Source organism: Pedococcus bigeumensis (assembly GCF_039531795.1).
In the GTDB taxonomy this organism is placed as follows: domain Bacteria; phylum Actinomycetota; class Actinomycetes; order Actinomycetales; family Dermatophilaceae; genus Pedococcus; species Pedococcus bigeumensis.
On sequence record NZ_BAAAQS010000005.1, the window covers coordinates 282415 to 395848 of the forward strand.

Annotated in this window: 100 protein-coding genes, 1 other RNA gene and 1 pseudogene (2 of these 102 running past the window's edge); 36 read left to right on the forward strand and 66 right to left on the reverse strand. The window is 71.9% G+C overall.

Annotated elements, in window-relative coordinates:
* Positions 1-674, reverse strand: the 5' portion of a protein-coding gene (locus ABD262_RS17065) for a molybdopterin-dependent oxidoreductase (RefSeq protein WP_344138796.1). It extends 466 nt beyond the left edge of the window; the window shows 674 of its 1140 coding nt (coding positions 1-674); it begins with the start codon at positions 672-674; its stop codon lies off the left edge, out of view.
* Positions 675-828: 154 nt separating this feature from the next.
* Between ABD262_RS17065 and ABD262_RS19645 the strand changes: the two are divergent.
* Positions 829-1971: pseudogene (locus tag ABD262_RS19645) on the forward strand (MptA/MptB family glycosyltransferase); the annotation flags it as partial.
* Between the two features lie 243 nt (positions 1972-2214).
* Here the strand turns inward: ABD262_RS19645 and ABD262_RS17075 are convergent.
* Both ABD262_RS17075 and hppD read right to left on the reverse strand, forming a co-directional pair.
* Positions 2215-3117, reverse strand: a complete 903-nt coding sequence (locus tag ABD262_RS17075) for an RDD family protein (RefSeq protein ID WP_344138800.1) — start codon at positions 3115-3117, stop codon at positions 2215-2217.
* Between the two features lie 81 nt (positions 3118-3198).
* Positions 3199-4431: a 4-hydroxyphenylpyruvate dioxygenase gene (gene hppD / locus ABD262_RS17080; protein ID WP_344138802.1), complete on the reverse strand. Its 1233-nt coding sequence runs from the start codon at positions 4429-4431 to the stop codon at positions 3199-3201.
* A 108-nt stretch (positions 4432-4539) separates the two neighbouring features.
* Between hppD and ABD262_RS17085 the strand changes: the two genes are divergently transcribed.
* Complete coding sequence (locus ABD262_RS17085) at positions 4540-5010, forward strand: Lrp/AsnC family transcriptional regulator (protein WP_344138804.1); 471 nt, start codon at positions 4540-4542, stop codon at positions 5008-5010.
* A gap of 4 nt (positions 5011-5014) precedes the next feature.
* Here ABD262_RS17085 and ABD262_RS17090 read toward each other — a convergent pair whose 3' ends face one another.
* The 11 genes from ABD262_RS17090 to ABD262_RS17140 all read right to left on the reverse strand — a co-directional run bounded on the left by ABD262_RS17090 (position 5015) and on the right by ABD262_RS17140 (position 15565).
* Complete coding sequence (locus tag ABD262_RS17090) at positions 5015-5224, reverse strand: dodecin (RefSeq protein ID WP_344138806.1); 210 nt, start codon at positions 5222-5224, stop codon at positions 5015-5017.
* A gap of 128 nt (positions 5225-5352) precedes the next feature.
* Entirely contained in the window at positions 5353-5748 is a 396-nt protein-coding gene (locus tag ABD262_RS17095) for a hypothetical protein (RefSeq protein WP_344138808.1), read from the reverse strand.
* 88 nt (positions 5749-5836) lie between these two features.
* Positions 5837-7588, reverse strand: coding sequence for a DEAD/DEAH box helicase (locus ABD262_RS17100; protein WP_344138810.1), 1752 nt, complete (start codon positions 7586-7588; stop codon positions 5837-5839).
* Between the two features lie 157 nt (positions 7589-7745).
* Positions 7746-8735 (reverse strand): zinc metalloprotease, encoded by a 990-nt coding sequence (locus ABD262_RS17105; protein WP_344138812.1) that lies wholly within the window; start codon positions 8733-8735, stop codon positions 7746-7748.
* A 184-nt stretch (positions 8736-8919) separates the two neighbouring features.
* Positions 8920-9231 (reverse strand): DUF3039 domain-containing protein, encoded by a 312-nt coding sequence (locus tag ABD262_RS17110; protein ID WP_344138814.1) that lies wholly within the window; start codon positions 9229-9231, stop codon positions 8920-8922.
* 54 nt (positions 9232-9285) lie between these two features.
* Positions 9286-9837, reverse strand: coding sequence for a YqgE/AlgH family protein (locus ABD262_RS17115; RefSeq protein WP_344140032.1), 552 nt, complete (start codon positions 9835-9837; stop codon positions 9286-9288).
* A 118-nt stretch (positions 9838-9955) separates the two neighbouring features.
* A complete protein-coding gene (locus ABD262_RS17120) occupies positions 9956-12241 on the reverse strand; it encodes a DEAD/DEAH box helicase (protein ID WP_344138816.1) in 2286 nt (761 codons plus the stop codon).
* A gap of 214 nt (positions 12242-12455) precedes the next feature.
* Positions 12456-12884: a VanZ family protein gene (locus tag ABD262_RS17125; RefSeq protein WP_344138818.1), complete on the reverse strand. Its 429-nt coding sequence runs from the start codon at positions 12882-12884 to the stop codon at positions 12456-12458.
* Positions 12877-14331: an NAD-dependent malic enzyme gene (locus ABD262_RS17130; protein ID WP_344138820.1), complete on the reverse strand. Its 1455-nt coding sequence runs from the start codon at positions 14329-14331 to the stop codon at positions 12877-12879. Before ABD262_RS17130 ends, ABD262_RS17125 begins: the two co-directional genes overlap by 8 nt.
* A 17-nt stretch (positions 14332-14348) precedes the next feature.
* Positions 14349-14801, reverse strand: a complete 453-nt coding sequence (locus tag ABD262_RS17135) for a hypothetical protein (protein WP_344138822.1) — start codon at positions 14799-14801, stop codon at positions 14349-14351.
* Complete coding sequence (locus ABD262_RS17140; RefSeq protein WP_344138824.1) at positions 14801-15565, reverse strand: class I SAM-dependent methyltransferase; 765 nt, start codon at positions 15563-15565, stop codon at positions 14801-14803. The genes ABD262_RS17135 and ABD262_RS17140 overlap by 1 nt, the downstream gene beginning before the upstream one ends.
* A 23-nt stretch (positions 15566-15588) precedes the next feature.
* On the opposite strand from ABD262_RS17140, the gene ABD262_RS17145 reads away from it, so the two are divergent.
* On the forward strand, positions 15589-16230 hold the full coding sequence (locus tag ABD262_RS17145) for an SIMPL domain-containing protein (RefSeq protein WP_344138826.1): 642 nt from the start codon (positions 15589-15591) through the stop codon (positions 16228-16230).
* A 2-nt stretch (positions 16231-16232) separates the two neighbouring features.
* Positions 16233-16610, forward strand: a complete 378-nt coding sequence (locus ABD262_RS17150; RefSeq protein WP_344138828.1) for a thioredoxin family protein — start codon at positions 16233-16235, stop codon at positions 16608-16610.
* A 51-nt stretch (positions 16611-16661) separates the two neighbouring features.
* Here the strand turns inward: ABD262_RS17150 and ABD262_RS17155 are convergent, their stop codons facing one another.
* The 3 genes from ABD262_RS17155 to ABD262_RS17165 form a co-directional block, all read right to left on the reverse strand.
* Positions 16662-17054, reverse strand: a complete 393-nt coding sequence (locus ABD262_RS17155) for a hypothetical protein (RefSeq protein WP_344138830.1) — start codon at positions 17052-17054, stop codon at positions 16662-16664.
* A gap of 72 nt (positions 17055-17126) precedes the next feature.
* On the reverse strand, positions 17127-18935 hold the full coding sequence (locus ABD262_RS17160; protein ID WP_344138832.1) for a CDP-alcohol phosphatidyltransferase: 1809 nt from the start codon (positions 18933-18935) through the stop codon (positions 17127-17129).
* A complete protein-coding gene (locus ABD262_RS17165; protein WP_344138834.1) occupies positions 18932-19735 on the reverse strand; it encodes a CDP-alcohol phosphatidyltransferase family protein in 804 nt (267 codons plus the stop codon). The genes ABD262_RS17160 and ABD262_RS17165 overlap by 4 nt, the downstream gene beginning before the upstream one ends.
* Before the next feature lie 88 nt (positions 19736-19823).
* Between ABD262_RS17165 and ABD262_RS17170 the strand changes: the two genes are divergently transcribed.
* Genes ABD262_RS17170 through ABD262_RS17200 form a run of 7 tightly spaced genes read left to right on the forward strand, consistent with a single transcriptional unit; the run spans position 19824 to position 25562 of the window.
* On the forward strand, positions 19824-20891 hold the full coding sequence (locus ABD262_RS17170; RefSeq protein ID WP_344138836.1) for a zinc-dependent alcohol dehydrogenase: 1068 nt from the start codon (positions 19824-19826) through the stop codon (positions 20889-20891).
* Positions 20892-20905: 14 nt separating this feature from the next.
* A complete protein-coding gene (locus tag ABD262_RS17175; protein WP_425564893.1) occupies positions 20906-21295 on the forward strand; it encodes a 6-pyruvoyl trahydropterin synthase family protein in 390 nt (129 codons plus the stop codon).
* Positions 21296-21305: 10 nt separating this feature from the next.
* Positions 21306-22490, forward strand: coding sequence for a glycosyltransferase family 4 protein (locus ABD262_RS17180; protein WP_344138840.1), 1185 nt, complete (start codon positions 21306-21308; stop codon positions 22488-22490).
* Positions 22487-23551: a lysylphosphatidylglycerol synthase transmembrane domain-containing protein gene (locus ABD262_RS17185; protein WP_344138842.1), complete on the forward strand. Its 1065-nt coding sequence runs from the start codon at positions 22487-22489 to the stop codon at positions 23549-23551. The genes ABD262_RS17180 and ABD262_RS17185 overlap by 4 nt, the downstream gene beginning before the upstream one ends.
* On the forward strand, positions 23544-24263 hold the full coding sequence (locus ABD262_RS17190) for a RibD family protein (protein ID WP_344138844.1): 720 nt from the start codon (positions 23544-23546) through the stop codon (positions 24261-24263). Before ABD262_RS17185 ends, ABD262_RS17190 begins: the two co-directional genes overlap by 8 nt.
* Positions 24250-24903, forward strand: a complete 654-nt coding sequence (locus tag ABD262_RS17195; RefSeq protein ID WP_344138846.1) for a GTP cyclohydrolase II — start codon at positions 24250-24252, stop codon at positions 24901-24903. The genes ABD262_RS17190 and ABD262_RS17195 overlap by 14 nt, the downstream gene beginning before the upstream one ends.
* Before the next feature lie 35 nt (positions 24904-24938).
* On the forward strand, positions 24939-25562 hold the full coding sequence (locus tag ABD262_RS17200) for a hypothetical protein (RefSeq protein ID WP_344138848.1): 624 nt from the start codon (positions 24939-24941) through the stop codon (positions 25560-25562).
* A 13-nt stretch (positions 25563-25575) separates the two neighbouring features.
* Here the strand turns inward: ABD262_RS17200 and ABD262_RS17205 are convergent, their stop codons facing one another.
* Entirely contained in the window at positions 25576-26406 is an 831-nt protein-coding gene (locus ABD262_RS17205) for a phosphatase PAP2 family protein (protein WP_344138850.1), read from the reverse strand.
* 164 nt (positions 26407-26570) lie between these two features.
* Positions 26571-26937: a transfer-messenger RNA gene (ssrA, locus tag ABD262_RS17210) on the reverse strand.
* Between the two features lie 233 nt (positions 26938-27170).
* Here ssrA and ABD262_RS17215 point away from each other — a divergent pair.
* Positions 27171-27812: a fasciclin domain-containing protein gene (locus tag ABD262_RS17215; protein ID WP_344138852.1), complete on the forward strand. Its 642-nt coding sequence runs from the start codon at positions 27171-27173 to the stop codon at positions 27810-27812.
* A 141-nt stretch (positions 27813-27953) separates the two neighbouring features.
* Here the strand turns inward: ABD262_RS17215 and ABD262_RS17220 are convergent, their stop codons facing one another.
* Positions 27954-28337 carry a winged helix-turn-helix transcriptional regulator gene (locus ABD262_RS17220; protein WP_344138854.1) on the reverse strand — a complete coding sequence of 128 codons (384 nt, stop codon included), beginning with the start codon at positions 28335-28337 and terminating at the stop codon, positions 27954-27956.
* A gap of 84 nt (positions 28338-28421) precedes the next feature.
* On the opposite strand from ABD262_RS17220, the gene ABD262_RS17225 reads away from it, so the two are divergent.
* From ABD262_RS17225 to ABD262_RS17235, 3 genes are all read left to right on the forward strand, one after another.
* A complete protein-coding gene (locus ABD262_RS17225; RefSeq protein WP_344138856.1) occupies positions 28422-29087 on the forward strand; it encodes an NAD(P)-dependent oxidoreductase in 666 nt (221 codons plus the stop codon).
* A gap of 156 nt (positions 29088-29243) precedes the next feature.
* Positions 29244-32621 (forward strand): pyruvate carboxylase, encoded by a 3378-nt coding sequence (locus ABD262_RS17230; RefSeq protein WP_344138858.1) that lies wholly within the window; start codon positions 29244-29246, stop codon positions 32619-32621.
* A 139-nt stretch (positions 32622-32760) separates the two neighbouring features.
* Positions 32761-32934 carry a CsbD family protein gene (locus tag ABD262_RS17235; RefSeq protein WP_344138860.1) on the forward strand — a complete coding sequence of 58 codons (174 nt, stop codon included), beginning with the start codon at positions 32761-32763 and terminating at the stop codon, positions 32932-32934.
* A 108-nt stretch (positions 32935-33042) separates the two neighbouring features.
* Here ABD262_RS17235 and ABD262_RS17240 read toward each other — a convergent pair whose 3' ends face one another.
* The 8 genes from ABD262_RS17240 to ABD262_RS17275 all read right to left on the reverse strand — a co-directional run bounded on the left by ABD262_RS17240 (position 33043) and on the right by ABD262_RS17275 (position 42146).
* Entirely contained in the window at positions 33043-34965 is a 1923-nt protein-coding gene (locus ABD262_RS17240; protein WP_344138862.1) for a DUF2207 domain-containing protein, read from the reverse strand.
* 4 nt (positions 34966-34969) lie between these two features.
* Entirely contained in the window at positions 34970-35455 is a 486-nt protein-coding gene (smpB, locus tag ABD262_RS17245) for an SsrA-binding protein SmpB (protein ID WP_344138864.1), read from the reverse strand.
* A 164-nt stretch (positions 35456-35619) separates the two neighbouring features.
* Positions 35620-36981, reverse strand: coding sequence for a peptidoglycan DD-metalloendopeptidase family protein (locus tag ABD262_RS17250; RefSeq protein WP_344138866.1), 1362 nt, complete (start codon positions 36979-36981; stop codon positions 35620-35622).
* 107 nt (positions 36982-37088) lie between these two features.
* Positions 37089-37994, reverse strand: a complete 906-nt coding sequence (ftsX, locus tag ABD262_RS17255; RefSeq protein WP_344138868.1) for a permease-like cell division protein FtsX — start codon at positions 37992-37994, stop codon at positions 37089-37091.
* Positions 37994-38683 (reverse strand): cell division ATP-binding protein FtsE, encoded by a 690-nt coding sequence (ftsE, locus tag ABD262_RS17260; protein ID WP_344138870.1) that lies wholly within the window; start codon positions 38681-38683, stop codon positions 37994-37996. Before ftsE ends, ftsX begins: the two co-directional genes overlap by 1 nt.
* A 146-nt stretch (positions 38684-38829) precedes the next feature.
* Positions 38830-39945: a peptide chain release factor 2 gene (prfB, locus tag ABD262_RS17265; protein WP_344138872.1), complete on the reverse strand. Its 1116-nt coding sequence runs from the start codon at positions 39943-39945 to the stop codon at positions 38830-38832.
* A 102-nt stretch (positions 39946-40047) separates the two neighbouring features.
* Entirely contained in the window at positions 40048-41466 is a 1419-nt protein-coding gene (locus ABD262_RS17270; protein ID WP_344138874.1) for a GntP family permease, read from the reverse strand.
* A complete protein-coding gene (locus tag ABD262_RS17275) occupies positions 41463-42146 on the reverse strand; it encodes a gluconokinase (RefSeq protein ID WP_344138876.1) in 684 nt (227 codons plus the stop codon). Before ABD262_RS17275 ends, ABD262_RS17270 begins: the two co-directional genes overlap by 4 nt.
* 150 nt (positions 42147-42296) lie before the next feature.
* Here ABD262_RS17275 and ABD262_RS17280 point away from each other — a divergent pair, with 150 nt between their 5' ends.
* Positions 42297-43097 carry a FadR/GntR family transcriptional regulator gene (locus tag ABD262_RS17280; RefSeq protein WP_344138878.1) on the forward strand — a complete coding sequence of 267 codons (801 nt, stop codon included), beginning with the start codon at positions 42297-42299 and terminating at the stop codon, positions 43095-43097.
* A 25-nt stretch (positions 43098-43122) separates the two neighbouring features.
* On the opposite strand, the gene ABD262_RS17285 is transcribed toward ABD262_RS17280, so the two are convergent.
* The gene (locus tag ABD262_RS17285) at positions 43123-44517 is read right to left on the reverse strand and encodes a 3-hydroxybutyrate oligomer hydrolase family protein (RefSeq protein WP_344138880.1); all 1395 of its coding nucleotides are present in this window, start codon (positions 44515-44517) and stop codon (positions 43123-43125) included.
* Between the two features lie 168 nt (positions 44518-44685).
* Here ABD262_RS17285 and ABD262_RS17290 point away from each other — a divergent pair, with 168 nt between their 5' ends.
* Together ABD262_RS17290 and ABD262_RS17295 are read left to right on the forward strand one after the other, a co-directional pair.
* Positions 44686-44997: a PadR family transcriptional regulator gene (locus ABD262_RS17290; protein ID WP_344138882.1), complete on the forward strand. Its 312-nt coding sequence runs from the start codon at positions 44686-44688 to the stop codon at positions 44995-44997.
* Positions 44994-45428: a hypothetical protein gene (locus ABD262_RS17295; protein WP_344138884.1), complete on the forward strand. Its 435-nt coding sequence runs from the start codon at positions 44994-44996 to the stop codon at positions 45426-45428. The genes ABD262_RS17290 and ABD262_RS17295 overlap by 4 nt, the downstream gene beginning before the upstream one ends.
* 10 nt (positions 45429-45438) lie before the next feature.
* On the opposite strand, the gene ABD262_RS17300 is transcribed toward ABD262_RS17295, so the two are convergent.
* Entirely contained in the window at positions 45439-45894 is a 456-nt protein-coding gene (locus ABD262_RS17300; protein ID WP_344138886.1) for a mycothiol transferase, read from the reverse strand.
* Between the two features lie 42 nt (positions 45895-45936).
* Positions 45937-48126 carry an NAD-dependent DNA ligase LigA gene (ligA, locus tag ABD262_RS17305; protein ID WP_344138888.1) on the reverse strand — a complete coding sequence of 730 codons (2190 nt, stop codon included), beginning with the start codon at positions 48124-48126 and terminating at the stop codon, positions 45937-45939.
* 130 nt (positions 48127-48256) lie between these two features.
* On the opposite strand from ligA, the gene ABD262_RS17310 reads away from it, so the two are divergent.
* On the forward strand, positions 48257-49759 hold the full coding sequence (locus ABD262_RS17310) for a long-chain-fatty-acid--CoA ligase (RefSeq protein WP_344138890.1): 1503 nt from the start codon (positions 48257-48259) through the stop codon (positions 49757-49759).
* Positions 49760-49764: 5 nt separating this feature from the next.
* Here the strand turns inward: ABD262_RS17310 and ABD262_RS17315 are convergent, their stop codons facing one another.
* Entirely contained in the window at positions 49765-50760 is a 996-nt protein-coding gene (locus ABD262_RS17315) for a DMT family transporter (protein WP_344138892.1), read from the reverse strand.
* A 7-nt stretch (positions 50761-50767) separates the two neighbouring features.
* On the reverse strand, positions 50768-51754 hold the full coding sequence (locus ABD262_RS17320; RefSeq protein ID WP_344138893.1) for a uroporphyrinogen decarboxylase/cobalamine-independent methonine synthase family protein: 987 nt from the start codon (positions 51752-51754) through the stop codon (positions 50768-50770).
* 241 nt (positions 51755-51995) lie between these two features.
* On the opposite strand from ABD262_RS17320, the gene ABD262_RS17325 reads away from it, so the two are divergent.
* Together ABD262_RS17325 and ABD262_RS17330 are read left to right on the forward strand one after the other, a co-directional pair.
* Entirely contained in the window at positions 51996-52913 is a 918-nt protein-coding gene (locus tag ABD262_RS17325) for a hypothetical protein (protein ID WP_344138895.1), read from the forward strand.
* A 66-nt stretch (positions 52914-52979) separates the two neighbouring features.
* Positions 52980-54791 (forward strand): hypothetical protein, encoded by a 1812-nt coding sequence (locus ABD262_RS17330; protein WP_344138897.1) that lies wholly within the window; start codon positions 52980-52982, stop codon positions 54789-54791.
* Positions 54792-55058: 267 nt separating this feature from the next.
* On the opposite strand, the gene mnmA is transcribed toward ABD262_RS17330, so the two are convergent.
* Positions 55059-56144 carry a tRNA 2-thiouridine(34) synthase MnmA gene (gene mnmA / locus ABD262_RS17335; protein ID WP_344138899.1) on the reverse strand — a complete coding sequence of 362 codons (1086 nt, stop codon included), beginning with the start codon at positions 56142-56144 and terminating at the stop codon, positions 55059-55061.
* A complete protein-coding gene (locus ABD262_RS17340; protein WP_344138901.1) occupies positions 56144-57331 on the reverse strand; it encodes a cysteine desulfurase family protein in 1188 nt (395 codons plus the stop codon). The genes mnmA and ABD262_RS17340 overlap by 1 nt, the downstream gene beginning before the upstream one ends.
* 245 nt (positions 57332-57576) lie before the next feature.
* Here ABD262_RS17340 and ABD262_RS17345 point away from each other — a divergent pair, with 245 nt between their 5' ends.
* Positions 57577-59028, forward strand: coding sequence for a S8 family serine peptidase (locus ABD262_RS17345; protein ID WP_344138903.1), 1452 nt, complete (start codon positions 57577-57579; stop codon positions 59026-59028).
* Positions 59029-59314: 286 nt separating this feature from the next.
* Positions 59315-60169, forward strand: a complete 855-nt coding sequence (locus ABD262_RS17350) for a GNAT family N-acetyltransferase (RefSeq protein WP_344138905.1) — start codon at positions 59315-59317, stop codon at positions 60167-60169.
* 224 nt (positions 60170-60393) lie between these two features.
* Here the strand turns inward: ABD262_RS17350 and ABD262_RS17355 are convergent, their stop codons facing one another.
* Both ABD262_RS17355 and ABD262_RS17360 read right to left on the reverse strand, forming a co-directional pair.
* Positions 60394-61353 carry an electron transfer flavoprotein subunit alpha/FixB family protein gene (locus ABD262_RS17355; RefSeq protein ID WP_344138907.1) on the reverse strand — a complete coding sequence of 320 codons (960 nt, stop codon included), beginning with the start codon at positions 61351-61353 and terminating at the stop codon, positions 60394-60396.
* A 46-nt stretch (positions 61354-61399) separates the two neighbouring features.
* Entirely contained in the window at positions 61400-62182 is a 783-nt protein-coding gene (locus tag ABD262_RS17360; protein WP_344138909.1) for an electron transfer flavoprotein subunit beta/FixA family protein, read from the reverse strand.
* A 155-nt stretch (positions 62183-62337) separates the two neighbouring features.
* On the opposite strand from ABD262_RS17360, the gene ABD262_RS17365 reads away from it, so the two are divergent.
* Positions 62338-63102, forward strand: coding sequence for a class I SAM-dependent methyltransferase (locus ABD262_RS17365; RefSeq protein WP_344138911.1), 765 nt, complete (start codon positions 62338-62340; stop codon positions 63100-63102).
* 17 nt (positions 63103-63119) lie between these two features.
* Here ABD262_RS17365 and ABD262_RS17370 read toward each other — a convergent pair whose 3' ends face one another.
* The 5 genes from ABD262_RS17370 to ABD262_RS17390 all read right to left on the reverse strand — a co-directional run bounded on the left by ABD262_RS17370 (position 63120) and on the right by ABD262_RS17390 (position 67203).
* The gene (locus tag ABD262_RS17370) at positions 63120-64490 is read right to left on the reverse strand and encodes a sensor histidine kinase (RefSeq protein WP_344138913.1); all 1371 of its coding nucleotides are present in this window, start codon (positions 64488-64490) and stop codon (positions 63120-63122) included.
* Positions 64487-65179 (reverse strand): response regulator transcription factor, encoded by a 693-nt coding sequence (locus tag ABD262_RS17375; protein WP_344138915.1) that lies wholly within the window; start codon positions 65177-65179, stop codon positions 64487-64489. The genes ABD262_RS17370 and ABD262_RS17375 overlap by 4 nt, the downstream gene beginning before the upstream one ends.
* A gap of 48 nt (positions 65180-65227) precedes the next feature.
* On the reverse strand, positions 65228-65782 hold the full coding sequence (locus ABD262_RS17380) for a DUF2231 domain-containing protein (protein ID WP_344138917.1): 555 nt from the start codon (positions 65780-65782) through the stop codon (positions 65228-65230).
* 225 nt (positions 65783-66007) lie between these two features.
* Complete coding sequence (gene arfB / locus ABD262_RS17385; protein WP_344138919.1) at positions 66008-66493, reverse strand: alternative ribosome rescue aminoacyl-tRNA hydrolase ArfB; 486 nt, start codon at positions 66491-66493, stop codon at positions 66008-66010.
* Positions 66490-67203 (reverse strand): VOC family protein, encoded by a 714-nt coding sequence (locus ABD262_RS17390; protein WP_344138921.1) that lies wholly within the window; start codon positions 67201-67203, stop codon positions 66490-66492. Before ABD262_RS17390 ends, arfB begins: the two co-directional genes overlap by 4 nt.
* A gap of 99 nt (positions 67204-67302) precedes the next feature.
* Between ABD262_RS17390 and ABD262_RS17395 the strand changes: the two genes are divergently transcribed.
* Positions 67303-67719, forward strand: coding sequence for an MmcQ/YjbR family DNA-binding protein (locus ABD262_RS17395; RefSeq protein WP_344138923.1), 417 nt, complete (start codon positions 67303-67305; stop codon positions 67717-67719).
* 4 nt (positions 67720-67723) lie between these two features.
* Here the strand turns inward: ABD262_RS17395 and ABD262_RS17400 are convergent, their stop codons facing one another.
* Positions 67724-68431 (reverse strand): hypothetical protein, encoded by a 708-nt coding sequence (locus tag ABD262_RS17400; RefSeq protein ID WP_344138925.1) that lies wholly within the window; start codon positions 68429-68431, stop codon positions 67724-67726.
* Between the two features lie 70 nt (positions 68432-68501).
* On the opposite strand from ABD262_RS17400, the gene ABD262_RS17405 reads away from it, so the two are divergent.
* Positions 68502-70022: a 1,4-alpha-glucan branching protein domain-containing protein gene (locus ABD262_RS17405; protein ID WP_344138927.1), complete on the forward strand. Its 1521-nt coding sequence runs from the start codon at positions 68502-68504 to the stop codon at positions 70020-70022.
* Between the two features lie 20 nt (positions 70023-70042).
* On the opposite strand, the gene ABD262_RS17410 is transcribed toward ABD262_RS17405, so the two are convergent.
* The 4 genes from ABD262_RS17410 to ABD262_RS17425 are packed head-to-tail and all read right to left on the reverse strand — an operon-like array spanning position 70043 to position 73022.
* Positions 70043-70699 carry an acyltransferase gene (locus ABD262_RS17410; protein ID WP_344138929.1) on the reverse strand — a complete coding sequence of 219 codons (657 nt, stop codon included), beginning with the start codon at positions 70697-70699 and terminating at the stop codon, positions 70043-70045.
* A gap of 59 nt (positions 70700-70758) precedes the next feature.
* Positions 70759-71739, reverse strand: a complete 981-nt coding sequence (locus tag ABD262_RS17415; RefSeq protein WP_344138931.1) for a class I SAM-dependent methyltransferase — start codon at positions 71737-71739, stop codon at positions 70759-70761.
* Positions 71740-71742: 3 nt separating this feature from the next.
* A complete protein-coding gene (locus tag ABD262_RS17420) occupies positions 71743-72537 on the reverse strand; it encodes an enoyl-CoA hydratase/isomerase family protein (RefSeq protein ID WP_344138933.1) in 795 nt (264 codons plus the stop codon).
* Positions 72534-73022: a T3SS (YopN, CesT) and YbjN peptide-binding chaperone 1 gene (locus tag ABD262_RS17425; RefSeq protein ID WP_344138935.1), complete on the reverse strand. Its 489-nt coding sequence runs from the start codon at positions 73020-73022 to the stop codon at positions 72534-72536. The genes ABD262_RS17420 and ABD262_RS17425 overlap by 4 nt, the downstream gene beginning before the upstream one ends.
* A 35-nt stretch (positions 73023-73057) precedes the next feature.
* Here ABD262_RS17425 and glgX point away from each other — a divergent pair, with 35 nt between their 5' ends.
* Complete coding sequence (gene glgX, locus ABD262_RS17430) at positions 73058-75214, forward strand: glycogen debranching protein GlgX (RefSeq protein WP_344138937.1); 2157 nt, start codon at positions 73058-73060, stop codon at positions 75212-75214.
* Between the two features lie 6 nt (positions 75215-75220).
* Here glgX and ABD262_RS17435 read toward each other — a convergent pair whose 3' ends face one another.
* Positions 75221-76690, reverse strand: a complete 1470-nt coding sequence (locus ABD262_RS17435) for an FAD-dependent monooxygenase (protein WP_344138939.1) — start codon at positions 76688-76690, stop codon at positions 75221-75223.
* Positions 76691-77076: 386 nt separating this feature from the next.
* Between ABD262_RS17435 and ABD262_RS17440 the strand changes: the two genes are divergently transcribed.
* Complete coding sequence (locus ABD262_RS17440) at positions 77077-78666, forward strand: vWA domain-containing protein (protein WP_344138941.1); 1590 nt, start codon at positions 77077-77079, stop codon at positions 78664-78666.
* A 21-nt stretch (positions 78667-78687) separates the two neighbouring features.
* Here the strand turns inward: ABD262_RS17440 and ABD262_RS17445 are convergent, their stop codons facing one another.
* Complete coding sequence (locus ABD262_RS17445) at positions 78688-79761, reverse strand: acyltransferase family protein (protein ID WP_344138943.1); 1074 nt, start codon at positions 79759-79761, stop codon at positions 78688-78690.
* A 139-nt stretch (positions 79762-79900) separates the two neighbouring features.
* Entirely contained in the window at positions 79901-80968 is a 1068-nt protein-coding gene (locus tag ABD262_RS17450; RefSeq protein ID WP_344138945.1) for an HNH endonuclease signature motif containing protein, read from the reverse strand.
* Between the two features lie 70 nt (positions 80969-81038).
* Here ABD262_RS17450 and ABD262_RS17455 point away from each other — a divergent pair, with 70 nt between their 5' ends.
* Positions 81039-81323 (forward strand): hypothetical protein, encoded by a 285-nt coding sequence (locus tag ABD262_RS17455; protein WP_344138947.1) that lies wholly within the window; start codon positions 81039-81041, stop codon positions 81321-81323.
* 187 nt (positions 81324-81510) lie between these two features.
* On the opposite strand, the gene glgP is transcribed toward ABD262_RS17455, so the two are convergent.
* Positions 81511-84090, reverse strand: coding sequence for an alpha-glucan family phosphorylase (glgP, locus tag ABD262_RS17460; RefSeq protein ID WP_344138949.1), 2580 nt, complete (start codon positions 84088-84090; stop codon positions 81511-81513).
* A gap of 155 nt (positions 84091-84245) precedes the next feature.
* On the opposite strand from glgP, the gene ABD262_RS17465 reads away from it, so the two are divergent.
* From ABD262_RS17465 to pgm, 5 genes are all read left to right on the forward strand, one after another.
* Positions 84246-86324: an alpha-1,4-glucan--maltose-1-phosphate maltosyltransferase gene (locus ABD262_RS17465; protein ID WP_344140035.1), complete on the forward strand. Its 2079-nt coding sequence runs from the start codon at positions 84246-84248 to the stop codon at positions 86322-86324.
* On the forward strand, positions 86324-88033 hold the full coding sequence (gene treS, locus ABD262_RS17470) for a maltose alpha-D-glucosyltransferase (RefSeq protein ID WP_344138951.1): 1710 nt from the start codon (positions 86324-86326) through the stop codon (positions 88031-88033). Before ABD262_RS17465 ends, treS begins: the two co-directional genes overlap by 1 nt.
* Positions 88026-89465 (forward strand): maltokinase N-terminal cap-like domain-containing protein, encoded by a 1440-nt coding sequence (locus ABD262_RS17475; protein ID WP_344138953.1) that lies wholly within the window; start codon positions 88026-88028, stop codon positions 89463-89465. The genes treS and ABD262_RS17475 overlap by 8 nt, the downstream gene beginning before the upstream one ends.
* Positions 89466-89926: 461 nt before the next feature.
* Positions 89927-92161 (forward strand): 1,4-alpha-glucan branching protein GlgB, encoded by a 2235-nt coding sequence (glgB, locus tag ABD262_RS17480; RefSeq protein WP_344138955.1) that lies wholly within the window; start codon positions 89927-89929, stop codon positions 92159-92161.
* Complete coding sequence (pgm, locus tag ABD262_RS17485; RefSeq protein ID WP_344138956.1) at positions 92154-93797, forward strand: phosphoglucomutase (alpha-D-glucose-1,6-bisphosphate-dependent); 1644 nt, start codon at positions 92154-92156, stop codon at positions 93795-93797. The genes glgB and pgm overlap by 8 nt, the downstream gene beginning before the upstream one ends.
* Positions 93798-94134: 337 nt before the next feature.
* On the opposite strand, the gene ABD262_RS17490 is transcribed toward pgm, so the two are convergent.
* Genes ABD262_RS17490 through ABD262_RS17505 form a run of 4 tightly spaced genes read right to left on the reverse strand, consistent with a single transcriptional unit; the run spans position 94135 to position 98287 of the window.
* Positions 94135-95448, reverse strand: coding sequence for an ATP-grasp domain-containing protein (locus ABD262_RS17490; RefSeq protein WP_344138958.1), 1314 nt, complete (start codon positions 95446-95448; stop codon positions 94135-94137).
* Positions 95449-95504: 56 nt separating this feature from the next.
* Positions 95505-96512: a tetratricopeptide repeat protein gene (locus ABD262_RS17495; protein ID WP_344138960.1), complete on the reverse strand. Its 1008-nt coding sequence runs from the start codon at positions 96510-96512 to the stop codon at positions 95505-95507.
* Positions 96513-96527: 15 nt separating this feature from the next.
* Positions 96528-97517, reverse strand: a complete 990-nt coding sequence (locus ABD262_RS17500) for a DUF8094 domain-containing protein (protein ID WP_344138962.1) — start codon at positions 97515-97517, stop codon at positions 96528-96530.
* The gene (locus tag ABD262_RS17505) at positions 97514-98287 is read right to left on the reverse strand and encodes a hypothetical protein (RefSeq protein ID WP_344138964.1); all 774 of its coding nucleotides are present in this window, start codon (positions 98285-98287) and stop codon (positions 97514-97516) included. Before ABD262_RS17505 ends, ABD262_RS17500 begins: the two co-directional genes overlap by 4 nt.
* Positions 98288-98437: 150 nt before the next feature.
* Here ABD262_RS17505 and ABD262_RS17510 point away from each other — a divergent pair, with 150 nt between their 5' ends.
* Positions 98438-99079: a TetR/AcrR family transcriptional regulator gene (locus ABD262_RS17510; RefSeq protein WP_344138966.1), complete on the forward strand. Its 642-nt coding sequence runs from the start codon at positions 98438-98440 to the stop codon at positions 99077-99079.
* Here the strand turns inward: ABD262_RS17510 and icmA are convergent.
* The 9 genes from icmA to ABD262_RS17555 form a co-directional block, all read right to left on the reverse strand.
* Positions 99076-100815: a coenzyme B12-dependent isobutyryl-CoA mutase large subunit gene (gene icmA / locus ABD262_RS17515; protein WP_344138967.1), complete on the reverse strand. Its 1740-nt coding sequence runs from the start codon at positions 100813-100815 to the stop codon at positions 99076-99078. The two genes, ABD262_RS17510 and icmA, sit on opposite strands and share 4 nt — an antisense overlap.
* 92 nt (positions 100816-100907) lie before the next feature.
* Positions 100908-101423, reverse strand: a complete 516-nt coding sequence (locus tag ABD262_RS17520) for a MarR family winged helix-turn-helix transcriptional regulator (protein WP_344138969.1) — start codon at positions 101421-101423, stop codon at positions 100908-100910.
* A 19-nt stretch (positions 101424-101442) separates the two neighbouring features.
* The gene (locus tag ABD262_RS17525; protein WP_344138971.1) at positions 101443-102153 is read right to left on the reverse strand and encodes an ABC transporter ATP-binding protein; all 711 of its coding nucleotides are present in this window, start codon (positions 102151-102153) and stop codon (positions 101443-101445) included.
* Positions 102146-103024: an ABC transporter ATP-binding protein gene (locus tag ABD262_RS17530; RefSeq protein ID WP_344138973.1), complete on the reverse strand. Its 879-nt coding sequence runs from the start codon at positions 103022-103024 to the stop codon at positions 102146-102148. Before ABD262_RS17530 ends, ABD262_RS17525 begins: the two co-directional genes overlap by 8 nt.
* Positions 103021-106134, reverse strand: coding sequence for an FtsX-like permease family protein (locus ABD262_RS17535; protein WP_344138975.1), 3114 nt, complete (start codon positions 106132-106134; stop codon positions 103021-103023). The genes ABD262_RS17530 and ABD262_RS17535 overlap by 4 nt, the downstream gene beginning before the upstream one ends.
* 148 nt (positions 106135-106282) lie before the next feature.
* Positions 106283-106591: a thiamine-binding protein gene (locus ABD262_RS17540; protein ID WP_344138977.1), complete on the reverse strand. Its 309-nt coding sequence runs from the start codon at positions 106589-106591 to the stop codon at positions 106283-106285.
* A gap of 73 nt (positions 106592-106664) precedes the next feature.
* Positions 106665-107723, reverse strand: coding sequence for a GNAT family N-acetyltransferase (locus ABD262_RS17545; protein ID WP_344138979.1), 1059 nt, complete (start codon positions 107721-107723; stop codon positions 106665-106667).
* A gap of 132 nt (positions 107724-107855) precedes the next feature.
* Positions 107856-109544: an NAD(P)/FAD-dependent oxidoreductase gene (locus ABD262_RS17550; protein WP_344138981.1), complete on the reverse strand. Its 1689-nt coding sequence runs from the start codon at positions 109542-109544 to the stop codon at positions 107856-107858.
* Positions 109545-109554: 10 nt separating this feature from the next.
* Positions 109555-111120, reverse strand: coding sequence for a serine/threonine-protein kinase (locus tag ABD262_RS17555; RefSeq protein ID WP_344138983.1), 1566 nt, complete (start codon positions 111118-111120; stop codon positions 109555-109557).
* Between the two features lie 88 nt (positions 111121-111208).
* Between ABD262_RS17555 and ABD262_RS17560 the strand changes: the two genes are divergently transcribed.
* The gene (locus ABD262_RS17560; RefSeq protein ID WP_344138985.1) at positions 111209-111676 is read left to right on the forward strand and encodes a group II truncated hemoglobin; all 468 of its coding nucleotides are present in this window, start codon (positions 111209-111211) and stop codon (positions 111674-111676) included.
* 81 nt (positions 111677-111757) lie between these two features.
* Here ABD262_RS17560 and meaB read toward each other — a convergent pair whose 3' ends face one another.
* Positions 111758-112720, reverse strand: coding sequence for a methylmalonyl Co-A mutase-associated GTPase MeaB (meaB, locus tag ABD262_RS17565; RefSeq protein ID WP_344138987.1), 963 nt, complete (start codon positions 112718-112720; stop codon positions 111758-111760).
* Positions 112721-112723: 3 nt separating this feature from the next.
* Positions 112724-113434, reverse strand: the 3' portion of a protein-coding gene (locus ABD262_RS17570) for an acetyl-CoA C-acetyltransferase (protein ID WP_344138989.1). It continues 504 nt past the right edge of the window; only the last 711 of its 1215 coding nucleotides appear in the window; the start codon falls outside the window, past its right edge; the stop codon is at positions 112724-112726.

The window sequence follows — 113434 nt, forward strand, 5'->3', positions numbered from 1 at the left end:
CCCAGCGGGCTCGACGAGGGACGCCGCGAGCGAAGGACCGACACGGGTTCGAGCAGCGGTACGGCGGACCCGACGGTGAGCACCACGGCCCCGGCCGCCACCCCGACGGCCCCGGCCACGAACGCCCGACGCCCCTGCCGCGCCGCGAGGTCGGCGCCCGCAGGCGTCAACGCATCCCTGATGGCGGGGAGCTTCACCGCGACGTGGACGGTCAACGCCCCGACCGCGACCCACGCGAACGCGTAGTGGACCCGGGTGAAGCCGAAGCCGAAGACGTACCAGCCGGCGACATTGGCGACGCCGGAGGACACCATGAGGATCGACGAACCGACCAGCACCGCGATGGAGGCCCGCTCGAGCATGACCACCAGGGAGCCGACCACCGGTCGGGCGAACAGACGCGGGTAGGCGGCGAAGAGCTTGGCCAGCAGCAGTGGCACCGCTGCGGTGCCCGACGCGACGTGCACACCCTGGCTGACGCGGTATCCCCAGGACGGACCCGTCGGGATGGGCAACCAGGGCACCGGGTGCTGGTGCAGGTGGCTCAACAGCCCGGTGACGAAGCAGATCGCGAAGGCAGCGCCCAGCCACAGGCCGATCCGCGCGACCACGGTCCGGTCGTGGACCGGCGACGTGAAGTCGGCGGGGACCGGCGGCTGCGGCAGACGTGGCATGCCTGCCACGGTAAGGACGCACGGCCGCCGCGGACGGTCCTGCCCTCTTACGGCCGGATGACGGATCAGCCCGGGGCACCCTCGTCGGCCCCGCTGGCGGGCGGGCTCGGACAGAGTGTGTCCCATGCGCAGAGTCGTCGTCGGGACCGCCGTGATGGCGACCTGCTCGGCGACCTATGCGCTCTCGGGAGACCTGGACGGGCACCGGCTCGGACTCGCTGCGGTGATGGTCGCCTGGTGGGCCGTAGCCATGGCGGTGACGCGGTGGGTGCGGGCGGCGCCACGCAAGACGGACCGCCTGCCAGGCACGCGGCGCGGGCTCGTGCTGGTGGTGTTCCTGGTGGCGTTCGTCGCCCAGCTCCCCGGGCTGCTGAGCCCGCCACGATCGAGCTCCGACGCCTACCGCTACGTCTGGGACGGCCGGGTCCAGCTCGCCGGCACCTCCCCCTACCGCTTCGCCCCCCTCGACGACCGGCTGGCTGCCCTGCGCGACCCCGTGCTGTTCCCGGGCCTGGGACCCGGCGACAGGTCGGGCTACCTGACCCAACCCGTGCCCACGGACCGCGGTGAGCTCCTGGCTCGATCGGCCAACGACCCGCGTACGCGGATCAACCGGCCGCAGGTACCGACCATCTACCCACCGGTCGCGCAAGCCTGGTTCACGACCGTCGCGCTGGCGACACCCTGGGGATGGGGCACGACGGGGCTGCAGCTGGGCTCGGCACTCCTGGCTGCGGGCATCGCGGCTGCCATCGCGTCCGCGCTGCGCCGCATCGGTCGCGACCCGTGGGGAGCCCTGTGGTGGGCGTGGTGCCCCACGGTCCTGGCCGAGTCGGCCAACGGTGCGCACGTCGACGTGCTCGCCGCCGGACTCGTGGTGGGATCGCTGGCGGTGGCCGCTTCGGTGGTGGGGAGGTCGGGCCATGGTGCCCCCGACCAGTGGCGCAGGGGGGCGCGCGTGGTGGCGACCGGCGTCCTGGCGGGCCTGGCCATCTCGACCAAGCTCTACCCGGCAGTCGCCCTCGCCGCGCTCTTCCCGTTGCGGCGCAGCCCCACCCGCGTGCTCGGGGTGGGGCTGGCAGCGGTCGCCACCGTCGTGCTGACGTACCTCCCGCACTGGCTGGCCGCGGGGCACCTGGTGGTCGGCTACCTGCCCGGCTACCTGCTCGAGGAGTCCGGCCCCAACCGCGCGGGGATCGTCGCACTGGTCCTGCCGCGGGCTGTGGTGGCCCCGGTCTCCATGCTGGTCATCGCGACCGTGGCAGCGGTGGTCGCGTGGCGGCTGGGGACACCCGGACGGTCGGCGGCGGCCGGCGCAGCCGTGGTGTTCGGCACCCTGATGCTCGTCACGACACCGAGCTACCCCTGGTACGCCCTGCCCCTGGTCGCCTGCGCAGTCCTGGCCGGGCGGCTCGAGTGGCTCGCCGTCGCCGGCGCCTCGACCCTCGCCTACGCGTCGGTGTCGGTCCACCCCCTACCCACGATCGCGTATGCCGCGTCGGCGGTGTTCGTCGTCCTCACCACCCTGGGCCGCAGGTCGCTAGCTGCGCGGCTGCTTGCCGATCACGACGTTGGTCTTGGCGAGCTTGTCGTGCAGGGCCTGCTTGCGCTCGTCCCAGGCCGGCCACAGCAGGTCGACCAACGCCATGAGCGAGAACAGGTTGCCGAGCAACGGGATGTTGCCGAGCAGGCTGAGGCCGGCCTGCAGGGAGGTGCGCTTGGCCGCGTCGCCGACGGAGAGGACGCCCGGCCGGTCGCGCAGCCGCACGCTGATGCCCACCGCGGCCTTGCCGGGGGTCGCGCCGGTGCGGCTCAGGAAGAACACCCCATAGGCGAACGTGATGACGGCGGCGACGACGCCGAACGCGATGAGGTAGCCGTAGTTGACGTTGCTGGTCGTGATGCTGTCGAAGGCGGTCGGGTCACCTGAGTCCATCGCCGCGGTCAGCTCGTCCCACACCGGCTCGAAGCCCTTGAACAGGAACCAGCCCCCGAGCACCATCATCAGGACGAACTGGATGATGCCGTCGAGGAGGAACGCCCCCACGCGCTGCCAGTAGCTCGCGAGCGGCTGGCCGTCGGGCGTGGTCGCGACGCGCTGCATGCCGCCGTAGGCCGGCGCGTTCCAGCCGCCTTGCTGGGAGCCGGGGAACTGCGGGTGCTGCTCCCGCGGGGGCGGGGCCTGCCAGCCGGTGTTCGTCGGCGGTGCTGGAGCCTGCGCCGGGGGCTGACCCTGCACCGGGGCCTGGGTTCCGCCCTGACCCGGGTACTGCGGCGGGTGGCCCTGACCCGGGTACTGCTGCTGGCCGGGCTGGGCCGCGCTCGCGGCAGGTCGGGTCGAGCGGGGCGTCGTGTGCTTGCTCCAGACCACACCGTCGAAGTACCGCAGCTGGCTGTCGTCCTCGGGGTCGTCGTACCAGCCGGGAGTCGTTGGCGTGCTCATGCGGCAAGCCTCTCACGGGGCCTGTGCGCTCCACCCACCGAACCCACGGTGGGTGGGCGCACCGGCCTCGGGCCGCGGCGGTCAGAGGTTGCCGCGGGCGTCCTGCTCGCGCTCGATGGCCTCGAACAGCGCCTTGAAGTTGCCCTTGCCGAAACCGAGGGAGCCGTGCCGCTCGATGATCTCGAAGAACACGGTGGGGCGGTCGCCGAGGGGCTTGGTGAAGATCTGCAGGAGGTAGCCGTCCTCGTCACGGTCGACGAGGATCTTGCGCTTCTGCAGCTCCTCGATCGGGGCCCGTACCTCGCCGATGCGAGCGCGCAGCTCGTCGTCCTCGTAGTAGGAGTCGGGGGTGTCGAGGAACTCCACGCCGTTGGCCCGCAGCTCGTCCACCGTGCGCAGGATGTCGTTGGTGGCGAGCGCGAGGTGCTGGGCGCCCGGACCGTTGTAGAACTCCAGGTACTCGTCGATCTGGCTCTTGCGCTTGGCGATGGCCGGCTCGTTGAGCGGGAACTTGACCCGGTGGTTGCCGTTGGCCACGACCTTGGACATCAGCGCGGAGTAGTCGGTGGCGATGTCGTCGCCCACGAACTCGGCCATGTTCACGAAGCCCATGACCTTGTTGTAGAAGGTCACCCACTCGTCCATCTTGCCGAGCTCGACGTTGCCGACGATGTGGTCGAGGGCCTGGAAGAGGCGCTTGGGCGCACCCTCGCGCTTGACCCACGTGGAGGTCTTGGCGACGTAGCCCGGCAGGTAGGGGCCGTCGTAGCGGGACCGGTCGACGAGGGTGTGGACGGTCTCGCCGTAGGCGGCGATCGAGGCGATCCGGACGGTGCCGTGCTCGTCGGTGACGTCCTCGGCCTCGCGGACCACGCGGGCGCCGGCGCGCTTGGCCTGGGCGATGCACTTGTCGACGTCGGGCACCTCGAGGGAGATGTCGACGACGCCGTCACCGTGCTTGGCGTGGTGGGCGATGAGGAGGCTGTCGGGGCTGACCGCGCCGTTGACGACGAAGCGGATCGAACCCGACTTGAGGACGAACGACTTGTGGTCGCGCTGGCCGTTCTCGGGGCCGCTGTAGGCGACGAGCTCCATGCCCCAGGCGGACTGGTAGTAGTGCGCGGTCTGGCTGGCGTTGCCGACGACGAAGACGATCGCGTCCCAGCCGGTGACCGGGAACGGGTCCTTGCTCTCGTCGTACTCGACGAGGCCGACGAGCTGCTTGAGCTGCTCGAGGTCGAGGTTGGCCTCGCGCTCCTGGGGGGTCAGGTCGAGCGCGGTGTCCGTCGCGGTGTCCGTGGCGTGAGTGGTCATGGGTGCAGGGTGCCGGGTGGCGCTCCCGGTGTGCAACCGTGGCCGGTTGGGCTGCACACTCTGCGCAGACTGTTGGTCATACCCGGTCGATCTGTGGACAATGTGACCATGACCCTGGACGAGCTCGATGGGCGCCTGATCACCCTGTTCAGCGAGCAGCCCCAGATCGGGGTGCTGGGCGCCTCGCGTGAGCTGGGCGTGGCCCGCGGCACCGTGCAGGCCCGGCTCGACCGGCTGGTGCAGCACGGCGTCATCAGGTCGTGGGCGCCGCAGATCGACGCGTCGGCCATGGGCTACCCCGTGTCGGCGTTCTGCACGCTGGAGATCCGCCAGGGGCGCGGCCACACGCCGGTGGTCGAGCACCTCTCCGGCATCCCCGAGGTGCTGGAGGCGCACACCATCACCGGGTCGGGAGACCTGTTCATCCACATCGTCGCGCGCGACAACGCCGACCTCCAGCGGGTCATCGACGCCGTGGTCGACGACGAGCACGTCGTCCGGGCGAACACCGCGATCTCCCTGGCCACCCGGATCCCGCTGCGCACCCTCCCCCTGGTCCGCGCGGCGTCCGGCGGCTGACGACTCAGGCGTCGAGCCGGAAGCCGAGCTTGACCGTCACCTGCCAGTGCGCGACCGCTCCGTCCGCGATCTGCCCCCGGACGCTCTGCACCTCGAACCAGTCGAGGTTGCGCACCGTCTTCGCCGCCTGGGTGACGGCGTTGCCGACGGCGGCCTCGATGCCGTCGGGCGAGGTGCCCACGACCTCGGAGATGGAGTACACGTGGTTGGCCATGGCCTGCTCCGTCCTCGGCGGCCGGGCGTCGCCGTTGCGGTCACGCTAGTCCCGTGCGCCCTACCCGGCCAGAGGTCGACCGTCGAGACGGAGCCGCCGGGCGGTAGGGCAGCCCGGCCCCGACGTCCCTAGACCGCGGAGAACGCGTCGGGGTCGGTGCTCAGCCGGGCGCGGAACGCGTTGTCGAGGGCCGCGTCGTCCTCGATCGCCTCGTCGTAGTGGTCATCCGACGACAGGTCGAGCGCGCTGGCCCGCTCGGGGTCGTCGAGGGCGCCGTCGGCGATGGCGCGCCGGACCGCGGCGATCGCCTCGGAGGCGGCCGGCACGTGCAGCCACCGGTAGCCGGCCTCGGCGGCATCGAGCTCCTCGTCGGTCATGCTCCGGACCGCGTCGAGGACACCGTCCGACATCGCCGAGCTGTGCAGCCGCAGCGCCGCGGCCAGCGCCCGGTCGCCTTCGCCGGGGGTCGAGCCGCCGGCCTCGAGTGCAGCGCGGTTCCAGATGGTGTCAGCCAGGTCGTCCATGACGGCAGCATGTCACCTGTTCGGGTCGACGTCCCGCAGAACACCCGTTCCCGGACGCCGTTCCCGGGCGGCCGGATGAGGGCAGAGGTCAGCGCCGGCCGACGAACCAGGCCCGGATCTTCTCGACCCGCGCCACGACCTGCTCGGAGGTCGCCTCGTCGAGGGCAGGGCCACCACAGGCCCGGCGCAGCTCGTTGTGCACCACCCCGTGCGGGGTGCCCTTCTTCCGGGCGTAGGCAGCGACCAGCTTGTTGAGCTCCTGGCGCTGTGCAGCGAGCGCACGGTGCGCCGACACCGGCTGCTCCACCTTGCGCGGGCGGCGGGTGCTCTGGGCGGCCTGCCGCTCGTGGAGCAGCACCGCCATCTGGTCGGGCTCGAGCAGACCCGGCAGCCCGAGGTACTCCTGCTCCTCGTCCGACCCGGTGACCGCGTTGAGCCCGAACTGCTTCGCGTCGAAGAGCACGTGGTCGAACTCGGCGTCGGACTCGAGGGCCTCGAACGCCATCTGGTCGACGTCCGGGGTGCGGGCCGTGCGGTTCGCCGCATCGACGAGGGCGTCCTCCTCGGCCCACATCGCGGCCGCGCTGTCGTCCTTGGCGACCCGGTCGAGGGCGTGGTCGCGCTCGTCCTCGAGCCGGGCCGCGTGCTCGAGGATGACCGGCACCGACGGCAGGAAGACCGACGCGGTCTCGCCGCGCCGGCGGGCGCGCACGAAGCGTCCCACCGCCTGGGCGAAGAACAGCGGGGTCGACGTCGAGGTGGCATAGACCCCGACACAGAGCCGGGGCACGTCGACGCCCTCGGACACCATCCGCACGGCGACCATCCAGCGCGAGTCGCTCGAGGCGTACTCCTCGATCCGGGCGGACGAGCCCGCGTCGTCGGACAGGACCAGCGTGACGCGCTCGCCGGTGATGGTCTCGAGGATCTTGGCGTAGGCGCGCGCCGCGGTCTGGTTGGACGCGATCACCAGGCCACCGGCGTCGGGCACGCCGCGGCGCACCTCGGTCAGTCGCTTGTCGGCTGCGGCCAGCACCGAGGGGACCCACTCCCCCTTGGGGTCCAGCGCGGTGCGCCAGGCCTGCGCCATGGAGTCCTTGGTCAGCATCTCCCCCAGGCGGGCGGCGATCTCGTCACCGGCCTTGGTGCGCCACCGCATGGCGCCTCCGTAGGCGAGGAAGAGCACAGGCCGCACGACCCCGTCACGCAACGCCTCGGCATACCCGTAGGTGTAGTCGGCCGACGAGCGGCGGATGCCGTCGGCGTCCTCGGCGTAGGTGACGAACGGGATCGGCGAGGTGTCGGAGCGGAACGGCGTGCCGGTGAGCGCGAGCCGGCGGGTGGCGGGCTCGAAGGCCTCGCGGATCGCGTCACCCCACGACAGGGCGTCGCCTCCGTGGTGGATCTCGTCGAGGATCACCAGGGTCGGAGCCGACTCGGTGCGGGTGCGGTGCAGCGACGGCTTGCTCGCCACCTGGGCGTAGGTCAGCGCCACGCCGTCGTACTCGCTGGAGTGCCGCGCGGAGGAGTTGGAGAACCTCGGGTCGATGTGGATGCCGACCCGTGCGGCTGCCTCGGCCCACTGCGTCTTCAGGTGCTCGGTGGGCGCGACGATGGTCACGGCCGAGATGGTGCCCCGGCCGAGCAGCTCGGTGGCGAGGCGCAGTGCGTAGGTCGTCTTCCCGGCGCCGGGGGTCGCGACGGCGAGGAAGTCCCGTGGGTCGGAGCGCAGGTATGCCGTGAGCGCGGCCTGCTGCCAGGCGCGCAGCTTGTCGGCCGTCCCCCACGCCGCCCGCTCCGGGAAGGCTGGTGAAAGGTGCGAAGCGGCTGCGGTACTCATGGGACCGGCCACGTTATCCGGTGTCGCGAGACGACATGCCGAGGCCCCGGCGTCTGCGCCGGGGCCTCGGTCGTGTGCTAGGCCGTGGAGTCCACCTCCGTCGCCTGGCTGAGCTGCTCAGCCGTGCTGCTCAGCCGTGCTGCTCACCGGGGCTGCGTCAGCCCCGGTAGGTCAGCCACTGGTTCTGCATGCGGGTGGTCTGCCCGGCCGTGAAGGTGTTCATGCACGAGTCGTCGGTGTAGTCCATGAAGTTCTTGATCGGGTCGAGTCCGCTGGCCGTGCAGGTGTCACGACCAGTGGGGCACCCGAACGCCGGGGAGGCCTCGGCCGGGGTGTCGCTCACCGAGTCGCCACCGGAGCAGCCGCCCTGGAAGGTGTGGTAGAGCCCGACCCAGTGGCCGACCTCGTGGGTCGCGGTGTCACCCAGGTTGTACGGCGACAGGCTGCCACCGGGGATGCTGCGGTAGTCGATCACGACACCATCGAGGGTGGTGTTGTTCGTGGACGGGAACTGCGCGTAGCCGAGCGTGCCGTCCGAGAACGTCGTCGAGTAGAGGTTCAGCGCGGCCTTGGTGCCCTTGTGGAGGGCGGTCTTCATGGCCTTGGCGTCACTCGGCTCCCGGCCGCTGGCCGGGAAGGCGATGCTGTACCAGTCGCTGTTCGTGGTGGTCTCCGTGCCGGCGAGGGTGAACGAGAAGCCCGACGCCGCGTAGGCGTTGTTGAGGACGTCCAGCTGGCTCTGGATCTGCGTCGTCGTCAGCTTGCCGCTCGTGCCGTTGGTGATCACGTGCCAGTAGACGCTCACCGTGGTCGAGGCGAAGGCGACGGTGCCGCCACCCGGCTTGCGGGCCGTCGACGAGTCGACGAACTTGCCCTGCGAGTTCTTGGTATAGCCCTTGGCCGCGGCAGCTTTGGCGAACGCCGCCTCCATCGAGTTGACCTTGGCTTGGCTGAGCTCGTGCGGGTCGGTGCGGTTGCCACCCTTGGCGGACCGCGCGGCGTTGACGGCGTCGTTGTGGGTCGCGCAGTCGGCGGCCACGGTGGACTCGCCGGCCATCATCTGGGCGCTGGCGCTGCCCTGGCCGAGCCCGAGGGCGACGGCCCCCAGCATGAGGGAGGACAGTGCGATTCGAGAGCGAAGCTTCATGGGCGTCCTTTCGAGGTGCCTCCCTCCGGGGTCGGTGGGTGGCTCGACTTGGCACGCTAGGAGCCCGATCCTCTGCAGCCGGGTCGGGAGAGGCAGGCGCAGGTAAAGACTCGTTCAGGCTTTCGGTGGGTGTGAAACTCCTGTGCCCCGGCGGGCGTCTGTGGCGCCCACCTGCACGTTCAGGTCACTCGCCGCCGTCCTGAGGGGCCCGCAGACCGTCGTAGATCTCCTTGCACGTGGGGCACACCGGGAACTTCTTCGGGTCACGCCCGGGCACCCAGACCTTGCCGCAGAGCGCGACGACGGGGTCTCCCGAGAGGGCGCTCTCGAGGATCTTCTCCTTGCGCACGTAGTGCGAGAACCGCTCGTGGTCGCCCGGCTCCTGCAGCTGCTCCTCGACCTGCTCGCGCTCGAGCACGGCGGTCGTCGTGGAAGGTTGGGAGGGCTGGGCCTCGGGGGCCAGCGGGTCGTCCAGGGGGATCTGGGGCTCGCTCATCCAGCGATTGTATGCCGCCTGGCCGCGGCCGCTGACGACCCTCGGGCCCAGCGGTCAGTTCATCTCGGGGTCGGTGGGGAAGGTCGCCACGAACGCGAGGTGGTCACGCTGACGGCGCAGCACCCTGGCCCACAGCTGCTCCGGGTCGTCGTCGAACGCATCGCGCCCCTCGGACTCCACGACGTACCAGCTACCCGCGCGCACCTCGTCCTCGAGCTGGCCCGGCGACCACCCGGCATACCCGGCGAAGATCCGCAGGCCGGCCACCTCGGGGACCACGATCGCCGGCGGGGTGTCGAGGTCGACGAGCCCGAGACCGCGGAACAGGCGCTTCACGCCGAGCGGCTCGACGTCGCCGGGGACCGTGACCAGGCCGAGGGCGCTGTCGAGGCCGACCGGTCCGCCCTCGAAGAGGACCGACGGTGCGGTCGCGTGGGCCTGCCAGTCCGGCAGGACCGCGTCGACCCGGGCGTCCATCGGCCGGTTGAGCACCACACCCTGGGCGCCCTCCTCGTCGTGGTGGAGGATCAGGACGACGCTGCGGCAGAACACCCCCTCCTCGATCTGGGGGGTCGCGACGAGCAGGCTGCCCGACAGGTCCTTCATCTCCACGAGTCCATTCTGCCTGCCAACGCCAGAGCCCCGGTCGCGGGGACCGGGGCTCTGGCCGTTCAGTTGATGCGAAGACGGCTGGTGCGCCGTGGGGCGGTGCCGGAGCTACCGGTCAGGCGCGGGCGGCCCGCGAGTAGCTGCCGCGCTCGCCGCGCGAGCCGCCGGAGCGGTCGTCACGGTAGGGACGGTTGCCACCCTGGCGCGGGCCGCGGGGGCCTCCACCACGGGGACCACCGGACGGGCGACCGCCGCCGCGCTTCGGGCCCTCGAGCACCCGGCGGACCTGGTCCTCGGGGACGGGGATGCCGCTGGGGGTGACGGCGCCGGTGGCCGCGAGGCGGTCGTCGCCGGGGACGGCCTTGGTCGGCATCGCGTCGATGCCTGCCTCACGGGCCATCCGCTCCATGGTGCGCCGCTGGTGCGGGAGCGCCAGGGTGACGACCGTGCCCTTGTCGCCGGCGCGGGCCGTGCGACCCGAGCGGTGCAGGTAGTCCTTGTGGTCGGCCGGGGGGTCGACCTGGAGCACGACCGAGACGTCGTCGACGTGGATGCCGCGGGCGGCGACGTCGGTGGCCACCAGGACCGGCAGGCTGCCGTCACGGAAGGCCCCGAGGACGCGGTTGCGCGCGCCCTGGTTCAGGCCGCCGTGCAGCGCGGCCGCGAAGACGCCCTGCTCGCGCAGCTGGAGGGCCACGCGGTCGGCGCCGAGCTTGGTCCGCACGAAGACCACGGTGCGGCCCGCCCGGTTGGCGACCTCGGCCGTGATCGTCTTCTTGTGCATCGGGTCGATGAGGAGCACGTGGTGCTCCATCGTGGTGACCGAGGCCTTCGCGTCGTCGGTCGAGTGCGTCTTCGGGTCGGTGAGGTAGCCCTCCACGAGCTTGTCGACGCCCTTGTCCAGGGTGGCCGAGAACAGCATCCGCTGCCCGCCGGCCGGCATCTGGTCGAGGATCGCGGTGACCTCGGGCATGAAGCCCATGTCGGCCATGTGGTCGGCCTCGTCGAGGACGGCGATCTGGATGTCGCGCAGCTGCACGGCGTCACGCTCGATCAGGTCCTTGAGCCGGCCCGGCGTGGCGATGAGCAGGTCGACGCCGCGGTTCAGCGCGCTGATCTGCGTCGTGTAGGACAGGCCACCGGCGACCAGCTTGTGCTTCAGACCGAGGACGTGCACGAGGGGCTCGAGCGCGTCGGACACCTGCATGGCGAGCTCGCGGGTCGGGACCAGCACGAGCGCACGGGGGCGGCGCGGACGGGCCCGCTCGCCGTCGGCGAGGCGGGACAGCATCGGCAGGCCGAAGGCCAGCGTCTTGCCGGAGCCGGTCTGGCCGCGGCCGAGGATGTCCTTGCCGGCCAGCGCGTCCGGGATGGTCGCGGACTGGATCGGGAACGGCGTGGTGATGCCGTCACGGGCGAGCCGCTCGACGAGGCGCTCGGTCAGGCCCAGGCCAGCGAAGCCGTTGTCGGCGTCCACGGTGACGGGGCCGTCGACGGTCTTGCGGGTGGCCTTCACCCAGGTGTCGGCCTCCATCCGCTCGGCCTCGGGGTCGACCTGGCTGTCGAAGCCGCGGGACGCGCGGTCGTCGCGGTTGAAGCTGCGGGCCGGACGGTCGCTGCGGTCGGTGCTGCGGGCCGGGCGCTCGCTGCGGTCGAAGCTGCGCGCCGGACGGTCGCTGCGGTCGTTGTTGCGGGCCGGGCGCTCGGCGCGGTCGAAGCTGCGCGCGGGTCGGTCGTTGTTGCGGGCCGGACGGTCGTCACGGTTGTAGCTGGTCACAGGGCGGTCCTCACGGTTGTACTGACGGGGACCACGGCTCTCACTACGGTCACTGACATCACGGTCATAGCGACGGACCGGGCGGTCGTCGCGGGTGGAGTCGCGGCGCTGCGGCCGGTCGTCCCGGTTGAAGGTGCGAGCGGGACGGTCGTCCCGGTCGAAGCTGCGGGCCGGACGGTCGCTGCGGTCGAAGCTGCGCGGGGCGCGGTCGTCGCGGTTGAAGCTGCGGGCCGGACGGTCACTGCGGTCGTAGCTGCGCGGGGCGCGGTCGTCGCGGTTGAAGCTGCGGGCCGGACGGTCGTTCCGGTCGCTGCGGTCGTAGCTACGAGGCGCGCGGTCGTCGCGGTTGAAGCTGCGCGCGGGACGGTCGTTCCGGTCGCTGCGGTCGTAGCTGCGCGGGGCGCGGTCGTCGCGGTTGAAGCTGCGCGCGGGACGGTCGGAGCGCTCCGAGCGCTCGGGGCGACGGTCACCGTCGCGAGCCGGCCGTGCGGCATACGGGTGGCCGCCGGTGGGGGCGGAGGACTGGCCGCGGTGAGCCTTCTTGGGGCTCTTCTTCGCGGCAGCCTTCTGGTCCGGGGTCCAACGGGCCTTTTTGGGCGCGCCGGATCGCAGGTTCTTGGGCACAGATGTTCAACTCACTTCAGGTACTCGAGGTAGACACGTCTCGAGCCACCTGGCGAGGGCAACGAAGAAGACGAGCCTCAGGCCGTCTAGGGCCCGTTGGACCGGATCAACAGTTGTCATCCGGTGGTCTGCAGTCGGAGTAGGGAATGCGTCTGTGGCGCCTGTGCCACCTGATGGCGCTGCCAGCGCCGCCGATCTGAGCCCGCCCAGTCTATCAGCGCCGCAGCGCCCTCCCGACCACCACGGACGTGACCCCCAGCACCACGCCCGCGAGGTCCGCCACGGCGTCCCAGGCGTCACCCGACCGGTTCGGGAGCAGGTAGTGCTGGAGCAGCTCGCTCACCGGGGCGTGGAGTGCCAGCAGCGCCACGAGGTAGGCCGGGCGCACACCGGCGAGCAGGCCGGCCAGCGTGGGGGCCAGGAAGAGCAGGACGTGGACGACCTTGTCGCTCCACGTGACCGGCCCCTCAAGGTCGACCCGGGGCCAGTAGAGCGCGGCCAGGTGGGCGACGAGCAGCACGCCGAAGACCACGGCTGCCCTGTGCCGTGGGCGGGCGACCACACTGGTCGGCTCCGGGTCGGCGCCGAGCACGACGCCCACCGAGCTGGCCGGAGCCTGGTCGTCGGGCGATGCGCTAGCCAATGAGCTCGGGCTCTTCGGCCATCCGACGGGTGGGGACCTGCTCCGGCGTCGTGCCCAGCACGGCGGCCTTCACCGCGGCCGCGACCACCTTCGACACGTCGGGGTGGAACACGCTGGGGATGATGTAGGCGGCGTTGAGCTCCTCGGGGTGCACCACCTCCGAGAGCGCCTTCGCCGCGGCGAGCATGACGTCCTCGTCGATCGAGGTCGAGGCCGCGTCGAGCAGGCCGCGGAAGACACCCGGGAAGACGAGCACGTTGTTGATCTGGTTGGCGAAGTCGGAGCGACCCGTGGCCACCACCGCCGCGTGCTGGGCGGCCGCGATCGGGTCGACCTCGGGCTCGGGGTTGGCCATGGCGAAGACGATCGCACCGTCGTTCATGGTCGCGATGTCGTCACCGGTGAGGATGCCCGGCGCCGAGACCCCGACGAAGACGTCGGCGCCGGCGAGCGCGTCCTTGAGGGTGCCGGTGACGCCCCGCTGGTTGGTGTGCTCGGCCGACCAGGCCAGGGCCGGGTGGTGCCCCGAGGCGATGTCGTCCCGGTCGCGGTGCAGCACGCCGAACTGGTCGGCCACCACCACGTCGGTGGCTCCGGCCTTGAGCAGCAGCTTGAGGATCGCGGTGCCGGCGGCGCCCGCGCCGGACATCACCACGCGGCACTCGCTCAGCTCCTTGCCGACGACGCGCAGGGCGTTGCGCAGGGCGGCCAGGGTGACGATGGCGGTGCCGTGCTGGTCGTCGTGGAAGACCGGGATGTCGAGCTCCTCCCGGAGCCGGGCCTCGATCTCGAAGCACCGTGGGGCCGAGATGTCCTCCAGGTTGATGCCCGCGAAGACCGGGCTGATCGCCTTGACCGCGCGGATGATCTCCTCGGTGTCCTGGGTGTCGAGGCAGATCGGGAACGCGTCGATGTCGGCGAACCGCTTGAAGAGGGCTGCCTTGCCCTCCATCACCGGCAGCGCCGCGAGCGGGCCGATGTTGCCCAGGCCCAGGACGGCGGAGCCGTCGGTCACCACGGCCACCGTGTTGCGCTTGATGGTCAGGCGCCGGGCGTCGGCGGGGTTCTCGGCGATGGCCATGCAGACCCGCGCCACACCCGGGGTGTAGATCAGCGAGAGGTCGTCGCGGTTGCGGATCGGCACCTTCGACTCGATCTTGAGCTTGCCGCCGAGGTGGGCCAGGAAGGTGCGGTCGGAGACCTTGCCGATCTCGACGCCGTGCACCTCGCGCATCGCCGCGACGAGCGCGTCGGCGTGGTCGGTGTCGCGAGCGGCCGCGGTCACGTCGACCCGGAGGCGGTCGGCGCCGGAGGCCGTGACGTCCAGCCCGGTGACCAGTCCGCCACCCTCCTCGATGACCCCGGTGAGCTCGGACACGGCGGTGGCTCGGGCCGGGAGCGTCAGCCGGACGGTGATGGAGTTGGACACGGACGGGGCTGCGGTCATGTCGGGCATTCTCCCGATTACCGCGGGGTATGCCGAACCGGGTCCACGCCCGTTCTCACCTGCCGGGCCATCGCGAGCCGTCGGTCGACGAAGTCCTGCCCGCTCACGGCCAACCAGACGCACACCACCGCGAGCGGCAGCTCGACGCACAGCGCCATGGCCAGCGCGACCCACCGCTCCGCCGCGGTCGACGAGGTCACGACGTCGAACCAGGCGTCGGCGCCGAGCAGCGCGGCGCTGGCCCCCGCCACCGCGGCGAGCCAGCGCCGCCGACGGACGGCGGCCCAGCCGGTCAGCGCGAGCAGCACCAGCAGGGCCAGGTCGAAGCCGCCCCAGGCCAGGTCGAAGTGCGCCGCGCGAGCGCTGCCGGGCAGCGCCACGAACAGGTATGCCGTCCACGGGACCATCAGCGCGGCCAGCGTGGCGAGCACCCAGCCCACCACCGTCAGGCGGCGCGCCCGCGCGTGCATCAGGTCGCCGCCGTGGGTGCGACGGCCCGCAGGAGGTAGCGCTCGTGCTCGATGTCCTTGCCCCAGTAGACCGAGTCGGTGAGCTGCACGACGACCGGCTCCCCCACCAGCTCCTTGACGACCGCCGCGAGCTCCTCCGACGGCACCCCGGCGCTCCAGGGCAGGGCCGGCTTGCCGGCCGCGGACTCCAGGCCCCACCGCCCCTCGACCAGCACCATCCGGCCACCCGGGCGCAGCAGGGCGGCCCACCGGCGCAGTGCCGCGGTCGGGTCGGGCAACGTCCACAGGATGTGCCGCGCGAAGACGACGTCGACGGAGGCCGGCTCGAACGGCGGATCGCCCGCGTCGCCCTGCTGCACCTCGACGGCGGCCCCGAACGGTGCGGCCTTGGCCCGGGCCAGGCGCACCATCTCGGCCGAGAGGTCGACCCCCCGGACCCGGTGCCCCAGCTCGGCCATCAGCACGCTCATCGTGCCCGTGCCGCAGGCGAGGTCGGCCACCTCGGACGAGGTGGTGGGCAGCCAGGTGCGCAGGAGGTCCTTCCACGCCGACCGGGTGTCGGAGTCGAGGAGCCCGTGGTCGGGGTAGCTGTCGTACTCCGCCGCGAAGTCGTCCCAGTATCGACGGATCTCGTCGGTGCTCGTCCCGGGCGCGCTCGGGGTGTCGGCGCGCGGGCTCAAGGTGCTCGGGGCGTCGGCGCTCGGGGCGTCGGCGGTCGGGGTGTCGGCGGCAGCGGAGCGAGTGCTGGTTCCTTCGGTGCTCATCTGCTCAAGCCTAGGCTGGACCCATGACAGGAGACAGCGGGCCGGCTGGTGGCGCTCCCCACGTCGAGGTCACCGGTTCGGGGACCGCGTCCGCCACCCCCGACGTGGTCCGCGTGCGAGCCGGGGTCCGCTGCGACGCCGACGACGTCTCCTCCGCGCTCGCCGACGCGGGGAACCGCGCCCGCGCCCTGGCCCAGGCGGCCCGCGACCACGGCATCGCGGACGCCGACCTGCGCACCACGGGCACCGGGGTCCACCCCCGCCACGACCGTGAGGGGGTCACGGTCGTCGGCTACACGGCATACCAGAGCCTGTCGGTGACCGTCCGCGACCCGGGGCTGGTCGGGAGCCTCGTGGAAGCCTTCGCCGGGGCCGCCGGCAACGCCCTGACCATCGACAGCATCGGTCTCGAGCTCGCCGACTCCGCTCCCCTGCTCGCGCAGGCGCGCGAGGCAGCGTTCGCCGACGCCCTGGGCAAGGCGCAGCAGTATGCCGCCCTGGCCGGTCGCACGCTCGGGAAGGTTGAGCGGGTCTGCGACGTTGAGCGGGGAGGAGCCCAGCCACGGTTCGCCATGATGGCGGCCGGCAAGGCAGCAGACCTGTCCGTCGAGCTGGGCGAGAACTCGGTGACCGCGACCGTCGCGGTCCGATGGGAGTGGACGTAGACATGGCGAGCACGACGCTGACGGCAGAGAACTTCGAGAAGACGATCCTCGAGGGCGGCACCGTCTTCGTGGACTTCTGGGCCGAGTGGTGCGGACCGTGCAAGCGGTTCGGACCGGTCTTCGAGGCCGCCTCGGAGCAGCACCCCGACGTCGTGTTCGGCAAGGTCGACACGGAGGCCGAGCAGGCTCTCGCGGCCGCCGCCAACATCACCTCGATCCCCATGCTGATGGGGTTCCGTGACGGCATCCTGGTCTTCGCCCAGGCCGGGGCCCTCCCGGCGCCGATGCTCGAGGACGTCATCACCAAGGTGCAGGGCCTCGACATGGACGCGGTGCGCGCCGACATCGAGTCGCAGAAGTCCCAGCCGGCCCAGGCCTAGGCCGCTCGGCCCCGGCCGCTCGGGTCGCCACCCAGGCCGCTCTGCTCCTCGCTAGACCGCTCTGGTCCTGGCCGCCCGGTCGCCCAGGACCGGTCGGTGGGCGCGGGCCGCCAGCAGCAGCATCGCGCCCACGCCGATGCACACCACCTCGGAGACGGCGGCCGCGTACACGGCGAACCCCGACCAGTGGGAGTGGACGCCCATCAGGCCCACCGTCGTCGAGATGACGAACGCCCCCAGCGTTGACAGGCCGAAGCCGAGCGTGAGGAAAGCGGGCACCCAGTGCTGCCAGGTCAGCAGCAACACCGCGATGAGCACCCCGGCCACGACGTTCACGAGGAAGGCGGGGCCGACGGACTGGTCCCGCACCCCGCCGAACCAGAGCTTGAGGTGGACCGCCGCCGACACGACCAGCGCCACCGCACCCAGTGCGTGCCACTTCATGGTGACCTCCTTCTCGGGGCCGGGCCCGGTGCCGGCCTCCACCCGTGAGGACGGGTCAGCCACCGCCGGGGTTCAGCGGGCCGCCGCCACAGGTGCGCCAGAGGGTGCGGCGGCCGGTGTGCCGGGAGGTGCGTCGCCCTGGGAGCCGAAGGCCGTGAGCAGGCGGTCGCGGAAGGCATCCATCCGCCACACCGGCGCGTCCGCAGCGGGGCGCATGCCCTCCTGCCAGCCCCATCCCGCGATGCGTCGCGTCACCGCGGCGTCGCGGGCGACGAACGTGACGGGCACCCGGTGGCTCGCCCCGGGGCCCGACACGACGGTCGAGGGCTGGTGGTCGCCGAGCAGCACCACCACGAGGTTCGGGTCGCCGGCCCGTCGCACGAGCTGCACGAGGCTGTCGATCGAGTAGGTGACCGACTCGGCGTAGGCATCCCGCACCGAGGCCGGGTCGCGCCACACCTGTGCCCTGGTGGCGGCCCGGTCACGGATCGGCCCGAACACCGACCCGTCGCCGAGGGAGTCCCAGTCGACGAGTCGGGGCAGCGGCGCCCACGGGACGTGGCTGCTCACGAGGTCGAGCTCGGCCATCACCGGCGCGCGCGGACGGGCGGTCAGCTCGCGGTCGGCGAAGACCTTGAGGGTGTACTGGTCCGGCACGGTGGCGTAGCCGAAGCGGGGCCCGGCATACCCCACGTTGCGGGCGTCGTAGACCTGGTCGTAGTGGTAGAACGACCGCGCCTGGGGCCAGTCCTGCTGGTTCGACGGGACGTCCACCACCGTGCGCCACCCGGCCCGGCCGAAGGCCCTGCTCAGGGTGAGCCGGTCGCTCGTCATGAGCTGGTCGTAGCGCCGCTGGCTGTCGACCCACACGCCCGACTGCAGGGTGGAGTGGGCCAGCCAGCTGATCCCCCCGAACGTGGGCGAGTCCAGCCACGCGCTGCTGGTCGAGTAGCCGGCCGCGCCCAGCTCGCGGGTGGCCCGGTCGAGGGCCGGCCCGACTCCGGCGGGCTCCGGGCGTCCCGTGACGGCGACCTCGCCGTAGCTCTCGACGAAGGCGAACAGCACGTCCTTGCCGCGCAGCCCGGTGAGCAGGTCGGCCGCGGGCGTCTCCGCGAACGGGTCGGCGGCCACCGCAGCGGCGAAGGTGGCCCGGTCGCGCAGCGCCGCACGGGCCCGGGTGACGTGGTCGCCGAGGAGCCCCACGGACGACGTGGAGGCGAGTGCCGTTCCCGGCCCCACCTGGACCTGGGTCGCGGCGGCCACCAGCCACATCACGACCAGGACGACGAGCGCGCGGACCCACCCGCGTGGGTGCCGGCCGACGTGTGGCTCGAGCCGGCGCACGAGGGCGCGGGTCGACCACGGCACCACCCCGAGCAGCAGCACGACCACGACCGCGGTCGCGACGAGCGCTGCGGTCGCCCAGGACGGGCCGACCGAGTCACCGAGCAGGTCGCGCGCGGACCGCAGGTAGGTCCAGTCGGCGACCGGGTCGAACGGGCGGCGCAGCGCCGAGGTGAAGCCGATGTCGAGCAGCTTCACGAGGGTCGCGACACCCAGCAGCGCCCCGACCACCAGCGCCACCCGACGACGCCACGGGTCGCGGAGCACGAGGAGCACGAGGAGGACCAGGATCGGGTCGAGCGGGAGCCGGAGCAGCCAGGTGAGCGGCTGGCCGGCCGGGTCGTCCGGCGCCACGAGCACCACCCACACGGTGAGCAGCGGCAGCAGCGTGACCGCGAGCGCGAGACCGCGGCGCAGTCGCCCACCTCCGGGGCCCGGCTCGACAGGGCCCGGCTCGACGGGTCCCGGCCCGACGGTGCCCGGCCCGACGGTGCCCGGCCCGACGGTGCCCGGCTCGACGGGGCCTGCGGACGTCACGGCGGGGCCTCGAGCAACGGCCCGGGGCCAGCCGCTGGGGCGGCGGTCGCACGCAGCACCGAAGGGCGTTCGGCGGCAGGGGCCGGCCGGGGGGCCCGAGCCCGCCACAGCCCTGCGACCTGGGTGCCGAACGACCACGCGAGCAGGGCGAGCGCCAGCCCCACCAGGCCGACGAGCGCCGGGTGCGGCAGGACCTGGGCGGTCACCACGGTCAGCACGATCCCCTGCAGCGCGGCCACTGCCTTGCGCCAGTAGCGCGGTGGGACCTCGCCGCCGAGCCATGGCGCGGCTCGGGTGGCGCCCAGCAGCGCGTAGCGGAGGAGGCCGATGGCCAGCACCCACCAGCCGAGCACGAGGGCGGCGGCGACGCTCAGGACCAGGATCAGGGCGGCGTCGACCTCCATGTCCAGCCTGGCGCCGAGGGCCGAGGCCGTCCGGGTGCGTCGAGCGACCCAGCCGTCGACGGCATCGAGCGCCAGGACCACCGACGCGAGCAACACCAGGGGGACCCGTGCGGTGTCGGCGGACGCTGCGGTCGCGCCGCCCAGGACCCAGCTCGTGGTCAGCGCGGCGACGACGCAGGCCAGCGTGGCACGCGTGACCGTCACGTGGTCCGCGGGTCCGAGACCCCGACCGTCGTGGCCCAGCGCCCGCAGCAGGACGAACCAGCCGACCCCGGCACCCGCGATGGCGACGACGACCCCCGCGAGGGGCCACGGTGCCAGCGCCCACAGGAGGATGCCGAGCAGCGCCCACTGCGCAGCCATCGGCACCACGGGGACAGCACTGCGGCGCACCACACCTCCAGTCTCGAGCCTGACCCTAGGACGGCCCAGCCGGGGCGCGAGTTCACCGGGCGGTACACCGGGTGATCGCTAGGGTGGGGCCGTGTCCGGGGCTGCACTCGCATACTGGCTGACCGCACCCGGGGTGGGCGAGCTCCGGCCCGTGGCGGTGCCCCCACCCGGTCCCGACGAGGTCCTCGTCCGGACGGTCAACTCCGCCGTCAGCAGGGGCACCGAGACGCTGGTCTTCGAAGGACGGGTCCCGGAGAGCCAGTACACCAGCATGCGGGCGCCGTTCCAGGAAGGGGACTTCCCCGGGCCGGTGAAGTACGGGTACCTCACCGTGGGGATCGTCGAGGAAGGGCCCGCGCACCTGCGTGACCGGCTGGTCTTCTGCCTGCACCCCCACCAGACCAGGTTCGTCGTGCCGGCCGACGCCGTCGTGGTCGTCCCCGACGGGGTGCCGCCCGAGCGGGCGGTCCTCGCCGGCACCGTCGAGACGGCGGTCAACGCCCTCTGGGACGCGGCGCCACTGGTCGGTGACCGGGTCGCCGTGGTCGGTGCCGGCATGGTCGGGTGCTGTGTCGCGCGCCTGGTGTCCCGCCTTCCCGGCGTCCGGACGACGCTCATCGACATCGACCCCGCACGAGCCGAGGTGGCCGCCGCCCTCGGGGTCGACTTCGCCCTCGCGGGCGACGCCGGGTCGGGCTCCGGAGTCGGCACCCACGACCTCGTCGTGCACACCAGCGCCACCGCTGCGGGCCTCCGGCTGTCGCTGGACCTCCTGGCCGCCGAGGGCCAGGTGGTCGAGCTGAGCTGGTACGGGGACCGCGAGGTGAGCCTCGGGCTCGGCGGCTCGTTCCACTCGGGCCGGCTCACCATCCGGGCCAGCCAGGTGGGCGCCGTGTCCCTCGCACGTCGGTCCAGCCGCAGCCCCGCGGACCGGCTCGCCCTCGCCCTGGACCTGCTGCGGGACCCCGCCTTCGACGCCCTCGTGACCGGGCGGTCCGCGTTCGCTGAACTCCCGACCACGATGGCCCGTCTCTCGGAGGGGAGCCTCCCGGCCATCTGCCAGCTCATCACCTACGAGGGCGCGGACGAGGTCGACGCAGGCCCCACCCTCGACAGCAGCACCCACAGCCGCACCGACGGCACCGACCACCAGGGGTAGGCACCGTGTTCAGAGTGACCGTGCGGGACCACATCATGATCGCCCACAGCTTCCGCGGCGAGGTCTTCGGTCCCGCCCAGTCGCTGCACGGCGCCACCTACGTCGTCGACGCGACCTTCCACCGCGCCGACCTGGACGAGGACGGCATCGTCCTCGACATCGGCCGCGCCGGCGAGCAGCTGCGGGCGGTCCTCGCCGACCTCGACTACCGCAACCTCGACGACGACCCGACCCTCACTGGCGGCAACACCACGACCGAGGCCCTGGCCAGGCTGGTCGCCGACCGTCTCGCGGACCGCGTCCACGCCGGCGACCTGGGTGCCGGCGCCTCCGAGATCAGCGCGATCACGGTGACCCTGGCGGAGTCACCCGTGGCCTGGGCCAGCTACGAGCGCGGGTTGTGAGCGTGCCGCCGTGAGCACGGTGCACGTGGTCGTCCCCGACTCCGTCGCGGACCCGGCCCGCCCGAGCGGAGGCAACACCTACGACCGCCGGGTCTGCGCCGGTCTGCGGGACCTCGGCTGGGACGTGCGTCTGCACCTCCTCCCCGGGGACTGGCCACACCCGGACGCCGGATACCTCGACGGCCTCGCCGGCACCCTGGCGTCGCTGCCGCAGGGCTCGGTGGTCCTCGTCGACGGCCTGGTCGCCTCGGCGCACCCCGAAGTCCTGCTGCCGGCGGCCGGGCGGTTGCGGATCGTCGTGCTGGTGCACCTGCCGCTCGGCCACCCCCTGGCGGCCGAGGCCGCCGGCGGGCCGGCGGGCGCCCTCCCCTCGGGCACGGCCGACGGCGAGCGGGCGGTCCTGACCGCCGCGGCGGCAGTCCTGACCACGAGCGGGTGGACGGCCGACTGGCTCCGGGCCTCCTATGACCTGGCACCCCACGGGATCCGGGTGGCCCGGCCGGGGGCCGACCGGGCCCGGCCGGCGACCGGCTCCGCCGACGGCAGCGCGCTGCTCACCGTCGCCGCGGTGGTGCCGGCCAAGGGGCACGCCGAGCTGCTGGAGGCCCTCACCTCGTTGCCTGACCGCCCCTGGCGGCTCGTCTGCGCGGGCCCCCTCGACCGCGCGCCCGGACACGTGGCGCGGCTGCGCGCCAGGTGCAGGGACGCGGGGATCACCGACCGGGTGACGTTCACCGGCACCCTGGGCGGCGAGGCCCTCGACCGGGCGTATGCCGCGTCCGACCTCGTCGTCGTGCCGTCACGGATCGAGACCTACGGCCTCGTGGTGACCGAGGCGCTGGCGCGGGCCCTGCCCGTGGTGGCCGCGGCCGTCGGGGGCCTCGAGGAGGCGATGGGCGCCGCGCCGGGCGCAGACCAGCCGGGTCGGCTGGTGGACCCGGGGGCCGCACTGGCCGGCGCCCTTCGGTCCTGGCTCGACGACCCGACCGTGCGGGAGCGGTGGCGCAGCGCTGCCCGCGAGCGCAGCACGACCTCGGAGCCGTGGTCGGCGACCGCCCGCCGGGTGTCGGACCTGCTCGCCGAGGTGGCGCAGGTGAACCGCAGCCGCACGGCCTACGTAGGTGTTGGTGCAGGGCCAGACCCAGACGGAGGCCGACCCGACCCCGCACCCCGACCCGAGAGGCGCGCGCCATGACGCTGACCCGACGCGGCCGGCCGCGGCCGGTGGACTCGGTGGGCTGGGTGGACTCGGTGGACTCGGTGGACTCGGTGGACTCGGTGGCGACGGCAGCGCGCCGCGTGGCCCGGTCGCCGCTGGTTCGCCGGCTCGGCGGCGTGGCCGTCCTCGGCGTCCTGGTGTGGCGGCTGGGGGTCGACCAGTCGCTGCGCGCCGTCGGCGCCATCGACGCACGGGCGGTGGGCGCCGCGCTCGTCCTCACCGCGCTCACCACGGTCTGCTGTGCCTGGCGATGGAGCCTGGTGGCCACGGCCATCGGCGCGCGGGTGCCGCTGGGCGCAGCGGTCGCCGCCTGCTACCGCTCGCAGTTCCTCAACACCGCCACCCCGGGCGGTGTCCTCGGCGACGTGCACCGGGGGGTGCGGCACGGTCGTCGCACGGGTAGCGCGGGCCGGGGCCTGCGGTCCGTCGTCCTCGAGCGCGCCGCGGGTCAGGTCGTGCAGGCGACGATGGCGCTGGTGGTGCTGTCGGTCCTGCCCTCGCCGGTGCGGCCCGCCCCCGCGTGGCTGGGAGCCGCGGTCGTCGTCGGCCTGCTGCTCTGCCTGGGGGTCGCGTGGGTGAGGGCGCGACGACCCGCGGGACCTGCGCGGCGGATCCGGCCCTGGGCAGTCTGGGTGGCCGACGTCCGCCGTGGGCTCCTCGCCCGTCGCACCTGGCCGCTCGTGGCGGCAGCGTCGGCCCTGGCCGTCAGCGGTCACGTCCTCACCTTCCTCGTGGCGGCACGCACGGCCGGGTCGACCGCCTCGGCGACCCAGCTCGTGCCCCTGGCGTTCGTCGTGCTCGTCGCGATGGTCGTGCCGACGAACCTCGCTGGGTGGGGCCCGCGTGAGGGGGTCGCGGCATGGGGTTTCGGCGCTGCCGGGCTCGGCGCGGAGACGGGCCTGTCCACGGCGGTCGTCTACGGCGTGCTCGTCCTCGTCGCCAGCCTTCCCGGAGCCGTCGTGCTGGTGGTGGCGCACGGGCGAGCCCGTCGGCTGGCGGTCGGCGCTCGCCGCGCCGAGGAGGTCGCTCGTGCCTGACCGCCCCTACACCCTGCTCAGCTGCAGCATGTCGATGGACGGGTACCTCGACAGCGCCACCCCCGGTCGGTTGGAGCTCTCCAACGCAGCCGACTTCGACCGGGTGGACGGCGAGCGGGCCGGCTGCGACGCGATCCTCGTCGGCGCCGCGACGATCCGGAGCGACAACCCCCGCCTGCTGGTCCGGTCGGCGCAGCGCCGCGCCGACCGGGTGGCCCGGGGCTGCCCGCCGTCGCCGGTGAAGGTCACCGTGACGAACGGCGCCGACCTCGACCGCGACTCCGCGTTCTTCGCGCCGGACGGGGTCGACAAGCTCGTCTACTGCCACACCGTCTCGGTGGACGCCGCGCGAGCCCGTCTCGACGGCGCGGCCACCGTCGTCGACGCCGGGAGCCCGGTCACCCTGCGCTGGGTCGGTGAGGACCTGGCCCGGCGAGGGGTGGGACGGCTCATGGTGGAAGGAGGCGGATCGGTGCTCACCCAGCTGCTGGGCGAGGACCTCGTCGACGAGCTCCAGCTCGCGGTCGCGCCCCTCTTCGTGGGCGACTCCCGCGCCCGCCGGTTCGTGGGTGACGCCCGGTTCCCGTGGTCGCCCGGCCGCCGGGCAGACCTGGTGGAGGTGCGGCACATCGGCGACGTGGCCCTGCTGCGCTACGCCCTCTCCCCCCGCTTCGACGGGCGCCGGCCGGGAGGACGACATGGTGCCGGCTGACGCCACCATCCGCGCGCAGGTGTGCATCCCGCTCACCCTGGCCGACGGCCTCCGGACGACGGCACGCGCGTTCACCTTCGCCGGCCTGCTCGACGATCGCGAGCACCTCGCCCTGGGGCTGGGCGACTGGGCGCACCCACTGCCGACGGATCGTGCGCTCGGCCCGCCGCCGCTCACCCGGGTGCACAGCGAGTGCCTCACCGGTGACGTCCTGGGCAGCCGCCGCTGCGACTGCGGTCCGCAGCTCGACGAGGCCCTCCACCGCCTTGCCGAGCAGGGCGGCCTGTTGCTCTACCTGCGTCAGGAGGGACGCGGCATCGGCCTCTACTCCAAGCTCGACGCCTACGTGCTCCAGGACCAGGGGCTCGACACCTACGAGGCGAACCTCGCGCTCGGCTACGCGGAGGACTCGCGCGACTACACCGTCGCAGCCCAGATGCTCGGGGCGCTCGGTGTGACCCGCGTGGCGCTGCTCACCAACAACGCCGACAAGGTCGCGCAGCTCGAACGGCTCGGGGTCGACGTCGCCGAGCGGGTGCCGACCGGCGTGCACCGGTCCGACGCCAACGGCCGCTACCTGGCGACGAAGCTGCGCCGGCACCCGGAGTCGTTGCCACCCGGAGACCTGCTGCAGGGGTGAACCGCGGCGCCCCTGTGCGCTGGCAGACTGCGGGCATGTCTTCGTGGTCCATCCAGGCCCTGGGGTGGGCGGGCTCCGCCCTGCTCATCTTCTCCCTCCTCCAGCAGCGCGTGCTGCGCTTCCGGCTGCTCAACCTCACCGCGAGCTGCACGCTCATCGTGTTCAACGCAATGCTCCACGTGTGGCCGATGGTCGGGATGAACACCGTGACGGCCGGGATCAACATCTGGATGATCACCAAGCTGCTGCGGGAGCGCGGCGACGAGTCCGTCTACGAGGTCGTCGCCGTGGGGGCGGACGAGTCCTACCTCCAGCACTTCCTCAAGGTCCAGGGTGCCGACATCCGCCGCTTCTTCCCGCAGTTCGACGCAGGCGCCCTCGGCTCGGGTCGCAGCGCGTACCTCGTCGAGCGGGGCAACGAGACCGTCGGGGTCGTCGTGGTCCGCGACGCCGGGGACGGTGTGGCCCAGGTGGAGCTCGACTACGTGACCCCGCGCTTCCGCGACTTCTCCCCGGGCGAGTTCGTCTACCGGAGCAGCGGACTGTTCCGCGGCAAGGGGATCCGCCAGATCGTCACCCCACCCGGCATGGTCAACCCCTACTACGCCCGGCTGGGCTTCCGCGAGGAAGGCGACCACTGGGTCGCCGACCTCGCCTGAGCGCCGCCGGGTCTCAGGTCACCTCGGCCTGCGCCGGCTCGACCCGGTCGTGTGGCGCGCTGCGGCGCACCGTCAGGAACAACCGGTGGGCCGTGACCACGGCGGCCGCCCACCCGAGCCCGAGGGCCCACCCGGCCACGACATCGGTCAGCCAGTGGTGCCCGAGGAAGACGCGGGTCAGCCCCATCGAGAGCACGAAGGCCGCCCCCACCACGACCGCGGTGCTGCGCGCCCAGACCGACTCCAGCCGGCGCAGCAGCAGGTAGACGAGGACGGCGGTGATGACCGTCGCGTTGAGGGTGTGGCCGCTCGGGAAGCTCGGGGAGGTCTCGTAGGGCGGCACGGCGTCCGACAACGGCGGGCGGGCTCGCCCGATCAGCGCCTTGCCGGTCGTCGTCATGGCCAGCGAGCCGACCGCGGCGATCAGCACGAGCACCAACGGCGTGCGCGAGCGCCACCGCCAGACCATCAGGAGGGTCAGCGCGGTGGCCACGATCGGCATCCCCACCGGGCCCCCGACATCGGTGTAGAGCGTGACCGCGTGGTCGAGCCCGGGCGAGCGCCAGGCGATGGCCTGGTCCAGGACCGGCTGGTCGAGCCCGGCGATGCCGTCGGCCTCGGTCACCGCGTCGTAGACCTCGGCCGCCACGGCGGTGAGGGCGACCGCCACGGCGCCCCCGACGACGGCCGTCACGACGAGCACGAGGTGGGCGGCACTCCAGCGCGCCAGGTCGGCCGCGTGCCCGACCACCCAGCCCGCCAGCCGCCGCCCCACGGGGGAGCGCCAGTCGGTCAGGTCGCGGGACCCGATCCGTTCCTCGGCGGGGGTGTCGTCGCGCAGCATGGGCCCATCCTCGCAAAGCCGGCCCCGCGGCATACCCACTGGCCTGCGGCGACGCCGGTATGCCGCCGGGCCGGCGAGCGCGTGTGGCCCCGCCCCGGGCACCACGAAGGCCCGGTCGCGAACGACCGGGCCTCGATGGCTGAACTGGCGTGTGAACACCGCGGTGGTGGAGGTGGCGGGAATTGAACCCGCGTCCACTGACGGGAATCCAGGACTTCTCCGGGTGCAGTGCGCTGTGGATTTTCTCGGCCCCAGTGCTCGCACGCACACGTCCACTGACAGGCCCAGTCGAGTAAGAGTCCCGCGCAGTCCCCCGACATGACTACGCAGCAAGTTCTCTAGCTGACGCCAGACACTGAGTCGAGAACTAGCTCAGGCTGACGGACTTCGGAGCTCGCTCAGGCGGCGAGGGCGAAGTCGGTGCGCTTGGAATCGGCACCTATTGGTTTGCCCAGATCGTTAACGAGATAACCGGGCATCCTCGACCCGCTTCTCCTGAAATGCCGACCAATGTCGAAACCGATCACCCCCGTGCTCCTGCGAGTGCAGGGGTGTTCACACGTCCACTGTTCAGTTGGTGCTGCTCTCACAGCCTACCGGTCAACGCCGACGGGGCCGTCCGCATTTCCTCGGCCCGGCTGTCCAAGGTTTGTCCAATCCGGTTCGAGGGTGGTGTCGAACACCCTCTGCAGGGTCCGGACGCGTGGCCGGCGGTGACCGCGCACCCGGGACCACCACACCGCAGTGGAACTTGGAGGACAAGCATGATCGCTCGACGCTTCATGACAGCGGTGGCGGCCCTCGGCCTCGCCGGCACGGCCGCCTTCGTCAGCGCACCATCAGCCTCGGCCGACGGGTGGGACCAGTCCCCCACCGGCACGCGCAGCCTCGCTGCGGTGCTCGCGAGGGACGGGTCCGGCTTCGACCGCAACTGGAACGACTTCGACATCGTCGACAACGCGGTCACGGCGGTGCTGACCGCCAAGCCCGGGTCGCCGGTCGGGGTCCTGGCCGACGGGAAGGTCGCCCTCACGGCGTTCCTGCCCACCGACCGGGCCTTCCGCCACCTCGCCTCCGACCTCACCGGCAAGCACTACACGTCGGAGTCGGCGGTCTTCGCCGATGTCGCCTCGCTGGGCATCGACACCGTCGAGGCGGTGCTGCTCTACCACGTGGTCCCGGGGGCCACGATCACCTACCGGCAGGCCCTGGCTGCCGACGGCGCGACGCTCACCACGGCGTCCGGCGGCACCATCCAGGTCGACGTCGTCGGACGGTGCTTCGTGTCGCTGGTGGACAACGACCCGACCGACCGCAACCCCTTCGTGGTGCGGGCCAACCTCAACAAGGGCAACGCCCAGATCGCGCACGGGATCTCCGAGGTGCTGCGTCCGCTCGACCTCTGAGCGGAACAGCTGACCGGGCCGCGGGCGTCACACCAGGCTCCCGCGGCTCGGTCGACCCCGGTGACTCCTGCGTCGAGGTGCCCCTGCGAACCACCGGGGCGCGGTTCACGCGACGTCCTCACTGGTGGTGCGGCGGGCTGCCTACGCTCCGTGCGCCTCGAAGTCGTCCCTGGCGGCGACGATCCGGCCGACGTGCGCCTCGGCCCAGTCCGTGAGCACGGCGATCGGTCCCCCCAGCGAGACCCCGAGGTCGGTGAGGGTGTAGTCCACCCGCGGCGGCACCTGGGCGAACACCGTGCGGGTGAGGAGACCGTCGCGCTCCATCGCCCGCAGGGTCTGCGTGAGCACCTTGGGCGCGACCCCACCCACGCGCTGGCGCAGGGCGGTGAAGCGGAGCGGACCCTCCATGAGGGCACCGATCACCAGGACCGTCCACTTGTCACCGATCCGGTCGAGCACCACCCGGGTGGGGCAGTCGGGGTCGAAGGCGTTGCCTCGCTCCAGCACGTCGCGCTTAGTAACCATAAGGTACTTATAGCACGTTGAAGTGCTCAGTAACCAATAGTTACTGTCGGGCCAACACCCATTCCCCCGATGAGAGGCACCACCATGAGCCACGACAGCGCAGCCACGCACGACAGCTCCGCAGTCCCCACCCGTCCGCTGAAGATCGCGCTGTTCGGCGCCAGCGGCATGGTCGGGTCGCGGATCGCAGCCGAGGCCGTCTCGCGCGGTCACGAGGTCACCGGCTACACCCGGCGCGGCGGCCAGCTGCCGCCGGGCATCACGGCCGCCACCGGCGACCTGGCCGACGAGACGACGGTCAAGGAAGCCGCCACCACCCACGACGTGGTCCTCTCCGCGACCGGTCCGAGCCGCACCGGCGAGAGCCACCAGACGTGGCTCGACGCGGTGCAGAACCTCGTCGACCACGCGATCGGGGCGCGCGTCCTGTTCGTGGGCGGCGCCGGTTCGCTGCTCACGCCCGAGGGCACCCGCCTGCTCGACTCCCCCGGCTTCCCGCCGGAGTATGCCGCCGAGGCCAGCTCGGGCGCGGCCGCCCTCGACCTCTTCCTGGGCGCAGCCGAGGACCTGGACTGGACCTTCGTGTCGCCGGCCCCGGTGATCGCGCCCGGCGAGCGCACCGGGAGCTACCGGGTCGCCCTGGACTCCCCGGCCGGCGACTCGATCAGCGCCGAGGACTACGCGGTCGCCCTCGTGGACGAGCTGGAGCAGCCGCGCCACCGCCGCCGGCGCTTCACCGTAGCCAGCTGACGTCGACCCCGGCCGACCAGACGGCCCGTCCGCATCGCGGGCGGGCCGTCTCACGAGTCGGGACCTCACTAGGATCGGAGGCGCTGCCCGTCCCCGTGCTCCTCGAACTTCGCCGGCTCCCACCACCGCCCGGGAGCCGACCCCCCTGGAGGTCAAGTGTTCAGCAAGGTCCTCGTCGCGAACCGGGGTGAGATCGCGGTTCGCGCGTTCCGCGCCGCCACCGAGCTCAGCGCCAAGACGGTCGCGGTCTTCCCCTACGAGGACCGCAAGTCCGAGCACGTGCTGAAGGCCGACGAGGCCTACCGGATCGGCGAGGAGGGCCACCCGGTCCGGGCCTACCTCGACCCCGAGGCGATCGTGCGGACCGCCGTCGAGGCCGGGGCCGACGCGATCTACCCCGGCTACGGCTTCCTGTCCGAGAACCCCGATCTCGCCGAGGCCTGCGCCACCGCCGGGGTCACGTTCGTCGGGCCGCCCGCCTCGGTCCTGCACCTCACCGGCAACAAGGCCCGCGCCATCGCCGCGGCCAAGAAGGCCGGGCTCCCGACGTTGCAGAGCGCGGAACCCAGCACGGACATCGACACCCTCGTCGCGGCGGCCGAGGAGATCGGCTTCCCCATCTTCGCCAAGGCCGTCGCCGGCGGTGGCGGGCGTGGCATGCGGCGGGTCGAGCGCCGGGAGGACCTGCGCGAGGCGCTGGAGGCGTGCATGCGCGAGGCCGAGTCGGCGTTCGGCGACCCGACGGTCTTCCTCGAGCAGGCCGTGGTCAAGCCCCGCCACATCGAGGTGCAGATCCTCGCCGACGGCGAGGGCAACGTCATCCACCTGTTCGAGCGGGACTGCTCGGTGCAGCGGCGCCACCAGAAGGTCGTCGAGATCGCCCCGGCCCCCAACCTCGACCCCGAGCTGCGCGAGCGGATGTGCGCCCACGCCGTGGCGTTCGCCAAGGAGATCGGCTACGTCAACGCCGGGACCGTCGAGTTCCTGCTCTCCCCCGACGGCCGCTACGTGTTCATCGAGATGAACCCCCGCATCCAGGTCGAGCACACCGTGACGGAGGAGATCACCGACGTCGACCTGGTGAGCTCGCAGCTGCGGATCGCCAGCGGCGAGACCCTGGCCGACCTCGGGCTCTCGCAGGACACCCTCCAGATCCGCGGGGCCGCACTCCAGTGCCGGATCACCACCGAGGACCCGGCCAACGAGTTCCGCCCCGACACCGGCCGGATCACCACCTACCGTTCCGCGGGCGGGGCCGGGGTCCGGCTCGACGGCGGCACCGTGTTCGTGGGGGCCGAGATCGGCGCCCACTTCGACTCGATGCTGGTGAAGCTGACCTGTCGCGGCCGCGACTTCCCGACCGCCGTGCGTCGCGCCCGCCGGGCCCTCGCGGAGTTCCGGATCCGCGGCGTGTCGACCAACATCCCGTTCCTCCAGGCCCTGCTGGAGGAGCCCGACTTCCAGGCGGGACGGCTCTCGACGTCGTTCATCGACGAGCGCCCCGACCTGCGCACCGCACGGATCCCGGCCGACCGCGGGACCAAGCTGCTCACCTACCTCGCCGACGTCACGGTCAACCAACCGCACGGACCGGGCCGCACCCGGGTCTCGCCGCGCTCCAAGCTCCCGGCGATCGACCGGTCCACTCCCCCGCCGCCCGGCGCTCGCGACCGGCTGCTCCGCCTCGGCCCGCAGGCCTTCGCCGAGGAGCTGCGAGCGCAGGTCCCCGTGGCCGTCACCGAGACCACCTTCCGCGACGCCCACCAGTCGCTGCTGGCCACCCGCGTCCGCACCCGCGACCTGATGCACGTGGCTCCCCACGTCGCCCGGCTCACGCCGCAGCTGCTCTCGGTCGAGGCCTGGGGCGGTGCGACCTACGACGTCGCTCTCCGGTTCCTCGCGGAGGACCCGTGGGACCGCCTCGCCGCCCTGCGCGAGGCGATGCCGAACCTCCCGCTCCAGATGCTGCTGCGCGGGCGCAACACGGTGGGCTACACCCCCTACCCGACCGAGGTCACCGATGCCTTCGTCACCGAGGCGGCCAGCACGGGCATCGACATCTTCCGCATCTTCGACGCCCTCAACGACGTCGACCAGATGCGCCCGGCCATCGAGGCGGTGCGGGCCACCGGCACCGCGGTGGCGGAGGTCGCGCTCTGCTACACCGGCGACCTGACCAGCCCGGACGAGAAGCTCTACACCCTCGACTACTACCTCCACCTGGCCGAGCAGATCGCCGAGGCCGGGGCCCACGTCATCGCCATCAAGGACATGGCCGGGCTCCTGCGTGCCCCCGCGGCCCGCACCCTCGTCACGGCCCTGCGCGAGCGCTTCGACCAGCCGGTCCACCTGCACACCCACGACACCGCGGGTGGCCAGCTTGCCACCCTGCTGGCCGCGATCGAGGCCGGCGTGGATGCGGTCGACGTCGCGAGCGCGGCGATGGCGGGCACTACCTCGCAGCCGCCGATGTCGAGCCTGGTCGCGGCCACCGACGGCACCCCGCGGGCCACCGGGCTCGACCTCAGGGCGGTCAACGACCTCGAGCCCTACTGGGAGGCCGTGCGACAGCTGTACTTCCCGTTCGAGTCCGGGCTGCCCTCCCCCACCGGCCGCGTCTACACGCACGAGATCCCGGGCGGGCAGCTGTCCAACCTGCGCCAGCAGGCGATCGCCCTCGGGCTCGGCGACCACTTCGAGGCGGTCGAGGACATGTATGCCGCGGCCAACCGCATCCTCGGCAACATCGTCAAGGTGACCCCCAGCAGCAAGGTCGTCGGTGACCTCGCCCTGGCCCTGGTCGGGGCGAAGGCCGACCCGGCCGACTTCGAGGCCAACCCGACCAGGTACGACATCCCCGACTCGGTGATCGGCTTCCTGTCGGGCGAGCTGGGCGACCCGCCCGGCGGCTGGCCCGAGCCGTTCCGCACCAAGGCGCTCGAGGGTCGCACGCCCAAGCCGCGCGTGACCGAGCTGGCCGACGACGACCGCGAGGCGCTCAAGGCCGACCCGCGACACACCCTCAACCGGCTGCTCTTCCCGGGGCCGACGTCCGAGTTCGAGAAGTCCCGCGACGCCTACTCCGACCTGGCCGTCCTCGGCACCCGCGAGTTCCTCCACGGGCTGGAGGTCGGGTTCGAGCACGAGATCGACCTCGAGCCCGGCAAGCGCCTGCTGCTCGGCCTCCAGTCGGTGTCGGACGCCGACGACCGAGGCATGCGCACCGTGATGTTCACGATGGGTGGTCAGCTGCGACCGGTGCAGGTGCGCGACGAGCGGATCGCGGTCGACGTCAAGGCCGCCGAGAAGGCCGACCCGTCGGCCAAGGGCCAGGTCGCGGCGCCGTTCGCCGGGGTGGTCAGCCTCGCCGTCGAGGAGGGCGCCACCGTCGAGGCCGGCGCCGTCGTCGCCACCATCGAGGCGATGAAGATGGAGGCCAACATCACCGCTCCGGTGTCCGGGTCGGTGCAGCGCCTGGCCATCGGCTCGCAGCAGCAGGTCGAGGGCGGCGACCTCATCCTCGTGCTCGGCTAGTCGTCCGCACCCAGATTCACAGGTCCCCTGACCTGCGGAAATGTCCGTTTCGGGTTACGGTCGGAAGGCAGGCGGTCAAGAAGCGGCTGCTGTCGCGAAGCACGACCCATCCGTTCGCATCCGACAGAGGAGGACCCCCATGGGTTTCGATGACAAGCTCGACAACGCCAAGGACAAGGTGACCGGCGAGGCCAAGGAGGCCACCGGCAAGGTGACCGACAACGAGCGCCTCGAGGCCGAGGGCAAGACCGACCAGTCCGAGGCCGACCTCAAGCAGGCCGGCGAGAAGGTCAAGGACGCGTTCAAGAACTGAGTCCACCCCCGGGTATGCCGCGCGCGGACCTTCGCGCGCGGCATACCTGTGTGTGTGGGGGGTGGGACGGGGACCGGCCCGCGCCGTGCCGCGCGGGCCCCACGGGGTCTACCAGGAACCGCCCGAGCTGCCGCCCCCACCGCCGCCGGAGAAGCCGCCGCCACCGGAGAAGCCCGACCCGCCGGAGCTGCCGGGGGTGCTCGTGAACGTGCCGCCCGCGGTCGTTGCGAAGGAGTCCATGTCGCGGGCGATGCCGTCGTAGTCGAAGGCGCCCGAGCCGACGTACCAGAGCGGCGCCGCCATCGTGTGCCCGGCGGCCGCCGCCGCCTCGGCCACCTGTCGGAAGGTGGCCGCCCACTGCGAGGCCACCCCGAACACGATCGCGTAGGGGAGGTAGCGGCTGAAGATGTCCTGCGCCTCCTCCCACTTGATCTGGGTGGCCTCGGCCGTCACGAGGTACTGCTTGAAGCCCTCGGACTGGGCGAGCACGGCACTGCCCTCGGCGGTGCGGGCGGCCATCCGCCGGCCGAGGAATCCGACGATGAGCCCGGCCAGCACCAGACCGCCGAGCAGGATGAAGGCCGGCGGGACGGGCAGGCCGGCGCCGGCCCCGAGCTGGGACAGCGGACCGTTGAGCCAGGCGAAGAGCAGGAACGACCCCACGACCATGACCCCGCCGAGCGCCGTCCAGGTGGCGCGCTGCGACTCCGGCGAGCGGCGGAACCAGCCACGACGCACGACCTCGTCGTACATCAGCTGCTGGACCCGGCCCAGGGTCGGCTTGAAGTGGTTCTTCAGGCTGGAGAGGGTGCGGGTGGGGCCGCTCTCGAAGAGCCCGACGAGCAGGGCCTCCTCGTAGGGCAGCAGCGCCGTGCGGGACTGCTCGGCCGTGGGGGTGGTGCGGGTGAGCCGCCAGTCCTTCCCCTGCAGGAACCCCCCGTCCTCCTCGGCGATCGTGAGGTGACCTCGGGCGGCGAGGTCGATGATCGTCGCGGAGACGTCGATCGTGTTGGCCGTCTCGTCGATCACCGTGCCGACCAGGCCCGGCTGCACGCCGTCCGGAGGGGTGAAGCGCACCGCGACCGGGCCGCTGCGACCCCGCACCACCGGGACCTGCTCGCCGGTCACCGGGCTGAGCCCCGGGGTGAGCCCGGCGTACTGCTCGTCGCGCCCGCGGGTGTAGACGAGGGTCCCCATCAGGCCGGCCGCGAGCAGGGGCAGGGTGACCCCTGCCCCGGCGGCGAGGGCGCCCAGCGCCTTGGACGTCGTGGAGGTGACCACGACCCCGTTGTCGGACACCTGCCCCTCGTGCAGCACCGGTTCGAGTGGGCCGAACCCGTCGCGCGGCAGCGACGCCAGGATGGAGACACCCTGTCCGGCACCGGCCTTCGCCGCGCTGAACCGGGCGCTGGGGCCGGGCGTGGCCGTGCAGCGCTGGGTCGAGCCGAACTCCCCGATGAAGCACTCGGCCCGGTCGCTCGCCCCCGGGCCGGTCACGGTGGCGCTGACGTCCTCGTAGACGTTGTCGTCGGAGGCGTCGACGAGGTTGTAGTAGACCTCCGCGTGGTCGGTGAAGCCGTTCACGTACGAGCCCAGGTGGTAGCGCACGACATAGGTCTGCGTGCCGCTCACCGTCTCGTCGGCCCGGCCGACCCGGATCCGCACCGACGAGCCGTCGGTGGCGTCGGTGATCGACACGTCGGCCGGCGCCCCGGAGGGTGAGGTGGCCGTCACGTGGCTCAGGGGGTACTCGCGGAAGGTGTCCTCGCGGTCCTGGTAGCCGACCCGCACCGTGACGTAGCGCTCGATGCCGTGCCGCTCCTCGCCGTCCGGGAAGTGCCAGGTGATGTTCTCGGCGACATCGAGCGAGCCGTCCTCGTTGGCCCTGATGTCGACGTGGAACCGGGTGGCCAGGTCGTCCGGCGAGGCGGCCAGGGCGCTGGAGGCGCCGAGGACCAGCGCCGCGGAGGCGAACAGCACGGCCAGCCCTGCCCCGGCGGCATACCGGCGTCCGCCCCCACGCACGCGCATGCCCCTAGCGTCCCTCGCCCGAGGCGCGCCGCGCCTGGCTGAGCGCGCGCTGCGTGTCCCGGGTGTCCTGCCGCTCGCGCAGCGCGTGCCGCTTGTCGTACTGCTTCTTGCCCTTCGCGATCGCGATCTCGACCTTGGCCTTGCCGTCCTTGAAGTAGAGCTGCAAGGGCACGATCGTGTGGCCGCTCTCGGACGACTTCTTCATGATCTTGGCCAGCTCGGCCCGGTGCAGCAGCAGCTTGCGGCGGCGGCGCGGGGTGTGGTTGGTCCAGTTGCCGTTGACGTACTCGGGGATGTGCACGCCCTCGAGCCAGAGCTCGTCGCCCCGCCACGCGGCATACCCGTCGATGAGGGAGGCGCGCCCCATCCGCAGCGACTTCACCTCGGTGCCCATCAGGACGAGCCCGGCCTCGAAGGTGTCCTCGATGAGGTAGTCGTGGCGCGCCTTCTTGTTGCTCGCCACCACCTTGCGACCTTGTTCCTTGGCCACTGCCCGTCCACGTCCTCGTCTACGTCGTCCCAGCGGTCATCCGCTCCGCCGCCGGAGTCGACTACCGACCCCAGCGAGGCAACGCTACCTGCCCGACCGGGTCGGCCGGCCAGTCGGTTTCCGTGCGGCGCGCCGAAGGGGTACCCGCCCACCGGTCGCGGGCCTCAGAGCCAGCGCCGCGGGTCCCTCGGTATGCCGTCCTCGTAGGTCTCGAAGTGCAGGTGGCACCCGGTCGACGAGCCGGTGGTCCCGACGTAGCCGATGACCTGCCCGCGCGAGACGTTGCCGCCGCTCACGGCGTACCGCTCCATGTGGTTGTAGGTCGTCACGAGGTCGACGCCGCGGATGATGCCGTGGTCGATCATGATCCGGTTGCCGTAGCCGCCACCCCAGCCGCGCGAGATGATGTGGCCGGGTGCGGCGGCCCTGATCGGGGTGCCGCAGTCGGCGGCGAAGTCGCGCCCGGCGTGCAGGCGCCAGTAGTGCAGGATCGGGTGGAAGCGCATGCCGAACTCGGAGGAGATCCAGCCGTCGGACGGCCGCGAGAGGTAACCGCCGGACGAGGTGATCTGCGGCGGCACCGGCTTGTGGGCCTTGCGCAGGGCGGCAGCCCGGCGGGCGGCCGCGGCCTTGGCGGCCCTGGCTCGCGCGACGAGGACGCGCTGCAGCCTCGCCTGTTCCCTCTGGGCGGCGTCGAGCTTGGCCTTCTCGGCCCGCTTCTGCGCCTCGAGGGCCTTTGACTGGGCGGTCTGCTGAGCGGCGAGGGCGTCGAGCTTCTGCTTCGCGGCGGCCGCGGCGGCCCGTGCCTTCTGGGCCTTGGCGAGCGCGGCCTCGGCCTGCTTCTTGGCGGCCTCGACCTGCACCTTGAGCGCCTTGATGTGCGCTTCCTGGGCGGTCGCGGCGGCGCGGGCGGTGGCCAGCCGGGTGAGCGACTGGTTCTGCACGTCCATCACCGTGTCGTTCATCGCGATGCGGTTGGCGAAGTCGTCGGGCGTGGTCGCGCTCAGGGCCACGGACAGCTGGCCCATCCCCTGGTCCTGGTAGAGCTGGGCGGCGAAGCGGGCCACCCGCATGCGGGTCTCGGCCAGCTGGGCGCGGGTGGCCGCGAGCTCGTCGACCGCGCGGGCCTCGTTGGCGCGGGCGACGTCGAGCCGCACCGCCATCTCGTCGTTGTAGGCGTCGGCCTTGGACACGGCCGCGGAAGCCCGGTCGAGCGCCGCCTGGGCGCCGGGGAGCGCGGCCTGGGTACGGCGCAGGGCGACGTAGGCGTTCCGGAGGCTGGTCGAGGTGTCCGCGAGGTCGCCCTTGAGCGCCTCGATCTCCTTGTCGACCTGCTTCTTCGCCTTGCCCGGGTCCTTTGCGCCCGGCGCGCTCCCGACCGTGGAACCCAGGACGGGAGCAGCGGCCAGCGACGGCGTGGCGACCCCGACGGAGCAGGCGACCGCCAGCCCGAGAGCCAGGAGGCGGACGCGGTGGGAGCTGCGGCCGACACGGTCTAGGGCGCGAGGAGGGGGGATAGCGCTCATAGGCCTCATTGGTAACACACACCACACGCGTATCTGGGGATTGGCACCTGTGAAATGCCCGATCGGCCCACTTCTGCGCCGCTGCTGCCTGGTGCGGCGACGCCCGCTCAGACGCGCAGGTAGCGGCGCAGGGTGGCCCACGACGTGAGCACGGAGACCACGAGCATGAACCCGACCAGCCACGGCGCCACGAACCAGATGTCGTGGGCACCGACCAGCGGAGCGTCCTGCAGCACAGCGGACACCCGTGGGAGCAGCGAGTCGGCGGTCACCCACAGGCCGGCGATGGCCAGGCCGGTGCCGGTCAGGGCGGCCAGCACCGTCTCCATCACGAAGGGCAGCCGGATGGTGAAGTTCGAGGCACCGACCAGCTTCATGATCCCGGTCTCGCGCCGTCTGCTGAACGCGGCCTGGCGGATGGTGGTGGCCATCAGCAGGATCGAGCAGAGCACCATCAGCCCGGCGAGGAACAGCGAGCCGATGGTGACGACGTTCATGACCTTGAACAGCTTGTCGAGGGTCTTCTGCTGGTCCTGGACGCGGCCGACCCCCGGCGCCCCCTCGAACGCGCTCACCACGACGTCGTACTTCTTGGGGTCGGACAGCTGCACCCGGAAGTTCTGCGGGATGTCGCCGACCTGCAGGTAGTCCGACAGCGGCGAGTTGCGGTACTGCTCCTTGAACCGGTCGAAGGCCTGCTGCTCGGACTCGTAGTAGACGTTCTTGACCAGCGGCTTCATCTCGTCGAGCTGGGAGCGCAGGGCGTCACGCTGCTCGTCGGTGACCGCCTTGCCGTCACAGTTGACGTCGAGGGAGTCCTTGCCACACATGAAGATCGAGACCTGGATGCGGTCGTACCAGTACCCCTTGAGGGTGTCGACCTGTCCCTGGGCGAGGAACCCGATGCCCATGAGGTAGACCGACACCATCGTCACGAGCATCACCGAGATCGCGATGGACAGGTTGCGGCGCAAGCCGATCCAGATCTCGCTGAGCATGAACTGCACGCGCATCAGCGACCACTCCCGTAGACGCCCTTGTTCTCATCGCGGATGATGTGGCCGTTGCGCAGCTCGACGACGCGCTTGCGCAGCTGGTCGACGATGTCGTCGTCGTGGGTGGCCATCACGATCGTCGTGCCGGTGCGGTTGATCCGGTCGAGCAGGCGCACGATGTCGAGGCTGGTGGTGGGGTCGAGGTTGCCGGTCGGCTCGTCGCACAGCAGGATCGGCGGCTTGTTGACGAACGCCCGCGCGATGGCGACGCGCTGCTGCTCGCCACCGGACAGCTCGTGCGGGAGGCGCTTCTCCTTGCCCTCCAGGCCCACCATCTCGAGGGTCTCGGGGACGACCTGGCGGATGGCGTGGCCGGAGCGGCCGAGCACCTGGAGCGCGAACGCGACGTTCTGGTAGACGTTCTTGTTGGGCAGCAGGCGGAAGTCCTGGAAGACCGTGCCGATCTCGCGCCGCAGGCGCGGCACCTTGCGCGCCGGGAGGCTCCCGACCTCCTGGCCAGCGACCAGGACGGTCCCCTGCGTGACGCCCTCCTCCTTGAGGACCAGGCGCAGCAGGGTGGACTTTCCCGAGCCGGAGGCGCCCACGACGAAGACGAACTCACCGCGCTCGACCTCGAGGTTGATGTCGCTCAGCGCCGGTCGGGTCGACCGGGGATAGACCTTGCTGACGTTCTCGAAACGGATCATGCGCGCTGGGTGAGCCTCACGGGGAGATACGGACGGAACGGGACGGAGACGGCATACGTGTGCGGGTAGCGCACGCCCACCAGAGGATAGGTCGCCAACCTTGGTATGCCGTGCAGCCCCGCCTCCTCGGCGTTGCGGCGCGCGGCTCAGCCGTCGAGCTTCTGCTGCTCCTTGCGCCACCGGACGCCGGCCTCGATGAAGCCGTCGATGTCGCCGTCGAACACGGCCGAGGGGTTGCCCACCTCGTACTCGGTGCGCAGGTCCTTGACCATCTGGTACGGCTGCAGGACGTAGGAGCGCATCTGGTCGCCCCACGACGCCTTGACGTCGCCGGCCATCTCCTTGCGCTCGGCGGCCTCCTCGGCCTGGCGCTGGAGCAGGAGCCGGGACTGGAGCACGCGCAGGGCGGCGGCCCGGTTCTGGATCTGCGACTTCTCGTTCTGCATGGAGACGACGATCCCGGTGGGGATGTGCGTCATCCGGACCGCGGAGTCGGTGGTGTTGACGCTCTGGCCGCCGGGTCCGCTGGAGCGGAAGACGTCGACCTTGATCTCGTTCTCCGGGATCTCGATCGAGTCGGTCTGCTCGATCAGCGGGATGACCTCGACCGCCGCGAAGCTGGTCTGCCGGCGGCCCTGGTTGTCGAACGGGCTGATCCGCACGAGGCGGTGTGTGCCCGCCTCGACCGAGAGGTTGCCGAACGCGTAGGGCACGTCGATCTCGAAGGTCGCGGACTTGAGCCCGGCCTCCTCCGCGTAGGAGGTGTCCATCACCTGGGCCGGGTAGTTGTGGCGCTCGGCCCAGCGCAGGTACATGCGCATCAGCATCTCGGCGAAGTCGGCGGCGTCCACGCCACCCGCGCCCGCCCGGATGGTGATGACCGCGGCCCGCTCGTCATACTCCCCCGACAGCAGGGTGCGGACCTCGAGCTCGCCGACCGCCTTCTGGAGGGAGGCCAGCTCCTTCTCGGCCTCGGCCATCGTCTCGGCATCGCCGCCGTCCTCGGTGCCCATCTCGACGAGCGTCTCGAGGTCGTCGATCCGCTGGTCCATCCCCGTGACCCGCTCGTACTCGGAGTTCGCCCGGGAGAGGGCGGAGGTGACCTGCTGGGCGGCGTCGGGGTCGTCCCACAGGTCGGGGGCCGAGGCCTTGGCCTCGAGCTCGGTGATCTGCGCCTGGACCGAGGCCAGGTCGGTCACCTCCCGCACGGAGTCCATCGTGTTGCGCAGGTTCTTGATCTCTTGCTGGAAGTCAACGGCCACGAGACCCAACTCTATGGCACCGCACGCGCCGGCCCGACCTCCCCGGAGCCGGGCCGGGTGCCTGCGGCGGTGTGATGACCCGCCCCAGGCACCCGGCCGGCCTCAGACGACCAGGCCGAGGATGAGAACGAAGACCAGCCCGGACACGGACAGCAGCGTCTCCATCAGCGACCACGACTTGATGGTCTGGCCCACCGAGAGGCCGAAGTACTCCTTGACCAGCCAGAAACCGGCGTCGTTGACGTGGGAGAAGAACACCGAGCCGGCGCCGATCGCGAGGACCAGCAGCGACACCTCGGGGGTGCTCATGCCGGCGGCCAGGGGCGCGAGGATGCCCGACGCCGTGACCGTCGCGACGGTGGCGGAGCCGGTGGCGAGCCGGATCAGCACGGCCACGACCCACGCGAGGAGGAGCACGCTCACGCCACTGTCCTGCACCCAGTCGGCCACCAGCCCACCGATGCCGGTGTCGACCAACGTCTGCTTGAACCCGCCACCGGCGGCGACGATGAGCAGGATGCCCGCGATGGGCGGCAGCGACTTCTCGAGCGAGGTGGCCAGCTCCTTGGTGCCCATGCCGGCGCCGCGACCCAGGGTGAACATGCCCACGATGACCGCGATCAGCAGCGCGATGATCGGCGTCCCGAGGAAGTCGAGCACGGTGCGGACCGCGTTGCCGTCCTCGGTGAAGATGTCGGCGAGGGCCTTGCCCATCATCAGGACCACCGGGGTCAGGACGGCGAACAGGGTGACCGCGAAGGTGGGGCGCTCGGTCCTCAGCTCGTGCTCCTCGCCGGTGCCGAAGAGCTCGGGAGCGGGCACGTCGACCCAGCGTCCGGCGAACCGGGCGAAGAGCGGACCGGCGATCGCGATGGTCGGCAGGGCGACGAGCACCCCGAAGGCGAGGGTGATGCCGAGGTTGGCCTTGAGCGCGTCGATCGCCACGAGCGGGCCGGGGTGCGGCGGCACCAGGCCGTGCATCGCGGACAGGCCGGCCAGGGCGGGGATGCCGACCTTGACGATGGACAGCTGGGAGCGCCGGGCCACGAGGAAGATCACCGGCATCAACAGCACGAGGCCGATCTCGAAGAACATCGGCAGGCCGATCAGGGCACCGACGCCGGCCATCGCCCACGGCAGCGTGCGCGGCGACGATCGCCCGACGATGGTGTCGACGATCTCGTCGGCGCCACCGGAGTCGGCCAGCAGCTTGCCGAACATCGCGCCGAGTGCGATCAGCGTGCCGACCCCGGCCGCCGTGGAGCCGAAGCCCTTGGTGAAGCTGTCGATGGTGTCGGACATCGCCACCCCGGCCACCGCCCCGACCGTCAGCGACCCGAGGGTCAGGCCGAGGAAGGGGTGGAGCTTGAAGCGGGTGATGAGCACCACGATCACGGCGATGCCGAGCAGGGCGGCCGGGATCAGCCGGGCTGCCGGGATGTCGGGGAGCTCGGCCGCGTCGGCGGCGCCGAGGAGGGACGCGTGCAGGGGATGCAGCAGGGAGAGGACGTCGCTGGTCATGCGTGGTCACGCCTTTCGAGGGAGTGGGGAAGGGACGGGGAGCTGGGGCCGGCGGGCGCACCCACGCCGGCGGGCGAGGCGAGGCCCGCAGGCGAGGCGAGGCCGGGCGGCGAGGTCAGGCCGGACGGCGGAGTCAGGCCGGACGGCGGAGTCAGGCCGGACGGCGAGGTCAGGAGGGCGAGCGACTCGTCGACGAGCGTGTCGACCGGCTGGGCCACGTCGAGGCTGGCGCCGAGCTCGTCCGGCTCGAGCACCTCCAGGGTCGCGAACTGTGAGTCGATCAGGGCGGCGGGCATGAAGTGGCCCGGGCGACCGGCGACGCGGGCCGCGAGCACGTCGCGGTCGCCGTGCAGGTGCAGGTAGACCGCCTGCGGAGCCGCCGCGCTGAGCACGTCGCGGTAGCTGCGCTTGAGGGCGGAGCAGCTGGCGACACCCCCGGTGGCGCCGTGCTCGGCGAGCCAGCCGGCGATGGCCGCGAGCCACGGCCGGCGGTCGTCGTCGTCGAGCGGGACCCCGGCCGACATCTTGGCGATGTTGGCTTCGGGGTGGAAGTCGTCGGCGTCCGCGAAGGGGACGCGCAGGCGCTGGGCGAGGGCCGCGCCCACGGTCGTCTTGCCTGACCCGGACACCCCCATCATCACGACAAGGGGCGGTGCGGGGTGTTCCGGTGCTGCAGGCATGGGCTGACTCCTGTGTCGGCTCGGGCTCGTCATCGAGGACCTGTCGAACCAGAGTGACCCATCAGAGCGGCTTTATCAAGACCAAGAGACCAATAAATATTATTTAAAGCGCGACGCACGACTTCGCGACATGTCTGGCACGCTGGACCCATGACCGACCCCGTCGACGTCTCCCCCACTGGTCTCGAGCACGGTCACGAGCTGGGTCGGCAGCCGGGTCGCGAGCTGGATCGCGAGCACGGTCACGAGCTGGGTCTGCACGCGGGCGTGCTCGACCGCCTCGGCCAGGAGATCGTGTCGGGGACCCTGCCGGTCGACTCGGTGGTCCGGATCGACCAGCTCGACGAACGGTTCGGGGTCTCGCGTTCGGTCGTGCGGGAGGCGGTCCGGGTGCTGTCGTCGATGGGGCTCGTCGAGACCCGTCGTCGGCTGGGCGTCCGGGTGCTCCCCTCCGTGCAGTGGAACGTCTTCGACCCGAGGGTGATCCGCTGGCGCCTGGACGGGCCCGACCGCGAGGACCAGCTGGTCTCGCTCGGTGAGCTGCGCCGCGGGTTCGAGCCGGTGGCCGCCGAGCTGGCCGCCGATCGCGCCTCTCCCGACCAGTGCGGGGCGATGGCTGCGGCCGTCATGCAGATGACCGTCCACGCCAAGTCGGGCGACCTGGTCGCCTACCTCGAGGCCGACAAGGACTTCCACCGCACCATGCTCGAGGCCTCGGGCAACGAGATGCTGGCCGCGCTCTCGACCGTGGTGGCCGAGGTGCTCTCGGGGCGCACCCACCACGACCTCATGCCGAGCACCCCCAACCCCGCGGCCATCCGCCTGCACGGCGAGGTCGCGCAGGCGATCGGCTCGGGCGACGGGCCGGCCGCCAGTGCCGCCATGACCGCCATCATCGACGAGGCGAGCGCCGCCGTCCGCGGCACGAAGGGCTCGGGCGACCGGGGCTGACCCGCTCTCCCGCCCTCCCCCGGCCTCAGAGCTCGCAGGTGTTGACGAGGTCGCCGGTCGCGGGCCGGGCGCGCAGGCCGTCGGCCGGGGGCTGCAGCCCGTCCTCCACCCAGGCCGTGAGGTCGTCGAACGCCGTCCGCGCGCACGGGAGGAGCGGGCGCAACCGGTCGGGGAACGCGGCATACAGCCCGTCCGTGTGGGTGCCGTCGGCGACGCTGTAGTAGCGGTGCAGCGCACCGGACCCCGCGCGGTCGACCAGCCCGTCGTAGACGTCGGCGTCGGTCGCCGGCGGCAGGAGGGTGTCGAGCGTCCCCTGCACGGTGAGCATCGGCTTCCCGATCTTTCCGGTCAGCTGCACGGACGCCACCGCCTGCTTCACCGCGGCCGGGCGGGCGGCGTAGTCGTAGTCCGCGTCGCAGCTCGGGGTGCCGCCGGCGCAGAACGGGATCCCGGCCTTGAGGTCACCGTCGAAGGTCGGGTCGAGCTCCTCCCGGTAGATCCGCTGGGTGAGGTCCCAGTACACCGTCTCGTGGAAGGGCCAGAGGAACTCGGACCCGGGTGCGAAGCCGGCCCGGATGATCGCGTCGTGGGCCGCCTGGTCGCCCGTCGCGGCATAGGCGGGGTAGTTCTTGAGGGCGGCCGGCAGGTAGGTCAGCAGGTTCGGCCCGTCGGCGCGGAAGAGCGTGCCCTCCCAGTCGAGCCCGCCGTCGTAGAGGTCGGGGCGGGTCTCCAGCTGCCACCGCGTGAGGTAGCCGCCGTTGGAGATCCCGAACAGGTAGGTGCCCTGGGGCGCCCGGGACCGCACCTGCTTGACGACCCGCTTGGTCGCCACCGTCAGCTGGGTCACGCGCGCGTTCCACTCGGCGATCGAGCCGCCCGGCACCGAGCCGTCGTCGTAGAACGCCGCGCCGGTGTTGCCCTTGTCGGTGGACGCGAACGCGTAGCCCTTCGCGAGCACCCAGTCGCCGATGATGAAGTCGTTCGCGTACTGCCCCCGCACCCCCGGCGCGCCGCTCACGACGAGCCCGCCGTTCCAGTCGTCGGGGACCCGGATCACGAACTGGCTGTCGTGGTGCCAGCCGTGGTTGGCGTTCGTCGTCGAGGTGTCCGGGAAGTAGCCGTCCACCTGGATGCCCGGCACGCCACTGGGGTTCTTGGTGCCGGGTGCGTTCAGGCCCGCCCAGTCGTTGGGGTTGGTGTGTCCGCTGGCGACCGTGCCCGCGGTGGTGAGGTCGTCGAGGCAGGCGACCTCCTGCCGCTCGGCACCCGGCACGGCGACCTTCGACTGGCGCGCACAGTGGCCCCCGTGAGGCTTGTCGGCCGCGGCCGGCGTCGCGGCGGCGAGCGCACTCCCGAGGGCGAGCGTGAGCGTGGCGGCCAGGGCGAGGGTGCGGCGGCGTGACGTCGGTGTCAGTGGCATGCGGTCATGCAACTCCCCCCGCACCCACCCCTCAATGTGGGTGACCCACACAAAGCCGGTATGCCGCGTGTGCGCCACCCGCAGCCAGGGTCGGCACGGTCTGGGTACCTTGATCTCTACTAAGGGGCTAGGTAGAGTAACACCATGCCCCAAAGCTCGGAGCCCCGGATGACTCTTGCGACCCAGCTGGTGCTGAGCGCGCTGCTCGCCGACCCGGCTCGCGAGCTCTACGGTCTCGAGATCGGCGCCCGCGCGGGGTTGCCGAGCGGAACCATCCACCCCATCCTGGCCCGTCTCGAAGGGCTCGGCTGGGTGGAGTCGAGCTGGGAAGACATCGACCCCCGGGTCGAAGGCAGGCCTCAGCGCCGCTACTACCGGCTCTCGGCCAACGGCGCCGACAGCGCCCGCTCGGCCGTGGCTCGCGCCTATCGTGGTCGGACGGCGATTCGCCCAGATCCCTTGGGAGGCACGGCGTCATGACGACGCCCAGGCCCGTGGCCACGCCGTGGAAACCGGCGCAGCCCTGGCCGTCACGCCTGGTGCGCCTCGCGACGCGGGCCCTACCACCGGGCGAGGTCCGCGACCGCTACCGGCAGGAGTTCCTCGCCGAGCTGGCGGGCCTGCCAGGCCCTGACCAGACCCGCCATGCGGCGGGGATCCTGACCCATTCCCTGGCGCTGCGCTCGGCCGTCCGAGGCACCCGGGCCGGACCCATGGAGGATGCCATGACCGCACCGAGCAAGCCCCTGCTCTGCAGGACCAATGCCCACCACCACTGGGAGTGGGCATCCACCCCCGATGGTCAGCGCTACATCCGGTGCGCTCGCTGCCTCAAGGAGAAGGACTCCGGTGCCGGAGGACAGTGGACCGGGGGAGCCAGCATGGGCAGCTTCGGCCAGGGCGGCGGGTGACCGGCCGACCTCAGCCGCCGGCGCGCAGGACGTCGCGGGTGAGCTCGAGCTGGCCACGGTGCTGGGCGAGCTCCTCGTAGACGTGCAGGAGCACGCCGCCGCAGGTCGCGGCATACCAGTCCTGTCGTGGGCTGGTCGGGGCGGCCGGCGGGGCGGCCGGGTCGGTGCGCGCGACCCAGTCGCGCAACGACGCCCGCATCGCGTCGGTGTCGGCGGCCAGGGTGTCCACAGCCCCGGTCGCCGTGAACTCGGCGTCGCGGTCGCGGGGCACCACCTCGCCGAGGTTGACCGTCGACGCCCACCGCGCGGTGACGCCGAGACAGTGGGTCAGGATCGCGAACGGGCTGTTGGCGCCCGGCAGCGCCGGCCGCTGGTTGGCCAGGTCGTCGCCGAGGTCGACGACGATGTCACGCATCGCGACGAGCGCCTCGTCGCAGAAGCCCAGGAAGGTGTCCTTGTCGATCACGGCTGTCGGCCCCGCGTCGTCACAGCTGCCTCCACCGCACCATCACGGGTGACCGGTCTCGAGCAGCCGCCGGAAACCCGCCTCGTCGAGGATCGGGCGGCCCAGCTCGCGCGCCTTGTCCTCCTTGGTGCCGGCGTTCTCCCCGACCACGACGTAGTCGGTCTTGTTCGACACCGAGCCGGACGCCTTGCCGCCACGCGACAGGATCGCCTCCTTGGCCGAGTCGCGCGAGAACCCTTCGAGCGAGCCCGTGACGACGATCGTCAGGCCGGCCAGGGTCTGCTCGACGGACTCGTCACGCTCGTCGGCCATCACCACCCCGTCGGCCTTCCAGCGGGTGACGATCTCGTCGTGCCAGTCGACCGCGAACCACGCAGCCACGGCCTCGGCAATGACCCCGCCCACCCCCTCGACGCCGGCCAGCTCCTCGGGCCGCTCCTTGGCCGCCTCGCGGAGGGCGTCCATCGTGCGGAAGTGCTGGGCGAGGGCCCGGGCCGCGGTGGGTCCGACGTGACGGATGGACAGGGCCACGATGACTCGCCACAGCGGTTGGGCCTTGGCCTGCTCGAGGTTCTCGGAGAGCCGGATCCCGTTGGCGGACAACACCTTGCCGTCGACGATGGACTCTTCCGGGTCGGTCTTCTTGGCCGCGCGGGTGAACAGCGGCACCGTCGCCAGACGCGCGCGACCCGCCTCGCCGGCCAGGCCGAACAGCCCGCTCTCGTCCTCCAGGACACCCGACTCGAGGAGCGCCACGGACCCCTCCCAGCCCAGTGCCTCGATGTCGAACGCCCCCCGACCCGCCAGCCCGGCCAGCCGCTCCCTCAGCTGCGAGGGGCAGGTCCGGGAGTTGGGGCAGCGGATGTCCTTGTCGCCCTCCTTCTCGGGCGCCAACGGCGTGCCGCACGAGGGGCACTCGGTCGGCATGACGAACTCGCGCTCGGTGCCGTCGCGCAGGTCGACGACCGGGCCGAGGATCTCGGGGATGACGTCGCCGGCCTTGCGCAGCACGACCGTGTCACCGATCAGCACCCCCTTGCGGCGCACCTCGTCGGCATTGTGGAGGGTCGCCCGCTCGACGGTCGACCCCGCGACGACGACCGGCTCCATCACCCCGAACGGTGTCACCCGGCCGGTGCGCCCCACGTTGACCTGGATGTCGAGGAGCTTGGTGTTGACCTCCTCGGGCGGGTACTTGAAGGCGATCGCCCAGCGCGGCGCCCGCGAGGTCGAGCCCAGCCGACGCTGGATGGAGATCTCGTCGATCTTGATGACGATGCCGTCGAGCTCGTGCTCGACGCTGTGCCGCTCCTCGCCGTACTGGTCGATGAACTTCTGCACCCCCTCGATCGAGTCGAGGACCCGGTAGTGCGTCGAGATCGGCAGCCCCCACTCGCGGAACAGGTCGTAGGCCTCGGACTGCCTGGTCAGCTCGAAACCCTCACGCAGCCCGATGCCGTGCACCAGCATGCGCAGGCCGCGGCCCGCCGTGACGCGAGGGTCCTTCTGCCGCAACGACCCCGCGGCCGTGTTGCGAGGGTTCGCGTAGGGGGCCTTGCCGGCCTCGACCAGACTGGCGTTGAGGTCGCCGAACGCCTCGACCGGGAAGTAGACCTCCCCGCGGATCTCGACCCGCGCGGGGTGGTCGGACCCCGCGAGCTGGTGCGGGATGCCCTCGATGGTCTTGACGTTGTTGGTGACGTCCTCCCCCGTGCGACCGTCACCGCGGGTCAGCGCCCGGACCAGCCGGCCCTTCTCGTAGAGGAGGTTGACCGCGAGGCCGTCGATCTTGAGCTCGCACAGGTAGTGGTAGTCGGTGGAGCCGGCGTCGCGGGCGACCCGCGCGGCCCAGGCGGCCAGCTCCTCGGGCGAGAAGCAGTTGTCGAGCGACAGCATGCGCTCGAGGTGGTCGACCGCGGTGAAGTCGGTCGAGAACACCGCGCCGCCCACCTGCTGGGTCGGGCTCTCGGGCGTGCGCAGCTCGGGGAACTCCTCCTCGAGCTCGTTGAGCCGCCGGATCAGCAGGTCGTAGTCGCCGTCGCTGATCGTCGGCGCGTCCTTCACGTGGTAGGCGAACTGGGCCGCGGTCGCCTTCTCGGCGAGGTCGACCCACTCGTGCCGGGCTGCCTCGGGTGCCGGGCTGGGGTGGGGGCTGGAGGTGGGGCCCGGGGTGGGGCTCGAGGCGTCGCCGGCAGCGGCCCGGGATGCGGTCTTCACGTCGTTCTCGCTCACGGCGCCCATCCTGCCGCACACCCCTGACGCCGTGCTCCGGCACGCGGCATCCCCGAACCCGTAGCCAAAGCGGGCACCCACCGGCGAGGATGGCTGGAACCGGACCCCCCACCGCCGAGGAGCCTGCGCCATGACGAATCTCGCGACCAACCTGGTCACCACCGCCAAGGAGCGACCGGACGCGGCCGCCATCAAGTTCATGGGCAACGACCTCAGCTACGCCCAGATCCACGGCATGGCGGCGAAGGTGGCGGGGTCCCTCAAGGCGGCCGGCATCGAGCCCGGCGACCGCGTGGCGATCATCCTCCCCAACGTGCCGGCCTTCCCCGTGGTCTTCTTCGGCTCGCTGCTCGCCGGCGCGATCGTCGTGCCGATGAACCCGTTGCTCAAGTCGGGCGAGATCGACTTCTTCTTCACCAACTCCGGCGCCAAGATCGCGTTCGTCTGGCCCGACTTCGTGGCGGAGGCCACCGAGGGGGCCAAGAACTCCGGCACCCGCATCGTCACCTGTGGGCCGATGGGCCCGGTCGAGGGCGCGCTCGAGGAGGGCGAGCCGATCGCCGAGCCCGTCGAGCGCGACGACGAGGACACCGCGATCGTGCTCTACACCTCGGGCACCACCGGTCGCCCCAAGGGCGCCGAGCTCACCCACCGGAACATCCACCTCAACGCCCACCGCAGCGCGGTCGAGATCCAGGCCACCACCCCCGACGACGTCGTGATGGGCTGCCTGCCGCTGTTCCACGTCTTCGGGCTCGTCGTGGGCCTCAACGCCGCCGTCATCGCCGGCGCGGCGCTGGCTCTGATCCCCCGGTTCGACCCCGCGGAGGCGATCAAGGTGATCGGGAACGAGAAGGTCACCATCTTCATGGGTGTGCCCACCATGTATGCCGCGATCCTCAACCACCCGGACTCCGACGCCCTCGACGCGACCTCGCTGCGCACCTGCTGCTCGGGCGGGTCGGCGATGCCGCTGGAGGTCATGAAGGCGTTCGAGGCGAAGTTCGGCTGCATGATCCTCGAGGGCTACGGGCTGTCCGAGACCTCGCCGGTGGCGTCGTTCAACATGCCGACCATGGAGCGCAAGCCCGGCACCATCGGGGTCGCCATCCCCGGCTGCGAGATGAAGCTCATCGACCTCGACGGCAACGACGTCCCGCCCGGCGAGGGCGTCGGGGAGATCGTGATCCGCGGCGACAACGTGATGAAGGGTTACTGGCAGAACCCCGAGGCGACCGCCGAGGCGATCCCCGACGGGTGGTTCCGCACCGGCGACCTCGCCACGATGGACGACGAGGGCTACTTCACCATCGTCGACCGCAAGAAGGACATGATCCTGCGCGGTGGCATGAACGTGTACCCGCGCGAGGTCGAGGAGGTGCTCTACACCCACCCCGACGTGTTGGAGGCCGCCGTGGTCGCGGTGCCGGACGACCTGCTCGGCGAGGAGGTCGGCGCCGCGGTGGCGCTGCGGCCCGGGGCGACGGCGACCCTCGACGACGTGCAGGCGTTCGTGAAGGAGAAGATCGCCGCCTACAAGTACCCGCGCCACCTCTGGCAGGTCGACGAGCTCCCCAAGGGCCCCACCGGCAAGATCCTGCGCCGCGAGGTCCACAAGCCGGCCGACGCCTGACCGGGTCAGGCGGCCTTGGGCCGCCTGGCCGGCAGGCCGATGACGATCGCCGACACGAGCACGATCGCGGCACCGAGCAGCTGCGGCCACGCGAGGTGCTCGTCGAGGACGACCACGCCCAGCAGCACCGAGACGACCGGGATCAGGTAGGTGACCGTGGTGCTGACGGTGGCGCCGGCCGCGCGGACGACGTCGAACTGGAGCATGTAGGCGAGTCCGGTGCCGACCACCCCGAGGCCCAGGACGCACAGCAGGGGCAGCAGCACTCCCCCGCCCTCGAGGTCGACGTGGCCCGACCACGGCGCGGCGTAGGTGTCGCGCGACACCAGCCACCAGACGAGCAGCACGGGCACCATCAGGGCCGAACCGACCAGCAGCAGGGCGGTGGGCATCGACAGCCCGCCGAGGTCGGCGCCGCCGAGGAACCGTCGGTTGTAGGTCCAGCCCAGCCCGTAGGAGGCACCCGCGACGAGGGTCATGCCGAAGCCGAGCAGGTCGGGCCGGCCCGTCGACTCCCACGGCTGCATGATGACCACCACGCCGACGAAGCCGATCAGCACCGCCGCCAGCTTGCGGGCGGAGAGCCGGTCGCTCGGCAGGAGGACCAGGGCGAAGAAGACCGCGACGAGCGGGGTCGTCGCGTTGCCGATCCCCGCCAGGGCCGACGAGACGCGGACCTCGCCGGCGGCGAAGAGGCTGAACGGCAGCGCCGTGAGGAAGATGCCCGAGACCGCGAGGTGCCCCCAGACCCGCCGCTCCCGGGGCAGTCGACCACCGGTGACGGCCAGCAGCGCGAGCAGGGTCGCGGTGCCGGCGAAGATCCGCAGCCCGGAGATCTGCAGCGGAGCCATCGTCCGCAGCCCCACCTTCATCAACAGGAAGCTGGAGCCCCAGATGAGGGCGAGCAGGAGGTACTTGGCCTGCCAGGGGACCCGGGTCGCGGACATGCCGCCGGGGGCGACGGGGGCGACGGACGGGCTGGCGGCGACTCTGGCGCTCATGGGCGGCTCAACTCTCGGATCGGGCGGACCATTCCGCGGCCACGGCGACCGCTGCGCGTTGAACGCGCCAGGCCCCGTCTGGTGTGAGTCCGGCGAGCCCGCAGGCGGGCGAGGCCGTCAGGGCTCCGAGGTCCCGGGGTGACATGCCGGCCTCGCCCCAGCCGCGCACGACCGCTTCGGACGCACCGCGCACGGTGCCCGTGCCATCGGTCGGGAGGCACCCGGCATACAGGGCGACGCCGTCCTCGACCGTCGCGGCGATGGACTCCCACCGCGCCGGGGAGAGCGCTGTGACGTCGAGCGCCACGGCGCCCACCCCGGTGTCCCGCAGCAGCGGCAGGGGTATGCCGGGGTCGCAGCAGTGCACGATGGTCGCGGTGCCCTCGGGCGCCGCGGCGAGGACGTCGCGCAGGCCGTTCATGGCGGTCTGGGGGTCGACGGCACGCAGGTGGCCGTAGCCCGAGACCGTGGGGAGGCGGCCGGCGAGGACCGCCGGCAGCGACGGCTCGTCGACCTGGAGGACCACCGCCGCGCCGGGGACGAGCATCTGCACCTCGGCGACGTGCTGGCGCACGCCTTCGGCCAGCGACCCGACCAGGTCGCGCAGGGCGCCCCGGTCGGCCAGGGACTTCTCGCCTCGGTTGAGCTCGATGCCGGCGGCGAGGGTCCAGGGCCCGGTGACCTGGACCTTGAGGTCACCGACGTAGCCGTCGAACACCTCGGCCAGCTCGTCGAGGTCCTGGCGCCACAGCGAAGCTGCTCGTGAGGAGTCGCGACCCGGGCGGTCGACGAACCGCCAGCCACCCGGCTGGAGGTCGACGTGCAGGTCGACCAGGAGCGCTGCCGCGCGCCCGACGATGTCGGCGCCGGGGCCCCTGGCCGGTAGCTCCGGGAGGTAGGGCAGGTGGCCGTCGCCGAGAATCTCGCGGACCCCGCGGAGTGCTTCGCTGATGTCGGTGCCGGGGAGGGATCCGATGCCGGTTGCGCGAGCCACGACCCGAGCGTAGCCAGCCCCACCGACACCACCGTCGGCGGCCGGCGGAACGTGTGAGCGGCAGCCGAACTGCGACATTTGGCTGGGGTGTCGACGGTTCGCGCTCGTTAGCCTTGGACGGTCCTTGGTCACAGGGACAGGTGCCACGCAGGGTGACCGGGCCCCATCGGCCCCACCGGAGCACGCCCAGGGACTGGGCTGCTCCCGACCGTCCCAGCCCTTCGCCCAGGGGAGCGAAGCCATGACCCTGTCCACCATCGCCGCAGGCCCTGCGGCCGTCCCGATCACCAAGCTCGGACAGAACGCCACCCTCGCCAAGGAGGTCCAGACCAGGCTCACCGTTTTGGGCTGCCTCGACCCGCCCTCGGACGGCCAGTTCGGGTCCGCCAGCAGGCTGACGCTGGCGCGCTACGCCAAGCTGCGCGGGTTCGCCTTCAAGGACGCCTTGACACCGCAGATCGCCAAGGGTCTGCTGACCGACAAGGCCGACGCGATCCTGCCGCTGCGGCTGGGCAGCGACTTCGCCAGTCGGATGGTCCGCTACCTGCAGGCCAAGGGCATGCACGTCGCGCGGCTCCCCGGGTTCCTGAACATCGTCTACGTCGAAGGAGCCGACCAGAGCGGCCGGCACAACGCCGACACCCCCAACGTCTTCAACGACCGGCGGACGGTGTTCCACTTCGACAGCTCCGGCCGGCCGGTCATGGACATCAACGCCCTGTGCACCACGGAACCGGGTCGGTTCTTCACGGAGCACCCACTGAACCCCGGCGGTGCGGCACGGATCGCCTTCGGCCAGTACAAGTCGTGGACCATCGGCACCCACCACCCGGAGCTCGTGCCGCCGCGACGGCACGAGGCCCTCGTCCAGGCAGCGAAGATCCACATCTTCCGGGACGCGAACAAGGACGGGATCCGGCCCGGGGACAAGGAGCTCATCGTCGACGCCGGTGCCGGCATCAACCAGCACTCCGGCCTCAACCAGTCGCCGCAGGACATCGGCAAGCTCAGCGCCGGGTGCCTGGTCGGTCAGGACGACGCCGAGCACAAGAAGTTCATGAAGGTGCTCAGGGGCGACCCACGGTTCGTCGCCAACAACGGCTACCGGTTCATGACGGCGGTCATCGCCGGCGACGATCTGGACAAGAAGGTCCCCTGACCGGCGGTGTATCACGGGCGACGGCTCGCACCTCCTTCGGCCAGGGACCACCTGAGAGGAGCGACCATGTCCGAGCAGCGTCGCCTTGCCGTCATCGTCGTGCGCAACGACTCGTCGACACCGCAGCCGAACATGGCCGAGGTGATGGACCTGGTGCTGTTCAGCCCCAGCTCGATCGCCCGGTACTTCAAGGAGAGCGCCGAGGACTACTTCCAGCTCGCGCGGGTGGACTTCTTCGGGCCCTATGACGTCACCCTGCCGATGGCCCCGAGCAGCCGCGACGTGGGGATCGAGGCAGCCCGCAACGCCGCTGTCGGTGCTGGGGTCGACCTCGGCCCGTACGACGGCACGGTGGTCTTCGCCTTCCCCGGCACCGGTTACGACGGCGGCGCGTACGGCTCGGCGGCCTTCCTGCCGGCGACCTCCGACTTCACCTTCTTCTGCCACGAGGTGGGCCACGTGCTCGGCCTGGACCACAGCTACGGGATCTTCACCACGGGTGCGGACTGGATCGACAACAACCAGCCGGACTACTTCCCGGTGTACGGCGACCCGTACGACCTGATGTCGTCGGCCACCTTCGGCGACGCCAATCCGACGACGGCACGACCGGCGGCCGACGTGCCGGCCGCGCACCCCTCGTGGGGCTCGGCGCCGCCGCACATCGCGCGGGCGCTGCTCCACCACCAGAAGCCGGCAGCCCTGGAGGACAAGGGCCGGGTCGTCCACGTCAGCGAGTCGCAGGACGTCACCACCACGCTCTACCCGGTGGGGACGGCGACCGACGGCAAGCCCGAGCTCGTGGTGTTCCACCCGACCGGCGAGGACGGTGCCGGCCACGGGCGGGTCTACGTGGAGTACCGGCAGCCGTTCGACCACAACGCCTACTCCCGCTGGGACGAGGGACTGGCCGACACCGACCAGCCCGGCGCCAGGGACCGGTGCGGCGTCATCGTGCACACGATCGTCGACCAGCCGGGCGTCACGCCGGGCCCAGTCGTCTGGTATGCCGGCCGCATCGTGTTCCCCACGCCCGACACCGACGTCGCGGTCGACACACCCCTCGGGCAGGTCCACGTGGGCGTCACCCAGGAGTTCGGGCAGACGACGCGCCCCGGTTTCGTGCGGGTGCGGGTGCGACGGCACAGCGCGCCGTCGGTCACCGTGCGCACGACGAGCATGGACACCACCTCCGTCATCCGGACCGAGCGCCGCCCGCACCCCGGGTGGGAGTGGGCCGGCGACTTCACGTGGGAGACCCGCGAGACCGTCCGCGAGACGACGTACACCCCCGTCACGGTCGGGATCGGCGGGACGTCACCGATCGACGCCGAGTCCAGCGTGGTCGTGAGCTGGTTCGTCGGCGGGACCCAGGTCTTCGGGCCGAGCCCGTCGATCCCCCTCACGCTGCCGGACGGCAGGGTCGTGACGCTCGAGGCGACCCTCCACCCGACCACGCGGGTCCTGACCCTCAGCAACCACCCGGCGGACGGCGACATCGACGTGTCGGTGGTCGCTCGCGCGTCGGCGGCAGACGGGAGCGGGGAGGTCTTCGCGACCAGCGCCTACTCGGTGCAGGCCAGGACGAGCGGCTGGGGTTCCGACTGGGACCGCTTCATGGACTTCTGGTACCGGATCACCCACCCCGTGCCGCGGGAGCGGATCGGCCCGCCAGACCCCGGGGACCCGCTGGCGCGGTTCGACCCCTTGGCCGAGGTGGCCCGGCAACAGCTGGAGCGGGTGCGGGAGGCGTATGCCGAGCTGGTCCGCGTCAGCCCGGCGGTGTCCGAGAACGTGCGCTCGGTGATGGCCGACCAGGAGCGCATGCTCCAGCCGCAGCGGCTGCGGTCGGTCGACGTGCAGCGCCGGGTGGGATAGCCGGGTGAGCGAACCGGGGGGATAGCCAGGCGGGCGGTGCGTCAGGTGGCGTCGAGCTCGGCGAGCAGCCGCTTCGGGGCCACGCGACCCAGATGGCCGTCCGGTCGTCGTGGTGCTCCTGCGCGGCCATCACGAACGACTTCTTCCCCCCGGCGAACCAGCAGGGCTCACCGTGCGACTCCCGCTCCTCGGTCCCGGGGAAGGCCAGACAGAGGGACCGCACCCGCGAGCGGTGACCCGTCCCGGATCTCGCCGCGCGGCATCCGGTTATCGCTCCAGCCAGGTCGACGCGATCGTCGCCGAACCGACCACACGCGTCCCCTCGTAGAGGACCACCGACTGTCCGGGGGCGACACCGCGGAGTCGGCCCGACAGCCGCACCTCGACGTCGTCACCGGCCGCCCACGCCTGGGCGGGGACCTCCTCGCCGTGGGCCCTGACCTGGGCGCCGACCTCGACCACGCCCTCGGGGGGCGGCCCGCACCATCGAGCGTGGTCTCCGCGAATCGCGTTGACCCCCAACAGGTCTGACGTCCCGATCAGCACTCGGTTGGCGGCCGCGTCGACCTGCACGACATAGCGCGGGTCGCCGTCGAGCGCAGACCGGTCGAGGCCGAGGCCCCGGCGCTGCCCCACGGTGTAGGCGTAAGCACCCTGGTGCGACCCCACGACCTCGCCCGACTCGGCGTCGACGATCTCGCCTGGCTGCTCCCCGAGTCGCGACGTGAGCCACCCACGCGTGTCACCGTCGGCGATGAAGCAGATGTCGTGGGAGTCGGGCTTGCTCGCGACGTAGAAGCCGCGCTCCTTCGCCTCCGCCCTGATGTCCGGCTTGGTGGTGTCTCCGAGCGGGAAGAACGCGCGGGCCAGCTGGTCGGCGTCGAGGACCCCCAGCACGTAGGACTGGTCCTTGGCCATGTCGACGGCGCGGTGCAGCTCGCGGCCGCCGTCGGGTCGCTCGACGACCTGGGCGTAGTGCCCGGTCGCCACCGCGTCGAACCCGAGCGCGACGGCCTTGTCGAGCAGGGCCGAGAACTTGATCTTCTCGTTGCACCGCAGGCAGGGGTTCGGGGTGCGGCCCGCGGAGTACTCGGCGACGAAGTCCTCCATCACGTCCTGCTTGAACCGCGCGGCCATGTCCCAGACGTAGAACGGGATCCCGAGCACGTCGGCGACCCGACGGGCGTCACCCGCGTCCTCGATCGTGCAGCAGCCGCGCGCGGACTCGCGCAGGGTGGCGGCGCTCTGCGAGAGGGCGAGGTGGACGCCGACGACCTCGTGCCCGGCGTCGAGCATGCGTCCCGCGGCGACGGCGGAGTCGACCCCGCCGGACATCGCGGCGACGACGCGCATCAGCCTGCCCACCCGCTGGCGCGACGCGCGCGGTCGATGGCGGCCGGCAGCGCAGCCAGCACCGCGTCGATGTCGGCCTCGGTCGAGCTGTGACCCAGGGTCAGGCGGAGTGCGCCCTTCGCGGACTCCTCGGCGATCCCCATCGCCAGCAGCACGTGCGACGGTTGCGGCACACCGGCCTGGCAGGCCGAGCCCGTGGAGCACTCCACACCCGCGGCGTCGAGGAGGTAGAGCAGCGAGTCACCCTCGCACCCGGGCACGAGCAGGTGGGCGTTGCCCGGCAGGCGGTGGGTGCTGTCACCGGCCTCCCACGCGCCGGTCACGGTCACGTCGTAGCCGAGGCCCATCGCCTCGCGGACCAGCCGGTCGCGCAGGGCCACCAGCCGGGGAGTCTCCGTGGGGACCGCCTGCACCGACTCCTCCATGGCCACCGCGAAGGCGCGGATCGCCGGCACGTCGAGGGTGCCGCTGCGGATCTGGCGCTCCTGTCCGCCGCCGAAGCTCTGCGGCACGACGACCGCGTCACGACGCACCAGCAGCGCACCGACCCCGAGGGGTCCCCCCACCTTGTGACCGGTGACCGTCATGAGGTCTGCGCCGGAGGCGGTGAAGTCGACCGGCAGGTGCCCCGCGGCCTGGACGGCGTCGGTGTGGAACGGCACGCCGAACTCGTGGGCGAGGGCCGCGAGGTCGGCCACCGGCTGCACCGTGCCCACCTCGTTGTTCGCCCACATCACCGTCACCAGGGCGACGGAGTCGGGGTCCTCCTCGATCGCAGCCCGGACGGCGGACGGGGTGACGAAACCCGCTGGGTCGGGCTCGACCCAGGTGACCTTCGCACCTTCGTGCGTGACCAGGTGCTCCACGCAGTCGAGGACGGCGTGGTGCTCGATGGAGCTGCAGACGATCCGGACGCGAGCCGGGTCGGACTCCCGCCGCGCCTCGAACGTCCCAGCCACGGCGAGGTTGTCCGACTCGGTGCCCCCGGACGTGAAGACCACCTCCGACGGGCGGGCGCCGAGCGCCTTGGCGAGTCGCTCCCGGGACTCCTCCACCACCCGGCGGGCCATCCGTCCCGAGGTGTGCAGGGACGACGCGTTGCCGGTCGTGGCCAGCTGGTCGGCCATCGCCGCGAGGGCCGACGGGAGCATCGGCGTGGTGGCGGCATGGTCGAGGTAGGCGGTCACTGGCGAAAGTTTACGCGTCAACCGGTCAACCTTCCGTGCCAGTGTGGCGTTGGGTACGTCGACACGTGGCGACCAGGCTGCAGCGACCACCCTGTCGACCATCCCGTGGCCGGTTTCCTGACCGTCCCTTTACCTACCAGCGCGTAACCGCGCCCGCGAACCTTCGTTGCACACGGCATACCGACCATCACCGTTGCTGGTCAGTCACGCTGGTCAGTCGAAGGGAACCGAAGCCCATGCGCACCGTGAAGAGAACCCGGACCGTCGTCGCGACGGTCGCCACAGCGGCCCTCGCCGCCCTGGCCCTCGCCACACCCGCCTCCGCGGGCCTGCTGTCCTCCGGCCAGACCCTCGCACCGGTCCAACCCTGGCTGGCGTCCCAGCTCGGGGTGCTCAAGGCAGCCACCCCGACCACCGTCCTCGTGCACGGCACGGACACCGCGGCGGCCACTCGGGCCGTGCAGGCCGTCGGCCTGCGGAGGGTGACGACGTTCGACAAGGTCGGCGTGGTCGTGGCGACCGGCCTGCCCGCCCAGGTGCAGGCGGTCCGCTCGCAGCCCGGCGTGACCTACGTCGAGGGCAACCAGCCCATCGAGATGCTCCTGTCGACGTCCAACAAGGCGACCCGCGGCGACGAGGCGCGCAGCACCCTCACGGGCGCGAACGGCACCGCCCTCGACGGCAAGGGGGTGTCGGTCGCCGTGATCGACTCCGGGGTCGACCCGACCCACCCCTTCCTGCAGAACGCCGACGGCACCAGCGCCGTCGTGAAGAACCTGAAGATGGTGTGCGAACCGCTGACCGAGAGCACCTGCGCGCCGGTGGACGCCGGCGCGCTGAACACCGACCTGCTCTCGGTGGGTGGCCACGGCATGCACGTCAACGGCATCGTCGCGGGTCGTGACGTCACGCTCTCCGACGGCACCAAGATGCACGGCGCCGCGCCCGGGGCCAGCCTCGTGAGCATCAGCACGGGGGCGGTCCTGTTCATCATCGGAGCCGACGCCGCCCTCAACTGGGTCCTGGAGAACCACGACGCCCCTTGTGGCGCAGGGGTTCCCGCGTCCACCTGCCCGCCGATCAAGGTGACGTCGAACAGCTACGGACCCACCGGTGGTGGGGCGTTCGACCCGAACTCCGCCACGGTGAAGATCCAGCGTGAGCTGGTGAAGGAGGGCGTGGTGAGCGTCTGGGCCAACGGCAACGACGGCGGCGACGGCTCCGCCGACCTGTCGAACCCGCCCGGCAAGGACCCGACCCCCGGCATCCTCTCGGTCGCCTCGTTCTTCGACCAGAACACCGGCACCCGCGACGGCACCGTCTCGGACTTCTCCAGCCGCGGCAAGGCCGGCGACCAGTCCACCTACCCCGACATCTCGGCGCCGGGCGAGGACATCACCAGCTCGTGCCGCATCTACCTGCCGATCTGCACCTCGGGGCTCGACCCCCAGGAGGGCGGCGACTACAACACGATCAGCGGCACCTCGATGGCCACGCCCCACATCTCGGGCATCGTCGCGCAGCTGTTCCAGGCCAACCCCGCCGCCACCCCGGCGCAGATCGAGGCGGCGCTGGAGTCCACCGCCTACAAGTACACGGACGGTGCCCCGTACGAGCCGGGCACCAACGGCACGACGAGCTTCGACAAGGGCCACGGCCTGGTCGACGTCGTCGCCGCCGCCAACGCCGTGCGCTGACAGCCCAGCGCACAGCGCGGCGTCCCGGGGTCCCGTGAGGGAGGTCCCGGGACGCCGACACCGCCGCCGCCACGCGACCCAACCCCGCAGGCAGGCGGCCCGAACGCCCAGGACCGCGCGTGGTCCTGGGCGTTCTCGGTATGCCGCCGGCCCCCTTCGCCGGCCGCGGCGCGGCCCACGACTGCTTCGCCGGCCGCGGCCGGTCGTGCGTTCGGCGGAGTCGGGACGCCTGCGGCCGCAGTAGCCTCGGCGCCGAGCACCAGCACCGTGGTCAGGAGGCACGGCAATGGACACAGCCACCGACGACGCGGGCGCCCGGCCGCCCCGGGACCGCGCCGACGCGGAACAGGTCGAGGCGGAGTGCCTGTACGCCTTCGAGTCCGGGGCCCCCGACGAGGTCAAGGACGAGCTGGGCATCGCCACCCACCGCCTCGCCGGCGGCGTCGTCCTGGCCATGCGTCACGACCCCGCCGGCGGCTACTGGAACAAGGCGCTCGGCTTCGGCATCACCGAACCGTTCACCGCCGAGGTGGCGCAGACCGTCATCGACACCTGGCGCGACCACGGCACGGCGACAGGCACGCTCCAGGTCGCGCCCACGGCGCTCCCGGCGGACTGGTCCGAGGTCGCCCCGCGGCTCGGCCTGGCCCCCGGGTCGAGCTGGGTGAAGCTGCTGCGCGACCCGTCCCCCGCGCCGCCCGCGTCGACGGACCTGCGGGTGGGTGAGGTCACCGAGGAGTCTGCCCTGGAGTGGGCCGACGTCTTCTGCACCGGGTTCGGCATGCCCGTCGGGCCGCTCAGCCGGATGCTGGCAGCCGTCGTCGGTCACGCCGGGTTCCACCCGTTCGCCGCGTGGGACGGCGATCGCGTGGTGGCCGGGGCGAACCTGTTCCTCGACGGGGACCGGGCGTCGTTCTGCGGTGCCGCGACGCTCGTCGAGGCCCGCGGCCGGGGCGCCCAGTCGCGGTTCTTCGTCGAGCGGGTGGAGACGGCGCGACGGGCTGGCGGCCGGGTCATGGTGGCCGAGACGTGGGCCGAGGGTGAAGGTCAGCGCAACCCCTCGTTGCACAACCTGCGCAGGGCGGGGTTCCGGGACGCCTACCTCAGGCAGAACTGGGTGTGGCGGGCGCCGTCCGCCTGACGCGGCCCCCTGCGAGCGCGCCCCGGGGAGCGTCCGCTGAGGCCGTCCCCCCTGGCCGTCGCCCGCGACCTCGCCCTCACCCGCGACGTCACCCGTGCCTTCACCCGAGCCTTCACGCGTGCCCTTCACCCGTGGACGGGTACGCGAACGCCCCGGACCACGAGTGGTCCGGGGCGTTCCTGCGCCTGCCGAGCACGCGGCATACGCGGGGTGGTCTGCCCGGGTCAGCCCTTGGCGGCGTTGACGGCCTCGGTGGCCTGCGGGAGGACCGCGAACAGGTCACCCACCACACCGAAGTCGACGAGCTCGAAGATCGGGGCTTCCTCGTCCTTGTTGACCGCGATGATCGTCTTGGACGTCTGCATGCCGGCCCGGTGCTGGATCGCCCCGGAGATGCCGCACGCGACGTAGAGCTGCGGCGACACCTGCTTGCCGGTCTGGCCGACCTGCGAGGTGTGCGGGTACCAGCCGGCGTCGACGGCGGCGCGCGAGGCACCCACGGCTGCACCGAGGGAGTCGGCGAAGCTCTCGACCGGCGAGAAGTCGCCGCCGGTGCCACGGCCACCGGAGACCACGATCGCGGCCTCGGTGAGCTCGGGACGGCCGGTGGCCTCCTTGGGCTTGGACTCGGTCACCTTGGCGCTCTTGGCGCCGTCGGAGATGGTCGGCTCGAAGGCCTCGTCGGCAGCCGCGCCGGCCGCCTCCTCGGGGGTGGCCGAGTTGGGCTTGACCGTGATGATCGGCGTGCCCTTGGTGACGGTGGCCTTGACGCTGTAGGACCCGGCGAAGACGGACTGGGTCGTGCTGACGCCACCGCCCTCTCCGGCCTGCACGTCGACGGCGTCGGTGATCAGCCCGGAGTCGGTCTTGATCGCCAGCCGGGCCGCGATCTCCTTGCCGGCGGAGTTGCTCGGGATGAGCACGGCGGCGGCGGAGGTCTTCTCGACCAGCTGCGCCAGCAGCTCGGCCTGGGGGGCCACCAGGTAGTCGGTGACGTCGGCGCTCTCGACGCGGTAGACCTTCTCCGCGCCGAACTTGGCCAGCGTCTCCTTCGCCGCGTCGAACCCGTCACCGACGAAGACGGCGCTGGGCTCGCCGAGGCGGCGGGCGATCGTCAGCAGCTCTGAGGTGGTCTTGCGGACGGTGCCGTTGGCGTGGTCGACCAGCACGAGTACTTCAGCCATGGGGTTTCCTCTTTCTGTCGTTCGTGGGCAGCACGGACGGGCCGGCTCAGACGAACTTCTGCGCGGTCAGGAACTCTGCGAGCTTGGTGCCGCCGTCGCCCTCGTCGGTGACGATCTGGCCCTGCTCGCGCGGGGGGCGCTTGGTGAACGACTCGACCTTGGTCCAGGCCGCCTCGAGGCCCACCTGCGACGCGTCGACGCCGAGGTCGGCGAGGGTCCACTCGTCGACCGGCTTCTTCTTGGCAGCCATGATCCCCTTGAACGAGGGGTAGCGCGGCTCGTTGATCTGGTCGGTGACCGACACGAGCGCGGGCAGCGTCGCGACGATGGTCTCCGACGCAGCGTCGCCGTCACGGCGGATCGTCACGGTGGAACCGTCGACGGTCAGCTCGGAGGCGAAGGTCACCTGCGGCAGGCCGAGTCGCTCGGCGAGCATGGCCGGGACGACGCTCATCGTGCCGTCGGTGGAGGCCATGCCGGTGATCACGAGGTCGGGGCTGCCGATCTTCTTGACGGCCTCGGCGAGGACCAGCGAGGTGGCCACGGCGTCGGAGCCGTGGATCGCGTCGTCCTTGACGTGGACCGCCTTGTCGGCGCCCATCTGCAGCGCCTTCTTCAGCGCGTCGGCGGCCTGGTCGGGGCCGACGGTGACCACGGTCACCTCGCCCTCACCGGCTTCCACCAGCTTCAGGGCCTCCTCGACGGCGTACTCGTCGAGCTCGGACAGCAGTCCGTCGACGCCCACCCGGTCGGTGGTGTTGTCGGACTCGTTGAACGTGCGGTCGGACTGTGCGTCCGGCACGTACTTCACGCAGACGACGATGTTCATGTGCTGATCGTCCCCTTCTCGGAATGACTTCTGGGATCAATATCGGGTCAGGTGCCATCCTTACAGCCCCTGCGGGAAATCCACACGCCGCCAGCGCGTGACGCTCACCACGAGCCTCGCAGCGCAAGCGCGCACCACGCACGGAGGAGGTGACGGTGCCCACACCGCTGACGATCACCGGCGAGCGCACCGTGCCGGGTGTGGTCGCCGAGAACTACTGGTTCAGGCGGCACGAGGCCGGGTATGCCGCCGTGCCCGGCTGGGTGTCGTCCACCCCGGGCGTCGTCCTCGACGCCGGCTGCGGGGAGGGGTATGCCGCGGGGCTGCTCGACGCGGCCTGGCCGGGCGTGCGCGTGGTCGGCGTGGACTACGACGCGGCGACCACGACCCACGCCGCACGGACCCACGGGGGTGAGCGGGCCGCATACCTCAGGGGCGCACTGACGTCGCTCCCCCTGGCCGACGGCGCCGTCGACGTGACGGTCTCCCTCCAGGTGCTCGAGCACATCTGGACGCCCGGTGACTACGTGCGCGAGCTCGCCCGGGTCACGCGGGCAGGCGGCGTGCTCGTCGTCTCGACCCCGAACCGGCTCACCTTCTCCCCCGGGCTCGGTCGCCGGGAACGGCCGTCCAACGTCTACCACTGCCGCGAGTACGACGCGGACGAGCTCGGTGACGAGCTGTCCCGCTGGCTGCCGGGCGCGAAGGTCGACGTCAGCGGGCTCGGACACGGCCAGCGGCTGGCGCACTGGGAGTCGGCGCACGGATCGGTCGTCACGGCCCAGCAACGCACTGGCCCCGAGGCGTGGGACGACGACCTGCGCGCGACCGTGGGGTCCGTGACGGCACTCGACTTCGACCTCGGCGACGCGGGTGACCCGAGCCTCGACCTGTTCGCCGTGGTGCGGCTGCCTTCCTGACCTGCGTGCTCGTGCGCTCAGCCGCGGTCCGTGGTCGAGGCGTCGTCGTCGTCGACCCGCTCCACGCGCTCGACCGGCAGGCGGACCCGGAACCGGGTGCCCGGGTGCAGCGGCACGGTCTCGACGGTGCCGCCGTGGCGCTCGACGACGTCCCTGACGAGCGCCAGCCCGATGCCGAACCCGCGCTGCGACCCCGCGCCTCGGGCGAACCGGGCGAAGATGCGCTCGGCGTCGTGGGCGCTCAGCCCGGGACCGTCGTCGTCGACCGACACCTCGACCCAGTCACCCTCGACCGGTGCGCCGTCCCCGCGTGCGACGTCGACCGGTGCGCCGTCCCCTGGTGCGCCGGTCGTCGGCACGCCCTCGACCGGTGCGCCCTCGACCGGTGCGCCCTCGACCGGTGCGCCCGCGACCGGCTCGCCCGCGACGCGCAACCGCACGACGACGCGGTGGCTGGCGTGGTGGAGGGCGTTGTCCAGCAGTGCGTCGACCGCCCGGCGCAGCGCGGTGGGAGCGCCACGGACCGGTGGCACGTCGTCCACGGCACCCGTGAGCACGACTCCGCGTTCCGCAGCCAGGACGGCGTTGTGGCGGAGCACGTGGTCCACGACGTCGACGAGGTCGACGAGCTCGCCGGCCTCGGGTGCACCCTCGAGGTCGGCGGTCTGCAAGAGGTCGTCGACGATGTCGGCCAGTCCAGCGGACTCCTCGCGCAGCAGGGCGACGTCGGCCGAGACCGACTCGGGAGTGGCGCCGGCAGCCAGGGCACGCTGCAGGATATCGGCGCGCAGGGCGAGCCGGGCCAGCGGTGTGCGCAGCTCGTGGCTGGCATCGGCGATGAAGGTCCGTTGCCGGGCGATCGCCTCGTCCCACACGGCCACGGCGCGGCTGCCGAGACGCGCACCCAGGAGGGCCGCGACGGCGGCTGCTCCCAGCCCGGCCAGGGCGAGGGCCATGATCAGTCGATGGCGCTCCGACTCGTAGGGCTCGAGCGCCACACCGGCCTGCACCACGGCGCCGTCCACGACCCGGGTGAGCGTCCGGTACTCGTCGTCACCGACCTGCGTCTCCGTGACCAGGTCGTCGCGGGACTCCCGAGCAGCGCGCTGCTGGTCCTCGCGCGGCAGGGTGCCCGGCGCGCCCGGCGACGCCGTCCGCTGTCCGTCGCCCGCGATGGTCACCACGAACGTCCCGGCCGGCACGGCCGTCGTCCTCGGTGCCGCGGCGAGGGCCTCCAGCTGGCTGTTGACCTGCCGCGACTGCCCGACGAGGACGATCAGGACGGTGACCAGACCGGCGACCAGGACACCGGCCACGACGCCGACGAGGGCCTGCGCCGCGATGACGCGTCGCGCGCGACGGAAGGGGTCGGGAGCCGCCCCGCTCACGCCAGCTCCCCGGCGCGGTAGCCGACTCCCCGGACCGTCCTGATCGCGGCTCGTCCGAGCTTGCGCCGGATCGTGTAGACGTAGGTGTCGATGAGGGAGTCGCTCACCGTGCCGGGTGACAGCGTCGCCCGCAGCTCGTCACGGGAGAAGACCCGGGTGGGACGGCGGGCCAGGTGGGCGAGCAGGGCCGACTCGGCGGCCGAGAGGGTGACCCGTCGGCCGTCGCCGAACACCCCCTCGGCCGTCGCGGTGTCGAGGAACCCCGCTCCCAGCGGCAGGACCGCGGCCGACTCCACGTGGCGACGCAGCAGCGCACGGATGCGAGCCAACAGCTCGGTCGACTCGAAGGGCTTCACGAGGTAGTCGTCAGCGCCGGCGTCGAGTCCGCTGACCCGGTCGTGCACCGCGCCGTGGGCGGTCAGCATCAGCGCCGGTGTCGTCACGCCGTTCCGGCGCAGCCGCGACACGAGCTCCGCGCCGTCGCCGTCGGGCAGCCGCCGGTCCACGACGAGCACGGAGTACGACGTGGTGAGGGCGCTGTGCAGCCCGCCCTGCACGTCACGGACGGCGTCGACCTGGTAGCCCTGCTCGGAGAACAGTCGTTCCAGCAGTGCCGCGAGCTCGCGGTCGTCCTCGACGAGGAGCAGCGACTCGCCCTCGCCGGGACGGCTGGTGCCGTCGTCGCTCACGGACCCTCGACCCACCATCTGCACAGCATGTCAGCGCCGGCCGGGCCGTCAGGGTCGCGACGGGCCCGACTCGTCGGCTCCGCCCTTGACCTTCACGTCGCTCCACACCGCCTTGGCGCCGCTGTGCCCGATCCGGCCCACCTGCACCAGGGTGCCTGCCGACACCAGCAGCGCCACCACGGCGACGACGAGGACCGCCGCTCGCTGACCCGACGGGCTGCGCCGAGGGCTGTCGACCTGGTCGGCTGCTGTCCCGCCGTCAGCCGCTGCCGTCGCGACGCTGCGGCGGTCCAGCCACCGCTGCACGAGGGCCACGACGGTCACGGCGACCATGAGCGGGAGGAGGGAGTCGGCCAGCTCTGCGTGCTGCTCGACCAGGGCCGAGTGCGGGACACTGCGCTCGAGCCCCTCGCCCGACTCCGAGGCCAGCGGCACCATGGCCAGGCCGGCGAGCGCGACGAGCGGGGTCGCATACCTCGACCAGTGCCGGAACCGCGCCGAGACTGCCGAGGCGCCCACCAGCACGGCCGCGAGCGGCACGAGCACCACGACGGCGTGGACGATCAGGGGGTGGGCCGGGAGGCCGAGAATGGTGGCGGGCACGTGAGCTCCTGTCATCGGGGACGGACCGTCCCACCGTGGCAGCCGAATCTCAACACTTTCTCAACGGTAGGCAGCCGCAAGCGCATGCAGTCGCAAGCAAACACCGCAGTGGGCCCCACCGCCTCGAGCCCCCGCGTCGCCTCGAGCAACGCCATCTCGAGCCCCCACCGCCTCGAGCCCCGCGTCGCCTCCGGCGCGTCCCGTCCGGCGCGTCGGCGCCCGGGGTCAGCCGTCGTCGACGGCGCGTCGGCCCGACTTGAGCTGACCGCGGCGCTTCTTCGCGTCGACCCGGCGCCGCTGTGAGCCCTTGGTCGGTCGGGTGGGCCGGCGGGTCGGCGGCTCGGGTGCCGCTGCCTCCCGCAGCATCCTGACGAGGCGCTGCCGTGCGACGACGCGGTTCTGGCGCTGGGAGCGGTGCTCCGACGCGACGACGACCAGCCGGCCGCCGACAAGCCTGGGCGCCAACCGCTCCAGCAGCCGCTCACGGGTGGCCTCGGGCAGCGCTGCGACCGCGCGCGAGGTCGCGGGGTCGAAGTCGAGCTCGACCCGGCTGTCCGTCGTGTTGACGCCCTGTCCGCCGGGCCCCGACGAGCGGGAGAAGCGCTCGACCAGCTCACCGGCGTCGATGACCAGGCCGTGGCGCAACCCCGGACCTGGCGGCAGGCGCAACGACGCCCCCGGCTGCGGCCGCCCGCCGGACGCGGCGATCACGGCAGCAGGCGGAGCTCGTTGCCGTCGGGGTCGGCCAGGGTCGTGCCGCCACCCTCCCGGCCGGCCACGTCCCAGTCGTCGAGTCGCGTCGCGCCCAGCGCGAGGAGGCGGCCGACCTCCGCCACGTGGTCGCCCACGGTGCCCAGCACCAGTCGCTGGCGGTTCCTCGTGGGCTTGGGCGCCAGGGGCGGGCCTCCCCAGGCGAGCTTGGTCCCGCCGGCCCGGGACTGGATGGCCGTCTCCTCGTCCTGGTCCCACACCAGGGGCCAGCCGAGCACCTCGCTCCAGAACACCCCCGCTGCGCGGGTGCCGTCGCAGGCCACTTCGCCGAGGAAGCCGCAGCCCGCGAGGAACGAGCTGTCCGGCGGGATGACGCAGAGCTCGTTGCCCTCCGGGTCGGCCAGGACCACGTGCCCCTCCTCGGGCAGCTGGCCGACGTCGAGGTGACGGGCACCTCGCCCGATCGCCGCGTCCACCACCCGCTGCATGTCATCCACGTCGGTGCTCGTGAGGTGCAGGTGGATCCGGTTGGGCCCGGCCTTCTCAGTGGGGCTGGCCACGAACCGCAGGCCGACCTGGGTCTCGTCGCCCTCCAGGAGCAGCCCTCCGGCGCGCTCCACCACCGGTCGGTCGAGCACCGATCCCCAGAAGCCGGCCAGCTCTGCGGGACGGTGTGCGTCGAAGTCGACGGCCACCAGGGTGGAAGACATGCCCGCACCGTGTCACGGCCCCCCGCATCGGGCAACAGCATTTCGGTCGGCGGGTGGCGACTCGCAGGCCTGTCGGTGCGCGGGTCTAGCCTCGCGGCCGTGGGAGACGTCGGCGACGACCTCGACCCGGCCCTCGTGGCCCGGGTCGCCGCGATCTGCCTCGCGCTGCCCGAGACCCACGAGCAGGACGCCTGGATCGGCGTGCGGTGGCGGATCCGCCAGCGCACGTTCGCCCACCTGGCCCACGTCGACCCGCGCGGCGGCTCGGTGTTCGGGCTGGCCGCGCGGCTGGGCCGCCCTGCCGACGTCGTCACGTTCCGCTCGTCCGGGGAGGAGCTCGAGGCCCTGGTCCACGCGGGTCTGCCGTTCTACAAGCCGGACTGGAGCCCCCACGTCATCGGCATGGTGCTCGACGACGACACCGACTGGGACGAGGTGGCCGAGCTGATGGCCGACAGCTACTGCCTGATGGCCCCGAAGAAGCTGGCCCGCCTCGTCACCCGCCCCGACGGCTGAGCCCTCAGACGACCAGGTAGGCGACCTTGGCGGTCACGACGTAGTGCAGCGCGAGCCCCGACCCGGCGACGGCGGCCTCGGTCGAGGCGGGGAACGGCTCGGACCGCTGGGTGCGCGTGGCGATATACGGCGTGAGCATGACGTCCGGCCTCAGGTCGTAGCGCTCGTCGCGACCCGCGGCGTAGGGCTCCACCTCGAGCTCCACCGCCGGTCCGTCGCCGGTGTCGCAGCTGTACCGCTCCGAGGGCATCATGCCGGGTGAGGGGTTCCTCATCTTCTGGCGCGAGGGCCAGTAGACGTCGGCCACGCCCGCCAGTCCCGAGCCTCCGTAGGACACCGTGCAACCCGCGCCGAGGAGGCGCAGGTGCAGCGAGCGCAGCGACGAGTCCACGTCGGCGGTCGTCGCCGCGCCGGGGACCACCCGCGAGTGGGCGAGGTCGCACTCGTGGTCGTAGTCGTCGTGTCGCTTCCAGTTGTGCTGCCCCTCGGTGCAGAGGTCGAACACCGCGGTCCCCACCGGCGGCGCGCCGTCCGTCACCTCGTCGAGCAGCCGCTCGGCCGCGGCGTCACCGGCCGCACGGGCCGCGCGGGCCGCGTCGCCGTCGGGCCGGAACGACGCACCGCAGCCAGACAGGAGCAGGGAGGCCGTGGCTGCGAGGACGATTGGGGCGAGGAGTGCAAGGAGTGCGCGTGGGGCCATGCGGGACGACATGGCGAAAGTGTGGACGCGCAGGCCCCGCCACGCATGAGTATCCGCACCCTCTGCGGCAGACTGGTGGCTTGTGACTTCACCGGTGCCGGGCGCCTTCTGCCTCGTCCTGCACTCCCACCTGCCCTGGCTGCCCGGCCACGGGGTCTGGCCGCTCGGTGAGGAGTGGCTGTTCCAGGCCTGGGTCGAGTCCTACCTGCCGCTCGTCGCCGAGCTGGACTCCCTTGCCGCGGAGGGCCATCGCGATGTGCTGACCCTCGGCGTCACCCCCGTGCTCGCCGCCCAGCTCGACGACCCGCGGATGCGACGCGACGCCGCGACGTGGGCGGGGCTGTGGGGCCTACGGGCTCGCGAGATGGCCTTCGACCGCGACCCGCACCGCCGGTCGACGGCAGCGCGCGAGTATGCCGGGGCGTCCGGCGCGGCGCGCCTGCTCGAGACCCGCTGGGGCGCGGGTGGGTCCCCGGTCCTGCGCGGGCTGCGTGACCAGGGGGTGGTCGAGCTGCTGGGCGGCCCGAGCGCCCATCCGTTCCTCCCGCTGCTCAGGCCCGAGATCGCCGCGCTCGCGCTGCACGCGGGCCTGGCCGACAGCGCCTGGCGACTCGGCGAGCGGCCCCGCGGGATCTGGTCACCTGAGTGTGGCTGGCACCCCACGCTCGCCGAGCAGTTCACCGAGGCCGGGGTCGGCCACTTCGTGGTCGACGAGCAGACCGTGCGCGACTCCGGCGGTCACCCGCACGCCGCGTGGCGGGTGGGCGGGACCGACCTCGTGGCCGTGCCCCGCAACCTCGAGGTCACCAACCTGATCTGGTCCTCGCGCAGCGGCTACCCGGCCTCACCGGTCTATCGCGACTTCCACGCTCGTGAGGAGTTCACCGGCATCCGGCTGTGGGCGATCACCGAGCCCGACGTCGACGTGGACCGCAAACGCCCCTACGACCCCGACGAGGCCCGCGGCCAGGTGGACCACGACGTCGCGCACTTCGTCGACGCCGTCCGTGACCAGCTGCTGCACGCCCACGAGGTGCGTGGCGAGCCCGGGCTGGTCGTCGCGGCCTACGACACCGAGCTCTTCGGCCACTGGTGGCACGAGGGGCCGGTGTTCCTGGGCAAGGCGGTCCGCGCCCTGCGGCGAGCAGGCGTCACCGTGACCACCCTCGAGAAGGCGCTGGCGCAGGGCCACGTCGCCGGCGACCTCGACCTCGCGCCGGGCTCCTGGGGTGCGGGCAAGGACTACTCGGTGTGGGCTGGTCCGGCCGTGCGCCAGATCGCGCACGAGAACGAGTGGCTCCAGCGGCGCTGGGTCGACGTGCTCGACCGCGAGCGGGCCGCGGGTCGCCTCGGCACCCGACGACGCGACCTCGACCAGCTGCTGCAGACCCTGTGGCACGCGTTGTCGAGCGACTGGGCGTTCCTCGTCACCAGGGGTCAGTCGGTCGACTACGCGCGACGCCGGGCCGAGGAGCACCGCCGCGACTTCCACCTCCTGGCGCAGCTGATCGAGGACGGACGGCGCGACCAGGCGCTCGACGAAGCCCGGCGACAAGGCTTGCAGGACAACGCCTTTCCCGCACTGGACGCCCGCCTCGGGTGAACCCGGGCACCCGCCTCGGCTCACTCGCGGGTCTTGACGACCCTGCCCGGTATGCCGGCCACGACCGACCGCGGCGGGTAGTCACCGCGGGCGACGGCTGCGGCCGCGACCACGCTCTGGTCGCCCAGGTCGGTGCCACGCGTGACGACCACCTTGGTGCCGAGCCACACGTCGTCGCCGATGCGCACCGGCGACTTGACGATGCCCTGGTCCTTGATCGGCACCGCCAGCGACGTGGTCACGTGGTCGAAGTCGCAGACGTAGACGTCGTCACCGAAGAGGCAGGCCTGGCCGATCGAGATGTCGATCCAGCAGTTGATGGTGTTGCGGATGCCGATGACCGACTTCGGCCCGATCCGCAGCGTGCCCTCATGGGCTCGGACGCGGGCGTGAGCACCGAAGTGCGTGTAGGCACCGATGACCAGCCGGCCGTAACCCTCCCTCACCTCGAACCGCACGTCCGGCCCGATGAAGCACGGCCCCTCGAAGCGCAGCGACGGGTAGCGAGCACTCGCCCGGGCCATCCGCAGGTAGCTCAGCAGGTGGTGGCGGGTGAACGCCCGGTTGGCCATCGCCCAGGCGACCCAGCGGACCCAGGCCACGGGCCGGGGCAGTCCGGAGGGACCGCGCTCGCCGTGGTCGGCCGGCGACATGTCCGCAGTCGCTGCAGAGGTCACAGGTGGCTCGTCTCGGTGCGGTGGTCTCGGTGGTCTTCTCGGTGGTCTCGGCGGGGTCGCTACGGGCGTCGGCCGGGCTTCACGCCGGTGATGCCGACGTTGTAGAAGAGCCGCGCCGGCACGACCTTGGCCAGGACGCGGTCGACAGCGGACAGCCGCTTCCACGTGCCGTAGGCGAACCTCGCCCAGCCCCAGCCGAGCGCTCCGGGCTGGACCGCTGCCTCGAAGGTGCGGATGGGCCACCCGACGAACGCCGCGGTGAGCTCCTCGGTGCGGGTGCGGACGCCCACGGCGCCGGCGCGCAGCGCCGTGCGGGCCAGTTCGTCTGGGTCGAAGGTGTGCAGGTCGACGACGGCTTCGAGGGCTGCGGCGCGCGACGACTCGTCCAGCGCCTCCTGGTCCTTGGCCCACTTGCCCCGCAGCGCCGGCAGCCGCGTGACGGCCTTGGTCGCCGTCCACGTCGCGCGGCCCAGCTGGCGGGCGTACCAGTCACCCACCGTGGTGGGCTCCCCTGCGATGACGAAGCGGCCACCCGGCTTGAGCACCCGGAGCACCTCGCGGAACGCCGCCTCCACGTCGGGGATGTGGTGGATCACTGCGTGGCCGACGACGATGTCGAAAGTGTTGTCGTCATAGGGGATTCGCTCGGCATCGGCGATCCGGCCGTGCACCGTGAAACCGAGGGAGTCGGCGTTCGCCTTGGCAGCTTCGACCATCCCGGGCGACAGGTCGGTCACGTGGACCTCGTCGAGGATCCCGGCCTGCTTGAGGTTGAGCGAGAAGAAGCCGGTGCCCGCGCCCAGCTCGAGCGCCGTCCCGTAGGGCAGCGGGTCGGGCGTGCCCGTGATCGCGTGGAACCGGTCACCGGCGTAGTCGATGCAGCGCTGGTCGAACGAGATCGACCACTTGTCGTCGTAGGTCTGCGCCTCCCAGTCGTGGTAGAGCACCTGCGCCAGCTTGTTGTCGGCGTAGGCGGCGGCGACCTGCTCGGCCGTGGCCGCGCTCGTCGAGGATGCCGCGCTCGTCGGGGTGGACGACATGGGTCAGGCGCCCTCGAACTTCGCCTTGCCCGGACCGTTCTCGACGAAGGACTTCATGCCGATCTCCCGGTCCTTGGTGGCGAACAGGCTGCTGAACAGCATCCGCTCGATCTCCAGCCCGGTCTCGAGGTCGGTCTCCAGGCCGCGGTCGATCGCTTCCTTGGCAGCGCGGAGCGCGTAGGCGGGACCACCGACGTACGGGGCGAGCCGCGCCTTCGCGGCGGCATACACGTCCTCGGCCTCGACGACCTCGTCGACGAGCCCGATCGCGAGCGCCTCGTCGGCGGAGACGAAGCGCCCGGAGAACACGATGTCCTTGGCCTTGGCCGGGCCGACGAGGCGAGCCAGCCGCTGGGTGCCACCGGCGCCGGGGATGACGCCGAGCAGGATCTCCGGCTGGCCCAGCTTGGCGTTCTTCGCGGCGACGCGGAAGTCGCAGGCGAGGGCCACCTCGCAGCCCCCACCGAGCGCGTAGCCGGTGATGGCGGCCACGGTCGGCTTGGGGATGCGCGCGAGCGTGCGGGTGAAGTCCTGCAGCGCGCCGGCGTGGTCGGCCATGTCCGTGTAGGACATCCGCTGCATCTCCTTGATGTCCGCTCCTGCGGCGAACACCTTCGCGCCGCCGTAGACGACGACCCCGGCGACGTCGCGCCGCTGGCCGGCCTCGATCGCGGCCGCCGACAGGGCGGACTGGACCTCGGCGTTGAGGGCGTTCATCGGGGGGCGGTTCAGGCGGATGGTGGCGATGCCGCTCTCGACCTCGAGGGAGACGACGTCGCCGGAGGTGGCGTCGCTCATGCGGGGTCGCCCCCGGGAGCCGGCTGGCCGGCGCCGGGACCGGTGTCCTCGCCGCCGCCCATGATCCGCTCGTGCCACATCTGCACGCCCGCGAGGACGAGCTGGATCGACACGTTGACCAGGGCCGGGACGTCGCTGTTCTGGTCGACGATGTGCTCGCTGGTCACGACCAGGGTGTCGTTGGCCAGCCCGGCCTTCACGACGTTCATCTGCAGCGTGATCTCGTTGCAGGTGGCCAGGCGGGTCAGCGGGTCGCTCGGGACCGCGTCGCTGATCGCCCACTGGCCGAAGACGCGCATGATCTGGAAGTCGCCCTCCGTGCACCGCACGAACAGCTGCTGGTCCTGCACCGTGAAGGCGACGTCGCCGTCGTTGTCCACGTTCGGCGCGAGGGACTGGTCGATCAGGGCGTCCAGGACCCGTCCGCGAAGGGGGTGCTCGTTCGCGGGCGGGGGGAAGTTGGGCAGCGAAGTCGGATCCGTCATGTGCCCAACCGTAACCACTGCCTAGTCTTGGGGCCATGTCGCCTGCCACGCGCCCGCGTGACCTTCCTCCCACGTTGGGCATGACCCTCGTCGAGGGGGGCGCCGAGTTCGCCGTCTATGCGGGTCACGCCGACTCCATCGAGGTCTGCCTCTACGACGCGGACGACCGTGACGGCAGCTCGGAGCGCCGCCTGCCGCTCACCGAGCGCACCCACGGCATCTGGTTCGGGTTCCTCCCCGGCGTCGCCCCGGGCCAGCGGTACGGCCTGCGGGCGGACGGACCGTGGCGCCCCGCCGAGGGCCTGCGCTACAACCCGGCGAAGGTGCTGCTCGACCCGTACGCCCGCGCCATCGAGGGCGACGTGTCCTGGACCCCCGAGGTGTTCGCGCACCAGGTGGACGACCGGCTCAGGGGCGACGACCTGGTGCGCAGCCCGACCGACAGCGCCGGCTCCGTCCCGCGCTGCGTGGTCGTCGACGAGGCGTTCGACTGGGGCGCCGACGCGCCGCCACACACCCCGCTGGCCGAGACCGTGGTCTACGAGGCCCACGTGCGCAGCCTCACCATGCAGCACCCCGAGGTGCCTGCCCACCTGCGGGGCACGTATGCCGGCCTGTGCCACCCGTCGGTCATCGCCCACCTCAAGGCGCTGGGCGCGACGGCGGTCGAGCTGCTCCCCGTGCAGGCGTTCACGTCCGAGCCCGAGGTGGTCCAGCGCGGCCTGACCAACTACTGGGGCTACAACACCCTCGGCTTCTTCGCCCCCCACGCGATGTACGCGTCGGCGACGGACCCGCAGGGTGCCCTCGACGAGTTCAAGGGCATGGTGCGACTGCTCCACGCCGAGGGCATCGAGGTGCTCCTCGACGTCGTCTACAACCACACCGCCGAGCAGTCCGGACGCACCGGTGCGTCGCTGTCGTGGCGGGGCCTGGACAACCGGGCCTACTACCGGCTCGACGAGCGCGGCCAGGACATCGACGTCACCGGCTGCGGCAACACCCTCGACCTGCGTCACGCGATGGTCTGCAAGATGGTGCTGGACTCGTTGCGGTACTGGGTGAACGAGTGCCACGTCGACGGCTTCCGCTTCGACCTGGCCGTCGCCCTCGGGCGTGGCCAGAACGACGACTACGACCCCAACCACCCCTTCCTCGTGGCCCTGCGCACCGACCCCGTCCTGTCCCGGGTCAAGCTCGTCGCGGAGCCCTGGGACGTCGGCATCCACGGCTGGCGGACCGGTCAGTTCCCTCCCCCGTTCGCGGAGTGGAACGACCGGTTCCGCGACTCGGTGCGCACCTTCTGGCTCGACGACCTCAAGGCCCGGGCCGCCGGCCACCACCAGGGTCACGGGGTGCGTGAGCTCGCCACCCGGATGGCCGGTTCACAGGACCTGTTCGGCGCGCGCGACCGCGGGCCGGTCGCCTCGGTGAACTTCGTCGCGGCGCACGACGGCTTCACCACCAGCGACCTGACCCGTTACAACTCCAAGCACAACGGCCCCAACGGCGAGGGCAACCGCGATGGCAGCGACAACAACCGCTCGTGGAACCACGGGGTGGAGGGCCCCGACACCGGTCTGGCGGCACCTGAGATCGAAGAGGTCAGGCGACGCTCGGTGCGCAACCTGCTGGGGTCCACCCTGCTCGCGACCGGGGTGCCGATGCTCAACGCCGGCGACGAGTTCGGCCGCAGCCAGGGCGGGAACAACAACCCCTACTGCCAGGACAACCCGACCTCGTGGTTCTCGTGGCACCTCGACCCGTGGCAGCAGGACCTCCTGGCGACCACGCGTTTCCTGACGCGGTTGCGCGCCGACCACCCGGTCCTGCGACAGCGCACCTTCTTCACCGGCCGCGAGGTCCACGAGGACGGCTCGACCGACCTCGCGTGGTTCGACCTCGAGGGCGAGGCGATGGGGAACGGCCGGTGGGAGGACCCCTCGACCCGCACCCTCCAGATGCTCCTCAACGGCGCCTGGGTCGGCCACTCCTCCGTGCTGGTCGTCCTGCACGGCTCCTCCGACGCCGGCAAGGTGACCCTGCCGGCGGTACCCGGCCTCACGGCATACCAGCTGCTGTGGGACTCGACGGACGAGCGCCCCGGTCCGCCCGGCGACACCTTGCCGCCCGGACCGGTCGAGATCGGGCCCACCTGCATCCGGGTCTACCGGGCGACCGACTCGACCTGACCGCCCTCAGCCCGCAGGCGGCCCGCACCAGGTCGCGAGCGCCCGGTCGAGCCCGTCCGCGCTCCCCTCGCCCACCCAGGCCACGTGACCGTCGGGGCGGACGAGCACCGCGGTGGGAGCCGCGACCGTGCCGACGACGGGCAGCACCCACGGGCCGGAGCTCTCGGCGTCCACCTGCGTGACCCGGTCCGCCCACCGGGGGGCCGCGAGGCTGCCGGGCGCGCCGAGGTTGAGCAGCAGGGGGCGGGCGTCGTGCAGCAGCTCGTAGACGCGGCGCGGGCCGGCCGGCGTGACGAGGTCGAGGTCGGGCATGCGCCGTCCCAGCAAGGGGTGCCCTTCGCCGAGGTCGTAGGCCACGTCGAGTCCGGACAGCAGCCCGGCGACCTGGTTCCGCGGCCGGTCCGAGCCCAGCAGGTCGGCGAACGTCGCACGCACTGCATCGGTGCGAGCGTCACTGCGCTGCAGGATGGCCTGGGTCACCACGTTGTCCAGGACACGGGCCGTCGCGGGGTGGCGCTCCGCGAAGTAGCTGTCCAAGAGGGCTTCGGGCGAGGCCCCCTTGACCACCTGCGCCAGCTTCCAGCCGAGGTTGACGGCGTCCTGCACCCCGAGACCGATGCCCTGGCCCCCGGTGGGTGGATGGATGTGGGCGGCGTCCCCGGCGACCAGCACCCGGCCACGCCGGTAGTCGGCCGCCTGCAGAGCGGCGTCGGTGAAACGCGAGAGCCACGAGGGGTCGTGGACCCCGAAGTCGGAGCCGTACACCTGGGTCAGGGCGGCGCTGAGGTCGGCGAGCGTGGGCTCGGCCCCGCCGCCCAGCTCGCGCTCGGTCACCACCACCCCGAACGTGGAGCCCGCCAGGAGGTTGATGCCGTGGATGCCCACGTCGTCCTGGCGCATCCCGGTGGGTGGCTCCTCGGACAGCTCCACCTCCGCGATCAGGTGGCTGCGGGTGGCCCGCGCGCCCTCCAGCCGGATGCCCACCGCCTTGCGGACGACACTGCGACCGCCGTCGGCGCCCACGAGGTAGCCGGCTCGCAGTCGGGCGCCGTCCGCCAGGACCACCTCGACCCCTGAGTCGTCCTGGCTGAGGCCGGCGACCTCGACGCCGAAGCGGATCGGCACGTCGAGCTCGTCGACCCAGCCGCGCAGGATGCCCTCGACATGCCCTTGCGACAGGCCGAGCGTGTACGGGTGGCGCGAGGGGAGGCCGGCCACGTCGAGAGGGGTGCCGGCGAAGCTCATCGCCTGGAAGGTCTGGCCCTGGTCGAGGAAGCGGTCGGCGATGCCCCGCTGGTCGAAGAGCTCGATCGTGCGCGAGTGGAAGCCGCGCGCTCGGGTGCCGACCAGGTCAGGGGTCTGTCGTCGTTCGAGGACGACGACAGCAACTCCTGCCAGCGCCAGCTCCCCCGCCAGCATCAGACCGGTCGGTCCGGCGCCGACGACCACCACGTCGTCCATGTCACCCTCGCTCATTTCGCGGTCGATCATGCCAGCCGCGACGGGTTCGCCCCGGCCTGTCCTCGGGTCACGGCCTGTCGTTGCTCACCGTCCGTCGTTGGTCACCGTCCGTCGTTGGTCACCGTCCGTCGTTGGTCACCGTCCGTCGTTGGTCACCGTCCGTCGTTGGTCACCGTCCGTCGTTGGTCACCGTCCGTCGTTGGTCACCGTCCGTCGTTGGTCACAGCCCGGTCTCCCCACGATCACCTGCCGGTCACGCGAGATGCCCTCCGGACACGAAAGGCGATCAGCCCGGTCACGTCCCGATAACCATCACTGCGCAAGGCAACCATCCGCTCCTACCTTCGGTCCAACGCACATCCGGGGACCACCCTCCGGGGCTGATGCAAGGGGGCACCACCATGGCGACACCGAGAGTCCGCAGGTCGATCACCCAGCTCGTCGCCGCAGCGGCGCTCGTCGTGGCCGTGTCGGCCTGCAGCGGGGGGCCGGGCCCGGAGGGGGACTCCGTCGGGCCGAAGAACGGCAACAGCAACAGCAACAACAACAACAACAACGGCAACGGGGGCAGCTACGGGAAACCCAGTGGTGGCAACGGTTCGGCGCAACCCGCGCCTCGCGGCGGCAGCTCCACCGACGGGTCGCCTCCTCCCCAGGAGGAGCGGCCGGACCGAGCCCTCGAGATGACCGACCCTGCCGAGGACTCGCAGTCGACCTTCGCCCTCGACATCGACACCGGCTCGTACACGCGCTTTCGCGACGCGGTGAACCAGGGCAGCTCGATCTCCCCGGACGAGGTCCGCACCGAGGAGTTCGTCAACTACTTCCAGCAGGGCTACGAGGCACCACGCGACGGCCTGGCCGTGAGCATCGATGCCGCCACCCTGCCCTTCCGTGCCGGTCACCGGCTCGTCAGGGTCGGCATCAGCAGCGCCGCGGCCGACTCCGAGTCGCGCACCGATGTCGACCTCGTCCTCGTCGTGGACTGCTCGGGGTCGATGAACGAGGCCAACAAGATGGAGACGACCAAGGCCGCCCTCCGGACGCTGGCCCGGTCGCTGCGGTCCACGGATCGCGTGGCGATGGTGTGCTACTCGACGGAGGCCGAGGTCGCCCTCGAGCCCACCGACGCCTCCGACCGTCGCGCCATCGACCGGGCGATCGACTCGCTCCGCCCCCAGGCTTCGACCAACGCCGAGGCCGGGCTCGCGCTCGGCTACGACCTGGCCCAGTCGATGCAGCGCAAGGGCCGGATGTCGCGCGTGGTGCTGGTCAGCGATGGTGTCGCGAACGTCGGAGCCACGGGTGCGAGCCAGATCCTGGAGCGGATCAGCACCCAGGCCCGCGCCGGGACGAACCTGATCTCGGTCGGGGTGGGGATCCAGGACTACAACGACCACCTGCTCGAGCAGCTCGCCGACCGCGGCGACGGCTGGCACGTCTACGTCGACACGACCGCGGAGGCGGAGCGAGTCTTCGCCACCGGTCTCACCGGGTCCCTCGTGGTCGCTGCGAGTGACGCCAAGGCCCAGGTCGAGTTCGACCCGGAGCAGGTCCAGGGCTACCGGCTGCTCGGCTTCGAGAACCGTGACGTGGCGGACCAGGACTTCCGCAACGACGCGGTCGACGGCGGCGAGGTCTTCGCCGGACACACCACCACCGCGCTGTATGACGTCGAGCTGCGGGAGGGGGCCGGCAACGGGTCGTTCGTGACCGCGACCGTTCGCTACCTCGACGCGGGCGGTCGGGCGGTCGAGCGGACCCGTCAGCTCCGTGACGGGGAGTGCGCCCCCACGCTCGACCAGGCCTCCCCACGCCTGCGGCAGGACCTGGTCGTGGCCATGTTGACCGACCGGCTCACCCATGGTCCGTGGTCGCAGTGGGTCAGCGTCAGCGACCTCCGGCAGGAGGCGGCCAGCCTCCCCGCAGCGCTGGACGGCGACCGCGACGTGGCCGAGCTGGTCCGCCTCGTCGAGCAGGCCACCACCTGAGCAGCCGGGCAGGGCACAGCCTCAGCGCGCCGGAAGGGCTTTGCTCGTCAGGGGAACGACCTCGCCAGGATCGACCGGATCGACCGGATCGACCGGATCGACCGGATCGACCGCAGCCTTGACCGGTCGGCGCTGGAACGGTCGCTCGATGACGAACCACGAGGCCAGCGCCAGGGCCACGCTGACGGCGGCGATCGTGGGTGCACTGACCCACAGCGGCAGGTCCCGCGACTCCACGCTCAGGGCGACCGGGAAGCTCCACAGGTAGAGGCCGTAGCTGATCCGGCCGGTCGCCACGAGGGGCCGCCAGGTGAGCAGCTTCGGCGCGCTTCGCGCGGCGTGCGCCACGACCACCAGGGAAGCCAGCGTGATCGGCGGCAACAGCCACGCGAGGGCGGACTCCGGTGGTGCCGCGCACAGGCCGGCCAGGACGGCTGCACTCACCGCGGCAGCCAGCCGCAGGTGGCGCGCGGGGATGCTCGCGAGGGCGAACGCCAGGGCACAGCCGATCACGATGGCATCGGCGCGGGTGTCCGGCCCGAAGTAGATCCGCTCGACGGAGGCTCCCGACATCGACAGGACCACCCGCCAGGCGACCACCAGGGCGGCCACGACCGCCAGGACGAGAGCGGGTCGGCGCCGCCGGGCCACGACCGGCAGCAGGAGCGGCCAGAGCAGGTAGAACTGCTCCTCGAGCGAGAGGGTCCAGGTGTGCACGAGGTTGCCGAGGTTGTGGCCGCTGGCGCCGGCGAGGTTCGACGCATAGGCAGCGGTGAGCAGCACGTCCACCAGCGACTGGCCGCTCGCCAGCAGGTATGCGGTCACCCCGACGAGGAGCAGCGCGAGGGCTGGTAGCAGGCGTCGCGCCCGCCGCAGGTAGAAGCCCCGGAAGTCGGTGCGGCCCGTGGTCGCCCGCTCGTCGCGCAGGATCGAGGTGATCAGGAACCCCGACAGCACGAAGAACAGCGTCACCCCCACGGTCCCGCCCTGGGCGAAGAACGGGACGTTCGCGTGCTGGGCGAGGACGAGCAGGACCGCGACCCCGCGCAGCCCGTCGAGTGCTGGCCGGTAGCCCAGCCGTCCCCCTCGTTCCATGAGCGCAAGTGTGACCTGCCCGGGGCGCAGGAGTCCGCGGAATGACGAATCGAGCTCGGTCTCCCTCACCTTGTCGCGGGCGGGCCGAGAGGCCTGCCGGCGGCGAGCGCCGGCCATCATCGGGCCCTGTGGGGCGGCGTCATGGGTGGCCAGGGCGGGGACAGGGTCCAGCTCGCCCCACGACTGTGCTCGGCGGCACCGGTGGGCAGCCCGCCCCAGACGTCGTGGGTCCGGCCACCGCCGGTGGGTCTGCGGAAGCTGGCCGGGGCCGGTGGGTGAGCCAGTGGTCGTAGGCTCCGCGGGTCAGGTCCCAGCAGACGCGGCCGTCGCGGAGCTGGCCGTGGTAGCCCTTGGTGTGGACGACGGTGTGGTGTCGCCCGCACAGCAGGGCGGCGTTGGCCAGGTCTGTCGGGCCGCCGTCGGCCCAATGCCATAGGTGGTGTCCGTCGCACCAGGTCGAGGGGACGGTGCAGTCGGGGAAGGTGCATGTGCCGTCGCGCAGCCACAGCGCCCGCAGCTGGGCGGACGTGAACAGCCGGAACCGTCTGCCGAGGTCCAGGATCTGCCCTTCCTTCCCCATGACGCCCGGCACTATGCCCGCGTCACAGGCGATGCGTCGCGCGGTCTCGGGGGCAAGCAGGGTCCCGGCCTCACCGGACCCGAAGACGGTCGCCGCGTTGGTGCGCGCGACCAGGTCCGCCAGGCTCACGGTGACGAACAGCTCCGCCTTCGGAGTCGTCGACACCCCCTCGGCCGAGGCGACGCCGCGGCGGACCACCTCGAGCAGCGCGTCCATCCGCCGCTGCCCCGATGGGCGCCGGTCCGGCTCCCCCTGAGCGGGTCGCGGCGCGGACAGGCCCTGCACGGCTGCCTCGATCACTGCCTTGGCCTCGGTGTCGACGACCATCGTGTACTCGAACAGCCCAGTCCCGTCGGAGAACGGCTGCGACAACGCCCGCCGCTCGACCGCCTTGTCGTGCTCGCCCTGCAGCTCACCGACCAGGCCGTACTTCGCCACCAGCCGTTCCCGTAGTCCTCGGACGTCCTTCGCCCGGCCCCAGGAGGCGACCTCGACCAGCCCAGCCATGACCGGCACCTCGGCTCCCTCGGCCAGGCGGGGAGCGAGCCGCTCGAACTCGTCCACCACCACCGCGGCGGTGACCAGTGGCACCCGCGTCGCACGAACGGCACCCAGCAGCGCTGGCATACCGGTCGTCGGTGGTCGCCTCGGCCACCCGCACGACCCGTGCCGACCCACCGGCCCGGAGCCCCGGGGAGTGGTCCAGCAACCACGCCGACGCACCCGACCGACCGGGCCCGGCCTCACCGCGCTCGACCGCCTCACGCAGCACCTCCACCCTGGCGGCGTCGACGCGACGCCCGAGCTCGTCGAGCAGACCAGCCAGCTCACCGAGGCCGGCGCCACCCGCAGCCCAGAGCACCTCGTCGACCCCGGTCAGGGCAGCGCAGGCGTCCAGCACCGCACTGCGGCGCTGCCCGAACGTGGCCTGCTCGACCGTGGTCCCCTCATCCATGCCAACGAACCTAGCGGCAGGGTCTGACAGCCCACCCGTCACGAAAACCGTTGCACCGCAACCAGATACGGCACCGATCCCGCACCTGTTGTCCACAGGTGGGCGCCCCAAGGACCTGTGTCCACCGGAAACCCCGCGGTGCGGCACGGACCCCGGACACAGGTATGCCGCGTGCGGACGTCCGCACGCGGCATACCTCCGAGCCGTGGTCGGGTCAGGCGTTGGCCACCAGGCCGAGCTCGCTGGTGCTGGCGAGACCGGCGTGCTTCGGCAGCACGCGGACCGTGTAGCCGAACGAGCCGGTGCGGGAGAGCGCGAGGTCACCCGCGAAGTGGTGGCGACCACCCTCGTAGGACTCGACGAACTGGAGCGACTCACTCACCACGTCACGCAGCTCGTCGGAGTCGCGGGCCGTGCCGTGCACGACCTGGACGTCGACCTCCTCGGGGTCGAGCCCTCCCAGCGAGACGTAGGCGTTGACGTGCAGCGTCTCGCCGATCTCGGGGCTGTCGCCGACGCCCGAGGACTCGACGTGGTCGACCCGGACGTTCGGCCATGCGGCCTTGACCTTGGCCTTGTAGGCCGCCAGGTCGCGGGCTCCCTCGAAGGTGTCTCCGTTGAGCGCCCAGCCGGCGCGTGCGGCGGGGCCGTAGAGCTGGGTCGTGTAGTCGCGCACCATGCGGCTGGCCAGGACCTTCGGGCCCAGCGTCGCCAGCGTGTGCGTGATCATCGAGATCCAGTTCTGCGGGAGCCCCTCGGCGTCGACGTCGTAGAACCGCGGCGCCACCGAGTTCTCGATGAGGTCGTAGAGCGCGGCGGCCTCGATGTCGTCGCGGCGCTCGGGGTCCTCGACCCCGTCAGCCGTGGGGATGGCCCAGCCGTTCTCGCCGTCGAACCACTCGTCCCACCAGCCGTCGAGGATCGACAGGTTGAGGCCGCCGTTGAGGGCGGCCTTCATGCCCGACGTGCCACACGCCTCGAACGGGCGCAGCGGGTTGTTCAGCCAGACGTCGCAGCCCGGGTAGAGGTACTGGGCCATCGCGATGTCGTAGTTCGGGAGGAACACGATGCGGTGGCGGATCTCCGGGTCGTCGGCGAAGCGCACCATCTGCTGGATGAGCTGCTTGCCGGTCTCGTCGGCGGGGTGCGACTTGCCGGCGATGACGAGCTGGATCGGGCGCTTCTCGTCGAGCAGGAGGCGCTTGAGGCGAGCAGGGTCACGCAGCATCAGGGTGAGCCGCTTGTAGGTCGGCACCCGTCGGGCGAAGCCGATGGTCAGCACGTCGGGGTCGAGGATGTCGTCGACCCAGCCGAGCTCGGCCGGGCTCGCGCCACGCTTCTTCCACGAGGACCTCGTGCGGCGACGGGCCTCCTTGACGAGCTGCTCACGCATCTCGCGCTTGGTCGCCCAGATCGCGTCGCGCGGCACGTCGCCGATGCGGTCCCAGGCGTTGTCGCGCTCGATGTCGGTGGTGCCGAGGTGCTTGGCAGCGACCTCGTAGACCTTGCGGTCCACCCAGGTGCCGGCGTGGACACCGTTGGTGACACTGGAGATCGGGACCTCGTCGTCGTCGAAGCCCGGCCACAGGCCGTCGAACATCCCGCGGCTGACGACCCCGTGCAGCTTGGAGACGCCGTTGGCCCGCTGGCCCAGGCGCAGGCCCATGACGGCCATGTTGAACATGCCCGCCTGGCCACCGGGGTAGTCCTCCGCGCCGAGGGCGAGGAGCCGGTCGACGGGGACGCCCTCGACGGCGCGGTCGCCACCGAAGTGACGGGTGATGAGGTCGGCCTCGAACCGGTCGATGCCGGCGGGCACGGGTGTGTGCGTGGTGAAGACCGTGGCCGCTCGGACGGCCTCGAGGGCCTCGTCGAAGCTCAGCCCGGCCGACTGCGTCAGCTCGTGGATCCGCTCGACGCCGAGGAAGCCGGCGTGGCCCTCGTTGGTGTGGTAGACGTCCGGGGTCGGGGCCCCGGTGAGTCGCGACCAGAGGCGCAGGGCCCGGACCCCACCGATGCCGAGCAGCATCTCCTGCTGGAGGCGCTGCTCGCCACCGCCGCCGTAGAGGCGGTTGGTGATGTTGCGGGCTGCCTCGTCGTTCTCCGGGACGTCGGAGTCGAGCAGCAGCAGGGGCACGCGGCCGACCTGTGCCTTGAGCACGTGGGCGTGCAGCTCACGGCCACCGGGCAGGTCGAGGGTGATGACGCAGGGGGTGCCGTCCTCCTCGCGGAGCAGGCTCAGCGGCAGGCCATCCGGGTCGAGCACCGGGTAGGTCTCCTGCTGCCACCCGTCGCGGTTGAGGCTCTGCTTGAAGTAGCCGGTCTTGTAGAACAGGCCCACGCCGACGATCGGCACGCCGAGGTCGGAGGCCGTCTTCAGGTGGTCACCCGCGAGGATGCCCAGGCCGCCGGAGTACTGCGGCAGCACCTCGGTGATGCCGAACTCGGGGCTGAAGTAGCCGATCGCCTTCGGGGCGCCGCCCTCGACCTCGTCGGCCCACGCCTGGAACCAGCGCGGCTCGCTCAGGTAGGTGTCGAGGTCGGCCTTGGCCGCTGCGACGGCCGAGACGAACTCGGCGTCCCCGGCGAGGTCGCTCAGCTCCTGCGGGGACAGCGCCGACAGCAGCCGGACGGGGTCCTTGCGCACCTTGTCCCAGCGCTGCGGGTCGATCCGCTGGAAGAGGTCGCGCGTGGGTGGGTGCCAGGACCACCGCAGGTTGCTCGCCAGGTCGCCGAGGGCGGCGATGGGCGCGGGCAGGACAGTACGGACGCTGAAGCGTCGGATCGCCTTCACGTGGGGCATCCTAAGGCCTCCGGGGCAAAGTGAATGACGCGTTCTTGCAGAACTTTCAAGATTTTTCAGAAGACTGTCCATCTCTGCACGTGGGGAGGTGCGCGGGGTGCCGACCGAGTAGCGTCGGGCGCGTGACAGCGAAGCCCCCGGCAGCCATGCCCAGCCCTCCTGACGCACCCAGTGCCGGCAGCACCGGCCAACGACCTCCGGTGACCAAGGCACCGACGACCGCACCCCCCCAGGTCCCCATCGGCCGGATCCCGGTCCAAGCGGTCAGCCCGGTCGTCGACGACGGCGCCCGGCCCGCCAAGGCGGTTGTCGGGGAGCAGTTCACCATCGGCGCCACGGTGTTCCGCGAGGGTCACGACGCGGTGAACGCGTCGGTCGTCCTCGTGGCGCCTGACGGGTCCGAGCGGGTCACCCCCATGACCCCCGTGAACCCCGGTCTCAACACCTGGGCCGCCGTGGTCGAGCCCGACGCCGAGGGCTGGTGGTCCTACCGCGTCGAAGGCTGGTCCGACCCCTACGGCACGTGGGACCACGACGCGACCATCAAGGTCGCCGCCGACGTCGACGCCGAGCTGATGCTCGAGGAGGGCGCCCGCACCCTCGAGCGCGCGATGGCCGAGGTGGAGCGGAGCAAGGACCAGCAGGCCGTCCTGGCCGACGCGGTCACCGCCCTGCGTGACACCCGACGGCCCCCGCTGGCCCGCCTGCACGCCGGCACCGACCCGTCCGTGCGGGCCGAGCTGGCCGCCCGCCCGCTGCGCGACTACGTGAGCCCGTCCGCGGCATACCCGTTGCTCGTCGAGCGCGAGCGCGCGCTGTATGGCGCGTGGTACGAGATCTTCCCGCGCTCCGAGGGCGCGGTGCAGGACCCCGAGACGGGCAAGTGGACCAGTGGCACCCTGCGCACGGCGGCCAAGCGGCTGCCCGCCATCGCCCGGATGGGCTTCGACGTCGTCTACCTGACGCCGATCCACCCGATCGGGACCACCAACCGCAAGGGACCCAACAACACCCTCGAAGCCGGTCCCGACGACCCGGGCAGCCCCTACGGCATCGGCAGTGCCGACGGTGGCCACGACGCCATCCACCCGGACCTCGGCACCTTCGACGACTTCGACTTCTTCGTCGCGCAGGCCGAGGAGCTCGGCCTGGAGGTCGCGATGGACATCGCGCTGCAGGCCTCTCCCGACCACCCCTACGTGACCACGCACCCCGAGTGGTTCAAGCACCGTGCCGACGGCACGATCGCCTATGCCGAGAACCCACCGAAGAAGTACCAGGACATCTACCCGCTCTACTTCGACAACGACCCCGCCGGGTCGTACGCGGAGATGCGCCGGGTCATCCAGGTGTGGATCGACCACGGGGTCAAGATCTTCCGCGTGGACAACCCCCACACCAAGCCGGTCGAGTTCTGGCAGTGGCTGATCGACGACGTGGCACGCGACCACCCCGAGGTGATCTGGCTGGCCGAGGCGTTCACCAAGCCCGCGATGATGCACTCCCTGGGCAAGGTCGGGTTCCAGCAGTCGTACACGTACTACGCCTGGCGCAACCAGAAGTGGGAGCTCGAGGAGTACGTCACCGAGCTCGCCGGCGACGCGGCGTCCTACATGCGGCCGTCCTTCTGGCCGACGACGCACGACATCCTCACGCCCTACATGCAGTTCGGCGGTCCGGCCGCGTGGAAGCTGCGGGCCGCGCTCGCCGCGACCCTGGTCCCCACCTACGGCATCTACGCCGGCTACGAGCTGATCGAGCACGTCGCCCGGCCCGGCGCCGAGGAGCAGATCGACAACGAGAAGTACCAGTACAAGAACCGGCGCTGGGAGGACTACGAGCCGGGCGGGATCAAGGAGGGGCAGTCGCTGGCCGGCTACCTCACCCGCCTCAACGAGATCCGGCGCGACCACCCTTCGCTGCACCGGTTGCGCAACATCACGTTCCACCACGTCGACGACGAGAACATCATGGCGTTCTCGAAGCGCCGGGTGCTGGCCGACGGCACCGAGGACACCGTCGTGGTGGTCGCCAACCTCGACCCGCACAGCACCCGCGAGTCCACCGTGCACCTCGACATGCCCGCCCTGGGGCTCGACTACCACGACGGCATCGCCGCGCAGGACCTCGTCACCGGGGCCTCGTGGCACTGGGGCGAGCACGTCTACGTCAGACTCGGGCCCGAGACCGAGCCCGTCCACATCGTCGCAATCCGGAGGTTCTGATGCAGGGTCTCAACCTCGCCCAGCCCGGCCTGAAGAACGACCCCGAGTGGTTCAAGACCGCCGTCTTCTACGAGGTCCTGGTCCGCGCGTTCGGCGACTCGAAGGGCTCGGGCTCCGGTGACTTCACCGGGCTGATGGCCCGGCTCGACTACCTCGCCTGGCTCGGGGTCGACTGCCTGTGGCTGCCGCCGTTCTACGCCTCGCCGCTGCGCGACGGTGGCTACGACATCGCCGACTACACCGCGGTCCTGCCCGAGTTCGGCACCCTGCCCGACTTCCAGGAGCTGGTGTCGCAGGCGCACGCCCGCGGCATCCGGGTCATCACCGACTTCGTGATGAACCACACCAGCGACGCCCACCCGTGGTTCCAGGCGTCGCGCTCCGACCCCGAGGGGCCGTTCGGCGACTTCTACGTGTGGTCCGACACCGACGAGCCCTACTCGGACGCCCGCATCATCTTCATCGACACCGAGGTCTCCAACTGGACCTTCGACCCGGTGCGCCGGCAGTTCTTCTGGCACCGGTTCTTCTCCCACCAGCCCGACCTCAACTTCGAGAACCCGGCCGTCCACGAGGCGATGTTCGACGTCGTCCGGTTCTGGATGGACATGGGCATCGACGGCTTCCGGCTGGACGCGGTCCCCTACCTCTACGAGGAGGAGGGCCACAACTGCGAGAACCACCCGAAGACGCACCAGTTCCTGGCCAAGCTGCGCAAGATGGTCGACACCGAGTACCCCGGTCGGATCCTGCTCGCCGAGGCGAACCAGCCCCCGGCCGACGTCGTGGACTACTTCGGCACCGAGGAGGAGCCGGAGTGCCAGATGTGCTTCCACTTCCCCGTCATGCCGATGCTCTACTACTCGCTGCGGGAGGAGAAGGCCGCGCCGATCGTCGACGTCATGGCCGACACCCCCGACAAGCCGGCCGGCACGCAGTGGGGCACCTTCCTGCGCAACCACGACGAGCTCACCCTCGAGATGGTCACGCCGGAGCAGCGCACCGCGATGTACGGCTGGTACGCACCCGACCCCCGCATGCGGGCCAACGTCGGCATCCGGCGGCGGTTGTCACCGTTGCTGGACAACAGCCGGGCCGAGATCGAGCTCATCCACGCGCTGCTGCTCTCCCTGCCGGGGTCACCGTGCCTCTACTACGGCGACGAGATCGGGATGGGCGACAACATCTGGCTCAACGACCGTGACGCCGTCCGCACCCCGATGCAGTGGACACCCGACCGCAACTCGGGCTTCTCGGTGGCCGACCCCGGCAAGCTCTACCTGCCGGTCGTGTCATCGCTCGTCTACCACTACAACAACGTCAACGTGGAAGCCCAGATGGCCAGCAGCTCCTCGCTGCTGCACTGGGTGCGGGCGATGCTCGAGATCCGCAAGCGCCACCCGGTCTTCGGGCTCGGCGACTTCGAGGTCTGCCCGTCCGACAACGAGGCGGTGCTGTCGTTCCTGCGCGTCACCTGGGACCCCGAGGGCAACAGCAGCTCCGAGGCCGTGCTGTGCGTCAACAACCTCGCGAGCCGCCCGCAGGCGACCACGGTCCGCGTGCCCGACGAGTTCCGGGGTGCCCACCTCGAGGACCTCTTCGGTGGCGAGGGCTTCCCGAAGATCAGCGACGACGGCACCATCACGCTGACCCTCGGCTCCCGCGACTTCTTCTGGCTCCGCCTGGTGCCGGGTGCGGCGCATGGCTGAGATCCACGACGACGCCACGATCTCCCCCACGAAGCTCGAGCTCGTGGGGCCGTGGATGGCGCGCCAGCGCTGGTATGCCGCCAAGGGGCGGCTGCCAGTGCTGCGCAAGCTGTGGTCGTGGCGGCTCGACGACCCCGCCGGACAGGTCGGCATCGAGACGCTCATCGTCGTGGACGAGGGCGGCCCCGAGCCGGTGGTCTACCAGGTCCCGCTCACCTACCGCGGCGCGCCGCTGGAGGGCGGGCAGCAGGCCCTCGTCGGGACGATGGAGCACAGCGTCCTCGGACCCCGATGGGTCTATGACGGGCCGCACGACCCGGTCTACGCCGCGCAGCTCCTCGCCCTGGTGCTGGAGCAGGCGGTCCCCCAGGCCGGCGGCGAGTCCGACACCGTGGAGCCCGACGTCGTGTCGCGGCGGCATCCGTCGTGGACGACCGAGACCACCCTCCGCTCGTCGAAGGTGCTCTCCGGCGAGCAGTCCAACACCTCGATCGTGTTCGACTGCACCGACGCCGATGGCAGTCCGAAGCCGTTGATCTGCAAGGTCTTCCGCATGCTCCAGTCGGGCGAGAACCCCGACGTGACGGTGCAGGGCGCGCTCTCCGAGGCCGGCTCGACGCGGGTGCCCACCATGGTCGGCACGGTGAGTGCCGCGTGGCCGGCCGTCGACGAGGGCGACGAACCCTCGCGTGGCCACCTGGCCTTCGCCCAGGAGTTCTTCCCCGGCACCGAGGACGCGTGGCGGGTCGCCCTGCGTGTGGTCGGCGCCCACGAGGACTTCGACGAGTCGGCCCGCCAGCTCGGCGCGGCGACCGCGGAGGTGCACAAGCGGCTCGCCGAGATCCTGCCCACCGAGCCCGTGTCGGCCGAGACGATCGCCACGGTCGCGGCCGGCATGCGGGCCCGCTATGTCGCCGCAGCGTCGGAGGTGCCCGCGCTGGCCGCCCACGAGCACCGGATCGCCGATGTCGTCGACCGCGCCGTGAACGCCAGCTGGCCTGCGCTGCAACGCATCCACGGTGACTACCACCTCGGCCAGGTGCTCAAGGTGGAGGGCCGCGGCTGGGTGCTGCTCGACTTCGAGGGCGAGCCCCTGCGCCCGCTCTCCGAACGCATGCTGCCCGACCTCGCGGTGCGTGACATCGCCGGCATGCTCCGCTCGTTCGACTACGCCGCGGGCTCGTGGGAGCAGTCCCACCCCGGCGGCAGCGCGCGTGACTGGGCCGAGAGTGCGCAGCGCGCCTTCCTCGACGGGTATGCCGCCGAGTGCGGACGCGACCCGCGCGAGGACGCCGCGCTGCTGATCGCCTTCCAGCTCGACAAGGCGCTCTACGAGGTCGTGTACGAAGCCCGCAACCGGCCCACCTGGCTGACCATCCCCACGGCTGCCGTGGTCCGACTGCTCGACGACGCGAGGAAGGACCTGACGTGAGTCCACGGTTCAGCAAGAAGAAGCAGAAGCACAGCTCCGACGAGACCCCGGCGACCCCAGAGGCGACCGAGGCTTCGACCACCCCCGAGGTCCCCCCCACACCAGAGGCGGCGCCCACACCTGAGTCTTCGGAAGATGCACCGGGTCCTGGCCCGGCGGGTCTTCCGAACACGACGGAGGAGGCGCCGGCCCGGACGTGGTTCGGGCTGCCCGACCCCGAGGCCCCGTCGACAGCGGACGCAGCGGCTCCCAGCGCCAACGCACCTTCGGCCGAGACGCCGACCGCTCAGGTCCCGGCCCCGGAGGTCCCGGCCGCTGAGGTCCCGGCCGCTGAGGTCCCGGCCGCTGAGGTCCCGGCCGCTGAGGTCCCGGCCGCTGAGGTCCCGGCCGGCCCGCCCGCCGAGACGCCGACCAGTCGCGCAGCGGCCCGTCGTGCGGCCGAGCCCCCGACCGAGCCCCCTGTGGACCGCGTCCCCGAGCCGGTCCCCACGCCGTCGACCCCGGAGGAGGCCATCCGCGCCCTCGCCGACGGTCGCCACCAGCAGCCGCACGACCTGCTGGGGCACCACCTCGACGAGGAGGGGCTGCTGATCCGCACCTACAAGCCGTTCGCGTCGTCGGTCGGTGTGCGGTTCCAGGACGGCGAGCACATCGAGCTGCTGCACGAGTCCGACGGCGTGTGGGGCGGCATGCGGGTCGGGGCCACCCAGACCCAGGACTACCGACTGCTCGTCGCCTACGCGGACGGCATCGAGCACGAGATGGACGACCCCTACCGGTTCGCCCCCACCCTGGGGCCGATCGACCTGCACCTGATCGGCGAGGGCCGACACGAGGAGCTGTGGACCGTCCTCGGCGCGCACGTGCACGAGTACCCGGGTCCGATGGGCACCGTCGTCGGCACCTCGTTCGCCGTATGGGCACCCCGTGCCCAAGCGGTGCACGTCGCCGGTGACTTCAACGGCTGGGACACCCGCAGCCACGCCATGCGGTTGCTCGGCGAGTCCGGGGTGTGGGAGCTGTTCGTGCCCGGCGTCGGCGACGGCACGCTCTACAAGTTCCTGGTCCGCGGCGCCGACGGCAAGGTGCGTGAGAAGGCCGACCCGATGGCCCAGGCCACCGAGCTCCCGCCCGGTCGCGCGTCCTCGGTCGTCCAGTCCCGCTACGCCTGGAACGACGACACCTGGATGCAGCAGCGAGCCGGCAGCGACGCCCACAAGGCACCGATGAGCGTCTACGAGGTGCACCTCGGCTCGTGGCGCACCGGGCACGGCTACCGCGACCTCGCCGAGCACCTGGTCAACTACGTCGCCGACCTCGGCTTCACGCACGTCGAGTTCATGCCGGTCATGGAGCACCCCTACCCGCCGTCGTGGGGCTACCACGTCACGAGCTACTACGCCCCGAGCGCGCGGTTCGGGCGACCCGACGACTTCCGCCACCTCGTCGACCGCCTGCACCAGGCCGGGATCGGCGTGATCCTCGACTGGGTGCCGGGACACTTCGCGACCGACCCCTGGGCCCTGGCCCGCTTCGACGGCCTCCCCCTCTACGAGCACCCGGACCCGCGCAAGGGCTGGCACCCGGAGTGGGGCTCCTACATCTTCGACTTCGGCCGGATGCAGGTGCGCAACTTCCTCGTCGCCAACGCCGTGTACTGGATGGAGGAGTTCCACGTCGACGGCCTGCGGGTGGACGGTGTCGCCTCGATGCTCTACCTCGACTACGCCCGGAAGGACGGCGAGTGGGTGCCCAACATCCACGGCGGCCGGGAGAACCTCGAGGCGGTGGGCCTGCTCCAGGAGGCCAACGCCACGGCATACAAGCGGGTGCCCGGGATCGTCACGATCGCCGAGGAGTCCACGTCCTGGCCGGGCGTCACCAAGCCGACCAGCTCTGGTGGCCTCGGGTTCGGGCTGAAGTGGAACATGGGCTGGATGAACGACTCCTTGAAGTACCTCAAGGAGGACCCGATCCACCGGCAGTACCACCACCACCTGCTGACCTTCTCGCTGATGTACGCCTACAGCGAGAACTACCTGCTGCCGATCAGCCACGACGAGGTCGTCCACGGCAAGGGGTCGCTGCTGCGCAAGGCTCCCGGGAGCCGCTACGACCAGCTCGCGACGGTGCGGGCGTTCCTCGCCTACATCTGGAGCCACCCGGGCAAGCAGCTGATCTTCATGGGCAGCGAGTTCGCGCAGGAGGCCGAGTGGGCCGACGGGCGCCAGCTCGACTGGTGGCTGCTCGACCACGCTGCGCACTACCGCGTGCACAACCTGGTCAAGGAGCTCAACCGCGTCTACCGCGCGAACCCCGCGCTCTGGGCGCTGGACTCCGACCCGGCCGGGTTCGAGTGGCTGGACGCCGACGACAACGCGTGGAACACCTACTCCTACCTGCGTTTCGGCACGCAGGACCGGCAGGGCGCCGTCGTCGCCGTGGCGGTCAACTTCGGCGGCCTGGCCCGGGACCCGCTGCGGATCGGGGTGCCCCGTCCGGGCGACTGGAAGGTCATCCTCGACACCAGCGGCTACGACGAGTTCGGGACGCCGAGCCAGGCGGAGGTCGTGGTGACCGCACAGGAGCACGGCGCGAACGGCCAGCCCTGGTCGGTCGAGGTCCGGGTGGCCGCGCTGTCGACCGTCTACCTGGCGCCGGTGGACGCGGAGGGAAAGGCACTGGCCGATGAGTGACCCGCGCGCAGGACAGCTCGCCCAGCCCTCCGACCTGGTCGACGTCGCCCACCTGGTGACTGCCTACTACACGCTCTCCCCCGACCCCGACGACCTCGACCAACAGGTCGTGTTCGGCACGTCGGGGCACCGTGGCTCGAGCCTGAAGACGGCGTTCAACGAGGCGCACATCCTCGCGACCACGCAGGCGATCTGCGACTACCGGAAGTCGCAGGGCTACGACGGCCCGCTGTTCATCGGCCGCGACACCCACGGGCTGTCCGAGCCGGCGTGGGCCAGTGCCCTCGAGGTGCTCGCCGCCAACGACGTGATCGTGCTCGTCGACGACCGCGACGGCTACACCCCCACCCCGGCGGTCAGCCATGCCATCATCCGTGCCAACGAGGGCCGCACCACCGGTTCGGTGCTCGCCGACGGCATCGTCGTCACCCCCTCGCACAACCCGCCGTCCGACGGTGGCTTCAAGTACAACCCGCCGCACGGTGGGCCCGCCGACAGCGACGCGACCAAGGTCATCGCCGCCCGGGCCAACGAGCTGATCGCGGGTGGGCTCGACGGTGTGCGCCGGATGCCGTTCAGCCGGGCCCGTGCCCACGCGCAGCCCTACGACTTCCTGGGCAGCTACGTCGACGACCTGCCCCACGTCGTCGACCTCCAGCGGATCAAGGACGCCGGGGTCCGGATCGGCGCCGACCCGCTGGGTGGCGCCTCGGTCCACTACTGGGGCGAGATCGCCGACCGGCACGGCCTCGACCTCACCGTGGTCAACCCCCTGGTCGACCCGACCTGGCGGTTCATGACCCTCGACTGGGACGGCAAGATCCGGATGGACTGCTCGTCGCCGTCGGCGATGGCGTCGCTGATCGCCCGCAAGGACGAGTACGACATCGCCACCGGCAACGACGCCGACTCCGACCGCCACGGGATCGTCACCCCCGACGGCGGCCTGATGAACCCCAACCACTTCCTCGCCGTCGCCATCCAGTACCTGTTCGGTGGTGCCCGCCCCGACTGGCCGAAGGACGCTGCGATCGGCAAGACGCTGGTGTCCTCGTCGATGATCGACCGCGTCGCGGCCGACGTGGGCGGTCGCCTGGTCGAGGTGCCGGTGGGCTTCAAGTGGTTCGTCCCCGGCCTCATCGACGGCAGCTTCGGCTTCGGCGGCGAGGAGTCTGCCGGCGCCTCCTTCCTGCGCCGTGACGGCCGGGCCTGGACCACCGACAAGGACGGCATCCTGCTGGCGCTGCTGGCCTCCGAGATCCTCGCCGCGACCGGGCAGAGCCCGAGCCAGCACTACCGCGAGCTCACCGCCAGGCACGGCGACCCGGCCTACGCCCGCATCGACGCGGCGGCCAACCGCGAGCAGAAGGCCAAGCTGGCCGCGCTGTCCCCCGGCGACGTCGCCGCCGACTCCCTCGCGGGCGAGCCGATCACGGCCAAGCTCACCGAGGCTCCCGGCAACGGCGCGGCCATCGGTGGCCTGAAGGTGACGACGCAGAGCGCGTGGTTCGCCGCCCGGCCGTCCGGCACCGAGGACGTGTACAAGATCTACGCCGAGTCGTTCCGTGGCCCTGAGCACCTCGCGCAGGTGCAGGCCGAGGCCAAGGAAGTCGTCGGCGCGGCCCTCGGCGACTGAGCGCGGACCGAGCCCGCGAGAATTCGGAGGCATCCTCCGGAACAAACCGGAGGCATGCTCCGTTGGAACGGACATGACGCCCTCGAACACACCACAGACGCCCGGGCCTCGCACTCTGCCGCGCACGGGTAGCTCCCGCCCCAACCTCGCCACCCTCGACCAGCTCCGCGGGCTGCGGCGCCCCCGGCTGATGCAGCCCGAGGCACGCCGACACCAGCTCGAGCAGGAGTGTCGGGCCTGTTGAGGCCCCGCACCGCACACGACACCGCATGACCCGAACGGGCCCCGCCAGCTGGCGGGGCCCGTTCGGCGGTGAGGGGGCGCCTCGGGTGCGGGCTCAGTCGGTCGGGACGGCGGGTGCGGGGCCGCTGACGACGGTCTCGTCGACCGCCGAGCTGCCGCCGTCGAGCCGCGACTGCTCGTCCTTCACCCACATCCGCGTCAGCCCGCCGAAGTGACCCTCGAACTTGTCCCACTCGTGCTTCGGGTAGGTCGTCTGGATCGTCTCGCTCAACAGGCTGCGGAAGTCGTCGGAGTCGACCCACTGCAGCACCATCTCGTCGATGTGCGGCAGGGCCGCGTCGCAGAACTCGCGGTAGTGGTCGGTGTCGAAGTGCGCGTCGGCAAGCCCCTGGTAGGCCGCCAGCTTGCCGCCGTAGTCCAGGCCTGCGTCGTCGGCCACGCTGAACCACGGGTCGGTGTCCACCTGGGTGCGCGCCTTGCGTCCCGTGGCCACGCAGAACACCGACCACTTGACCAGGGCCTTCATCGCCCACGGGAAGTAGTAGTGCAGCGACGTGACCGCCACGTCGGGACAGGCGTTCGCGTAGTCGATCGGGTAGACCACCCCGTCCTTCACGAGCATCTCGCAGGAGTTGAACTCCCACCGGAAGAACGCGTTCACCGTCTGCGCGATGGTGACTGCCTCGGTGCCGACGCCCTCGGACAGGAAGCCGTGCTCCACGGCATACCGGTTGTGCATCGGCTCGTCGGGCTGGAACTTCATCACCATCGTCTCGGGGCCGATGGTCAGGGCCCGCGCGAACACCTCGAAGTCCTTCACCGACGCCTGCAGGTGCATGAGCATCTCACCCGACTCGTCGTAGGCCTTGTGCAGGTCGTCGACGTTCTTGACCTGCGACACCCCGCGCCAGCCGCCGCCGTCGAACGGCTTCATGAACAGTGGGTAGCCGATCTCCTCGGCGATCTTGTCGAGGTCGAAGGACTTGTTGTAGCGCTCGGCGGTGTAGGCCCAGCGGACGTTGTCGATGGGGTTCTTGTAGGGCACCAGGACGGTCTCGGGCACGTGCATGCCGAGCCGCAGCAGTGCGCAGTAGGCGGAGTGCTTCTCCATCGACTGGAAGGTGAACGGGCTGTTGAGCAGGTAGACGTCGTCCATCAGGGCGACCTTCTTGAGCCACTCGCGCGGGTGGTAGTACCAGTAGGCCAACCGGTCGATGACGAGGTCGTGCCGTGGTTTGTCGCGCAGGTTGAACGGCTCGATCGTCACGCGCTCAGTGTTGACCTGGTGGCTCGCGCCGTCGGGTCCGGTCAGGACGCCGAGCCTGCCCGCGAGGGTCTCGAACGCGCGCGGCCAGTCACCCTCCGCGCCCAGCAACAGTCCGATGAGGTGTTCCTGAGTCTTCGCCATGCGACCCATCCTGTCGGCTCAGGTGTCCGGCCGCGACCCCTTGCGGGGCCCGGGTGTCAGAACAGCGCGCTCATCAGCGCGGTGCGCGCCTTGCGCACGCGCTCGTCGTGCGACCCGACCACGGCGAACAGCTGGAGCAGGTGGTTCCTGGCCTGCTCGCGCTCGTCACCGGAGGTCGCGCGCACGAGGTCGATGAGGCGCAGGAAGGCGTCCTCCACGTGGCCGCCGAGCACGTCGAGATCGGCGACCAGCCCTTGGGCCGCGACATCGGTGGGGCGGTCGGCCGCGGCTGCCCGCGCCTGCTGCAGGTCGGCACCTTCGGTGCGCTGCATGAGGCCCACCTGGGCCAGGCCCAGCTCGGCGTCGGAGTCAGCAGGGTTCTGCTTGAGCGCCTGCTGGTATGCCGCGGCGGCGCCCTCGAGGTCGCCGCGCTCGATCGCGTCGTAGGCCTCCTGGTGCAGGGGCGGGAGCTGCTCCTCGACCTCGGCCGTAGGCGCCCCCGCGGCGAGGTCGACGCGGCCGGCCACGCCGTGCTGCACGGCCAGGGCCAGGAACTCGTCGAGCACCGGCCGCAGCGCCGACTCCGGCTGGATGCCGGCGAACATCGGCACCGGCTGCCCCTGGATCATCCCCATCGTCATCGGGACGCTCTGCACCTGGAAGGCACGCAGCAGCGTGGGGTTCTGCTCGACGTCGATGCTGACGACCTGGAAGCGGCCCTCGTAGGTGCCTGCCACCGACAGCACGGTGTCGAGGTAGTCACGCGACTCGGGGATCTGCCCGGCCCACAGGATGAGGAGCATCGGCACGCTGACGGAGGCGTTCGCGATCTCCTGGAAGGTCGCGTCGCTCCCCTCGACGACGACACCGGTGCGGCCTGCGACTCCGCCAGCCGGCGCTCCGGGGGCGGCCGTGGCACCTGGAGCGGCAGGGGCGCCCGGAGCGGCAGGGGCCGCGCCGGCGGCGGGGCCAGCAGCAGGGCCTCCCGTCGGGGGCTGGTTGCGCAGGGCGGTCAGGTCGACGGCGCCACGCAGGCCACCGGAGGTCAACGGCTGGTCACTCATGTCGGCGATTGTCCCTCACGTGCCCTTGGCCGAGAACAGCACCTCGTCGGCAGCGACGACTCTGGCCCTGCCCTGGGCCGGCACGGTGAAGACGACGGTCTCGTAGGTCTTCAGCCTGGCGCTCTTCGTGAGCGTCTTCTTGCGCACCAGGCGCTGGAAGTCGGTGCTCGGCGTGAGCGACTTCCCGCCCTTGGTCAGGGTGATCGTGTCGGTGCGCTCGATGAGGCCGAAGACCAGCGCTCCTCCACCGCGCAGCGCGATGGCGACCGTGCTGTCGGGCTCGACGGTGTGGACCTGCTTGAGGGTCGCCAGCTTGCCGAACGCCTTGGCCTGCTCTGCGGCGTGGGCGCGGACGGCCGCCGAGAACGGGTCGGCGGGGACGACGTCCTTGGCGGCTGCGGGCTTGGGGTAGCCGAGGCTCGCGGCATACTCCGTCAGCAGGGCGGCGGGCTGCACGGGCAGCGTCCCGCCCGTGGTCACCACGGGCGACCCGGCGTTGAGCGAGTCGAGCGCCGCGACGCTCGCGCCCGGCTGCATCGGGACGGCGGCGCTCAGCCGGAAGGGCGTCTTCGCGTCGGGCGAGACGAGCAGGTTGAGCACCGCGCCACCTTCGGCGGTTGCGGTCTGCACGAGGATGAGCCGGGGCCAGGCCGTGCCGCGCGAGACCGCGAGGACCTTGGGCGGGTCGGTGCGCGTGAGCGGTGCCGGTGGGGTGGCCGCGCCGGACTCGAGTCGGCTCGCGGCGTTGGCGACGGCCAGCGCGCTGCCGGTGAGCGCCTCGGTGCGAAGCTGCTGGGCGTCAGCGGGCTTGGCCGCAGCCGCCTCGGCCGCCTTCGCGAGGACCCGGGTGGCGATGGTCTCGGCCGTGTCGGGCGAGATCGGTGCGGTGGTCGTCACCTGGGCGGGCGCGTCGTGCACGCCGACCAGGCCCGGGCCGGCGCCGCACCCGGCAAGGGCGAGCGCGAGGGTGGCCACGGCGGCCAGGCGAGTGGTGCTGCGGCTCATGCGGTCACCTCCGGGGTGGGTGCGTCGTTGTCGGCCTTCGTTTCGTCGGCCTTGGGCTCGTCGGTCCTGGGCTTGTCGGCCTGGGGCTCGTCGGCCTTGGTTTCGTCGGTCCTGGGCTCGTCGGTCGTGGGCTCGTCAGCCTGGGGCTCGTCGGCGGGGCGCGGGCGCCGCGGTTGGGCCTGCCAGAGCAGGGCCACGCCGGTCACGGCCGCGAGCAGTCCCACGAGGGTGACGAGCAGGGCCTGGAAGAACCAGGTGCGCCGCTCGACCGTCACGGTCACCGAGGTGAGGTCGACCGGGGTGCCGTCCGGTGCTGCGATGACGACGGACTCCGGCGCCCCGGTCTGTCCGACGCTGAGGTGCACCCGGCCCTGCCCGGTCGCGGTCTGGCGCCAGACGTCTGCGCCGGCGAGGGCGGGAGCAGCCCCGGCCCCGGCCCGCGAGGTCACCAGGCTCCAGCTGCGGACGTGGGCGCCGGTGACCGACGTGCGGTCGGCGCCACCCACGATCGCGTCGGCGTCGACGGGAGTGGTCCGGCCCATCCAGATCGTCGTGCCCGGCGCAGCGACCGCCGTCACGGTGGCCGGGGCGTCGACCCGGTTGAGCACGGACGGCTCCACGACGACCAGCGCCCCGCGGGCGGGGGTGGTGCGCAGCGTGGCGCTGCCCGACGAACCGAGGTGCACGGTGAACCAGGCACCGACGGACACGAGGACGAGTCCGATCACCGTCAGCGCCGCGGACAGCACGCGTTTGGCGACCATCGACACAGTTGAAATCCTTACGTGAGCGGGCCGGCCAACGGGGGTTCCCCGCAGCCGGCATTCACACCACCATGGCTCAGTCTCCCCCACGACGACAAATCCCCACCTCCGTCAACGACCGCTGTGACGACGGCTTCGGTGGCATGATCGCGCGTGATGACCACACCCTCACGGCCCGACCGAGCTCGCCGTCCCGGACGCCCCCGCGAGGAGGCGACCGAGCAGGCGATCACCGCCGCCGCACGCCAGGTGCTCGCCGACAAGGGCGTGGCGCGGATGTCCATGGAGCACGTCGCCGCCAAGGCCGGTGTGGCGAAGAGCACGCTCTACCGACGCTGGCCGTCCAAGATCGAGCTCGCCGTGCACGCGGTCGCGGCCACCTTCGACGAGATCGAGATCACCGACCACGGGTCGCTCGAGGCCGACATGCGCGCGGGCATCGGCGAGGCCGCCCGGCTGCTGCGTGACCCCTCCACCGGCGGCGCGTATGCCGCATTGCTCGCCGAGTCCGCCCGTGACCCCGGCGGGGTCGGCCAGCGCGTCCGCGAGTCGCTGTCGACGCGCCTGCACGCCCTCGTCGCGATCTCGGTCGAGCGCGCCATCGACCGCGGGGAGATCCGCCGCGACATGATCGACGTGGACCTGCTCGCCGACGTGGTGGTCGGGTCGGTGATGCACCGGGCGCTGGCCACGGGCGAGCCGGACGAGGCGTTCGTCAACGGGCTGATCGCCCTGCTCGCCGACGTCGCCTACGCCCGACTGCGCCGCGAGCAGCGGACAGGGGACCAACCCGGCTAGAAGCGGGCGGGCTCGCGGTAGATGCCCCACTCGTCGCGCAGCGCGTCGCAGATCTCGCCCAGCGTGGCCTCGGCCCGGACCGCGTCGAGCATCGCCGGCACCATGTTGTCGTCGGTGCGGGCGACCTCGACCATGTGCCGCACGGCGGCCCGCACGGCGTCCTCGTCGCGGTCGGTCTTGCGGGTCTTGAGGGTGGCGACCTGCTCGCGCTCGACCTCGTGGCTGACCCGGAGGATCTCCAGCTCGTGCGTGACGGAGGCGGTGTGGCAGTTGACGCCGACGACCTTCTTGTCGCCCTTCTCCAGCGACACCTGGTACTGGAAGGCGGCCTCGGCGATCTCGGACATGAACCAGCCGTCCTCGATGCCGCGCAGGATGCCGGAGGTCATCGGACCGACGGCGTGGTCGATCCCACCCTCGGCGTTGAGCGGCTTGCCGAGCTCGCCCATGGCCCTGATCTTGTCGAAGATCGCCTCGGCCTCCGCCTCGATCTTGTCGGTGAGGGCCTCGACGTAGTAGCTGCCGCCGAGCGGGTCGGCGACGTTGACCACCCCGGTCTCCTCCATGATCACCTGCTGCGTGCGCAGCGCGATCTCGGCCGCCTGCTCACTCGGGAGCGCGAGGGTCTCGTCGAGGGCGTTGGTGTGCAACGAGTTCGTGCCGCCGAGCACTGCCGCGAGCGCCTCGACAGCGGTGCGGACCACGTTGTTGTAGGGCTGCTGGGCGGTGAGCGAGACACCGGCGGTCTGGGTGTGGAACCGCAGCCACTGGGCCTTGTCGGTCTTGGCGCCGTAGACCTCGCGGAGCCAGCGCGCCCAGATCCGGCGGGCGGCGCGGAACTTGGCGATCTCCTCGAAGAAGTCGAGGTGGCTGTCGAAGAAGAAGGACAGGCCGGGCGCGAAGGTCTCGATGTCGAGGCCCCGCGACAGACCGAGCTCGACGTAGCCGAAGCCGTCGGCGAGGGTGAACGCGAGCTCCTGCGCGGCCGTCGAACCCGCCTCGCGGATGTGGTAGCCGGAGACCGACAGCGGCTTGTAGGCCGGGATGTTCTCGGCGCAGTACTCCATCAGGTCGCCGATGAGGCGCAGGTGCGGCTCGGGGGCGAACAGCCACTCCTTCTGCGCGATGTACTCCTTGAAGATGTCGGTCTGGAGCGTGCCGTTGAGGACCCCGAGGTCGACGCCCTGGCGCTCGGCGGCGACGAGGTACATGCAGAAGACCGGGACGGCCGGGCCGCTGATCGTCATCGACGTGGTGATGTCCTCGAGCGGCAGCCCCTCGAAGAGCACCTCCATGTCCTTGGCCGAGTCGATGGCCACGCCACAGTGACCCACCTCGCCGAGGCTCATCGGGTCGTCGGAGTCGCGACCCATCAGGGTGGGCATGTCGAACGCGACCGACAGGCCGCCGCCCCCGCGCTCGAGGATCATCTTGTAGCGCTCGTTGGTCTGCACCGCGTTGCCGAAGCCGGCGAACTGCCGGATCGTCCACGTGCGGCCGCGGTAGCCGGTCGGATAGAGACCGCGGGTGAAGGGGTACTCCCCCGGCCAGCCGATCCGCTCGGGCACCTCGGAGCCGTCGGCCGGCCCGTAGACCGGCTCGACCTCCATCTGCGACAAGGTGGTGAAGTCGGCCTCCCGCACCTGCCCCTTGGCTCGGGCCGCGTCGTAGCGGGCCTGCCAGCGGGCGGCCCCGTCGCTCGTCGCAGGGGTGGTGGGTGCGGGGTTGTCGGCCATGCGCGTCAATTTACTAGGACGTCCTAGTAAATGTCACGCCGGGACGCAGCCACGCGGCATACCTCCGCTGGTGGGGTATGCCGCGGGGCGGGTCAGGCGTCGAAGTCGGCGGCGCCGACCCGGACCTTGCGCAGCAGGTCGAAGAGCTGCTCGTGCTCGGCGGCGGACAGCATGCCCAGCCCGAACTTGTGCTGCACCAGGTCGGCGGTCGCGGCCTCCATCGCGTCGCGACCGGCCGGCGTGATGACGGCCAGGGTGCCGCGCCCGTCGTCGGGGTTGGGCACCCGCTCCACGAAGCCCTGGGCGTCGAGCCGCTGGACGATGTTGGTCGCGCTGGTGGGGTGGACCATCAGGCGCTGGCCGATCTTGCTCATCCCGAGCCGGCCGTCCCTGCTGAACGCGAGCAGCACCAGCGCCTCGTACCGGGCGAAGGTGAGGCCGTGCCGCCCGACGATCGCGTCGTAGTCGGTGATCAGCAGCTGCTGCACCCGCATGATCGACGTCGCACTGGCCATCGCCAGGGGCTGCGAGGTGCGCCCCCACCGACGGGTCCACAGCTGCGCCGCACGCGTGATGGGGTCGAACGGCAGGCGGATCGGCTTCGGCACGCGCAGCAGGCTAGCCGGGTTACGAGCTGGGGGTGCGGATCGTCTCGAGCTGTCCGTCGTCGAGACGGATCTCGCCGTCGGCCTCCTCGGCCGCCTCAGGGTCGTGCGTCGCCATGATGACGATGGCCCCGCGCCGTGCCTCGGCCCGCAGGAGGGCGAGCACGCGCTCGCGGTTGTCGTGGTCGAGCTCGGAGGTGGGCTCGTCGGCGAGCAGCACGTGTCCGCGCAGGGCCAGCCCCCGGGCGACGGCGACCCGCTGCTGCTGGCCGCCGCTCAGCTCCTCGGCGAGGTGGCTGCCCGACTCGTGCAGGCCGACCGACTCGAGGGCGGACTGCGCCCGGCGCTGCGCGTGGTCGGGTCGCACGCCACGCGCCAGCAGGGGCAGCGCGACGTTCTCCTGGGCGGAGAGCAGGACGGCCAGGGCGCTGCCCTGGGGGATGACCTCGATCCCGAGACGCGCCGCCTGCGCGCGGTCACGCACGATGTCTTCGCCCAGGCGCACCACGCCCTCAGAGGCGACGGCGCCACCGATGGCCCACAGCAGCGACGACTTCCCGGCCCCGCTGTGACCGGTGACGGCGATGAACTCGCCCGGGTAGGCCTCGAAGGTCGCCTCGGACACCGCGACCGTCGAGCCGTAGCGGACGGTCACGCCCTCCACGCGCAGCGGCGGCGACTCGACGTCGTCGAGCACCTCCGGCCCATCGGCCCTCGTCGTCCGGTCACTCACCGGTCTCACCCCTCCCCTGCGGGATCAGTGTCCACACGCCGTCGACCTCTGCGACCCGGACCAGGGCACCGGGCGGGAACGCATCCACCGCCGCCGGGGGAAGGGGAAGCGACCCGTCGGCCGACACCACGGCATACGCCTCGCCGGAGCGGCCCTCGCCGCCGACCCGGCCGTCACGGATGGTGACGGTGCGCGGGAGCCGCGCGGCCACCTCGGGGTCGTGGGTGACGACGACGACGGTGGTCCCCCACTCCTGGTTGACCCGGTGGATCGTGTCGAGCACGAGGTCGCGCGAGGAGTGGTGCAGCTGGGAGGTGGGCTCGTCACCGAGCAGGAGCCCCGGCCGGCTGGCCAGGGCGACCGCGAGCGCGGCCAGCTGGAGCTGTCCGGGGGGCAGTGAGTCCAGCGGCGCGGTGGCCGCGTGGTCGAGCCCGACCAGCTCGAGCACCTCCCCTGGAGGGGGCACCTCACGGCCCGCGCGGCGAGCGGACCGCTGGGCGAACTCGACGTTCTGACGAGCAGTGAGGTAGGGCAACAGGTTGCGCGCCGCGCCCTGCAGGACCAGGCCCACCTCGGCGGCCCGGAACCGGTCGAGGTCCGCCTCGGTCATCGTCGACAGCTCGTGCTCACCGACCAGCACCCGCCCGGCACTCGGCCGCATGAGGCCGCCGAACAGCGTGAGCAGGGTCGACTTCCCGGCGCCGGACGGTCCGAGCAGGCCGACCACCTCGCCGGGATGGACGGTGAGGTCGACCCCGGACAGGGCGGCCACGTCGTGGCCCTCCGCGCGGTAGATGTGGACCAGCCCACGGGTGCTCACCCGCAGCCCGCCGGCGGGCGTACCGGACGTCACGACGCTGTCGTAGCTCACAGCGACTCCCTGATCCGGCGCAGGGTGATCCGTCGGCCGGCGCCGACCGCGGCCAGCCAGCCGACGGCGACGAGGACGAGTGCTGCCCCGGCGGCCGAGCCAAGGATGGCGAGCGCGTCGGGAGCCAGCTCCAGGGCCGGCACCGGGTCGGCGGCGCTGTCGAACAACGGGACCAGGGGCATCGCCACCCAGGAGCTGACCGCGCCGCAGGCGACGCCGACGACCGTGCCGACGACGACGAGCACGACCTGCTCGCGCACGAGCGACCGGCGCAGCTCCTTGAGCGGGACCCCCGACATGTGGAGGGCGGCGAGGTCACGGGCCACCACCCGCCAGCCGGTGACCGTCATGACCAGCACGACGAGGGCGGCGAGGAGCACCCCCATCCCGCCGGTGAAGACGGCCAGGCGCAGGCCCCAGGCGGACGCCGACTCGTCGAGGCGGTCCTTGGCAGCCGCCGTGCTGTGCCGCGCGAGCACTCCCACACCCTGCGCCTGCAGCTTCTCGGCCACGGCGTCGGCGCTGGCCGGGTCGGCGACCCACACCGACAGCGTCCCGGCGTCCGGGAGGCGACCGCCGAGGCGCGCGAGCGTCTCGTAGTCGACGAGGACGCCCCGGTTGCCCAGCACCGGGAGCGTGTCGACGGTCTGTTGGGCCGCCGCGACCATCGGCGTCCCGTTGAGGCCGATCGCGTCGAAGCCCTGCGCCGTGCCGCCGGGGGGGACCGGCCCGGCGAGCAACCCGGGCACGACCGCCGGCACGTCGGCGTGCGTCAGCTCGACCGCGAACCCGGTGCTGTTCAGCTCGAGTGCGAGCGTGTCGGGCCCGGCGGGCACCTGTTCGAGCTTGTCGCTGGTGCTGGTCGGCGGGGCGACGAAAGCATTCCACTGGTTCGTCGCGGCGATGCCTAGCGACTTGCCGTCGACCCCCAGCCCGGTGATGCTCAGCTTGCCACTGACCTGGCTGACCTGCTCGTCGGTCTTGCGGAACTCCAGGCCGTCGAGCCGGCAGCCGTCGGGGCAGAGGAGGAGCCCGTTGAGCTCGGCAGATCCCTTGCCCTGCAACGGCACCTGGGCGATCAGCCTGGTCAGTCGCTGGCCCGTCGGGGTGGTGACGTTGATGCGCAGCTCGGACGGCTCCTCGGACCCGGGGCCGGTCGTGGGTGAGACCGGGGCGCCGGACTGCCCGGGCGGTCGAGGCGTCGAGTCGTCGCCGGGGATGGTGAGGTCCCAGGCCAGCCGGCCGGTCACGCGCGTGCCCGAGAGCTGGACCGGCTCGATGTCGGGAGGGGCGAGGGCGCCGAGCCGGTAGGGCTCGCCCGGGGGCGCGAACGAGGTCTCCTCGAAGTCCTTCGTGACGACTGCCATGGTGGCGGTCGAGCTCCGGTCGGTCTGCCGCACGATCGCGACCGGGCTGGCCAGGGCGCCGGTCGGGTCGATGCCGCGGACGGTGGCGAGCAGGCTCGCGGGGTTGTGGCTGTCGGTGTCGATCACGGCAGGGGCGCCGGTCTCGACCTCGGCCCGGGCTGTCCAGTTGCGGTCGCCGACGACGATGGCGTTGGCGGCGAAGACGGTGAGCGCCACCGCGACGCTGACCACCGTGACGACCTTGCGCAGGGTCGGTCGCCGCTCCAGCCCGAAGGCGGTGAGGGCGGGCCCGATCCGCCCCCGGCGCAGGCTCGCGCGCCCGCTGGCACCGGCGACGGGGACCGCGAGCCGGGACGCGACGAGCCCCGCGGCCAGGGCGACGAGGGTGGGTGTGACCAGCGCCAGCGGACCCTCGAGGGAACCGGTGGCCAGGCCGATCAGGCCGAACGCAGCGAGCGCCACGGCCAGGACGTCGACGATCCCGAAGGCCCGCGCGCGCTCCCTCGACACCCGGCGTAGCAGTGCCGACACGGTCAGCCGCTGGACCGGTCGAGCGGCCAGCCAGATCGCCACGGCACACACGACGGCCGAGACCGCCAACGCGACCACGGACGACCACGGCACCTCGAACGGGACGCCGTCGGGGAGGAGGAGCTGGCGCACCAGCGTCGTCAGCAGCAGGGCGAGGCCGAACCCGATCGGCAACCCGATCGCCACGGTGGCGGCCAGCTCACCCATGACGATGCGGCCCGCGCCCTCCCGGCTGCGGCCCCGGAGCCTGGCCAGCGCCACCTCCGGTCGACGCTGCTCGACGGCGGCCTGCGCGACCAGCAGGAGGATCGCCGCGGCGAGCAACCCGAGCTGGGCCATGAGCAGCGGCACGATGACCCGCAGCTGGTGCTGGCCGACCCGGATGCCGTCGATGATCTTCGGCAGCTGGGTCTCCACGAGCGCGCCGTCGACGCCCCCGGCGCGGTTGCCTCCCCTGTCGGCGAGGACGTCGGAGATCTCTTGCAGGTTGCCGAGCGTGAACAGGTCGCGCTTGAGCGGGAAGGTCAGCGTCGCCTGTGCCACGCTCCAGTCGCGGGTGAAGGTGGCCTCGGTCGTCACGAAGTCGTCGATCGCCGGCACCCGCTCGAGGCCGACGTCGATCTGCGTGCCCGACTTGCCGTCGAGCTGGGTGCGCTGCCAGTACGTCTCGTCCGGCACCACCTCGTAGGCCCCGACGACGGTCAGCTTCGCGGTGGGCCGCTCGGTCTGGCTGATGCTCGGCACCGGCGTCTCGAAGGTCGTGCCGAGCGGCCACTTCCAGGCCGCCAGGTCCTTGGCCGAGACGAGCACCTCCCCGACGGCCCTGGGGCAGGAGCCGGTGGTGATCTTGAGGTGCTCGCAGACCCGGTCGCGAGCCACGAGGTCACCGGGCGACTGCTTCAGCCCGGCGCGCGGCACGATGTTGATCGCGTCGGACATCTGCCCGACCGGGTCGCCGTAGAGCACACGGACCGACCCCGGCACGTTGCCGCCCAGGGCGGAGCTGACGAAGGTCGGGTTGGCGGTGCCGCGCCCGCTGCGAACGACGAGCGCGGTGTCCGCCACGCTGGCCGAGTTGATGCTGGAGCGCAGCAGCGACTGCTCGAGAGCCCGCTGGTAGAGCGGTGCGAAGACGGCGCAGGTGGCGACCAGCGCGGCGAGCAGGACGAGCACGACCGCCTGGGCCCGGCGATATCTGATCGCAGCCCACATGCCGTCAGTGCCTCCGTGTGTCCGGCGGATCAAACCCCCACGGGGCGTCCCGTTCCCGCTCGACCCTAAGGGCCTTTCGTCCGGGATCGGGCCACATTCCGGCAACGATTCACGGTCGCGCGGTCGCGGGAGCGCAGGTGTTGCGGGGCTACTCCAGCGCGTCGATGGCCGCCTCGAGGCGGTCGAGCTTCGCGGTCAGCTCACCGGCATACCCGTCACGGATGTCGGCCTTGAGCACGAGGCTGACGCGCGGACCGAACGCCGCCACGGCGTCGACGGCGCCCTTCACGACCGCCATCACCTCGTCCCACTCCCCCTCGATCTCGGTGAACATCGACGAGGTGCGGTGCGGCAGCCCGGACTGGCGCACGACGGAGACGGCGGCGGCGACCGCCTCACTCACCGAACCGGTGGAGTCGGCGGGCACGGACGGGGCGACGGAGAAGGCGACGAGCATGAGCCCACCGTATGCCGCGTTGCTGGGCCCCGTCGCACCCCCCGGTGCGACGGGGCCCGATCCCCCAGGTGCCTCAGCCGTCGACGTGGCGCTGGTAGGACAGCACCGCCTCGACCCGGCGGAAGCCGAGTTCGACGTTGACGCCGACCATGTGGGCGTTCTGCTCGGCGTTGCAGGTCTGCACCCGCTTGGTCTCGGGCGCCACCTCGGCCAGACCCTGCAGGCCGCGGACCTTGACCGCCATGCCGAGGCGGTGACCCCGGTGGTCCTTGCGCACCAGGGTCCCCCACTGCATGACCTCGTCGGGGTCGTCCGCCGACACCACCAGGTCGTTGTAGGCCACGACCTCGCCCGACGGGTCGATCGCGACGGTGTGCAGCATGGTGCGGCCCTGGGCCTGCAGCCGACCCAGCTCCTCGCGGTAGGTCTCCGGGCTGAGCGCCTCCTCCTCGAAGTCGATCTCGCCGGTCGGGGCGTCCACGGCCAGCTGGTTCCAGCACTCGCAGTAGGAGGCCTGCAGCTCGTCCGGCAGCGGGGCGCGGTGGAACTCGATGCGGTAGCCCTCGTGGTGCTCGGCGGCGTCGGCGGCGAGCGCGGACAACCGCTCGGGGTCGAGGGGCACGTCGAGGATGCGGCGGATCTCGGTGTTGGCGTAGGTGAACCCGTGGCGCTCGGCGAACCGCGCGTGGGGGTGGCCCTCGCGGGCGTCGTCCGGCACGTTCGTCTCGATGAGGACCGTGCGGCGACCATCCGCACGGGTCCGCTCGATCACCCGCTCGAGCAGCGCGCTGCCGACTCCACGGCCGCGCAGCCGGGGGTCGACGTCGAGCTCGGCCCAGGTGAACTGGGTGTTGTCGAGCAGCGGGAACCACAGCAGGACCATGCCTGCGACGCGACCGTCGACGAGGCCCACGATCGGCTCCAGGCGCTCGACCGTGCTCTCCGTGCGGAGCATGACGGTCATCTCGCGCAGCGACCAGGTCTTGCCCCACGGGCGCTGGTGCTTCTTGGAGGCGTCGGTCGCCTCGTGGGCTGCCGCGACCTCGGCGTCGTCGTCGATGTCGAGCGGGCGCACGACGACGCCCTGCATCGCGTCCCGCAGGGCCGGCGGTGAGTCCGTCGTCGTCTTCATGCCTCGAGTGTCCGACCTGGACCGGCGCCGCGACAACGGCTTTTCCGGGAGGGGCTCTGCCCGGAGGGGCTTTGCCGGAAGGGCCTTTGCCGGAAGGCGGGGCCCTGGCGACCCCTCCGGATGGCTGCGGTGTCACGGAGCGAGGTAGGCGTGGACCAGCGCGACCGTCGCGGCGCCCTCACCACTCGCGGAGGCGACCCGCTTCATCGAGCCCGCCCTGAGGTCACCGGCCGCGAAGATCCCCGGGACCGTCGTCTCGAGGGCAGCGGGCGGGCGACCGTCCGACCAGTGGTCCATCGGCACCTCCCTGCCGGTGTAGACGAACCCGCGCTCGTCGCGCACGACCTCCTCGGGCAGCCAGTCGCCGCACGGGTCGGCCCCCAGCAGGAGGAAGAGCCCGCCCGCGTCGACCCGCTCGGTGCCATCCGGCCCCGACAGCTCGAGCCACTCGAGCGCCGAGCCGCCGCCACCGCCGACGACCCGGGTGGAGGGGCGGACGCTGATCCGTGGCGTCGCGTCGATCTCCCGGATCAGGTAGTCGGACATGGTCGCCCGGAGGTCGGGCCGCCGCACGCAGAGGGTGACGCTCGCGGCATACCGCGCGAGGTAGACCGCCGCCTGGCCGGCGGAGTTGCCACCGCCGACGACGAAGACGTCGCGCCCCTCCATCTCGCGTGCCGCGCTCGTCGCAGCGCCGTAGTAGACACCGAGCCCGACCAGCTCCTCCAGGGGTTCGATGCCGAGACGCCGGTACGTGACTCCCGTCGCGACCAGCACGGCCCGCGCCTGCAGCTCACCACCCTCGGTGCGCACGACGTGGGGCTCACCGCGCCGCGCTGCGGGCACGATGCCCTCCGCGGCGACCCCCGCGTAGATGCGCGCCCCGAACCGCGTCGCCTGGAAGCGCGCACGCTGCGCCAGCCGCATGCCGGAGATCCCCCGCGGGAAGCCGAGGTAGTTGCGGATCATCGAGCTGGTGCCCGCCTGTCCCCCGACGGCGTCGGACTCGATGACGACCGTGTCGAGGCCCTCGGACGCGCCGTACACCGCGGCGGCGAGGCCAGCCGGCCCCGAGCCGATGACGACGAGGTCGATGAGGTCGTCCTGGTCCATGGTCTGCGGCGACCCGTAGACCGCTCGCGCCACCATGCGGGCCGTCGCACCCTCGATGACCTGGTTGACGATGCCGGAGGCGACCACCGGAAAGGCGGGCGAGGCGCCGCTCTGCACCGATGGCAGCTCCGACAGCACCCGGCGGCCGACCTCGCTGTCGGGAGGGTAGACGCGGTGCGGGAGCCCCATCCGGTCGAGGAAGTCACGGATGCGGGCCACCTCCGCGCGCGACCCGCCCTCGATGATCTGCACCCCCTCGACCTCGGGGGTCGAGGCGGTCCAGCCCCAGTCGGACAGGTACTCGGTGACGGCGGTGTGGAACTCCTCGTCGCGAGGCCCTTGGGGGATCAGCAGGTAGGTGTCGATGCGCCCGCGCCCCAACGCTTCGCGGAGCCTGGCCAGCGAGAGGTTGTAGTCACCCCGCGTCGTGAGGCAGATCCGGCGGGCGGCCGGGAGCAGGGTGTGCAGCTCGTCGAGCAGGTCGAGGCCCACCTCCACGCCCGGCAGGGTCCAGCCGACACCGAGCAGCGCGACGGGTTGTTCGTCGGCGATGGCCTGGCGCACGAGCTCACGCCCACCCTCGGCGTCGTCGGCGCAGAGGATGTCGTAATCCCTTGCGTAGCGGGCGAACTCGCTGTCGACAACCGGGATGTGCTCGCCCGCGACCACGAGGACGATTGCCGGACGAACGCGAGCCGGGGTGGTCATGACCCTGGCGTCACTGCGGCTTGTCGCTGTCGATGAGCCACGCGTCGCCGTCGCGGACGAAGGTCATCGCGTGCGTCTCGTCGCTCTTGCTGCCGTCCTTGGGCTTGAAGGTCAGCTGGACGGTCGCCTTGTTGGCGGCGGCGTCGGCCGAGACCTGACCGACGTCGACCGAGTCGATGGTGCTCCAGAAGCTCTCGTAGCCGTCGCGGCCGCCGGAGGCCTGCTGCATCGCAGGAGTCAGCCGGGCGAACGTCTCGTCACGCTTGTTCGCCTTGGTGACGTCGCGGTAGTAGGACTCGATGAAACGGGTCAGCTTCGCGTCGTCCTGGGCGGTGTTCGCGGTGGTGGTCGTCGTCGTGGTGGTCGAGGACGAGGAGCTCGAGGAGCTGCTCGATGACGACGTCGTCTTCGAGGGGGTCTGGGTCTGGGTCTGGGTGGAGGTGACGGTGGTGGTCTGGCCGGGGGTCGGCTTGTTGGTGCCGAACCCGTCGGTCAACAGGTAGGCGATCCCGAGCGCGAGCAGCGCCAGGACGACCAGGGCCACGATCCAGCCGGCTGACCGCGAGCGTCCGTCACGGCGGTCGTCGTAGCCGCGGTCGTCACGACCGTCGCCACCGCCGTCGAAGCGGTCCAGCGGGTCAGGGACCGGAGCAGGGACCGGCACAGGGGCCTCGAGCCGCTGCGTGCTCTCCAGCGGCGCGCCGAGGACCTCGGTGGCTGCGGCAGCCGCCCCGGCCCCGGCCAGGGCCGTCCCCGCCGGCAGCGCCATGGTGGCGTCGCCGTGGGCGATCCGGTCGAGCCGTTCGGAGGCGGTGGCCATGTCCCAGCGGCGGTCGGGGTCCTGGTCCATCATCGCGGCGATGGCGCCGCCCATCGGGCCGGCCTTCTGCACGGGTCGCGCTTCTCCCCGGGCGATCGCCTGCAGGGTGGCCAAGGGGTTGGCCTGCGACTCGTAGGGCGGCTGTCCCTCGACGGCGTAGTAGAGCGTGGCCCCGAGGGCCCATACGTCGGACGCCGCCGTCGGGTTGCCACCCCTCGCCAGCTCGGGCGAGAGGTAGCCGGGCGTGCCGGTCATGAACCCGGTCTGCGTCAGCTGGTCGTCGGTGTGCGCCCGGGCGATCCCGAAGTCGCTGATCTTGGGAGTGCCCGCCAGGTCGATGAGGATGTTCCCCGGCTTGATGTCGCGGTGCACGATGCCCCGCTCGTGGGCGCGGGCGAGCGCGCTGGCGACCGCCGAGCCGATCTCAGCCACCCGGGTGGGGGGCAGCGCGCCCACCTCACTGATGCGCTCGGCGAGGCTCTGGCCCTCGACGTACTCCATCACCAGCCAGTGCGAGTCGTTCTCGTCGACCACGTCGAACACGCCGACCGCATGGGGGTCGTTCAGCGAGGCGGCGATCCGGGCCTCCCGCATGGCGCGCGCGGCTGCGGCCGGCTCCCCCGGCAGGGCACCGATCTGCTTCACCGCGACCTCTCGACCGAGCACCGTGTCGAGACACAGCCACACCGTGCCCATCCCACCGCGACCGATGGGACGGACCACCTCGTAGCGTCCGGCGATGACCTGGGGCTGCACTGGGGTCCTTTCGATGGGGTCCGACGATCACCCTATTCGTCGCGGCGCTCCTTGACACTCCGCGGGACCCCCGTGCGACGCTGCAGTGGTGCGGCCGAGCCTCTACGAGTTCGCCGGTGGCGACCAGGCGTTCCTGGCGCTGGCCCGCGCCCACCACGAGCGGTGCGTGGCCGACCCCCTCCTCAACCACCCGTTCACCAAGGAAGACCTCAACCCCCACCACGTGGCCCGGCTCGCCGCCTACTGGGCCGAGGTGCTCGGTGGGCCGCGTCGGTTCTCCGAGCAGCTGAGCGACCACTCGTCGGTGCTGCGCCTGCACGCCGGCAACGGTCCCGGCATGCTCGAGCTCGGCCCGCGGTTCGTCGCCTGCTTCGTGGCAGCCGCCGACGACGCGGGCCTGCCCGCCGACCCCGAGTTCCGGGCGGCCCTGCGGGCCTACATGGAGTGGGCGGTCGCCGACGTGAACGAGTTCCACGACGAGGGCGCGAGCGTCCCGTCCGGCTTCGGTATGCCGCGCTGGGACTGGGACGGGCTGGTCACCTCCGGCCGGACCTGACCTGACCCCACCACTGCCGTTGTTCGGAAGATCCGCCCTGCCCAGGTCCGGCGGATCTTCCGAACAACGGCGGCACGCGGCTCAGGCGAGCGCCGCCACGACCTGGTCGGCAGCGGCATACGGGTCGGTCGTGCCGTCCACGACGGCAGCGGCGAGCTGGTCGACCCCGTTGCCGTGGCGCAGGTCGCCCATCTTGGCGCGCAGCGCCTGGAGGGCGATCGACTCGATCTCGTCGCCGGCGCGGCGGATCCGGCGCTCGCGCAGCGTGCCGGACTCCTCCATCCAGGACGTGTGCTTCTCGATCGCCTCGATCACCTCGTCGATGCCCTGCCCCTGCTGCGCGACGGTCTTGATGACCGGTGGGCGCCAGAGGCCGGGCTCAGTGCGGTCGCCGAGCGAGATCATGTGGCGGATGTCGCGCACCGTGGCGTCGGCGCCGTCGCGGTCGGCCTTGTTGACGACGAACACGTCACCGATCTCGAGGATGCCCGCCTTGGCGGCCTGGATGCCGTCGCCCATGCCCGGCGCGAGCAGGACGATCGTGGTGTCGGCCAGGCCCGCCACCTCGACCTCCGACTGCCCCACCCCCACCGTCTCGACGAGGATCACCTCGCACCCCGCGGCGTCGAGCACCCGCAAGGCCTGCGGTGTGGTCCACGAGAGTCCGCCGAGGTGTCCACGGCTTGCCATCGAGCGGATGTAGACGTTCGGGTCGAGGGCGTGGTCCTGCATGCGCACGCGGTCACCGAGCAGCGCACCACCCGAGAACGGCGAGGACGGGTCGACCGCGAGGATGCCGATCCTCTTGCCCTGCTTGCGAAAAGCGCCGACGAGGGCGTTCGTGGAGGTGGACTTTCCGACGCCCGGGCTGCCGGTGATCCCGATGATGTGCGCCTGCCCCGAGTGGGGCGCCAGGGCCGCCATCACCTCGCGCAGGGCGGGGTGGCCGTCCTCGACGAGGGAGATCAGCCGCGCGACGGCGCGAGGCGACCCTGCCCTGGCCGACTCGACCAGGGCAGGGACGTCGACGGTGCGGGGAGGCAAGCGTCAGACGCTGTCGGAGGAGGTGCGCGGGACGCGCACGATCAGCGCATCTCCCTGGCCGCCGCCACCACAGAGGGCAGCCGCGCCGACTCCGCCACCACGTCGCCCGAGCTCGAGGGCGAGGTGGAGGGCGATGCGGGCGCCGGACATGCCGATCGGGTGGCCGAGGGCGATCGCACCACCGTTGACGTTGACCTTGTCGACGTCGATCCCGAGCTCCTTGGCGGAGGCCAGCCCCACGGCGGCGAACGCCTCGTTGATCTCGACGAGGTCGAGGTCTGCGGGCGTGATGCCCTCGCGCTCGCACGCCTTCGCGATGGCGCGGGCGGGCTGCTGCTGCAGCGTCGAGTCCGGGCCGGCGACGACGCCGTGGGCGCCGATCTCGGCGATCCAGCTGAGCCCGAGCTCTTCGGCCTTCGCCTTGCTCATGACCACGACCGCTGCGGCGCCGTCACTGATCTGGCTGGCCGAGCCCGCCGTGATGGTGCCGTCCTTGGAGAAGGCCGGACGCAGCTTGCCGAGCGTCTCGGTGGTGGTGTCGGCGCGGATGCCCTCGTCGGTCTTGAACTCGAGCGGGTCACCCTTGCGCTGCGGGATGGAGACCGCGACGACCTCGTCGTCGAACAGGCCGTCCTTCCAGGCCCGCGCGGCGAGCTGGTGGCTGCGGGCGCTGAACTCGTCCTGCTGCTCGCGGGTGAACTCCAGGTCGCCGGT

Excerpts from the sequence above, each read along its gene's own strand:
- ABD262_RS17075 (WP_344138800.1), bottom strand. The coding sequence starts at position 3,117 with ATGAGCACGCCAACGACTCCCGGCTGGTACGACGACCCCGAGGACGAC.
- hppD (WP_344138802.1), bottom strand. The coding sequence starts at position 4,431 with ATGACCACTCACGCCACGGACACCGCGACGGACACCGCGCTCGACCTG.
- ABD262_RS17085 (WP_344138804.1), top strand. The coding sequence starts at position 4,540 with ATGACCCTGGACGAGCTCGATGGGCGCCTGATCACCCTGTTCAGCGAG.
- ABD262_RS17090 (WP_344138806.1), bottom strand. The coding sequence starts at position 5,224 with ATGGCCAACCACGTGTACTCCATCTCCGAGGTCGTGGGCACCTCGCCC.
- ABD262_RS17095 (WP_344138808.1), bottom strand. The coding sequence starts at position 5,748 with ATGGACGACCTGGCTGACACCATCTGGAACCGCGCTGCACTCGAGGCC.
- ABD262_RS17100 (WP_344138810.1), bottom strand. The coding sequence starts at position 7,588 with ATGAGTACCGCAGCCGCTTCGCACCTTTCACCAGCCTTCCCGGAGCGG.
- ABD262_RS17105 (WP_344138812.1), bottom strand. The coding sequence starts at position 8,735 with ATGAAGCTTCGCTCTCGAATCGCACTGTCCTCCCTCATGCTGGGGGCC.
- ABD262_RS17110 (WP_344138814.1), bottom strand. The coding sequence starts at position 9,231 with ATGAGCGAGCCCCAGATCCCCCTGGACGACCCGCTGGCCCCCGAGGCC.
- ABD262_RS17115 (WP_344140032.1), bottom strand. The coding sequence starts at position 9,837 with ATGAAGGACCTGTCGGGCAGCCTGCTCGTCGCGACCCCCCAGATCGAG.
- ABD262_RS17130 (WP_344138820.1), bottom strand. The coding sequence starts at position 14,331 with ATGACCGCAGCCCCGTCCGTGTCCAACTCCATCACCGTCCGGCTGACG.
- ABD262_RS17135 (WP_344138822.1), bottom strand. The coding sequence starts at position 14,801 with ATGCACGCGCGGGCGCGCCGCCTGACGGTGGTGGGCTGGGTGCTCGCC.
- ABD262_RS17140 (WP_344138824.1), bottom strand. The coding sequence starts at position 15,565 with ATGAGCACCGAAGGAACCAGCACTCGCTCCGCTGCCGCCGACACCCCG.
- ABD262_RS17145 (WP_344138826.1), top strand. The coding sequence starts at position 15,589 with ATGACAGGAGACAGCGGGCCGGCTGGTGGCGCTCCCCACGTCGAGGTC.
- ABD262_RS17150 (WP_344138828.1), top strand. The coding sequence starts at position 16,233 with ATGGCGAGCACGACGCTGACGGCAGAGAACTTCGAGAAGACGATCCTC.
- ABD262_RS17155 (WP_344138830.1), bottom strand. The coding sequence starts at position 17,054 with ATGAAGTGGCACGCACTGGGTGCGGTGGCGCTGGTCGTGTCGGCGGCG.
- ABD262_RS17185 (WP_344138842.1), top strand. The coding sequence starts at position 22,487 with ATGACGCTGACCCGACGCGGCCGGCCGCGGCCGGTGGACTCGGTGGGC.
- ABD262_RS17195 (WP_344138846.1), top strand. The coding sequence starts at position 24,250 with ATGGTGCCGGCTGACGCCACCATCCGCGCGCAGGTGTGCATCCCGCTC.
- ABD262_RS17200 (WP_344138848.1), top strand. The coding sequence starts at position 24,939 with ATGTCTTCGTGGTCCATCCAGGCCCTGGGGTGGGCGGGCTCCGCCCTG.
- ABD262_RS17205 (WP_344138850.1), bottom strand. The coding sequence starts at position 26,406 with ATGCTGCGCGACGACACCCCCGCCGAGGAACGGATCGGGTCCCGCGAC.
- ABD262_RS17215 (WP_344138852.1), top strand. The coding sequence starts at position 27,171 with ATGATCGCTCGACGCTTCATGACAGCGGTGGCGGCCCTCGGCCTCGCC.
- ABD262_RS17220 (WP_344138854.1), bottom strand. The coding sequence starts at position 28,337 with ATGGTTACTAAGCGCGACGTGCTGGAGCGAGGCAACGCCTTCGACCCC.
- ABD262_RS17225 (WP_344138856.1), top strand. The coding sequence starts at position 28,422 with ATGAGCCACGACAGCGCAGCCACGCACGACAGCTCCGCAGTCCCCACC.
- ABD262_RS17235 (WP_344138860.1), top strand. The coding sequence starts at position 32,761 with ATGGGTTTCGATGACAAGCTCGACAACGCCAAGGACAAGGTGACCGGC.
- ABD262_RS17240 (WP_344138862.1), bottom strand. The coding sequence starts at position 34,965 with ATGCGCGTGCGTGGGGGCGGACGCCGGTATGCCGCCGGGGCAGGGCTG.
- ABD262_RS17250 (WP_344138866.1), bottom strand. The coding sequence starts at position 36,981 with ATGAGCGCTATCCCCCCTCCTCGCGCCCTAGACCGTGTCGGCCGCAGC.
- ftsX (WP_344138868.1), bottom strand. The coding sequence starts at position 37,994 with ATGCGCGTGCAGTTCATGCTCAGCGAGATCTGGATCGGCTTGCGCCGC.
- ftsE (WP_344138870.1), bottom strand. The coding sequence starts at position 38,683 with ATGATCCGTTTCGAGAACGTCAGCAAGGTCTATCCCCGGTCGACCCGA.
- ABD262_RS17270 (WP_344138874.1), bottom strand. The coding sequence starts at position 41,466 with ATGACCAGCGACGTCCTCTCCCTGCTGCATCCCCTGCACGCGTCCCTC.
- ABD262_RS17275 (WP_344138876.1), bottom strand. The coding sequence starts at position 42,146 with ATGCCTGCAGCACCGGAACACCCCGCACCGCCCCTTGTCGTGATGATG.
- ABD262_RS17280 (WP_344138878.1), top strand. The coding sequence starts at position 42,297 with ATGACCGACCCCGTCGACGTCTCCCCCACTGGTCTCGAGCACGGTCAC.
- ABD262_RS17285 (WP_344138880.1), bottom strand. The coding sequence starts at position 44,517 with ATGCCACTGACACCGACGTCACGCCGCCGCACCCTCGCCCTGGCCGCC.
- ABD262_RS17290 (WP_344138882.1), top strand. The coding sequence starts at position 44,686 with ATGACTCTTGCGACCCAGCTGGTGCTGAGCGCGCTGCTCGCCGACCCG.
- ABD262_RS17295 (WP_344138884.1), top strand. The coding sequence starts at position 44,994 with ATGACGACGCCCAGGCCCGTGGCCACGCCGTGGAAACCGGCGCAGCCC.
- ABD262_RS17310 (WP_344138890.1), top strand. The coding sequence starts at position 48,257 with ATGACGAATCTCGCGACCAACCTGGTCACCACCGCCAAGGAGCGACCG.
- ABD262_RS17315 (WP_344138892.1), bottom strand. The coding sequence starts at position 50,760 with ATGAGCGCCAGAGTCGCCGCCAGCCCGTCCGTCGCCCCCGTCGCCCCC.
- ABD262_RS17325 (WP_344138895.1), top strand. The coding sequence starts at position 51,996 with ATGACCCTGTCCACCATCGCCGCAGGCCCTGCGGCCGTCCCGATCACC.
- ABD262_RS17330 (WP_344138897.1), top strand. The coding sequence starts at position 52,980 with ATGTCCGAGCAGCGTCGCCTTGCCGTCATCGTCGTGCGCAACGACTCG.
- mnmA (WP_344138899.1), bottom strand. The coding sequence starts at position 56,144 with ATGCGCGTCGTCGCCGCGATGTCCGGCGGGGTCGACTCCGCCGTCGCC.
- ABD262_RS17350 (WP_344138905.1), top strand. The coding sequence starts at position 59,315 with ATGGACACAGCCACCGACGACGCGGGCGCCCGGCCGCCCCGGGACCGC.
- ABD262_RS17355 (WP_344138907.1), bottom strand. The coding sequence starts at position 61,353 with ATGGCTGAAGTACTCGTGCTGGTCGACCACGCCAACGGCACCGTCCGC.
- ABD262_RS17360 (WP_344138909.1), bottom strand. The coding sequence starts at position 62,182 with ATGAACATCGTCGTCTGCGTGAAGTACGTGCCGGACGCACAGTCCGAC.
- ABD262_RS17390 (WP_344138921.1), bottom strand. The coding sequence starts at position 67,203 with ATGTCTTCCACCCTGGTGGCCGTCGACTTCGACGCACACCGTCCCGCA.
- ABD262_RS17400 (WP_344138925.1), bottom strand. The coding sequence starts at position 68,431 with ATGTCGTCCCGCATGGCCCCACGCGCACTCCTTGCACTCCTCGCCCCA.
- ABD262_RS17415 (WP_344138931.1), bottom strand. The coding sequence starts at position 71,739 with ATGTCGTCCACCCCGACGAGCGCGGCATCCTCGACGAGCGCGGCCACG.
- ABD262_RS17420 (WP_344138933.1), bottom strand. The coding sequence starts at position 72,537 with ATGAGCGACGCCACCTCCGGCGACGTCGTCTCCCTCGAGGTCGAGAGC.
- ABD262_RS17425 (WP_344138935.1), bottom strand. The coding sequence starts at position 73,022 with ATGACGGATCCGACTTCGCTGCCCAACTTCCCCCCGCCCGCGAACGAG.
- glgX (WP_344138937.1), top strand. The coding sequence starts at position 73,058 with ATGTCGCCTGCCACGCGCCCGCGTGACCTTCCTCCCACGTTGGGCATG.
- ABD262_RS17435 (WP_344138939.1), bottom strand. The coding sequence starts at position 76,690 with ATGAGCGAGGGTGACATGGACGACGTGGTGGTCGTCGGCGCCGGACCG.
- ABD262_RS17440 (WP_344138941.1), top strand. The coding sequence starts at position 77,077 with ATGGCGACACCGAGAGTCCGCAGGTCGATCACCCAGCTCGTCGCCGCA.
- ABD262_RS17445 (WP_344138943.1), bottom strand. The coding sequence starts at position 79,761 with ATGGAACGAGGGGGACGGCTGGGCTACCGGCCAGCACTCGACGGGCTG.
- ABD262_RS17450 (WP_344138945.1), bottom strand. The coding sequence starts at position 80,968 with ATGCCAGCGCTGCTGGGTGCCGTTCGTGCGACGCGGGTGCCACTGGTC.
- ABD262_RS17465 (WP_344140035.1), top strand. The coding sequence starts at position 84,246 with ATGCCCAGCCCTCCTGACGCACCCAGTGCCGGCAGCACCGGCCAACGA.
- treS (WP_344138951.1), top strand. The coding sequence starts at position 86,324 with ATGCAGGGTCTCAACCTCGCCCAGCCCGGCCTGAAGAACGACCCCGAG.
- ABD262_RS17475 (WP_344138953.1), top strand. The coding sequence starts at position 88,026 with ATGGCTGAGATCCACGACGACGCCACGATCTCCCCCACGAAGCTCGAG.
- pgm (WP_344138956.1), top strand. The coding sequence starts at position 92,154 with ATGAGTGACCCGCGCGCAGGACAGCTCGCCCAGCCCTCCGACCTGGTC.
- ABD262_RS17490 (WP_344138958.1), bottom strand. The coding sequence starts at position 95,448 with ATGGCGAAGACTCAGGAACACCTCATCGGACTGTTGCTGGGCGCGGAG.
- ABD262_RS17495 (WP_344138960.1), bottom strand. The coding sequence starts at position 96,512 with ATGAGTGACCAGCCGTTGACCTCCGGTGGCCTGCGTGGCGCCGTCGAC.
- ABD262_RS17500 (WP_344138962.1), bottom strand. The coding sequence starts at position 97,517 with ATGAGCCGCAGCACCACTCGCCTGGCCGCCGTGGCCACCCTCGCGCTC.
- ABD262_RS17510 (WP_344138966.1), top strand. The coding sequence starts at position 98,438 with ATGACCACACCCTCACGGCCCGACCGAGCTCGCCGTCCCGGACGCCCC.
- icmA (WP_344138967.1), bottom strand. The coding sequence starts at position 100,815 with ATGGCCGACAACCCCGCACCCACCACCCCTGCGACGAGCGACGGGGCC.
- ABD262_RS17535 (WP_344138975.1), bottom strand. The coding sequence starts at position 106,134 with ATGTGGGCTGCGATCAGATATCGCCGGGCCCAGGCGGTCGTGCTCGTC.
- ABD262_RS17540 (WP_344138977.1), bottom strand. The coding sequence starts at position 106,591 with ATGCTCGTCGCCTTCTCCGTCGCCCCGTCCGTGCCCGCCGACTCCACC.
- ABD262_RS17545 (WP_344138979.1), bottom strand. The coding sequence starts at position 107,723 with ATGAAGACGACGACGGACTCACCGCCGGCCCTGCGGGACGCGATGCAG.
- ABD262_RS17550 (WP_344138981.1), bottom strand. The coding sequence starts at position 109,544 with ATGACCACCCCGGCTCGCGTTCGTCCGGCAATCGTCCTCGTGGTCGCG.